Source organism: Streptomyces sp. NPDC052496 (assembly GCF_040679095.1).
Lineage (GTDB): Bacteria > Actinomycetota > Actinomycetes > Streptomycetales > Streptomycetaceae > Streptomyces.
The window spans coordinates 1-113,529 of sequence record NZ_JBFAUH010000013.1 but is presented as its reverse complement, the minus strand read 5'-3'; the positions used below and the strand labels follow the sequence as shown (position 1 = coordinate 113,529).

The 113,529-nt window shown below is 73.2% G+C and carries 96 protein-coding genes, 2 pseudogenes and 1 riboswitch (1 of these 99 only partly in view); of the genes and pseudogenes, 56 read left to right on the top strand and 42 right to left on the bottom strand.

Annotated features, from left to right (window positions below):
* Both AB0L45_RS18725 and AB0L45_RS18720 read right to left on the bottom strand, forming a co-directional pair.
* Positions 1-636, bottom strand: partial view of a zinc-binding dehydrogenase gene (locus AB0L45_RS18725; protein ID WP_365841156.1) — the 5' portion only. The gene continues 378 nt to the left of window position 1, outside the view; only the first 636 of its 1,014 coding nucleotides appear in the window; its start codon is at positions 634-636; its stop codon lies off the left edge, out of view.
* Between the two features lie 164 nt (positions 637-800).
* Positions 801-2,063, bottom strand: coding sequence for an NAD(P)-binding protein (locus AB0L45_RS18720; protein ID WP_365841154.1), 1,263 nt, complete (start codon positions 2,061-2,063; stop codon positions 801-803).
* 330 nt (positions 2,064-2,393) lie between these two features.
* Here AB0L45_RS18720 and AB0L45_RS18715 point away from each other — a divergent pair, with 330 nt between their 5' ends.
* Positions 2,394-3,077 carry a pentapeptide repeat-containing protein gene (locus AB0L45_RS18715; RefSeq protein WP_365841152.1) on the top strand — a complete coding sequence of 228 codons (684 nt, stop codon included), beginning with the start codon at positions 2,394-2,396 and terminating at the stop codon, positions 3,075-3,077.
* Between the two features lie 254 nt (positions 3,078-3,331).
* Here AB0L45_RS18715 and AB0L45_RS18710 read toward each other — a convergent pair whose 3' ends face one another.
* Positions 3,332-3,829 (bottom strand): hypothetical protein, encoded by a 498-nt coding sequence (locus AB0L45_RS18710; protein WP_365841150.1) that lies wholly within the window; start codon positions 3,827-3,829, stop codon positions 3,332-3,334.
* A 482-nt stretch (positions 3,830-4,311) separates the two neighbouring features.
* Here AB0L45_RS18710 and AB0L45_RS18705 point away from each other — a divergent pair, with 482 nt between their 5' ends.
* Entirely contained in the window at positions 4,312-5,439 is a 1,128-nt protein-coding gene (locus AB0L45_RS18705) for an SGNH/GDSL hydrolase family protein (RefSeq protein ID WP_365841148.1), read from the top strand.
* A 99-nt stretch (positions 5,440-5,538) separates the two neighbouring features.
* Here the strand turns inward: AB0L45_RS18705 and AB0L45_RS18700 are convergent.
* Positions 5,539-6,014, bottom strand: a pseudogene (locus AB0L45_RS18700) (M24 family metallopeptidase).
* A 79-nt stretch (positions 6,015-6,093) separates the two neighbouring features.
* On the opposite strand from AB0L45_RS18700, the gene AB0L45_RS18695 reads away from it, so the two are divergent.
* Positions 6,094-6,492 (top strand): helix-turn-helix transcriptional regulator, encoded by a 399-nt coding sequence (locus tag AB0L45_RS18695; RefSeq protein WP_365841146.1) that lies wholly within the window; start codon positions 6,094-6,096, stop codon positions 6,490-6,492.
* Positions 6,493-6,584: 92 nt separating this feature from the next.
* On the opposite strand, the gene AB0L45_RS18690 is transcribed toward AB0L45_RS18695, so the two are convergent.
* Together AB0L45_RS18690 and AB0L45_RS18685 are read right to left on the bottom strand one after the other, a co-directional pair.
* The gene (locus AB0L45_RS18690; protein WP_365841144.1) at positions 6,585-7,955 is read right to left on the bottom strand and encodes an erythromycin esterase family protein; all 1,371 of its coding nucleotides are present in this window, start codon (positions 7,953-7,955) and stop codon (positions 6,585-6,587) included.
* Between the two features lie 1,052 nt (positions 7,956-9,007).
* The gene (locus AB0L45_RS18685) at positions 9,008-9,583 is read right to left on the bottom strand and encodes a TerD family protein (RefSeq protein ID WP_030022317.1); all 576 of its coding nucleotides are present in this window, start codon (positions 9,581-9,583) and stop codon (positions 9,008-9,010) included.
* Positions 9,584-9,809: 226 nt separating this feature from the next.
* Here AB0L45_RS18685 and arfB point away from each other — a divergent pair, with 226 nt between their 5' ends.
* Complete coding sequence (gene arfB / locus AB0L45_RS18680; RefSeq protein WP_365841142.1) at positions 9,810-10,247, top strand: alternative ribosome rescue aminoacyl-tRNA hydrolase ArfB; 438 nt, start codon at positions 9,810-9,812, stop codon at positions 10,245-10,247.
* A gap of 129 nt (positions 10,248-10,376) precedes the next feature.
* Here arfB and AB0L45_RS18675 read toward each other — a convergent pair whose 3' ends face one another.
* Complete coding sequence (locus AB0L45_RS18675; protein ID WP_365841140.1) at positions 10,377-10,877, bottom strand: flavin reductase family protein; 501 nt, start codon at positions 10,875-10,877, stop codon at positions 10,377-10,379.
* A 404-nt stretch (positions 10,878-11,281) separates the two neighbouring features.
* Here AB0L45_RS18675 and cdgB point away from each other — a divergent pair, with 404 nt between their 5' ends.
* Together cdgB and AB0L45_RS18665 are read left to right on the top strand one after the other, a co-directional pair.
* Positions 11,282-12,970, top strand: a complete 1,689-nt coding sequence (cdgB, locus tag AB0L45_RS18670) for a diguanylate cyclase CdgB (RefSeq protein WP_365841138.1) — start codon at positions 11,282-11,284, stop codon at positions 12,968-12,970.
* Between the two features lie 190 nt (positions 12,971-13,160).
* Positions 13,161-14,129, top strand: coding sequence for a carbohydrate-binding protein (locus AB0L45_RS18665; RefSeq protein WP_365841136.1), 969 nt, complete (start codon positions 13,161-13,163; stop codon positions 14,127-14,129).
* Between the two features lie 315 nt (positions 14,130-14,444).
* On the opposite strand, the gene AB0L45_RS18660 is transcribed toward AB0L45_RS18665, so the two are convergent.
* The 3 genes from AB0L45_RS18660 to AB0L45_RS18650 all read right to left on the bottom strand — a co-directional run bounded on the left by AB0L45_RS18660 (position 14,445) and on the right by AB0L45_RS18650 (position 17,820).
* On the bottom strand, positions 14,445-15,374 hold the full coding sequence (locus AB0L45_RS18660) for a 1-phosphofructokinase family hexose kinase (RefSeq protein ID WP_365841134.1): 930 nt from the start codon (positions 15,372-15,374) through the stop codon (positions 14,445-14,447).
* A gap of 302 nt (positions 15,375-15,676) precedes the next feature.
* On the bottom strand, positions 15,677-16,888 hold the full coding sequence (nagA, locus tag AB0L45_RS18655) for an N-acetylglucosamine-6-phosphate deacetylase (protein ID WP_365841132.1): 1,212 nt from the start codon (positions 16,886-16,888) through the stop codon (positions 15,677-15,679).
* Positions 16,888-17,820, bottom strand: coding sequence for an ROK family protein (locus AB0L45_RS18650; RefSeq protein WP_365841130.1), 933 nt, complete (start codon positions 17,818-17,820; stop codon positions 16,888-16,890). The genes nagA and AB0L45_RS18650 overlap by 1 nt, the downstream gene beginning before the upstream one ends.
* Positions 17,821-18,149: 329 nt before the next feature.
* Here AB0L45_RS18650 and AB0L45_RS18645 point away from each other — a divergent pair, with 329 nt between their 5' ends.
* From AB0L45_RS18645 to otsB, 3 genes are all read left to right on the top strand, one after another.
* The gene (locus AB0L45_RS18645; RefSeq protein WP_365841128.1) at positions 18,150-19,418 is read left to right on the top strand and encodes an extracellular solute-binding protein; all 1,269 of its coding nucleotides are present in this window, start codon (positions 18,150-18,152) and stop codon (positions 19,416-19,418) included.
* 91 nt (positions 19,419-19,509) lie between these two features.
* Positions 19,510-19,779, top strand: coding sequence for a DUF3263 domain-containing protein (locus AB0L45_RS18640; RefSeq protein ID WP_365841365.1), 270 nt, complete (start codon positions 19,510-19,512; stop codon positions 19,777-19,779).
* A gap of 260 nt (positions 19,780-20,039) precedes the next feature.
* Positions 20,040-20,897, top strand: coding sequence for a trehalose-phosphatase (gene otsB / locus AB0L45_RS18635; protein WP_365841126.1), 858 nt, complete (start codon positions 20,040-20,042; stop codon positions 20,895-20,897).
* Positions 20,898-20,963: 66 nt separating this feature from the next.
* Here otsB and AB0L45_RS18630 read toward each other — a convergent pair whose 3' ends face one another.
* Both AB0L45_RS18630 and AB0L45_RS18625 read right to left on the bottom strand, forming a co-directional pair.
* Entirely contained in the window at positions 20,964-22,424 is a 1,461-nt protein-coding gene (locus AB0L45_RS18630) for a trehalose-6-phosphate synthase (RefSeq protein WP_365841124.1), read from the bottom strand.
* 104 nt (positions 22,425-22,528) lie between these two features.
* The gene (locus tag AB0L45_RS18625; protein ID WP_365841122.1) at positions 22,529-23,476 is read right to left on the bottom strand and encodes a glucosyl-3-phosphoglycerate synthase; all 948 of its coding nucleotides are present in this window, start codon (positions 23,474-23,476) and stop codon (positions 22,529-22,531) included.
* 160 nt (positions 23,477-23,636) lie between these two features.
* A riboswitch (SAM riboswitch) is annotated at positions 23,637-23,792 on the top strand.
* 17 nt (positions 23,793-23,809) lie between these two features.
* Here AB0L45_RS18625 and thrC point away from each other — a divergent pair.
* From thrC to AB0L45_RS18595, 6 genes are all read left to right on the top strand, one after another.
* Complete coding sequence (thrC, locus tag AB0L45_RS18620) at positions 23,810-25,099, top strand: threonine synthase (RefSeq protein WP_365841120.1); 1,290 nt, start codon at positions 23,810-23,812, stop codon at positions 25,097-25,099.
* Positions 25,100-25,272: 173 nt separating this feature from the next.
* The gene (locus tag AB0L45_RS18615; RefSeq protein ID WP_365841118.1) at positions 25,273-25,551 is read left to right on the top strand and encodes a MoaD/ThiS family protein; all 279 of its coding nucleotides are present in this window, start codon (positions 25,273-25,275) and stop codon (positions 25,549-25,551) included.
* A 454-nt stretch (positions 25,552-26,005) separates the two neighbouring features.
* Positions 26,006-26,209, top strand: a complete 204-nt coding sequence (locus tag AB0L45_RS18610) for a cold-shock protein (protein WP_003986833.1) — start codon at positions 26,006-26,008, stop codon at positions 26,207-26,209.
* Between the two features lie 374 nt (positions 26,210-26,583).
* On the top strand, positions 26,584-28,206 hold the full coding sequence (gene groL, locus AB0L45_RS18605) for a chaperonin GroEL (protein WP_030022296.1): 1,623 nt from the start codon (positions 26,584-26,586) through the stop codon (positions 28,204-28,206).
* A gap of 188 nt (positions 28,207-28,394) precedes the next feature.
* Entirely contained in the window at positions 28,395-29,258 is an 864-nt protein-coding gene (locus AB0L45_RS18600; RefSeq protein ID WP_365841116.1) for an SDR family oxidoreductase, read from the top strand.
* Positions 29,259-29,425: 167 nt separating this feature from the next.
* Positions 29,426-30,895, top strand: a complete 1,470-nt coding sequence (locus AB0L45_RS18595; protein WP_365841114.1) for an alanine/glycine:cation symporter family protein — start codon at positions 29,426-29,428, stop codon at positions 30,893-30,895.
* On the opposite strand, the gene AB0L45_RS18590 is transcribed toward AB0L45_RS18595, so the two are convergent.
* From AB0L45_RS18590 to AB0L45_RS18580, 3 genes are all read right to left on the bottom strand, one after another.
* On the bottom strand, positions 30,892-32,400 hold the full coding sequence (locus AB0L45_RS18590) for a PTS transporter subunit EIIC (protein ID WP_365841112.1): 1,509 nt from the start codon (positions 32,398-32,400) through the stop codon (positions 30,892-30,894). The genes AB0L45_RS18595 and AB0L45_RS18590 overlap by 4 nt on opposite strands.
* A gap of 66 nt (positions 32,401-32,466) precedes the next feature.
* On the bottom strand, positions 32,467-33,426 hold the full coding sequence (gene murQ / locus AB0L45_RS18585; protein WP_365841110.1) for an N-acetylmuramic acid 6-phosphate etherase: 960 nt from the start codon (positions 33,424-33,426) through the stop codon (positions 32,467-32,469).
* 99 nt (positions 33,427-33,525) lie between these two features.
* On the bottom strand, positions 33,526-34,473 hold the full coding sequence (locus tag AB0L45_RS18580; protein ID WP_365841108.1) for a MurR/RpiR family transcriptional regulator: 948 nt from the start codon (positions 34,471-34,473) through the stop codon (positions 33,526-33,528).
* Positions 34,474-34,595: 122 nt separating this feature from the next.
* On the opposite strand from AB0L45_RS18580, the gene AB0L45_RS18575 reads away from it, so the two are divergent.
* Both AB0L45_RS18575 and AB0L45_RS18570 read left to right on the top strand, forming a co-directional pair.
* Positions 34,596-34,958, top strand: a complete 363-nt coding sequence (locus AB0L45_RS18575) for a hypothetical protein (protein WP_365841106.1) — start codon at positions 34,596-34,598, stop codon at positions 34,956-34,958.
* 1 nt (position 34,959) lies between these two features.
* The gene (locus AB0L45_RS18570; RefSeq protein ID WP_365841104.1) at positions 34,960-35,232 is read left to right on the top strand and encodes a DUF4031 domain-containing protein; all 273 of its coding nucleotides are present in this window, start codon (positions 34,960-34,962) and stop codon (positions 35,230-35,232) included.
* 136 nt (positions 35,233-35,368) lie between these two features.
* Here the strand turns inward: AB0L45_RS18570 and AB0L45_RS18565 are convergent, their stop codons facing one another.
* Positions 35,369-36,613: a Cmx/CmrA family chloramphenicol efflux MFS transporter gene (locus tag AB0L45_RS18565; RefSeq protein ID WP_365841102.1), complete on the bottom strand. Its 1,245-nt coding sequence runs from the start codon at positions 36,611-36,613 to the stop codon at positions 35,369-35,371.
* A gap of 225 nt (positions 36,614-36,838) precedes the next feature.
* Here AB0L45_RS18565 and AB0L45_RS18560 point away from each other — a divergent pair, with 225 nt between their 5' ends.
* Both AB0L45_RS18560 and AB0L45_RS18555 read left to right on the top strand, forming a co-directional pair.
* Complete coding sequence (locus tag AB0L45_RS18560) at positions 36,839-37,321, top strand: DUF2243 domain-containing protein (protein WP_365841100.1); 483 nt, start codon at positions 36,839-36,841, stop codon at positions 37,319-37,321.
* On the top strand, positions 37,318-38,133 hold the full coding sequence (locus AB0L45_RS18555) for a cytochrome c oxidase assembly protein (RefSeq protein WP_365841098.1): 816 nt from the start codon (positions 37,318-37,320) through the stop codon (positions 38,131-38,133). The genes AB0L45_RS18560 and AB0L45_RS18555 overlap by 4 nt, the downstream gene beginning before the upstream one ends.
* Here AB0L45_RS18555 and AB0L45_RS18550 read toward each other — a convergent pair.
* Positions 38,120-38,851, bottom strand: a complete 732-nt coding sequence (locus tag AB0L45_RS18550; protein ID WP_365841096.1) for a hypothetical protein — start codon at positions 38,849-38,851, stop codon at positions 38,120-38,122. The two genes, AB0L45_RS18555 and AB0L45_RS18550, sit on opposite strands and share 14 nt — an antisense overlap.
* A gap of 183 nt (positions 38,852-39,034) precedes the next feature.
* On the opposite strand from AB0L45_RS18550, the gene AB0L45_RS18545 reads away from it, so the two are divergent.
* Positions 39,035-39,739, top strand: coding sequence for a copper homeostasis protein CutC (locus AB0L45_RS18545; protein WP_365841094.1), 705 nt, complete (start codon positions 39,035-39,037; stop codon positions 39,737-39,739).
* A gap of 11 nt (positions 39,740-39,750) precedes the next feature.
* On the opposite strand, the gene AB0L45_RS18540 is transcribed toward AB0L45_RS18545, so the two are convergent.
* On the bottom strand, positions 39,751-41,004 hold the full coding sequence (locus tag AB0L45_RS18540; protein ID WP_365841092.1) for an MFS transporter: 1,254 nt from the start codon (positions 41,002-41,004) through the stop codon (positions 39,751-39,753).
* Between the two features lie 136 nt (positions 41,005-41,140).
* Here AB0L45_RS18540 and AB0L45_RS18535 point away from each other — a divergent pair, with 136 nt between their 5' ends.
* The gene (locus AB0L45_RS18535; protein ID WP_365841090.1) at positions 41,141-41,479 is read left to right on the top strand and encodes an ArsR family transcriptional regulator; all 339 of its coding nucleotides are present in this window, start codon (positions 41,141-41,143) and stop codon (positions 41,477-41,479) included.
* A gap of 10 nt (positions 41,480-41,489) precedes the next feature.
* Here the strand turns inward: AB0L45_RS18535 and AB0L45_RS18530 are convergent, their stop codons facing one another.
* The gene (locus tag AB0L45_RS18530) at positions 41,490-43,580 is read right to left on the bottom strand and encodes an AAA family ATPase (protein WP_365841088.1); all 2,091 of its coding nucleotides are present in this window, start codon (positions 43,578-43,580) and stop codon (positions 41,490-41,492) included.
* Positions 43,581-43,970: 390 nt separating this feature from the next.
* Between AB0L45_RS18530 and AB0L45_RS18525 the strand changes: the two genes are divergently transcribed.
* Both AB0L45_RS18525 and AB0L45_RS18520 read left to right on the top strand, forming a co-directional pair.
* Positions 43,971-44,162, top strand: coding sequence for a hypothetical protein (locus AB0L45_RS18525; protein ID WP_365841086.1), 192 nt, complete (start codon positions 43,971-43,973; stop codon positions 44,160-44,162).
* A gap of 398 nt (positions 44,163-44,560) precedes the next feature.
* Entirely contained in the window at positions 44,561-45,745 is a 1,185-nt protein-coding gene (locus AB0L45_RS18520; protein WP_365841363.1) for a glycosyltransferase 87 family protein, read from the top strand.
* Positions 45,746-45,789: 44 nt separating this feature from the next.
* Here the strand turns inward: AB0L45_RS18520 and AB0L45_RS18515 are convergent, their stop codons facing one another.
* Positions 45,790-47,433 carry a DNA repair helicase XPB gene (locus AB0L45_RS18515; RefSeq protein ID WP_365841084.1) on the bottom strand — a complete coding sequence of 548 codons (1,644 nt, stop codon included), beginning with the start codon at positions 47,431-47,433 and terminating at the stop codon, positions 45,790-45,792.
* Positions 47,434-47,627: 194 nt separating this feature from the next.
* Here AB0L45_RS18515 and AB0L45_RS18510 point away from each other — a divergent pair, with 194 nt between their 5' ends.
* Together AB0L45_RS18510 and AB0L45_RS18505 are read left to right on the top strand one after the other, a co-directional pair.
* Positions 47,628-47,909, top strand: a complete 282-nt coding sequence (locus AB0L45_RS18510) for a type II toxin-antitoxin system prevent-host-death family antitoxin (RefSeq protein ID WP_365841082.1) — start codon at positions 47,628-47,630, stop codon at positions 47,907-47,909.
* Positions 47,906-48,157, top strand: a complete 252-nt coding sequence (locus tag AB0L45_RS18505; protein ID WP_365841080.1) for a type II toxin-antitoxin system RelE/ParE family toxin — start codon at positions 47,906-47,908, stop codon at positions 48,155-48,157. The genes AB0L45_RS18510 and AB0L45_RS18505 overlap by 4 nt, the downstream gene beginning before the upstream one ends.
* A 61-nt stretch (positions 48,158-48,218) precedes the next feature.
* On the opposite strand, the gene AB0L45_RS18500 is transcribed toward AB0L45_RS18505, so the two are convergent.
* Complete coding sequence (locus AB0L45_RS18500; RefSeq protein ID WP_365841078.1) at positions 48,219-50,888, bottom strand: helicase-associated domain-containing protein; 2,670 nt, start codon at positions 50,886-50,888, stop codon at positions 48,219-48,221.
* A gap of 166 nt (positions 50,889-51,054) precedes the next feature.
* Here AB0L45_RS18500 and AB0L45_RS18495 point away from each other — a divergent pair, with 166 nt between their 5' ends.
* The gene (locus AB0L45_RS18495; protein WP_365841077.1) at positions 51,055-52,506 is read left to right on the top strand and encodes a hypothetical protein; all 1,452 of its coding nucleotides are present in this window, start codon (positions 51,055-51,057) and stop codon (positions 52,504-52,506) included.
* A 34-nt stretch (positions 52,507-52,540) separates the two neighbouring features.
* Here the strand turns inward: AB0L45_RS18495 and AB0L45_RS18490 are convergent, their stop codons facing one another.
* The 4 genes from AB0L45_RS18490 to AB0L45_RS18475 all read right to left on the bottom strand — a co-directional run bounded on the left by AB0L45_RS18490 (position 52,541) and on the right by AB0L45_RS18475 (position 56,708).
* A complete protein-coding gene (locus AB0L45_RS18490) occupies positions 52,541-53,545 on the bottom strand; it encodes an iron-siderophore ABC transporter substrate-binding protein (protein ID WP_365841075.1) in 1,005 nt (334 codons plus the stop codon).
* A 168-nt stretch (positions 53,546-53,713) separates the two neighbouring features.
* Positions 53,714-54,514 carry an ABC transporter ATP-binding protein gene (locus tag AB0L45_RS18485; protein WP_365841362.1) on the bottom strand — a complete coding sequence of 267 codons (801 nt, stop codon included), beginning with the start codon at positions 54,512-54,514 and terminating at the stop codon, positions 53,714-53,716.
* Positions 54,515-54,594: 80 nt separating this feature from the next.
* Positions 54,595-55,683, bottom strand: coding sequence for an iron ABC transporter permease (locus AB0L45_RS18480; protein WP_365841074.1), 1,089 nt, complete (start codon positions 55,681-55,683; stop codon positions 54,595-54,597).
* A complete protein-coding gene (locus AB0L45_RS18475) occupies positions 55,680-56,708 on the bottom strand; it encodes an iron ABC transporter permease (protein WP_365841072.1) in 1,029 nt (342 codons plus the stop codon). Before AB0L45_RS18475 ends, AB0L45_RS18480 begins: the two co-directional genes overlap by 4 nt.
* Before the next feature lie 119 nt (positions 56,709-56,827).
* On the opposite strand from AB0L45_RS18475, the gene AB0L45_RS18470 reads away from it, so the two are divergent.
* Positions 56,828-57,502, top strand: coding sequence for a haloacid dehalogenase-like hydrolase (locus AB0L45_RS18470; protein ID WP_365841070.1), 675 nt, complete (start codon positions 56,828-56,830; stop codon positions 57,500-57,502).
* 55 nt (positions 57,503-57,557) lie between these two features.
* Here the strand turns inward: AB0L45_RS18470 and AB0L45_RS18465 are convergent, their stop codons facing one another.
* Positions 57,558-57,797 carry a hypothetical protein gene (locus AB0L45_RS18465; RefSeq protein ID WP_365841068.1) on the bottom strand — a complete coding sequence of 80 codons (240 nt, stop codon included), beginning with the start codon at positions 57,795-57,797 and terminating at the stop codon, positions 57,558-57,560.
* 211 nt (positions 57,798-58,008) lie between these two features.
* On the opposite strand from AB0L45_RS18465, the gene AB0L45_RS18460 reads away from it, so the two are divergent.
* Positions 58,009-58,392, top strand: coding sequence for a cold-shock protein (locus tag AB0L45_RS18460; RefSeq protein WP_031001692.1), 384 nt, complete (start codon positions 58,009-58,011; stop codon positions 58,390-58,392).
* 21 nt (positions 58,393-58,413) lie between these two features.
* Here the strand turns inward: AB0L45_RS18460 and AB0L45_RS18455 are convergent, their stop codons facing one another.
* The 4 genes from AB0L45_RS18455 to AB0L45_RS18440 are packed head-to-tail and all read right to left on the bottom strand — an operon-like array spanning position 58,414 to position 62,041.
* Positions 58,414-59,265, bottom strand: a complete 852-nt coding sequence (locus tag AB0L45_RS18455) for a 1,4-dihydroxy-6-naphthoate synthase (RefSeq protein WP_365841066.1) — start codon at positions 59,263-59,265, stop codon at positions 58,414-58,416.
* A complete protein-coding gene (locus AB0L45_RS18450) occupies positions 59,262-60,053 on the bottom strand; it encodes a futalosine hydrolase (protein ID WP_365841064.1) in 792 nt (263 codons plus the stop codon). Before AB0L45_RS18450 ends, AB0L45_RS18455 begins: the two co-directional genes overlap by 4 nt.
* A gap of 36 nt (positions 60,054-60,089) precedes the next feature.
* Positions 60,090-60,602: a hypothetical protein gene (locus AB0L45_RS18445; protein WP_365841062.1), complete on the bottom strand. Its 513-nt coding sequence runs from the start codon at positions 60,600-60,602 to the stop codon at positions 60,090-60,092.
* A 26-nt stretch (positions 60,603-60,628) separates the two neighbouring features.
* A complete protein-coding gene (locus AB0L45_RS18440; RefSeq protein ID WP_365841060.1) occupies positions 60,629-62,041 on the bottom strand; it encodes an MFS transporter in 1,413 nt (470 codons plus the stop codon).
* 400 nt (positions 62,042-62,441) lie between these two features.
* Here AB0L45_RS18440 and AB0L45_RS18435 point away from each other — a divergent pair, with 400 nt between their 5' ends.
* Positions 62,442-63,341 carry a DUF3027 domain-containing protein gene (locus AB0L45_RS18435; RefSeq protein WP_365841058.1) on the top strand — a complete coding sequence of 300 codons (900 nt, stop codon included), beginning with the start codon at positions 62,442-62,444 and terminating at the stop codon, positions 63,339-63,341.
* A 1,114-nt stretch (positions 63,342-64,455) separates the two neighbouring features.
* The gene (locus tag AB0L45_RS18430; protein ID WP_365841056.1) at positions 64,456-67,725 is read left to right on the top strand and encodes a molecular chaperone Hsp90; all 3,270 of its coding nucleotides are present in this window, start codon (positions 64,456-64,458) and stop codon (positions 67,723-67,725) included.
* Between the two features lie 87 nt (positions 67,726-67,812).
* Here the strand turns inward: AB0L45_RS18430 and AB0L45_RS18425 are convergent, their stop codons facing one another.
* Together AB0L45_RS18425 and AB0L45_RS18420 are read right to left on the bottom strand one after the other, a co-directional pair.
* Positions 67,813-70,230 carry an HAD-IC family P-type ATPase gene (locus tag AB0L45_RS18425; RefSeq protein WP_365841054.1) on the bottom strand — a complete coding sequence of 806 codons (2,418 nt, stop codon included), beginning with the start codon at positions 70,228-70,230 and terminating at the stop codon, positions 67,813-67,815.
* 139 nt (positions 70,231-70,369) lie between these two features.
* Positions 70,370-70,660 (bottom strand): DUF2530 domain-containing protein, encoded by a 291-nt coding sequence (locus tag AB0L45_RS18420; RefSeq protein ID WP_365841052.1) that lies wholly within the window; start codon positions 70,658-70,660, stop codon positions 70,370-70,372.
* Between the two features lie 285 nt (positions 70,661-70,945).
* On the opposite strand from AB0L45_RS18420, the gene AB0L45_RS18415 reads away from it, so the two are divergent.
* Entirely contained in the window at positions 70,946-72,415 is a 1,470-nt protein-coding gene (locus tag AB0L45_RS18415) for an NCS2 family permease (RefSeq protein WP_365841050.1), read from the top strand.
* Between the two features lie 22 nt (positions 72,416-72,437).
* Here AB0L45_RS18415 and AB0L45_RS18410 read toward each other — a convergent pair whose 3' ends face one another.
* Positions 72,438-72,626 (bottom strand): ribbon-helix-helix protein, CopG family, encoded by a 189-nt coding sequence (locus AB0L45_RS18410; protein ID WP_073759267.1) that lies wholly within the window; start codon positions 72,624-72,626, stop codon positions 72,438-72,440.
* Positions 72,627-72,756: 130 nt separating this feature from the next.
* Between AB0L45_RS18410 and AB0L45_RS18405 the strand changes: the two genes are divergently transcribed.
* The 3 genes from AB0L45_RS18405 to thpR all read left to right on the top strand — a co-directional run bounded on the left by AB0L45_RS18405 (position 72,757) and on the right by thpR (position 75,307).
* The gene (locus tag AB0L45_RS18405; RefSeq protein WP_365841048.1) at positions 72,757-73,206 is read left to right on the top strand and encodes a MarR family transcriptional regulator; all 450 of its coding nucleotides are present in this window, start codon (positions 72,757-72,759) and stop codon (positions 73,204-73,206) included.
* Positions 73,207-73,235: 29 nt separating this feature from the next.
* Positions 73,236-74,642: an MFS transporter gene (locus tag AB0L45_RS18400; protein ID WP_365841046.1), complete on the top strand. Its 1,407-nt coding sequence runs from the start codon at positions 73,236-73,238 to the stop codon at positions 74,640-74,642.
* A gap of 98 nt (positions 74,643-74,740) precedes the next feature.
* Positions 74,741-75,307 (top strand): RNA 2',3'-cyclic phosphodiesterase, encoded by a 567-nt coding sequence (thpR, locus tag AB0L45_RS18395; protein WP_365841044.1) that lies wholly within the window; start codon positions 74,741-74,743, stop codon positions 75,305-75,307.
* A gap of 184 nt (positions 75,308-75,491) precedes the next feature.
* Here the strand turns inward: thpR and AB0L45_RS18390 are convergent, their stop codons facing one another.
* Both AB0L45_RS18390 and AB0L45_RS18385 read right to left on the bottom strand, forming a co-directional pair.
* A complete protein-coding gene (locus AB0L45_RS18390) occupies positions 75,492-76,493 on the bottom strand; it encodes an aldo/keto reductase (RefSeq protein ID WP_365841042.1) in 1,002 nt (333 codons plus the stop codon).
* 49 nt (positions 76,494-76,542) lie between these two features.
* Positions 76,543-77,232: a GDSL-type esterase/lipase family protein gene (locus tag AB0L45_RS18385; RefSeq protein ID WP_365841040.1), complete on the bottom strand. Its 690-nt coding sequence runs from the start codon at positions 77,230-77,232 to the stop codon at positions 76,543-76,545.
* Between the two features lie 721 nt (positions 77,233-77,953).
* On the opposite strand from AB0L45_RS18385, the gene AB0L45_RS18380 reads away from it, so the two are divergent.
* Complete coding sequence (locus AB0L45_RS18380; RefSeq protein ID WP_365841038.1) at positions 77,954-78,970, top strand: hypothetical protein; 1,017 nt, start codon at positions 77,954-77,956, stop codon at positions 78,968-78,970.
* Between the two features lie 55 nt (positions 78,971-79,025).
* On the opposite strand, the gene AB0L45_RS18375 is transcribed toward AB0L45_RS18380, so the two are convergent.
* On the bottom strand, positions 79,026-79,790 hold the full coding sequence (locus tag AB0L45_RS18375) for a TetR/AcrR family transcriptional regulator (protein WP_365841036.1): 765 nt from the start codon (positions 79,788-79,790) through the stop codon (positions 79,026-79,028).
* A 124-nt stretch (positions 79,791-79,914) separates the two neighbouring features.
* Between AB0L45_RS18375 and AB0L45_RS18370 the strand changes: the two genes are divergently transcribed.
* Together AB0L45_RS18370 and AB0L45_RS18365 are read left to right on the top strand one after the other, a co-directional pair.
* Entirely contained in the window at positions 79,915-80,949 is a 1,035-nt protein-coding gene (locus AB0L45_RS18370) for an ATP-binding cassette domain-containing protein (RefSeq protein ID WP_365841034.1), read from the top strand.
* On the top strand, positions 80,946-81,776 hold the full coding sequence (locus tag AB0L45_RS18365; RefSeq protein ID WP_365841032.1) for an ABC transporter permease: 831 nt from the start codon (positions 80,946-80,948) through the stop codon (positions 81,774-81,776). Before AB0L45_RS18370 ends, AB0L45_RS18365 begins: the two co-directional genes overlap by 4 nt.
* A 75-nt stretch (positions 81,777-81,851) precedes the next feature.
* Here AB0L45_RS18365 and serC read toward each other — a convergent pair whose 3' ends face one another.
* Positions 81,852-82,970 carry a phosphoserine transaminase gene (gene serC / locus AB0L45_RS18360; protein ID WP_365841030.1) on the bottom strand — a complete coding sequence of 373 codons (1,119 nt, stop codon included), beginning with the start codon at positions 82,968-82,970 and terminating at the stop codon, positions 81,852-81,854.
* Between the two features lie 223 nt (positions 82,971-83,193).
* Positions 83,194-84,141 (bottom strand): annotated as a pseudogene (locus AB0L45_RS18355) (YafY family protein); the annotation flags it as partial.
* A gap of 75 nt (positions 84,142-84,216) precedes the next feature.
* On the opposite strand from AB0L45_RS18355, the gene AB0L45_RS18350 reads away from it, so the two are divergent.
* The 12 genes from AB0L45_RS18350 (at position 84,217) to AB0L45_RS18295 (ending at position 101,465) form a co-directional block, all read left to right on the top strand.
* Entirely contained in the window at positions 84,217-85,611 is a 1,395-nt protein-coding gene (locus AB0L45_RS18350; RefSeq protein WP_365841028.1) for an FAD-binding oxidoreductase, read from the top strand.
* A gap of 60 nt (positions 85,612-85,671) precedes the next feature.
* Positions 85,672-88,569: an FAD-binding and (Fe-S)-binding domain-containing protein gene (locus tag AB0L45_RS18345; RefSeq protein ID WP_365841026.1), complete on the top strand. Its 2,898-nt coding sequence runs from the start codon at positions 85,672-85,674 to the stop codon at positions 88,567-88,569.
* Positions 88,570-88,818: 249 nt separating this feature from the next.
* Positions 88,819-89,649: an EamA family transporter gene (locus AB0L45_RS18340; RefSeq protein ID WP_365841360.1), complete on the top strand. Its 831-nt coding sequence runs from the start codon at positions 88,819-88,821 to the stop codon at positions 89,647-89,649.
* 45 nt (positions 89,650-89,694) lie between these two features.
* Complete coding sequence (locus AB0L45_RS18335; RefSeq protein WP_365841024.1) at positions 89,695-90,843, top strand: Fic family protein; 1,149 nt, start codon at positions 89,695-89,697, stop codon at positions 90,841-90,843.
* Between the two features lie 151 nt (positions 90,844-90,994).
* A complete protein-coding gene (locus tag AB0L45_RS18330; RefSeq protein WP_365841022.1) occupies positions 90,995-91,804 on the top strand; it encodes a TIGR03084 family metal-binding protein in 810 nt (269 codons plus the stop codon).
* A gap of 73 nt (positions 91,805-91,877) precedes the next feature.
* The gene (locus AB0L45_RS18325; protein ID WP_365841358.1) at positions 91,878-93,521 is read left to right on the top strand and encodes an acyclic terpene utilization AtuA family protein; all 1,644 of its coding nucleotides are present in this window, start codon (positions 91,878-91,880) and stop codon (positions 93,519-93,521) included.
* A complete protein-coding gene (locus tag AB0L45_RS18320) occupies positions 93,518-95,116 on the top strand; it encodes a carboxyl transferase domain-containing protein (protein ID WP_365841020.1) in 1,599 nt (532 codons plus the stop codon). Before AB0L45_RS18325 ends, AB0L45_RS18320 begins: the two co-directional genes overlap by 4 nt.
* A gap of 7 nt (positions 95,117-95,123) precedes the next feature.
* Positions 95,124-97,022 carry a biotin carboxylase N-terminal domain-containing protein gene (locus AB0L45_RS18315; RefSeq protein WP_365841018.1) on the top strand — a complete coding sequence of 633 codons (1,899 nt, stop codon included), beginning with the start codon at positions 95,124-95,126 and terminating at the stop codon, positions 97,020-97,022.
* Between the two features lie 102 nt (positions 97,023-97,124).
* Entirely contained in the window at positions 97,125-98,294 is a 1,170-nt protein-coding gene (locus AB0L45_RS18310) for an acyl-CoA dehydrogenase (protein WP_365841355.1), read from the top strand.
* A gap of 140 nt (positions 98,295-98,434) precedes the next feature.
* The gene (locus AB0L45_RS18305; protein ID WP_365841016.1) at positions 98,435-100,027 is read left to right on the top strand and encodes a 4-coumarate--CoA ligase family protein; all 1,593 of its coding nucleotides are present in this window, start codon (positions 98,435-98,437) and stop codon (positions 100,025-100,027) included.
* Positions 100,024-100,851, top strand: a complete 828-nt coding sequence (locus AB0L45_RS18300; protein ID WP_365841014.1) for an enoyl-CoA hydratase family protein — start codon at positions 100,024-100,026, stop codon at positions 100,849-100,851. Before AB0L45_RS18305 ends, AB0L45_RS18300 begins: the two co-directional genes overlap by 4 nt.
* Positions 100,839-101,465 carry a TetR/AcrR family transcriptional regulator gene (locus AB0L45_RS18295; RefSeq protein ID WP_365841012.1) on the top strand — a complete coding sequence of 209 codons (627 nt, stop codon included), beginning with the start codon at positions 100,839-100,841 and terminating at the stop codon, positions 101,463-101,465. The genes AB0L45_RS18300 and AB0L45_RS18295 overlap by 13 nt, the downstream gene beginning before the upstream one ends.
* 6 nt (positions 101,466-101,471) lie before the next feature.
* Here AB0L45_RS18295 and AB0L45_RS18290 read toward each other — a convergent pair whose 3' ends face one another.
* Positions 101,472-102,512 carry a WYL domain-containing protein gene (locus AB0L45_RS18290; protein WP_365841010.1) on the bottom strand — a complete coding sequence of 347 codons (1,041 nt, stop codon included), beginning with the start codon at positions 102,510-102,512 and terminating at the stop codon, positions 101,472-101,474.
* A 106-nt stretch (positions 102,513-102,618) separates the two neighbouring features.
* Here AB0L45_RS18290 and AB0L45_RS18285 point away from each other — a divergent pair, with 106 nt between their 5' ends.
* Entirely contained in the window at positions 102,619-103,059 is a 441-nt protein-coding gene (locus tag AB0L45_RS18285; protein ID WP_365841008.1) for a VOC family protein, read from the top strand.
* Here AB0L45_RS18285 and AB0L45_RS18280 read toward each other — a convergent pair.
* Positions 103,041-104,138: a citrate synthase 2 gene (locus tag AB0L45_RS18280; protein ID WP_365841006.1), complete on the bottom strand. Its 1,098-nt coding sequence runs from the start codon at positions 104,136-104,138 to the stop codon at positions 103,041-103,043. The genes AB0L45_RS18285 and AB0L45_RS18280 overlap by 19 nt on opposite strands.
* A 519-nt stretch (positions 104,139-104,657) precedes the next feature.
* Between AB0L45_RS18280 and pdxH the strand changes: the two genes are divergently transcribed.
* Positions 104,658-105,287 carry a pyridoxamine 5'-phosphate oxidase gene (gene pdxH, locus AB0L45_RS18275; RefSeq protein WP_365841353.1) on the top strand — a complete coding sequence of 210 codons (630 nt, stop codon included), beginning with the start codon at positions 104,658-104,660 and terminating at the stop codon, positions 105,285-105,287.
* Between the two features lie 685 nt (positions 105,288-105,972).
* Positions 105,973-107,298, top strand: a complete 1,326-nt coding sequence (locus AB0L45_RS18270; RefSeq protein ID WP_365841351.1) for a PAS domain-containing protein — start codon at positions 105,973-105,975, stop codon at positions 107,296-107,298.
* 47 nt (positions 107,299-107,345) lie between these two features.
* On the opposite strand, the gene AB0L45_RS18265 is transcribed toward AB0L45_RS18270, so the two are convergent.
* Positions 107,346-108,104: an SIS domain-containing protein gene (locus tag AB0L45_RS18265; RefSeq protein WP_365841349.1), complete on the bottom strand. Its 759-nt coding sequence runs from the start codon at positions 108,102-108,104 to the stop codon at positions 107,346-107,348.
* A 387-nt stretch (positions 108,105-108,491) separates the two neighbouring features.
* On the opposite strand from AB0L45_RS18265, the gene AB0L45_RS18260 reads away from it, so the two are divergent.
* The 3 genes from AB0L45_RS18260 to AB0L45_RS18250 all read left to right on the top strand — a co-directional run bounded on the left by AB0L45_RS18260 (position 108,492) and on the right by AB0L45_RS18250 (position 112,011).
* Positions 108,492-109,184: an iron dependent repressor, metal binding and dimerization domain protein gene (locus AB0L45_RS18260; protein WP_365841004.1), complete on the top strand. Its 693-nt coding sequence runs from the start codon at positions 108,492-108,494 to the stop codon at positions 109,182-109,184.
* Positions 109,185-110,022: 838 nt separating this feature from the next.
* On the top strand, positions 110,023-110,895 hold the full coding sequence (locus AB0L45_RS18255; protein ID WP_365841002.1) for an alpha/beta hydrolase: 873 nt from the start codon (positions 110,023-110,025) through the stop codon (positions 110,893-110,895).
* Positions 110,896-111,012: 117 nt separating this feature from the next.
* Positions 111,013-112,011: an NAD-dependent epimerase/dehydratase family protein gene (locus tag AB0L45_RS18250; protein WP_365841000.1), complete on the top strand. Its 999-nt coding sequence runs from the start codon at positions 111,013-111,015 to the stop codon at positions 112,009-112,011.
* Here AB0L45_RS18250 and AB0L45_RS18245 read toward each other — a convergent pair.
* The gene (locus tag AB0L45_RS18245) at positions 111,974-112,456 is read right to left on the bottom strand and encodes a MarR family winged helix-turn-helix transcriptional regulator (RefSeq protein ID WP_365840998.1); all 483 of its coding nucleotides are present in this window, start codon (positions 112,454-112,456) and stop codon (positions 111,974-111,976) included. The genes AB0L45_RS18250 and AB0L45_RS18245 overlap by 38 nt on opposite strands.
* A 109-nt stretch (positions 112,457-112,565) precedes the next feature.
* Between AB0L45_RS18245 and AB0L45_RS18240 the strand changes: the two genes are divergently transcribed.
* Positions 112,566-113,315, top strand: coding sequence for a dienelactone hydrolase family protein (locus AB0L45_RS18240; RefSeq protein ID WP_365840996.1), 750 nt, complete (start codon positions 112,566-112,568; stop codon positions 113,313-113,315).
* Positions 113,316-113,529 lie beyond the last annotated feature (214 nt).

Genomic DNA, 113,529 nt, shown 5'->3' with positions numbered 1-113,529 from the left:
GCCGCGTCCGTCCAGGAAGGCGCGTACCTCGGTGGGCCAGTCGGCCTCCTTGTAGTCCACGGCGAGGTCGGCCCCCAGCTTCCGTACGCGTTCGGTCTTGACCGGGCCGCCTGCCAGGCCGATGACGGTCGCGCCGGCGTTCTTCGCGTACTGGACGAGCAGGGAGCCGATGCCGCCGGCCGCGGCGGGGACGATCGCGATGTCGTCGGCGGTGAGGTCGGCGAAGAGCAGGATGCCCATGGTCGTGCGGCCGGTCCCGATCATGGCTACGGCCTGCGCTTCGTCCAGGTTGGCGGGGACGTCGTGGAGCTTCTCGGCGTCGACGACGGCCTTCTCGGCGTAACCGCCCGGCTTCATGCCCAGATGAGCGACGACCCGGCGGCCCAGCCACGCGGGGTCCGTCCCCTCGCCGAGGGCGTCCACCGTCCCCGCGACCTCCCGGCCGGGGACGGTCGGCAGATCGGGGAGCGGGGCGGGACCGCCGGTCATGCCCTCGCGCAGGGCCGTGTCGAGCAGGTGGACGCCGGCCGCCGCCACAGCGATCCGGACCTGACCGGGGCCGGGGTGCGGGTCGTCGACCTGCTCGTACGTGAGGTTCTCGGCGGGGCCGAAGGTGTGGAGGCGGATGGCGTGCATGGTGGGCTCCTGGGGTTTTGGGAGGGGTTGGGTGGGGACGGGTGGAGTGGTGGGGCAGCCGTTGTCGTTGCGGTTTCTGGTGTGGCTCCTGGTGTGGTTCCTGGTGAGGTTTGTGGTGTGGCTCCTGTTGCGCTGGTGTTGGCGTTGATCGTCACTCTGGTTCCTCAAGCTTGGTTGAGGTCAAGTCCGGAGGGTGGGGAGGTCTGTTCGGAGTTGGCGGTGCTGGGTGCGCTGAAGATGCTGGGTGTGCTGGGTGTGCTGGGTGTGCTGATGGTGCCGGTGGGGTTGGCCGTGGAACGGAGTGCCAGGGTGCTTGCCTCCAGGGCGCTGCTGAACGAGACCTCGCTGAGTACGCCGGGGGCCGCCACCTGGTCGCCCGCCAGGTAGACGCCGTAACCGCGGTCTACGGAGGGGCGGTCGCGCCAGGTGGTGCCCGGTAGGTCCACCGCGCCCGTACGGCCGAGAGCCAGGGCGTCACGGCGACAGGTGAGGCGCTCGCGCCAGTACGGGAAGCCGGCGTCCAGCAGGCGTTCGGCGCGGGCGATGCCGTCGGCGCGGTCCTCGTCGGGGCCGATGCCGACCTGGCACTGGAGCAATTCCTCGCCGTACGGGGCGAGGGAGCGGTCCTGTGTGGTGAAACGTTCGACCCAGCCGGGGAAGTCGAGCCCCGAGATGGCGAACAGATCGCCGCGCCGCGACCGCAGCGCGACATCGAGCAGTGCCGTACGGGCACTTTCCCAGGTCAAGCGGTCGTCCTGGAGCAGGACCCGCGCCGAGTCGAGCTGCGTCGCGACGATCACCGGCCCGTCTTCGGGGAGTACGTCGACGCGGGCGCCCGTCTCGATGCGTACGCCCAACGCGCGGGCGCGGTCGCACATACGGGTGATGAGCTCGCCCCAGCCGCCCCGGATGTAACGCGCCTCAGGAGGGAGTGCGGTGGCGCGGCGCAGCCGCTCCTGCACGAACGCGGCGGACAGCAGGCCGGGGTCGTGGTGGAAGGTGGCGACACCGGTGTAGTGAGCGGCGGCGCTCGCCGCCTCCTCGCCCACCTGAGTGGCGGCCCAGCTGAAGAAGTCCTGGTCGACCGGGGCGTTACGGCGTCCACGCAACGTGAACAGGCCTGCCGGAGGGACGCGGCGGAGCGTGCCGTTCCGGTGGAAGCGGAGGCGGCTGGCGGGCAGGAGCGGCAGTGGGGCGAGCGGCTTGAGCAGGCCCCGCTGCCGGAGCCAGGTCCAGTGGGGGCCGCCGCTGTAGAGGGCGTGCGGGCCTTCGTTGGTGCGGTACGGGCGGTCGGCGGTACGGGCGCGGCCGCCGAGTGAACGGTGCGCTTCGTAGAGGGTGACCGCTGCGCCGCCCTCGGCGGACGAGATGGCCGCGGTCAGGCCGGCGAAGCCGCCGCCGATGACGGTGATGTGGGGGCGTCGCATGGTGGGTGCTCCTTGGGGCGAGGTGGGGCGGGTTGGGTTGGTGGGTGGTGGATGGTGGTTGAGCGCGTGTGGGCGTCCTCGTCGAGTGGACGGTGGGGCGGCGGCGGTTGTGACATGCGTGTGGACGCCGGGGAGTTTTCGCTGGTCAGAGGGTCTGGCCGGGGGATTGTCAGTGGGGTGGTCCACGATGGGGGCAGTTGGTGGTGCGGACCGGGCGGAGGGGCCGGGCTGGACCGGGCCGGATTGGACTGGCTGGACTGGCTGAGTTGGGTTAGTTGGGTTGGTTGAACTGGTTGGGCTGACTGGAACGGCCGGAATGGAAGGCGGTGGATGGGCGTGCGGGAGCGGGACGGTGGAGCAGGGCGTTCGGTGCGGGAGGTGCGGCGGCCGGCGGTGCGGTTGCCGGAGCTGAAGCCGTACGCGGACGCCGGGCTGGAGGTCGAAGGGGACTACGACGGGCTGGAGTTCGCGGACGCCGACCTGGCGGGCCAGCCGGGGCGCGGGGCGCGGTTCATGGACTGCGCGATACGGCGGTGTGCGCTGGACGAAGCGGTCTTGAGCCGGGCGCGGTTCATCGACAGCGTGCTGGACAGGGTGCGCGGGGTCGGGACGGACCTGTCACAGGTGTCGCTGAGGGACGTCGAGGTGCTGGACGCACGGCTCGGCGGCGTGCAGATGCACGGGGCGGTGCTGGAGCGGGTGCTGGTACGCGGGGGGAAGATCGACTTCCTGAATCTGCGCAAGGCGAAGCTGAAGGACGTCGCCTTCGAGGGGTGCGTACTGGCCGAAGCGGACTTCGCGGGCGCGGAGCTGGAACGGGTGAGCTTCGACGACTGCACGCTGTCGCGGGTGGACTTCAGCGGCGTACGGATGCGCGACGTGGATCTGCGGGGGGTGGCCCGGCTGGACATCGCCCGGGGGATCGACCGGCTGGCGGGCGCGGTGATCAGTTCGGCGCAGCTGATGGATCTGGCGCCGGCGTTCGCGGCGGAGATAGGGGTGCGGGTGGAGTGAGCGGGGGGAAGTCGGCAAGCGAGCGGGTTACGGCGGACTGGCCGGGGAGGGGAGAGACGGGGGTATGGCGGAGCTGAAGGGTGCGGCGGCGGAGTTGAAAAGTGAGGCGGCGGGGCTGACGTCCGGGCGAGGGGACGAGGAGACTGGCCGGCTGCCCGGACGCGGGGAGGAGGCGACCGGTCGGGTGTCCGGGCGTGGGCGCGGGACGGCTGGTCGGGTGTCCGGGCGTACGGGCGTGGCGGCCGGTCGGGTGGTCAGACGCGGGGGAAGCGGGCCTGGAGGTCCCATACGGCCGGGTTGTCACCGAGCCCGTCGTGCAGGTCGGTGAGGTCGGCGATCAGGTCGTGCAGGAAGTCGCGGGCCTCGCGGCGCAGGGCGGAGTGCTGGAAGGTGAGCGGGGCTTCGTCGGCCGGCATCCAGTCGGCGTCGACGTCCACCCAGCCGAAGCGGCGTTCGAAGTACATCCGGTCCGCCGATTCGGTGAAATCCAGCTCCGCGAACTGTGGCTGGGCCGCGCGGTTGCCGAGGGGGTCGCGGTCGATCCGCTCGACGATGTCGCACAGGGCCCAGGCGAAGTCCAGCACCGGCACCCAGCCCCAGGCGGTCTGGATCTCACGGTCCGCCTTGGTGTCGGCCAGGTAGACGTCACCGCAGAAGAGGTCATGGCGCAGGGCCCGCACGTCCGCGGTGCGGTAGTCCGTCTGCGGCGGGTCCGGAAAACGGCGGGAAAGGGAGTAGCCGAGGTCGATCACGTTCTTGATGGTGTCACGAGCGTACGTTCGGCCGCGCCGTCGCGGTCTTGCGGTCGTCACGAGCGAGGCAGCAAGTCAGCAAGGTAGCGATGCGACGGAGCCGACGGAGCGACGGAGCAAAGAGTCAGATAGCCAACGGATCAACTGATCAATGGGCCGACGGGCCGACGGGCCGGAGGCTCTCGGGTCGACGGGCCAGCAGGTCGGTGGGCCGATGAGACAGAGGGTGGGGATGGATCATGGCAGGTTGGAGGGCCGGGCGCTCAGGCGTCGCGCTGCTCGCCGCCGGGGTGCTGGCGGTGTTACCGGTGCTCGGTACGGAGCGGGACACGGCTGCGGCGGCCACATCGGCCGCATCAGCCACATCGGCCACGTCAGCGTCTGTGGCGGGGGCCGCGAGGGCGGGAGAGAGACCGGCGGAGAGGGGCCACGCCGGTGATCACGTCAGAGGGCAGCGGTGGCGAGGTGGCTGGGGGACCTCGGTGCAAGCGCCGCACGAGGCGGTTCCTGACTGGTCGCGGCAGGGTTTCACCGACCAGACGGTCCGGCAGGTGGTCCGGGTCAGTACGGGCGGCACCCGGGCCCGTATCGAGCTGTCCAACCGGTACGGCCGTACGCCGCTGACGGTGACCGGCGCGACCGTCGCCCGTGCGGGCAAGGGCGCGTCGGTGCAGGACGGGACCGTACGGCATCTGCTCTTCAAGGGGCAGCGGTCGGTGATCGTGCCGGCAGGTCAGGAGGTGCGCAGTGACGGGCTGGCGATGAAGGTCAGGGCGCTGGAGTCCCTGACGGTGACGCTGTACCTGGCCGGGCCGACCGGTCCTGCCACTTTCCACCAGGCGGCGTTCGCCACGACGTACCGCGCGTCGGGAGATCACCGTGCGGACACCGGGGGCGAGGCCTTCAAGGAGCGGTCCCAGTCCTGGTACTACCTGTCAGGAGTGGAGGTGGCCGGCGGTAAGGGCGGCGCCTGCCGGAGCGGGGTGGTGACCTTCGGGGACTCCATCACCGACGGATACGGCTCGACGGTTGACGCGAACCGGCGTTATCCGGACGTACTGGCAGAGCGTTTCGCGGCCACCGGGCATCCGCGCAGCGTGCTCAACCAGGGCATCGGCGGCAACCGGGTCACCGCGGACTCGACATGGGCCGGGGAGAAGGGTGTGGCCCGATTCCGGCACGACGTGCTCGGTGAGCCGGACGTGGGCACGGTCATCGTGCTGGAGGGGATCAACGACATCGGCGCCAGCGCCTGGCCGGACTGGCCCGACGGGCCGGCCCCTGACGTGTCGGTCGCCCAGCTCATCAAGGGACACCGCGAGCTGATCCGCCAGGCGCACGCGGCGGGGGTGAAGGCGGTCGGAGCGACGGTGACGCCGTTCAAGGGCGCCGCGTACTACTCCGAGCGGGGCGAGGCCAAGCGGGACGCGCTCAACGAGTGGATACGTACGTCCGGTGAGTACGACGAGGTCGTGGATCTGGACCGGACCCTGGCCGACCCGGCCGACCGGGACCGCCTGGCCCCCGCCTACGACTCCGGCGACCACCTGCACCCGAGCGACGCCGGATATCGCGCCATGGCGGAGGCGGTCGACCTGGACGAACTGTGACGTAGGCAGGTCCGGTCGGTGGGGCCGGGCGGGTGGCGGCGGAAGGTGAGGCTGGTCAGACAGGTCGGTCGGCCGGTCGGTTGGCGGGCGGGCGGGCGGTTACGGCAGGGTCAGCACGCGGGGGCCTTCGTCCGTGACGGCCACGGTGTGTTCGAAGTGGGCGGCTCGGCTGCCGTCGGTCGTGCACAGGTCCAGCCGTCGGCGGCCGGGCTCGCGGCGCCGACCGTGAAGCTGGTGGCGGCGTCACCCGCCCAGCCGTCCACGGTCGCGCCGCAGTCGATGCTGACCAGGTCGCCGTCGCGCAGCCGGTAAGAGCTGGGTATGCCGTGCACGATGGCGTCGTTGACGGAGGTGCAGGGGACGGCTGGGAAGGGGGTGGGGGCGAACTGGGGGTGGTAACCGAGGAAGGAGGAGGTGGCGCCGGCTTCGTGCAGGACCGTACGGGCCACCTCGTCCAGTTCTCGCAGCCGTACGCCGGGGGCCGCGGCAGCCTGTGCCGCTGCCAGCGCGTCGGCCACGACCCGTCCGGTCACCCGCATCGCGTCCAGTGCCGCGTCCGTCTTGATCTCCACCATGGTCGGTTCACCGCTGGTCGTGCGCCCCGTGCGCCAATACTTATACCGGTATTTGTTTGCCGGAGTGAGTATCACGAGCATGGTGCGCACTTCACTGACCCCTTGGGAACGCGAACGCGGTGAGCGGATGGGCGCGGTCCTGCGCGCTGCCCGCGGGGACCGCAGCATGGTCGAGGTCGCGGCGGCCGCGGGGCTCTCCGCGGAGACGCTGCGCAAGATCGAGACGGGACGGGCGCCGACACCGGCCTTCTTCACCGTGGCGGCACTGGCGGGGGCGCTCGGGTTGTCGCTCGACGAACTCGCGACGATGGTGATGCCTGAGGAGCCGGAGGGTTCCGTCGTGGGGGGAGTGTCGGGGGTGCCGGGAGTACCGGGAGTACCGGGAGTACCGGGTGTGCCTGGTGTATCCGGCGCGTGTGGCGTACGCGGCGCACCTGGCGCACCGGGTACATCCGGTGCATCCGGCGTGGCTGCCTGAAGTCGAGCGGCTGAGATTGAGCGGCTGGGGTCGAGCGGCTGGGGGGCGAGCGGCTGGGCTGGGGTATTGGCGGTGCGGTGAGGGGGCGGGCTTTACGGCTTCGGGGTGGTGGCCTCGTGGATCTCGTGGAGGTGGATGAGGACGTCGAAGGAGCGGGCGATCGCTACGTGGGCGTCCGGGTGGGGGTGTTGCGTACCGATGTTGCGCGTGGGACGGACGACATTCAGCCAGTCGCGTGCGGTGGGTGAGGCGCGGCGGACGTCGAAGTAGAAGTCGCGGTAGCGGACCTTGTCGAGGGTGCGTTCGTTCATGCCGGCCGCGGGGGCGCCCACGGTGAACTTCTTCCAGTCGCCGGTCAGGGCCGCGTCCTTCGACAGGAAGGAGCCGCGGTAGAAGGTGAAGCCGATGGGGAGGTAGTTCCTGCCCATCGTGTCGCGCAGGAAGGAGCCTTGCGTCTTGGAGTAGGTCTCGGGGTCGCCGGCGATGTATCCGACGTGGTCGTTCTGTGCGGAGAGCAGCATCTTGTGGCCGGTGCGCCGTTGCCACCAGGTGACGTTGTGGGCCATCACCTCGTCGCGGTAGCGCTGGGAGGCGGAGACCGAGGCCGGGTCGTCGATGTTCATGGTGAGGAACCTGGTGGTCTGGGCGATGGAGCGGGCGTTCTGCTCGGCCCAGTCGAAGGCGTTCCCGCCGGAACCCTTCAGGCTGCTGATCAGGTCCAGGGCCTGCTGGGCCTGGGTGGCGAGGCGTTGGCGTTCGGCGAGGGGCTTGCGCAGGTAGGCGAAGACGTCGTCGATCGGGCGCAGGCCGGTGTAGAGCGTGTCGAGGCGCGGCAGTGACTCTGGGTGGTGCAGCTTCACGTAGCCGGTCACGCGGCTGAAGAACGCGTCGGTGATGCTGGGGGCGCCGATGTCGTCGCCCATGAAGTGGACGGTGCGGCCGGGGTGCCGTCGGTTGTAGTCGCGCATCCAGGTGATGAGGCTGACGAATTCCTCGCGGTCCCACGGGGAGTTGGCCAGGGCCTGCTTGGCGACCTGGCGGGCGTCGCCGCCCTTGCCGGTCTGGAGGTACTCGTCGATCTGGAGCCCCGCGGACCAGCTCAGCTCCAGGGCGAAGGTGGTGAAACCTTTCTCCTCGACGAGGTGGCGGAAGACCCGCTGCTTCATGGTGAAGAACTCATGGGAGCCGTGGGTGGCCTCACCGAGGCCGACGACCTTGGCGTTGCCGATCATGGTGGATAGGGGGCGCAGGTCGGCCGTGCTGCCGTTGGGCTCGGTGGAGCGCAGGGGGTGGGCCGCCTGGTTGAGGGCGGGGACGGGGTTTCGTGGGGGGTGGGAGGTGAGGGGCCTGGGGTGGGAGTGCGCGGGCGTTCCGGGGGTGTCGGGGGTCTGGGCGGCCGAGGTGGGCTGGGTGAGGCGGGCGGCAGAGGTGGGCTGGGCGGTTGAGGTGGCTGGTGTGATCAATGCGGCCGGGTTGGCCGGGTTGGCTGGGGTGATTGGGGTGGCCGGGTTGGCTGGGGTGATTGGGGTGGTTGGGGTGGCCATGGCGGTTGTGGGGGCGAGGAGTGTCCCTGTGGTGATCACCGCCGTTGCCAGGAGGGCGTGACGGGTGGTGCGGTACCGGTGTCCGGCCATGTTCTGGGCCCCTCAACTTGCGTGCGGCAACTTGAGAAGGATCATGGCTCGCGGTCCCATGGCCGCGCGCTACGGACAGCCGCCCGGTTTCAGAGGGGGACAGCCCTGGCCGGGGGTGGGGCTGGCGACACCTATGGATGGGACTGTTCCCTTGGCGGGCCTGCGCCCCTAGCGGGCCTGTGCGCCTGACGGGCCGGTACCCCTGGCGCTCTGCACGCTTGGCGGTCTGTACGCCTGACGGACCTGCATGCCTGGCCGGCCGACGTGCCTGACGCGCCCGCGTGCCTGACGCGCCCGCGTGCCTGACGCGCCCGCGCGCCTGACGGCCCGCACGCCTGGTTGTCGCGGTCACCGGTGTACGGCGGGGCGCGGTCTCGTACGGCGGGGCACGTTCTCATACGGCGGAGCACGGCCATCTGCGCGGGGGAGGGGGCGGTCGTGTGCGGCGGGGCGCGGTTACGTAGGCAGGGCAGGGCATGTTCGCGTACGGCAGGGTGCGCCACGTACGGCAGTACGGTCACGTGTGGTGCAGCGCGGCCACGTACGCCGGTAAACACCGCGCCCCGCCGAGAAGACTCTCAGCGGGGCGCGACGGGTGGCCCACCCAGGGGGCAGGCGGCTCAAAGACAGCCCACGCGCCGTCTGGCGGCGCGACAGCAGCCCACGCGACGTCAGGCCGCGCGACAGCAGTCCACGTGACGCCAGCCCACGCGACCGTAAGCCGCGCAGCGCCAGGCCGCGCAGCGCCAGGCCGCGCAGCGCCAGGCCGCGCAGCGCCAGGCCGCGCAGCGCCAGGCCACACAGCACCAAGCCACACAGCACCAGGCCGCGCAGCGCCAGACCGCTCAGGCGTGGTCTGCTCCTGAGGCGGTCGTTCTGGGTCAGACGTTGACGCCGAAGTCCTTTGCGATGCCGACCAGGCCGGAGGCGTAGCCCTGGCCGACGGCGCGGAACTTCCACTCGGCACCGTTGCGGTAGAGCTCGCCGAAGACCATGGCGGTTTCGGTCGCCGCGTCCTCGCTCAGGTCGTAGCGGGCGATCTCGGCGCCACCGGCCTGGTTGACGATGCGGATGAAGGCGTTGCGCACCTGGCCGAAGTTCTGGCTGCGGTTCTCGGCGTCGTAGATCGAGACCGGGAAGACGATCTTGTCGATGTCGGCCGGGAGGGCGGCCAGGTTGACCTTGATCTGCTCGTCGTCGCCCTCGCCCTCACCGGTGACGTTGTCACCGGTGTGCTCGATGGACTGGTCCGGCGTGACCTTGTTGTTGAAGAACACGAAGTGCTGGTCCGAGTAGACCTTGCCGCTCGTGTTGACCGCGATGGCGCTCGCGTCGAGGTCGAAGTCCGTGCCGGTGGTGGTGCGGACGTCCCAGCCGAGGCCGACCGTGACGGCGGTCAGGCCCGGTGCCTCCTTGGTGAGCGAGACGTTGCCGCCCTTGGACAGGCTTACAGCCATGGGGATGTCCCTTTCCTCGTCGAATCGTCGGGCTCCGTACTGCGGACGAAGCTACCGTCACCCTGCACAACGCCATGAAGGGACCGTCGGGTTCCAGCTCCTTTTACTTTCTTTGCCAATTCCTGATGCCGAGGCGTGGGGAGGGGCGGCAGGCGAAGGAGGAGCGGCCGCGGGGGTGCGGCAAAAGAAGGTGACGTGAGCGGAGGGACGCGGGATCATGGGGGACATGTCAGGGCCCTATGTCATCCGCGGTTCGGTCGTCCTTCCGGAGGCCGAGCTGGTGTGGCGTTTCTCCCGTTCCTCGGGGCCCGGAGGGCAGCACGTCAACACGTCGGACAGTCAGGTGGAGTTGCGTTTCGACGTCGCCGCTACCGAGGCGCTGCCCGAGGTGTGGAAGGAACGGGCGCTCCAGCGGCTCGCCGAGCGCGGCCGGCTGCTGAACGGCGGGGTGGTGTCCGTACGGGCCGCCGAGCACCGTTCGCAGTGGCGCAACCGGGAGACCGCGGCCGTACGGCTCGCCTCGCTCCTCGCCGAGGTCACCGCGCCGCCGCCCAAGCCGCGGCGCAAGAGCCGGATACCGCGCGGGATCAACGAACGCCGGCTGCGGGAGAAGAAGCAGCGCGGCGACGTCAAGCGTGGGCGTTCCGGCCGCGACTGGACGTGAGGTCGTCGGGCGGAGGCGTGGCGGGCGGAGGCGCGCCAGGCGGAGGCGTGGCGGGCTGAGATGCCCAGGGGGAGCGCATTGGGCAAAGGTGCGGCAGGCGCAGGCGCAGGCAGAGTCGCCTCCCCTCCCTCACCCCAAATGCCGATACTTCCCCCGGAAGTACGTGAGCGGCCCCTTGTCGTCCCCGTCGACGTCCGCTGCCAGTACCCGTCCGATGACGAGGGTGTGATCGCCGGCCACGACCCGCTGTTCCGTCCGGCATTCCAGGTGGACCAGGGCGCCGCCGATCAGGGGGGCGTCGGCCTGTTCGCCCCGTTCCGTAGAAATGTCCTCGAAGAGCAGTCGGTCGCTGATGCGGTTCTTCATGGCGAACCGGCCCGCAATGTGCCGCTGCCCTTGCGACAGTACCGAAACCGCCCAGAGGGGCTGGCGCTCCAGAAGGTCGTCCATACGGGAGTCGTTGCGAACGCTCACCATCACCAGAGGCGGTTCGAGCGAGACCGACATGAAGGCCGTGGCCGTCATGCCCACGTCCTCGCCGCGCGGTCCGTCGTCCGGATCGTGCGCGGTGATCAGTACGACCCCGGCGGCGAGCCGGGACAGGGCGGCGCGGAACTCGTCGTCACTCACCCCTCCAGGATGGGGGGTCGTCCCTTCACCGGGCGCGGAGAGTGGCGTTACGGGCGCCGCGGGGCGATCGCCGGGCGTGGCGGTGGAGGTTTTCGTGAACACGCCATGAACGCTAACGGGGGCCGCGGGCGGCCCGCATCGGGCCCGGGGACCAGACGCGTCCTAGGTCCGGCGGCGGAGTGGGTTCTTGCGTCCGGATTTGCGTTCAGGAATTGTAGAAGTGCCTCCAGCGGCACCCATGTGGAGATCGCCAAGCTGCCGCCACGCTCTGTGACTTGAGTCACAGCAGCCAGTAATTGTTGACCCTGTGTACCGAGTGAACAGCTCACTGTGATTCAGTGGCCGTGGCAATCGGACGACACAGAATCCTGGAGTTGCTGTCGAGGTCTCGGGGAGAGCGAGCGATGGAGACCGAGTCGGAGCCATACGTCCGTCTTGCGACCCTGAGGCAGCTGCACCAAGTGGTCGCCGAGCTGAACACCGCACGCAGCCTTGCAGACACCCTGCAGACCGTCGCCGACGGAGTGATCACGGGGCTCGGGTACGAGCTGGCCGCGGTCAACCTCGTCCGGCCGGACGGTGACCTCGTGGTGGCCGCGGTCGCCGGCAGTGCCGGTGCCGAGGCCCTCATGGCGGGCCGGGTCGGCTCCCGCGGTTCGTGGGACCGCCGGCTGAACATGGCCGAGCGCTGGGGCGGGCTGTGCTTCATCCCGCACACCGAGGGCTGGGTGCTGGACGACGACGATGTGCCGCAGTGGCACGCCGCCGGGCCCGAGCCGCGCTTCCCCGACGAGTGGCATCCGAGGGACCGCCTCTTCGCGCCCATGTACACGGCGGCGAACGGCGGTGGCGAACTGCTCGGCGTGATCTCCGTCGACAAGCCGCGCAACGGCCGCCGCCCCGGCGCGTGGGGGCAGGAAGCGCTCCAGATGTACGCGTTCCAGTCCGCCATCGCGATCAGCAACGCCCGGCTGCGCGCCAACATGCAGCGGGCGCTGGTCCGGCTGGAGCGTGAGCAGCAGGCGCTGCGGGCCAGTGAGGAAAGCTTTCGGCAGGCGTTCGAGTACGCGCCCAGCGGTATGGCCATCGCCGAGATGGGCGGGGACCAGCACGGCCGCCTCCACCGTACGAACGACGCGCTGTGCCGCCTGCTGGGCCGCCCGGCGTCCGCGATGCGCCGCTACTCCTTCTCCGACCTCGTGCACCCCGAGGACATCGGCACCCTGCTGCGTACCTCCGCCGAGGGCGGGCGCGCCGAGCTGCGGCTCGCCCGCCGCGACGGCACGTACGTGTGGGTCTCGCTGCGCAACTCCGTCGTCGCCGACACCGCCGACGGGCCGCGCTTCCTGCTCACCCACGTCGAGGACATCGAGGAGCGCAAGCGCCACGAGCTCCAGCTCGCGCACCGCGCCAGCCACGACGCGCTGACCGGGCTGCCCAACAGCGCCGAGCTGCGCGCCCGGCTCGGCGCCCGGCTGTGTTCGCGCCCGCCCGGCTCGGACGCGGACGCGTACGCCTCGGCCGCCTCCGCCGCGTCGGTGGCCGCCTTCCAGGAGGCGCACGGGTTCGGCACGGACGGCCCCGAGGTCTTCGACGGGTACGACGCGGCCGACGGCCCGGAGCGGGTGCCGGCCGGCCCGTACGACCACCACGTCCACGTCATCGCGCCCTCGGACGGGCCGGAGGACGACGGGGCCAAGGGGCTCGCGGTCCTCTTCTGCGACCTGGACGGCTTCAAGTCGATCAACGACCGCTTCGGGCACCACACGGGTGACGCGGTGCTCATCGAGGTGGCCCGGCGGCTGACCAACGGCGTCCGGGACGGCGACACGGTGGCGCGGCTCGGCGGTGACGAGTTCGTGGTCCTCGCGGACGGCCTGGGCAAGGCCGACGCGCAGGACCTGGCGGTCCGGCTGCGCAACGGCATCATCCCGCCCATCCGGGTGGACGGCCGGGGCGTGCGGGTCGGCGCGAGTTTCGGCATCGGGTGGGCGGCCTGCGGGATGTCGGCCGAGGAGGTCCTGCAATCCGCCGACCAGCGGATGTACGTCGAGAAGCGGTCCCGTTCGAAGGCGAGCCGGCGCGCGGGGTGAGCGGACGGCGCACGGTCGGGCGGGCACGACGGCGCGCCGGGCCGGGGGCTTTCTGTAGCGATCCTGTGGCTGTTCCGGCTCCGCGTGGCATCGCTCGAACGGGGTAGGCTGCGCCGATGCGGCGGGGCGCCGCCGGGGGCCCGAAGATCAGCACAGCCATCTCGCACAGACCGCTGGGGAGTGACACGGAATGACGGCCGGCAACAACGGTGCGGGCACGCCCGAGGACGACGACCCGTTCGCCCACCTCTACCGCTCCGAAGGCGGCGAGGGCGGCACGCAGGGCGCGGCGGGCGGCGGTTCGGCAGCGCGGCAGCCGGGTGTACCGCGTGCCTCGTACAACCAGGTACGCGCGGTCGGCGAGCGCCAGTACGGACAGCGGCAGTACGGCCAGCAGCAGGTCCCCGCCCAGCAGCCGTACGGCCAGCAGGGCCAGCAGTCGTACGGCCGGCAGAACGCCCACTACGCGGCCCCTGAGACGCTCCCGGGCGGCAACGGCGCCCGCCAGGGCCCGCCCCCCGGCCACGGCGACGGCGGCGCGCCCCGGCGCAGCCACAAGGGCCTGCTGATCGGCGCGGTCGCGGTCGTCGCGGTGGTCTGCATCGGCATCGGCGTGGCGATGCTCACCAACCAGGGGAACAAGAAGGACGAAGCGGGCGGCGGGGGCGACCCGACGCCGACGGCCGGCGAGTCCGTCAAGCCCAGCGACAAGCCGTCCAGCAAGCCGTCCAAGGGACCGCTCCCGAAGGAGGCCGCGGCGTCGCTGTCGCTCAGCCCGGAGGCGAGTACGGACAAGTCGGTGCCGGGCGCCAAGGCGGCGAACGGCGCGTACGTGTCGCTGAACAAGGTCGGCGCCTCCGCCACCTGGACGGTCGACGTCCCCGAGAGCGGTGACTACACGCTGCTCATCGATTACGGGGTGCCGGGCAAGGACGCGAAGACGACGCTCGGGGTGAACGGGGGAACGCCCGACAAGATCAACATGTCGAACTTCGCCCACGCCGCCGAGGGGGCCTGGGACAAGGGCTGGACGACCACGTACCGGTGGACCAAGCTCAACAAGGGCACCAACACCGTCAAGATCTCCTGCGAGCAGGGCGACCAGTGCGAGGTCAACCTCGACCGGGTCTACCTCAAGGCGGGGCACGTCAAGCGCTGAGGCGCGGCGGGCACGCCGACGGACCTGCGTGGTCCGCCGGCGCGTGGAGGAAAGGCGTCCCGGGCAGTGCCCGGGGAAGCGTCCCCGGGCAGCGCACGGAATGCGCCCCGGACAGCGCGCGGGAATGCGCACGGAAAGCCCCCGGGCAGCGCGCGGGAAAGCGAACGGAAAGCCCCCCGGGCAGCGCACGGAATGCGCCCCGGACAGCGCGCGGGAATGCGCACGGAAAGCCCCCCGGACAGCGCACGGGAAAGCCCCCGGACAGCTCGCGAAAAGCGCCCCGGCAGCTCATGGAAAGCAACCCCGGCAAGGCGCTCAAGCCGCCGGCGGATGCTCCGTGACCGTGATGCTCTTCAGCAGTTCCTCGTACGTGGGCCGGTCGAACTCGCCCGCCGCCGGGGCCCGGACCGTCGCCGCCGACAGCGCCACCGCGTGGGTCAGCCGGGCCGGCCAGGGAAGGTCCTCGACCAGGCCGGAGAGCAGGCCGGCCACCGCGGAGTCGCCGGCGCCGGTCGGGTTGCCGGCGATGCGGCGGGGCGGGGCGGCCTGCCAGGCGCCGTCCGCGGTGACCATGAGCATGCCGTCGGCGCCCAGGGAGGCGGCCACCGTGTGGGCGCCGCGGCGGCGGGCGTCGCGGGCGGCGCGCAGGGGTTCGGTGGAGCCGGTGAGGGCGGCCAGTTCGTCGGCGTTGGGCTTGGCGAGGTCGGGGCGGGCGGCCAGGCCGCGGCGCAGGGGTTCGCCGCTGGTGTCCAGGAGGACGGGTACGTCCGCCGTACGGGCGGCGCGGGTCAGCCGCGCGTAGACGTCCACGGGGACGCCCGGCGGGAGGCTGCCGCACAGGGCCACGGCCCGCGCGTCGGCGAGCAGCTCGCGGTAGGTGGTCATGAACGCGTCCCACTCGGCGGGCGTGACGATCGGGCCCGGCTCGTTGAGCTGCGTGGTGTCGCCGGTGGACTCGTCCACGACGGCGACGGTGCGCCGGGTCGCGCCGCCGACCGGGACCAGCGCGTCGGTCACCGACGTCTCCTGGGCGAGCAGCGAGCGCAGCGCGTCGCCGGTGCCGCCGCCCGCGAAGCCGGTGGCGACCGCCTCGTGGCCGAGCGCGGTCAGGACGCGGGCGACGTTCAGGCCCTTGCCGCCCGGGCGCTCGCAGACCTCGGTGACGCGGTGGGTGGAGTGCGGCTGGAGCCGGGGCACGCGGTAGGTGATGTCGAGGGCTGCGTTCAGCGTGACCGTGAGGATCATGGTTCCCCCTCCCCGGAACGAACGTGGACGGACGGCGCACACCGGGCCGGGTGGCCGGTGGGCCCGTACGGGACGGACTGGTGCGCGGGTGCGCGAGTGGCAGCGATCATGCCATCGCGAGCAGCGGTTGGCCCAGCCCCTGGGCCGACCGCCGCACGGCCGGTACCGCTCAGGGCGCCCCGAACCGGCCATGTGCCACACGAAGGGGCCCGCCCGGCCCTACCTCCTGCGCCCCCGGAACCGCCCTCGGCCCGCCCCGCCCGTCTCCCGTCCCCAGCCCCGCCCCTGGTCCGTCCCCCGCCTCACACCCCCGCCGGCCGCACCACCCACTCGCCGCGCCGCACCACGCCCACCAGGTCGTACTCGGCGTCCAGGACGACCAGGTCGGCGTCCTTGCCCGCCTCGATCGAGCCGGTGCGGCCGTCGACGCCGAGCAGCCGGGCCGGGTTGCCGGACAGGGCCTGTACGGCCTGCTCGACGGTCAGGCCGTCGATGGTGAGCGCGCGCTTGAAGGCGCGGTCGAGGGTGAGGGTGGAGCCCGCGATGGAACCGGCGGTGGGGCCGTCGCTGATGCGGGCGACACCGTCCTTCACCTCGACCGTCATCGGGCCGAGCGGGTACATGCCGTCGTTCATGCCGGCCGCGCCCATCGCGTCGGTGATGAAGGCGACCCGGTCGGCGCCCGCGTTCCGGAAGGCCATTTCCAGGACGGCGGGGTGCAGGTGGGTGCCGTCGTTGATCAGCTCGACGGTGATCCGCTCGTCCTCCAGGAGCGCGGCGATCGGGCCCGGCGCGCGGTGCCCGAGCGGCGGCATCGCGTTGAACAGGTGGGTGGCGACGGTCGCGCCCGCGTCGATGGCCTCGCGCGTCGCGTCGTACGAGGAGTCCGTGTGGCCGATGGCGGCGAGCACGCCGGCGTCGGCGAGCAGCCGTACGGAGTCCAGGCCGCCGGGCAGCTCGGGCGCCAGCGTCATCATCCTGGCCGTGCCGCGCGCGGCGTCGACCAGCTTGCGTACGTCGGCGGGGTCGGGGTCGCGCAGCAGGCCGGGCTGGTGGGCGCCGCAGCGGTGCGGGGAGATGAACGGGCCCTCGAAGTGGATGCCCGCCAGGTCGCCCTGTTCGGTCAGCTCGGACAGGACGGCGGCCTGGCGTGCCAGATCGTCGAGGTCGCCGGTGACGGTGGAGGCGAGCAGGGTGGTGGTGCCGCGCCGCCGGTGGGTGCCGATCGCCGTCAGGCACTCCTCGGCGTCGGCGGACGAGAAGGAGCCGCCGCCACCGCCGTGTACGTGGATGTCGATGAAGCCCGGTACGACGAGGTGCCCGGTCAGGTCGACGACCTGGTCGCCGGGGGCCGGCGCGGCCGCTCCGGCGGCGCTCGCCGCGTCGGTGATGCGGGTGCCCTCGAAGGCCACCAGGCCCGCGTCGGCCACGCCGGACGGCAGGGCGACCCGGGCGCCGGTCAGGACGGTGCGCCGGGGGCTCGGGGCGCGGGCCCCGGACTGTTGCAGCGGCATCAGGCAGTTACCTCCGTGGAGAGAAGATCCCAGGCGAGCAGACCTGCGCCCAGGCAGCCGGCGGCGTCCCCGAGCGCAGCCGGAACGATCAGGGGGAGCCGCTGGAAGGTCACCCGGGCACGCACCGCCGTGCGCAGCGGTGCGAAGAGCGTGTCGCCCGCCTCGGCGAGCCCGCCGCCGATGATCAGGGTGTGCGGGTCGAGCAGGGTGAGCGAGGTGACCAGGCCGTCGGCGAGGGCGTCCACCGCGTCCTGCCACACGGCCCGCGCACGGGCGTCGCCGGACTCGACGGCCTTGGCGGCGTCCGCGGCGGTGGCCTGCGGGTCGCCGCAGGCTTCGGCCCAGGCCCGGCCGACGGCGGCGGCCGAGGCCAGCGTCTCCAGGCAGCCGCGCTGCCCGCAGCCGCACTCGGGGCCGCCGGGCCGTACGACGATGTGGCCGATCTCGCCCGCGCTGCCGTGCGCGCCCGCCTCGATGCGGCCCTCGATGCCGATGGCGCCGGCGATACCGGTGCCGAGCGGTACGAACAGGAAGCGGTCGGCGCCGCGGCCCGCGCCGATGCGGCCCTCGGCCAGCCCTCCGGTGCGTACGTCGTGGCCGAGGGCGACCGGGACGCCGCCCAGCCGCTCGGAGAGCAGGGCGCGCAGGGGGATGTCGCGCCAGCCCAGGTTGGCGGCGTACACGGCGATGCCGCGTGCGTCGTCGACGATGCCGGGGACGGCGACGCCGGCCGCTGCCGCGGTGCCGCCGAACCGCCGCCGCCCGGTCTCGCGCAGTTCCTCGGCGAAGTCCAGGATCGAGGCGACGACGGCTTCCGGGCCGCGTTCGCGGCCGGTGGGGCGCCGTGCCTCGTACAGCAGCGTGCCGTCCGCGCCTGCCAGGGCGGCCTTCATTCCGGTGCCGCCCACATCGAGGGCGATGACGTGTCTCACGGGAACAGTTTCGCGCGATCGGCCGTGAAAGGTCTAGTCCACTCGCGGGGATGGCGTGGTTCCCCTGGTGAGGGCGGCCGGGACCGGCGCGTGGGGACGGCGGGGTTCCGTCCGCGGGGACGGTGGGGTTCCGCTCCGGGGCGGTGCTGCCGTACCGCCGTGACCTGCGCGTGTGACAGGCGATACGCAAGCGAAATGAGGGGTGGTGTAGACCTTGTGTAGGTAAACGGGGGAGACTCGTCGTTCATGCCGGTTGAGGGCGGGCCCCTGAAGCCACGGGGCATTCTCCGGCAAGCACGGAACATTCGGGACAAAAGGCGGTAACGGCAGTGCAGCGGCGGTACTTGAGCCTGGCGGCAGCGGGACTCACCACGGCCTTGACGCTTTCCCTGTCCGCCTGCGGCAGCGGCGCGGACGGCGGCGACGTCACCCTCAAGCTCATCGCGGCGGACTACGGCGACAACGCGGCGAACTCCTCCCAGCACTACTGGGACAAGCTCACCAAGGAGTTCGAGAAGAAGAACCCGGGCATCAAGGTCGACGTCTCCGTCTACAGCTGGAAGGACGTCGACAAGAAGGTCGAGGACCTGGTCAAGTCCGGTAAGGCGCCGGACATGGCGCAGATCGGCGCGTACGCGGACTACGCGGCCGCGGGCAAGCTCTACCGGGCCAGGGACCTGCTCTCCATCCCCGTACAGGCCGACTTCGTGCCCGCTCTCGCGGAGGCGGGGGAGTACAACCGCGAGCAGTACGGGATGCCGTTCGGCGCCAGTACCCGCCGCCTGTTCTACAACAAGAAGCTCTTCGCCGAGGCGGGCATCACCGACCCGCCCGAGACCTGGGCGCAGGTCGCGGCCGACGCGGCCAAGCTCAAGGCCAAGGGCGTGAAGATGCCGTACGCGCTGCCGTTCGGCCCGGAGGAGACGCAGGCCGAGACGCTGATGTGGATGCTCAGCGGCGGCGGCGACTACACCGACAGCATCGGCAAGTACACGATCGACTCGAAGGAGAACGTCAAGACCTTCGAGTGGCTGAAGAAGGACCTGGTCGGCCCGGGCCTGACCGGCGGCGACCCGGCCAAGCTCAACCGCCAGGACGCGTTCAACGCGTTCGCGGCCGGTGACGTGGGGATGCTCAACGGCCACCCCACCCTGATGAAGCAGGCCGAGGCCAAGGGCATCGAGTACGGCACCGTCGAGCTGCCGGGCCCCACCGGCAAGGCCAAGTCCACCATGGGCGTCGCCGACTGGATGACGGCGTTCAAGCAGAACGGCCACCAGAAGCAGATCGGCACCTTCCTGGACTTCGTCTACAGCGAGAAGAACGTCATGGACTTCTCCGGCGAGTACGGGCTGCTGCCGGTCACCACCTCCGGCTCCCAGGCGATGCTCGCCGACAGCAAGTACGCCAAGCTGCACAGCTTCCTGCGCCAGCTGGGCACCGCCGAGTTCTACCCCGCGGACAAGACCTCCTGGCCGCTGGTCAGCAAGACCGTCAAGGCGAAGATGGGGACGGCGGTGGGCGCCAACGGCAACCCGGCCGGTGTGCTCAGCGACATCCAGAACACGGCGAACGAGGCGGACAGCGCCGGTCAGTGAGCCGCAACGGCGGCAGGGCGGGGCGGCCGCGCTCCGCCCCGCGCCCTGACGGCAGGGGATTGTCGTACCGCGGCCTTATCGTGGACGGGTGATGACGAGCGAAGGCACCGACGGTGGCACCGGAGGCGGTGGCATAGGAGCACTGTCCGCCCAGGACGAGGCGGTGCTCGGTGTCGAGCGCCGCTCCTGGCCCCGGCCGGGCGCCAAGGAGCGGGTCATCCGCGAGCGGCTCGGCATCTCGCCGACCCGCTACTACCAGCTGCTGAACGCGCTGCTGGACGACCCGCGGGCGCTCGCCCACGACCCGGTCACGGTCAACCGGCTGCGCCGTGTCCGCGAGGCCCGGCGCGGGCGCCGCTGAGCGGCGCGCCGTCGCCGCCACGCCCCGGCGCCGGCCGGTGGCGGGGCTGCGCACAGCCGGTCCTGCTCATGCCGGCCCCGGCCCTGCCCCTGCCGGCCCCAGTCGTGATCATGACCGGCCCGGCTCCTGCCGTCCCCGGTCGGGCCGGCCCCGCTCATGGCCGGTTCCGGCCCCGGTACGCCGCCGCCCGAGGGGCCACGCTGCGCCGATGCGCCCGTACGCCCGGCGCGGATCCGCGCGCGACCGGTAATCTCGTGGCCATGGCCAGCCCCCCGAACTCTCTGCCGACGCCGGTCACCGAAGCGGGCCGGGACGGTCTCGCCGCGCTGCTGGACAGCCCCGGCCGTGCCGTGCTCGCCCTCGACTTCGACGGCACGCTCGCCGACATCGTGCCCGACCCCGAGAGGGCCCGCGCCCACCCCGGCGCCGTGGCCGCGCTCGCCCGCCTCGCGCCGCTGCTGGGCTCGCTGGTGATCATCACCGGCCGGCCGGCCGGCGTCGCGGTCCGCCTCGGCGGCTTCACGGACGCGCCGGGCCTGGAGCAGTTCGTGGTCCTGGGCGGCTACGGCGCCGAGCGCTGGGACGCGGCCACCGGCACGGTACGGGCCCCCGAACCGCCGCCCGGCGTCGCCGCCGTACAGGCCGAACTCCCCGGCGTACTGGACACACTGGGCGCCTGGCACGCCTCCTGGGTGGAGGACAAGGGCCGCGCCATCGCCGTGCACACCCGGCGCGCCGAGGACCCGCAGGCCGCCTTCGAGCTGCTGCGCGAGCCGCTGTACGCGCTCGCCGAGCGGCACGGCCTGATCGTCGAGCCCGGCCGCTACGTCCTCGAACTGCGCCCGCCCGGCATGGACAAGGGCGTCGCGCTCGCCGAGTACGTCCGGGAGACCGGCGCCGCCACCGTCCTGTACGGCGGCGACGACCTCGGCGACCTCGCCGCCTTCTCCGCCGTGGACAAACTGCGCTCCGACGGCCTGGCCGGGGTCCTGGTGTGCAGCGGCAGCGCGGAGGTCGCCGAGCTGGCCGGCCGGGCGGACCTCGTCGTCGACGGTCCGGCAGGCGTCGTCGCACTGCTGCACGCCCTCGCGGACCGGCTGGACGCACCGCCCGCCTGAACGGACCGCGGCCGGCCGCCCCGGGATCCGGGGAGGCCGGCCGCACGCCGGTGACCGCTCGGGCCGCTACTGCTCCAGCGCCCGCAGCTGCTGGAGGAACCAGCGGTCAGGCGGCAGCGCGGTGGCCGCCGCGGCCAGCCGCTTCGTGCGCTCGGCCCGCTCGCCGTCCTCCATGGACAGCGCCTCGTGCAGCGCGCGGGCGGTGGCGGAGATGTCGTACGGATTGACGCAGACCGCGTCCTCGCCCAGCTCCGCGTACGCCCCGGCCTCCCGGGACAGCACCAGCGCGCAGCCCGCCTCGGAGATCACCGGGACCTCCTTGGCGACCAGGTTCATGCCGTCCCTGATCGGGTTGACCAGTGCGACGTCGGCGATCCGGTAGGCCGCCAGCGACCGCGCGAAGTCGTCCTTCACGTGCAGCACGACCGGCTGCCAGCCCGGGGTGCCGTACTCCTCGTTGATCTCCTCGGCCAGCCGCCCGACCTCGTCGGTGTACGCGCGGTAGACCTCCAGGTCCTGCCGGGAGGGATAGGCGAACGCGATGTGCACGACCCGTTCGTGCCACTCGGGGTGCGCGGCCAGCAGCGCCCGGTAGGCGCGCAGCCCGCGCACGATGTTCTTGGACAGCTCCGTACGGTCCACCCGCACGATCGTCTTGCGGTCCGCCCCGCCGATCTGCTCGCGCAGCGCCGCCAGCCGCTCGTCCACGTCGGGCCGGTGCGCCCGCTCCCGCAGGAATTCCGCGTCCGCGCCCAGGCCGTGCACCCCGAGCCGGGTCGTCCGGCCCTCGTGGACGATGCTCAGCCCGCCGTCCCCGTCGCGCGCCACCTCGGCGCCCAGCACCGCGGCGCAGCACTCCGCGAACGCCTCGGCCCAGCGCCGCGTCAGGAACGCGGCCCGGTCGCCGCCCAGCATGCCGAGCAGCACCGCCTCGGCCACGTCGTCCGGCAGCATCCGGAAGTAGTCCGCGGGCGCCCACGGCGTGTGCGAGAAGTGCCCGATGCGCAGGTCGGGACGGCGGGCGCGGAGCAGGCCCGGCACCAGCGTGAGGTGGTAGTCCTGCACGAGGACGACGGCGCCGGGCGCGGCCTCGTCGGCGAGCGCGTCCGCGAAGGCCGCGTTGTACGCCTCGTACGACGCCCACTGCGCGCGGAACCCGTCGTCGAAGGAGGGCTCCAGCGGCGTCTGGTAGAGCATGTGGTGGACGAACCACAGCACCGAGTTGGCGATGCCGTTGTAGGCATCGGTGAAGACGTCGGCGGGAATGTCCAGCATGCGTACGTGCTGGCCGCCCGTGTCGGCGGTGTCCAGGTGGCCGTCGCTGCGCCGGGCGGCCTCGCGGTCGCCCTCCCCGAGGGCGGCGCACACCCACACCGCCCCGGCGTCGGGGCCGATGGCGGAGAGACCGGAGACCAGCCCGCCGCCGCCGCGTTTGGCGGTCAGCGTGCCGTCGTCCCCCTTCGTGTACGAGACCGGGCCGCGGTTGGACGCGACGAGAACCTGGGCACCAGAACGCTCGGAGACCATGGTGCGAGACTAGCCCGCCACCGAACCGCTCAAACGTACGCAGCGAGGGCGGCACGTCACGGTTTACGCGGCGCCCCGGGGCCGTACCTCCCACGGGCCCGCACTCAGGCCGCGCGGCGCTCCGTGTACTCCGGTATCTCCGCCATCGGCGGCCGCTCCTCGGTGTCCACGTCACAGGTACGCGGCACGAAACCGGCCTCGCCGCGCTCGAACTGGGTCAGCCGCGGGCGCACCAGGTGACCGCGGGCCAGCCGCAGCTGCGCGGTGCGGTAGATCGCCGCCGCCATCCTGCCGAGTGCCTGGCCGCCCTGGTGACGGTGCTTGCGTACCCCCACGTCCACCTGGGCCAGCGCGTCCAGCCCGGCCGTGTGCAGCGCGTCGACCAGCAGACCCAGCTCCACGCCGTAACCCACCGGGAACGGCAGCCGCTCCAGCAGCGACCGGCGCGCCGCGTACTCCCCGCCCAGCGGCTGCACGAACCCGGCGAGCTGCGGCCAGTGCAGGTTCAGCAGCGGCCGGGCGACCAGCTCGGTGACCCGGCCGCCCTGGCCCGCCGCCTCACCCAGCGGCCGGTCGTACATGCCCTTGACGAACTGCACGTCCGGGTCGGTCAGCAGCGGACCGACGATCCCGGAGACGAAGCCCGCGTCGAACTCGCGCAGGTCCGCGTCGACGAAGCAGACGATGTCGCCGCCGGTGGCCAGCAGGGAGCGCCACAGCACCTCGCCCTTGCCGGGCAGCGCGGGCAGCCGCGGCAGCACCTCGTCCCGGTGGACCACCCGCGCGCCCGCCTCGGCCGCGACCTTGGCCGTGCCGTCCGTGGACCCGGAGTCCAGCACCACCAGCTCGTCGACGAGCGGCACCGACGGAGTCATCAGCTCCGTACGGACGGCCTCGACGATCGCGCCGACCGTCGCCTCCTCGTCGAGCGCCGGCAGCACGACGGAGACCGTCTGCCCCGTCTCGCGCTTCGCGGCCAGCAGCCGGTCGAGCGGGCGGTCCGCGGCCGACCAGGACCGGCTGGCCAGCCAGCGCTCCACCTCTTCCAGCACGTGCGCGTCTCCTTCGTTCCCGGACCAGCGATGTGATCCATCTCGCGGTGCGGACGGCTGTCTCGACCGCCCTGCCCTTCGGCTACAGTCTTGAACAACGCGATCGCCCCGGACATGCCGGGGTCGCGACAAACGCCTGGGCTGCGGCCCAGCGCCATACCGCTCATCCAGAGGGGCAGAGGGACACGGCCCGTTGAAGCCCCGGCAACCCTCCAGCCGGTCTCCGTCGCCGCGCAGCGCGCGGCCCGCGAGGCTCCCGGCTAGGGAAGGTGCCAATTCCGTCTCGTGGCGAGATGCGTCGCGAGGAAGATGAGGAGAAAGGGCCTCGCCTCCATGGCTGTGCAATCCGTCGAAAGCACCACGTCCTCCCGTGTCTCTCTCGGCCCCGCCGTCGCGCTGTCCTGCCGCGAGTGCGGCGAGCGCTTCGGCCTCGGACCGATCTTCGCCTGCGAGTCCTGTTTCGGGCCGCTGGAGGTGGCGTACGACCTGCCGGCCGGTGACCCGGAGGGCCTGCGCAAGCGGATCGAAGCCGGTCCGAACAGCATCTGGCGCTACGCGCCGCTGCTGCCCGTCCCCGCCGACGTCGCCGGCAAGCCGAACCTCAACCCCGGCCTGACCAAGCTGGTCAAGGCCGACAACCTGGCCCGTGAGCTGGGCGTGACCGGCGGTCTGTACGTCAAGGACGACTCCGGCAACCCGACGCACTCCTTCAAGGACCGCGTCGTCGCCATCGCCGTCGAGGCCGCCCGCGCCTTCGGCTTCACCACCCTGTCCTGCTCCTCCACCGGCAACCTCGCCGGCGCGGTGGGTGCGGCGGCGGCCCGGGCCGGCTTCCGCTCCTGCGTGTTCATCCCGCACGACCTGGAGGCGGGCAAGGTCGTGATGGCCGCGGTCTACGGCGGCGAGCTGGTCGGCATCGAGGGCACCTACGACGACGTCAACCGCTTCTGCTCGGAACTGATCGGCGACCCGCTCGGCGAGGGCTGGGGCTTCGTCAACGTCAACCTGCGCCCGTACTACGGAGAGGGCTCCAAGACCCTCGCGTACGAGATCTGCGAGCAGCTCGGCTGGCGGCTGCCGGACCAGATCGTCATCCCGATCGCCTCCGGCTCCCAGCTCACGAAGATCGACAAGGGGCTGAAGGAGCTGATCGCGCTCGGGCTGGTCGAGGACAAGCCGTACAAGATCTTCGGCGCTCAGGCCGAGGGCTGTTCGCCGGTCTCGACCGCCTTCAAGGCCGGTCACGACGTCGTACGGCCGCAGAAGCCGAAGACCATCGCCAAGTCGCTGGCCATCGGCAACCCGGCCGACGGCCCGTACGTGCTCGACATCGCCCGGCGCACCGGCGGCGCGGTCGAGGACGTGGACGACGAGCAGGTGGTGGACGCGATCAAGCTGCTGGCCCGTACGGAGGGCATCTTCGCCGAGACCGCCGGCGGGGTGACCGTGGGCGTGACGAAGAAGCTGATCGAGAACGGCCTGCTCGACCCGGCGCTGACCACCGTCGTGCTGAACACCGGCGACGGGCTCAAGACGCTGGACGCGGTGGCGCCGACCACCGGGCCCACCGCCACCATCCGGCCGAGCCTGGAGGCGTTCCGCGCCGCCGGTCTGGCGGGCTGACCGCCGCGCGCGGCCGTAGCCATCCGTGCGCGGCCGCGCACACCCGCAAGCGCCGGCACCCGCCTGCGAGCACCGTCACGCGCCGGTACGCCGTCGTCCGCGCCCGCGGTCACCGGTACGCCCGCGCCGGCCCGCCCCTACGCATCCCCCCGCAAGCTGGAAGGCAGAACACCATGAGCGTCAACGTCCGCATCCCGACCATCCTGCGCACCTACACCGGCGGCCAGGCCGAGGTCCCCGCCGAGGGGGCGACCCTCTCCGAGGTCATCGCGGACCTGGAGAAGAACCACGCGGGCATCGCGGCCCGCGTCCTGGACGACACCGGCAAGCTGCGGCGCTTCGTGAACGTCTACGTCAACGACGACGACGTGCGCTTCGAGCAGGGCCTCCAGACGCCGACGCCGGACGGCGCGGGCGTCTCGATCATCCCGGCGGTGGCCGGCGGCTGCTGAGCCGCCGCCGGAGCGCCGGGACGCCGGGGAGCCGTAACGATCTTTTTCGGCCCTTGTCCGGTCCAACGGCTGGAATCGCCCTGTCCGCCACGAAGCGGACGGGGCGATTCCGTGTTGTTAAAGGCGATACAGTTGGGGTGATCCCCCGTTGAGCGCGCGCCGGACGCATCGGATACCCCGGCAAGTTGTGCGCGAAGTGTGGACATGATTTGTCGCGTTGGTGAGCTTTGCCCGGCCCGACTCGCCCTGAAGTATGGGCTTTTCTTCGTATTTTTACGATTGTTCGCGAGCGGAATTCTCGTCCGACTGACCTGTTGCGCTGGGCAGTTGGACAGATACATTCAGCGGCGGTCGACGCGTTCCGGCGCACACCCCCTCCTTGTCGGGGGGTGAGGTCTGACCCGGGTCCGCGGAGTGCGGTCCTGTGCAAGGGCCAGTAATAGGGGAGTTAGGCATGGCTCAGGGCACCGTCAAGTGGTTCAACGCGGAGAAGGGGTACGGCTTCATCGCGGTCGACGGTGGTGCGGATGTATTCGTCCACTACAGCGCGATCCAGATGGACGGTTACCGCACCCTTGAGGAGGGTCAGCGGGTCGAGTTCGAGATCTCGCAGGGCCAGAAAGGGCCGCAGGCGGACATGGTCCGCGTGGCCGGCTGAAGCGCCGACCGACTGCTGCGTACGAGGGTCCGCGTCCCCTGCGGGGGGCGCGGACCCTCTGTGTTCAGGTGGGGAGGGAGGGCATGCTCGGCGAGGAGCCGCAGGTCGTCCGGCCGCACCTGGTTTGACACCGGGGGCGCCACGGGGAGGCTCCGCCAAGCCGCTTGCACTCTCCTGTGCCGAGTGCTAATCATTGCGTTAGCACTCTACGAGTGAGAGTGACAGCTAAGGACCGACTCGGTGAGGTCCGCGGGCAGGTGGGGCAAGGAACCACCGGCTCGCGAACCGTCCGTCGCGGGCGCCAGCGCGGTCCGGAGTATCCACCCTCCCCCAGACGAAGTCCGGGGGGCCCCAGTCCGGGAGGACCACTTCACATGGCCAAGATCATCGCGTTCGACGAGGAGGCGCGGCGCGGTCTCGAGCGCGGGATGAACCAGCTCGCCGACGCCGTCAAGGTCACCCTTGGCCCCAAGGGCCGCAACGTCGTCCTCGAGAAGAAGTGGGGCGCCCCCACGATCACCAACGATGGTGTGTCCATCGCCAAGGAGATCGAGCTCGAGGACCCGTACGAGAAGATCGGTGCCGAGCTGGTCAAGGAGGTCGCGAAGAAGACGGACGACGTCGCCGGTGACGGCACGACGACCGCGACCGTCCTGGCCCAGGCCCTGGTCCGCGAGGGCCTGCGCAACGTCGCGGCCGGCGCCAACCCGATGGCCCTCAAGCGCGGTATCGAGCGCGCCGTCGAGGCCGTCTCCGCCGCCCTGCTGGAGCAGGCGAAGGACGTGGAGACCAAGGAGCAGATCGCTTCGACCGCCTCCATCTCCGCCGCCGACACCCAGATCGGTGAGCTGATCGCCGAGGCCATGGACAAGGTCGGCAAGGAAGGCGTCATCACCGTCGAGGAGTCCCAGACCTTCGGTCTGGAGCTGGAGCTCACCGAGGGTATGCGCTTCGACAAGGGCTACATCTCGGCGTACTTCGCCACCGACATGGAGCGTATGGAGGCGTCGCTCGACGACCCGTACATCCTGATCGTCAACTCCAAGATCTCCAACGTGAAGGACCTCCTTCCGCTGCTGGAGAAGGTCATGCAGTCGGGCAAGCCGCTGCTGATCATCGCCGAGGACGTCGAGGGCGAGGCCCTGTCGACCCTGGTCGTCAACAAGATCCGCGGCACCTTCAAGTCCGTCGCCGTCAAGGCCCCGGGCTTCGGCGACCGCCGCAAGGCCATGCTCGGCGACATCGCCATCCTCACCGGTGGCACGGTCATCTCCGAGGAGGTCGGCCTCAAGCTGGAGAACGCCGGTCTCGACCTGCTGGGCCGCGCCCGCAAGGTCGTCATCACCAAGGACGAGACCACCATCGTCGACGGTGCCGGTGACAGCGAGCAGGTCCAGGGCCGCGTCAACCAGATCCGCGCCGAGATCGAGAACAGCGACTCGGACTACGACCGCGAGAAGCTCCAGGAGCGTCTGGCGAAGCTGGCCGGCGGCGTGGCCGTCATCAAGGCCGGTGCCGCCACCGAGGTCGAGCTCAAGGAGCGCAAGCACCGCATCGAGGACGCCGTGCGCAACGCGAAGGCGGCCGTCGAGGAGGGCATCGTCGCCGGCGGTGGCGTGGCCCTGCTGCAGGCCTCCTCGGTCTTCGAGAAGCTGGAGCTGGAGGGCGACGAGGCCACCGGTGCCGCCGCTGTGAAGCTGGCCCTGGAGGCCCCGCTGAAGCAGATCTCCGTCAACGGCGGCCTTGAGGGCGGCGTTGTCGTGGAGAAGGTGCGCAACCTGGCCGTCGGCCACGGTCTGAACGCCGCGACCGGCGAGTACGTCGACATGATCGCCGAGGGCATCATCGACCCCGCCAAGGTCACGCGCTCCGCGCTGCAGAACGCCGCGTCGATCGCCGCGCTGTTCCTGACCACCGAGGCCGTCATCGCCGACAAGCCGGAGAAGGCCGCCGCGGCCGCTCCGGGCGGCATGCCGGGCGGTGACATGGACTTCTGATCCTTCCGGATCATCTGTCCTCAGGTCGCTGGGGCGGCACTCCTCCTCTCAGGGGGGTGCCGCCCCAGCGGCTTTTTCGGGCCCAGAGGCCGCGCGGCTTCCCGTACGGCTCTCCGTACGGCCGAGGTGTGCCGATTCCGTACGGTGCTCCTTGCGCGGACCCCGGCCCCGCGGGGCACGATCACCCCATGACGACTCGAAACGGGCAGACCGCCCGACCGGACCGGTTCGCCGCGGACACCGTCGCCCTGGTCACCGGCGGCAGCAGTGGGGTGGGCCTGGCAGCCGCGCGACGGCTGCTCGCGGACGGCGCGCGGGTGGTGGTGTGCGGCCGCGACGAGCGCCGCCTCGACGCCGCCGTGGCGCAGCTGCGGGAGCAGGCGCAGGAGGCGGTGACGGGCGGCGAGGCGGCCGTTGCGGATGCGACGGGCGCGGGGGCGGGGCCGGCCGGCGCCGCCGCTGAGCGGGTGCTGGGCGTACGGGCCGACACGGCCTCCGTCGCCGATCTCGACGCCGTGGTCCAGGCCGTGGGCGACCGCTTCGGGCACCTCGACATCATCTTCGCCAACGCCGGTGTGTATGCGGCGGCGCCCTTCGAGGAGATCACCGAAGCCGACTTCGAGCGCGCGGTCGGCGTGAACTTCAAGGGCGTGTTCTTCACCGTCCAGCGGGCCCTGCCGCTGCTGCGGGACGGCGGCGCGGTCGTCATCACCGCTTCGTCGCTCGTGCAACGCGGGCAGGCGGACGCCACCCTGCACTCCGCGACCAAGGCCGCCGCGCACAACCTCGCCCGTACGCTCGCGGCGGCGCTCGCCGGGCGCCGTGTCCGCGTCAATTCGGTCAGCCCCGGCTATGTCGAGACGCCGATGTTCGCGGACTCCGGTATCGGCGGCGCGGAGGCGGAGCGGCTGCGCGCCCGGACGGCGGCGGGCCGGTTCGGGCGGCCGGAGGAGATCGCCGACGCGGTGGCCTTCCTGGCGTCCGGCGAGGCCTCGTACATCAACGGGCAGGACCTGGTGGTGGACGGCGGGCTGCACGGCTGCGACGTGTGAGGGGCGGCCGGCAGGGCCTGTACCGCTATGTCGCCATCTGTGAGATTCGGCATGTAAGGCGGCGCTGGTCCTGGTATGGGCACGGCGGCCATACTTTCCGGAGCCTCGCCGGAAGGTGATCTTCCGCGTCGGCCGCCCCCGCCCCCGGACGCCCCGCAAGGACGCCCATGAGCACCCTCGATTCCCTGGTCGTCGGCCTCAACGACGGTCTCTGGACCTACCTGCTGATCCCGCTGGTGGTCTGCGCGGGCCTGTATTTCACGGTCCGGTCCCGGGCCGTACAGCTGCGGCTCTTCCCGGAGATGCTGCGGGTGCTCAAGGACAAGTCGCAGCCGCGGGCGGACGGCTCCAAGCCGGTCTCGTCCTTCGGCGCCTTCACCATCTCGGCGGCGGCGCGGGTCGGTACGGGCAACATCGCCGGCGTCGCCACCGCGATCACCCTGGGCGGCGCGGGCGCGGTGTTCTGGATGTGGGTGATGGCGCTCGTCGGCGGTGCCTCGGCGTTCGTCGAGTCGGCGCTGGCCCAGCTCTACAAGGTGCGCGACGGCAACGGCTCCGGTACGTACCGGGGCGGCCCCGCGTACTACATGCAGCGCGGGCTGGGGAAGCGCTGGCCCGGTGTCCTGTTCGCCGTCGCGATCACGGTGACCTTCGGCTTCGTCTTCAACGCCGTGCAGTCCCACACGATCACGTCGGTCGCCGCCGGTTCCGTCTCCGGCAGCGGATCGTCGTGGTTCGCCCCGGCGGCCGGCCTGCTGCTGGCCGTACTGCTGGGTGTCGCGATCTGCGGCGGGGTCCGCCGGATCACCTCCGTCACCACCGTCCTCGTACCGGTCATGGCCGTCGTCTACCTGCTGCTGGGCGCCGCCGTCGTCCTCCTCAACCTCGGTGACCTGCCGCGGGTCCTCGGCGACATCGTCGGCGGCGCGTTCGGCTTCAAGGAGCTGGCGGCCGGCGGGATCGGTGCGGCGGTCCAGCAGGGCGTCCGGCGCGGCATGTTCTCCAACGAGGCGGGTCTGGGTTCCGCGCCCAACGCGGGGGCCGCGGCCGAGGTCACCCACCCGGTCAAGCAGGGACTCGTCCAGTCCCTCGGCGTCTTCTTCGACACCCTGCTGATCTGCACGATGACCGCGTTCATCATCCTGACGGCCACCCCGGAGCCGAGCGGACGCCAGGGCGCCGACCTCACCCAGTCCGCGCTGACCGACACGCTCGGCGGCTGGGCCGGTCACGTCCTGACGGCCGTCGTCTTCCTGCTCGCCTTCAGCTCCATGATCGGGAACTATTACTACGGCGAGTCCAACATCGGCTTCATGACGGGGCGCGCCTGGGTCCTGCCCGTCTACCGTGCCGTGGTCCTCGTGGTCGTCTTCCTGGGCGCGCTCGGCTCGGTCGGCGTCATCTGGAACCTCGCCGACGTCTTCATGGGCCTCATGGCCCTGGTCAACCTGCTGGCCGTCATCCCCCTCTCCGCCATCGCCTTCCGCCTCCTGGACGACTACACGGCCCAGCGCCGCTCCGGCCTCGACCCGGTGTTCACCCGGTCCCGGATGCCGGACCTGGCGGGGGTGGAGTGCTGGCCGGACGCGCCGACGGAGTCGGAGCGCCGGGAGACGGCGGGGGCGGGGGCGGCCTAGCCTCCGGCGCCGACCCTCCTCAGGTGCTGGGCGTTGTCCACCGACGGCCCCGTGGCGGCGTTCAGGTCTGCCAGGGCCTGCTGACCGAAGCCGAAGAAGTACGTCGCCAGGAAGCCGGCCGCGTACCCGACGAGCAGGCCGAGGGCGTACACGGTGAGGGTGGCGCCCAGCGACCGGTTGCCCTGGAGCAGGGGGAACAGGGCCCATCCTGACGGGCCGATGGCGGTGGAGCCCGCCGCCGTACCGAGCTGGTGGAACAGGCCGACGAAGCCGCCGCCGAACGCGCCGCCGGCGCAGGCGGTGACGAACGGGCGGCCCAGCGGCAGCGAGACACCGTAGATGAGCGGTTCGCCGATGCCCAGGAAGCCCGCGGGCAGCGCGGACCTGATGGTCGTACGGATCGAGCGGTTGCCCGGGAGGCGGACGTAGACCGCGAGGGCGGCGCCCACCTGGCCGGCCCCGGCCATCGCCAGGATGGGCAGCAGGACCGTGTAGCCCTGCTGCTCGATCAGTGTGGTGTGGATGGGGATCAGGGCCTGGTGCAGGCCGAGCATGACGAGCGGGAGGAAGAGGCCGCCGAGCAGGAACCCGGCCGCGGCGCCGCCGTGGGCGAGCAGCCAGTTCGCGCACGTCCCGATGGCGGTGGCGGCCTCGCCGGCCGGGAACATCAGGCCGAACAGCGTGACCAGGCCGGAGACCAGCACCGTCACGGTGGGCGTGACCAGGACGTCGAGCGCCTCGGGCACGTGCCGGCGGCACCACTTCTCGACCTGTACGGCGAGCAGCGCCGCGCCCAGCGCCCCCAGGACGCCGCCCTGTCCCGGCGAGAGCTGCTGGCCGAAGGCGGTCACCTTGGCAACCCCCGCGTACACGATCACCGCGGCGACCGCGCCGCCCAGGACGGGCGTACCGCCGAACTCCTTGGCGGTGTTGTGGCCCACGAACACCGCGATCAGCGACATGAAGCCGGAGGCGATGGCGGCCAGCGCCGGGACGAGGACGGGCAGTACGCCGAAGTTGGTCAGCAGGCCGTTCAGACCGGCGATGATGCCGCAGCCGATGAGGGCGGGGATCAGCGGGACGAAGATACCGGCGATCCGGCGGAGGAAGAGTTTGACCGGGGTGGCGTTCCTGGCCTTCTGCCGGGCCTTGAGGGCGGCGCCTTGTGCGGCGAGTCCTTCGGCGGTGGGGGGTGTGGGCCCGGTGGGTCCGGGTGCGACGGGGGAGGGTGCCGGTGCCGCGTCGCGGCCCGCCTCGACCAGGGCGGCGAACTCCGGGGTGACGCGGGCGACCGTGCCCGGGCCCAGCACGATCTGGTACGTGTCGTCCTCCACCACGCCCAGGACGGCGGGCAGCGCCTTCAGCGCGTCGTCCTGGACCAGCGAGCGGTCCGCGACGCCCAGCCGCAGCCGGGTCATGCAGTGGGTGACGGACGTGATGTTGGCGGCGCCGCCGACCAAGGGGAGGAGCGCGGCGGCGGTGGCGCGGTTCTTCTCGTCGGACATGTGGTGGGGTGCCTTGCTGTGCGTACGTGCCGGGACGGGCTGGCGGCGGCGGGAACGCCTGGCCGGTCAGCAGTCCTGAAGGGGCGGGGTGTGCAGGGCGGTGTGCAGCGCGGCCCTGAGGTGGCCGCGGGAGTCGGCCAGCAGCCGGGCCGCCGTCGGCCCGTCGACCCCGGCCAGTACGGCCAGGATGGCGTTCTTGACCTCGCCGTCCGTGGCGGCGAGCGCCGCCTCGATCTCCGCGTCCCCGGCGCCGGTGGCCAGCGCCACGATGCGGCGCGAGCGGGCGCGCAGCTTCTCGTTGGAGGCGCGGACGTCCACCATCAGGTTCCCGTAGGTCTTGCCCAGCCGGATCATGGTGATCGTCGAGAGCATGTTGAGGACCAGTTTCTGCGCCGTACCGGCCTTCAACCGGGTGGAACCGGTGAGGAGTTCGGGCCCGACGACGACCTCGATGCCGTGGTCGGCGGCCGCGGCCAGCGCGGAGTCCGCGTTGCAGGACAGGCCGATGGTCAGCGCGCCGCAGGCCGTACGGGCGTGCTCGACGGCGCCGATCGCGTACGGGGTGCGCCCTGAGGCGGAGATGCCGACCACCGTGTCGTCGGCGGTCAGGCCCAGCGCGTCCAGGTCGGCGGCGGCCAGCTCCTTGCTGTCCTCGGCGCCTTCGACGGCGGCGACCATGGCGCCCGGGCCGCCCGCGATCAGGCCCACGACCTCGGACGGGTCGGTGTTGAAGGTGGGCGGGCACTCGCTCGCGTCCAGTACGCCGAGGCGGCCGGCCGTGCCCGCGCCCGCGTAGACCAGCCGGCCGCCGCGGGCCATCCGCTCGGCGGTGGCGTCGATGGCGGCGGCGATCTCGGGGAGCCGGTCGGCGACGGCGGCGGGGACGGTGGTGTCCTCGCCGTTCATCGTGCGGGCGATCTCCAGGGTGGACAGCCGGTCGATCTCGGCGAGTTCGGGCCGGAAGGCTTCGGTGGTGAGCGTGTCCAGCTGGGCGCGTAGCTGTGCGTACTCGGCGGGGGAGGTCATGGCGGTGGCGGCTCTTTCCGGGCTCGTACGGCTCTGTACGGGGGAGCGGAGGCGGCGGGCGGACGGGTGGAGGGGCCCTCGCGGCCGGGCGGCGCGTGGTCAGCGGGTGGGCGTACGCGGCGCGTGGCGGTGGGCGAGGGCTTCGTAGGAGGCGGACAGGGCGGGCGCGGCGGTTTCGTACGTACGCTGCGCGACGCCGACGAAGAGACAGTCGACGACGAGCAGTTGGCTCGTGCGGGAGGCCATGGCGGCCGGGCGCAGCTCGCTCTCCCGGGCGGTGGACGTGGTGAGGACGTGATCGGCGTACGAGGCGATGCCGCCGTCCGGGCGGCCGGTGATCGCGATGGTCGTGGCGCCACGGTCGAAGGCCACCCGCAGCGGCTCTATGACGTCGGTCGTACGCCCCGAATGGGTGATCGCGATGGCCACGTCACCGGCGCGCATCTGGACGGCGTTCGTCACGGCGAGGTGCGGGTCGGAGTGGGCGTGCGCGATCAGGCCGATCCGCAGCAGCTTCTGGACCAGGTCCTGGCCGACGAGGTTGGACGCCCCTATGCCGTACACGTCGATGCGCCGGGCGGCGGCCAGCGCGCCGACCGCGGCCTCCAGCTGGGTCAGGTCCAGTCCGGCGGCGGTGTCGGCCAGGCACTGCTGCTCCTCCTGGGCCAGCTTCGCCACCACGTCGGGCAGCGCGTCGTCGACCGCTATGTCGGCGGTGACGGCGGGCGCGCGGCCGGCGGCCTGCTGGGTGGCGAGGGCGGCGAGCGCGATGCGCAGGTCGCGGTAGCCCGGGTAGCCGAGCAGGCGCGAGGTGCGTACGACGGTGGCCTCGCTGGTGCCCGTACGTTCGGCGAGGCCGGTGACGGTGAGCGCGGCGCAGCCGGCCGGGTCGCCCGCGACCGCCTCCGCGACCCGCTGCATGGACCGGGTCATGGACGGTGCCAGCGTCCGCACCTTGGCGGCCAGGGCCGCGGGGGCGGGCGGGCTCGGGGCCGCCCGGACGGCGGCGCCGGAGTCCTTGAAAGTTTCCTTCAGGTCGGGGCGCACAGCTGAAAAGTAATTTCACCGCCGGGCCGCGTCAATACCCTGTGGACACCCGTGGCGGCCGGCCCGGCCGCCGGCGCGGGCAGCCGGAGCGGTTGTCAGTGGTGCGGGAGAGAATGGGGGGCATGGAGCTCGAACAGGCACTGCACGCGGCCCGCGCGCTGGTCCTCGCGGACCTGGTGGCGGGCGAAGTCGCCGACGCGGAGATCGTCTCGCTCGTCGAGGACTCCGTGGCGCACCGCCGATGGTGGGTGGAGCAGTGGCCCGAGGGCGCCGAGTTCGTGGCCGGGCTGATAGCGCAGGACGTCCAGGACGCCCTCCTGGAGCGGTACGGCCGCTGGCCGCTGTGCCCCGTGTGCACCCACGGCGGCGATCCCCACGCCCTCGACGTCGAGCCCGAGTTGGGGCCCGACCCGCACTGGGTCTGTCCCAAGACGGCGGTCTCGGTGGCGCGGGTCGGCTCCCTCGGCGCCACCACCGGGGGCTGACGTGGCGCTCTACATCGACCCGCCGACCTGGCCCGGACACGGGCGGATGTGGTCCCACCTCGTCAGCGACGCCTCGTTCGACGAGCTGCACGCCTTCGCGGAGCGCCTCGGCTGCCCCCGCCGGGCGTTCGACCGCGATCACTACGACATACCGGCGGAGCGGTACGGGGAAGCGGTGCGCGCGGGGGCCGCGGAGATCGGCAGCAGGGAGCTGGTGCACCGGCTCCGTAGGGCGGGACTGCGCAGGCCGAAGGGGCGGGAGGCGAGCCGGTAGGGCGGGCTTGCCCGGGCCCGGTGGGGCGGGGCAAGCCCTGATTCCGGCGGGGCGGGGCCTGCCCCGATTCCGGTGGGGCGGGGGTTTGCCCGGATGCGGGTAGGGCGGGGCCCGCCCGGGGGCAGGCCCCGCCAGGTCAGCCGCGGTCCGCCTCGGCCATCTCGACCGGCTCCGCCTCCGCCGGCGCGTGCCGCCCGTCGGCCGAGGAGGCGACCAGGCGCGAAGCGCTCTTCGTACGGTGCAGCCGCAGCGCGACGAGCGTGGTGGCGACGCCCAGTGCCGCGAGCGCCGCGGCCGTCCAGGCCACGGCCGGGTAGCCCCAGCCCGCGCTGATGACGAGCCCGCCGAGCCACGGCCCGACGGTGTTGCCCAGGTTGAAGGCGGAGGTGGTGGTCGCGCCGGCCAGCGTCGGCGCGGCGGTCGCCACGTTGAACATCCGGGCGTTGAGGGCCGGTGCGGTGGCGAACGCGGTGACGCCGAGCAGCAGCGAGAGCGTGACGGCGGCGACGGGGCTGTGCGCGGTCAGGGCCAGCAGCGCCAGTACGGTCGCCGAGGCGCTGATGCCCCCGATGATCGTTCCGAACGGGTGCGCGTCCGCTGTGCGTCCGCCGACGAACGTACCGATCAGCGCGCCCACACCGAACAGTGCCAGCACGGTCGGCACGCTGCCCTCGGCCAGCCCCGCGGTGTCGGTCAGCAGCGGCGCCAGGTAGGAGAACAGCGCGAAGACCGCCGCGCCGTTCAGCGCGGTGCCGATCAGTGCCAGCCAGACCTGCTGGTCCCGGTAGATGCTCAGTTCGCGGCGGAGCGCTGGCCGCTCGTCACCGGTCGGCACGGCCGTCCGCGGCACCAGCGCGACCACGCCGACCAGGCCGATCGCCGAGAGGGCCGCCACGGCCCAGAAGGCGGACCGCCAGCCCGCGTGCTGCCCGAGCAGCGCGCCGGCGGGCACGCCCGCGATGTTGGCGATGCTCAGCCCGCCGACCATCACGGCCATCGCGCGGGCCCGCGCCGTGACCGGCACCAGCGACACCGCGACGGCCGCGCCGACCGCCCAGAACCCGGCGCAGGCCAGCGCGCTGACCACACGGGAGACGAACAGTACGGCGTACGACGGCGCCACCGCGCCCGCGACCTGCCCGAGTCCGAAGACGGTGAGCAGGGCGATCAGCGTGGTGCGGCGCGGCAGTTGGAGGGTGGCGCCGGCGAGCACCGGCGCGCCGACCACCATGCCGATCGCGAAGGCGGAGACCAGGAGACCGGCCTGCGGAATGGTCACCCCCATGTCCCGGGCCAGGGGCTGGAGGATGCCCGACAGCATGAATTCACTGGTGCCGAGGGCGAAGACGGAGAGTCCGAGGACGTAGACGGCCAGGGGCATGCGGGCGCGATCGGGATGGTCTTGCATGTCACGCACGAACAGTGCGCAAGCACCTGACATTCCCGGTCGCGGTGTCGATCCCCGAACGGTACCGGGTGGTTCCGGACGGGTGGCCGGGTCGCGCCCCCGCGGCGTTTCGTCCCCTCGGCCCGGGGTACCCCGGCGGCTCCGCCCGGCCCGCGACGGTGCGGAGGCCCGCATGAGGTGGACGGCGAGGAGGTTCCTGTGAGGCGTACGAGAACGGTGGTCAGCGGCGTGCTGACGGGCATCGGCACGGCCGCGTTCATCGACGAGACGGTCTTCCACCAGCTGCTGCACTGGCACCACTTCTACGACAAGTCGACCACGGACGTCGGCCTGGTGTCCGACGGGCTGTTCCACGCGGGCAGCTGGCTCGCGATGGTGGCGGGCCTGGTGCTGTACGCGGACGTCCGCCGCCGTGGCACGCTGGTGCCCCGGGCGTGGTGGGGCGGGCTGTTCCTGGGGCTGGGCGGGTTCCAGCTCTACGACGGCACGTTCCAGCACAAGGGCCTGGGCATCCACCAGATCCGGTACGGCGTGGATCTGGCGCCGTACGACTGGACGTGGAACGGGACCGCCGTACTGCTCCTGGTGATCGGCGCACTGCTGCTCGTCCGCGCCTCCCGCACGGCACCACGCGCCACCTCGCGTACGGCCGAGCCGCACACCCCGTCCCACACCCGATGACGGCTGCCCTGCCCCCGCCCTTCACCGCGGCCGTCACTGCTGCCGCCGTCCTCGGCTGCCTCGCCTACCTGGCCGCCGCGACCCGGCTGCGCGCCCGCGGCGACGCCTGGCCGTACGGGCGCGACGCGCTGTTCTGCGCGGGCGGCGCGGTGCTCGTGGCAGGTGTCGCCGAGCCCTGGGGCGCCGCGCCGCCGTTCACCGCCCACATGCTCACGCACCTGTGCGTCGGCATGGCCGCCCCGCTGCTCCTGGTGCTGGGCCGCCCGCTGACCCTGGTCCTGCGCACCGCGCCGGTCCCCGTACGCCGCCGCCTGGTGGCCCTGACCCGCTCCCGCTGGGCGACGGTCTGGGCGCTGCTGCCGGTGGCGGCCCTGCTCGACTTCGGCGGGCTGTGGCTGCTGTACCGCACCCCGCTGCTGTCCGTCAGCCACCACAGCCCCTGGCTGAACTCGCTCGTGCACGTGCACATCCTGCTCGCCGGGCTGCTGTTCTCCTTCGGGCTGCTCGCCCTGGATCCCGTACGCCACCAGCCCGGTCCCGGCCTGCGGGCGGCCGTACTGCTGGCCGGGGGTGCGGCGCACGCCGTCCTCGCCAAGTCCCTGTACGCGGCGGGCCCGCCCGGCACCTCCTTCGCCACCGCTGACCTGCACCTGGCCTCACAGGTCATGTACTACGGCGGTGACGCCGTCGAACTGGCGCTGGCGGCCGTGGTGGCGTTCCAGTGGTACCGGGCCGAGGGGCGCGCCCTGCGGCGCGAGCGGCGCGCGGGCCGGCCGGGGGCGCACGGCGCGGCCGCCGCTACCCGGTCGTGAGCAGTTCCAGCTCGGTGGTCAGGTTGCGGCGGGCCACCCGCTCCCACTGCTGCTTGCCGTACGGCGTACGGAACAGGCTCGCCATGCCCAGGAGGTGCCGCAGCACCTCGGTGCGCCCGGCGCGGAACTCCCGGTCCGGCACGAAGCCGTACTCCTCCCGGACGGCGGCGGCGTAGGCCGCGTACTGCTCGGGCGCCCCCGCCAGGACCGCCAGGTCCGCGTCGCACAGGGCCGCGCCGTTGTGGTCGTCGGGGGCCGGGTCGTGGCTCGCGGTGAGGCGTACGAGGCGGGCCACCTCGGCCGTACAGGCGTCGCCGATGCCCAGCTCGGGCAGCGCGCGCTCGGCGAGGGCGGCGCTGCGCTCCTCGTTCTCGGAGCGCTCGGGGCGGTACACGGCGTCGTGGAACCAGGCGGCGAGGCGGACGGCGTCCCAGTCCACGGGCACCCCGGCGTCCAGGTCGGTCGCGTGCACGGCCAGCTCGTCGACGCGGTCCAGCACGGCGATGAGGTGGCCGGTGGAGTGGTACCGGCGCTGCGGCTCGGCCCAGCGGCCGAGCAGGTTGTCCGCGTACGGGGCCGGGTCGGGGTCGGCGGGGCCGCTGCCGCCCCGGGCGCCGGCGACGGCGGTGGCCCAGCGGTGGTGCAGATCCGGGAACGGGTCGGCGCCGCCCCCGAAGTGGGTGTGGGCCGTACCGGACGGAGGTGTCGTGCGAGCCATGCGGCCCATTGTGCCCGGGGGGAGGTCAAGAGGAGGTTTCCGGTCGAGTACCGGGGCGTTGTGGTCCCGGCGGGCGGGGCGGCCCGTACTCTGGGATATTGGACTAGACCTGTCGTCCTCGTTGTCCGTGTCGGCATCCCGTCTCGTCCTGCTGAAGTCGTCACGCCGAAGGAATGGGGACCTATGACCACGCGCGCACTCCTGGAGGTGATCGCGCTCGACGCCGCCGACGCGGTGGCCGCCCAGGCCGGCGGTGCGGACCGCCTCGAACTCGTCAGCGACATGGCCGCCGACGGACTCACCCCGTCGCCGCGGACCGTCGCGGCGGTCCGGGCGGCCGTCGACATCCCGGTACGGGTGATGCTGCGGGCCGCCGACGGCTTCGCGGCGGGCGACGTCGACGCCCTGTGCGCGTCGGCCGCGGCACTGCGGGCCGAAGGCGCGGAGGAGTTCGTCCTCGGCTTCCTCGACGCGGACGGGCGCCCCGACCTGGCGGCCGTACGGGCGGTGGCCGGCGCGGTCGCCGGCTGCCGGTGGACGTTCCACCGGGCCATCGACCGGGCCGCCGACCGCGACGCGCTGCGCAAGGAACTGGCCGGGCTGCCCGGTCTCGACACCTACCTGACGGCGGGCTCGCCCGCCGGCGTCGAGGACGGCCTGCCCACCCTGCTGGCCGAGCGCGCCCGCACGGCCGAGGGCGAGCCCGGCTACGAGCCGCGGCTCCTGATCGGCGGCGGACTGGTCCTCGCCCACCTCCCGGAACTGCTGGCAGCCGGGGTGGACGCCTTCCACATCGGCGGCGCGGCACGCCCCTCCGGGTGGCAGGCACCGGTCGACACGGGCGCCGTGGCGGCGTGGCGTGAGGCGCTGGAGGGGGTGCCGGTCTAAGCCGACACGACCTAGGAGCGGGCGGCGGGAGGGGCGGGGGCCGCGTTCTCGTGCGGGAGCGCGGCTCCTTCGTGGGGGTGCGGTCCCTTTGTGGCTCGGGCCCTTGCCGGTGCGGCCTCCCGCGCCGTCGCGCGCCGCCGCGTCGTCACCACCGCCGAGACCAGTGCCAGCAGGGCGAGCGCCCCGGACACCAGCGGGAACCACCGAGGCCCCAGCAGGCCGACGGCCGCACTGCCCACGCCGCCGCCCGCCGCCATCCCGAGATACAGGGCGCTGCTGTTGAGCGAGAGCAGCAGCGGCGCGTCGGCCGGGTCGAGGGACGCCATCCGGTGGGCCAGCGAGACGGCCGTCGCCCAGGCGAAGAAGTGGACGGCCAGGACGTACACGAGTGCGCCCGCCATGGTCAGGGACAGCCAGGGCAGGGTGAGGTAGCCGGCCGCCGCCACCGCGACGCCGGTGACCATGACGGGCCGTACGCCCAGCCGGTCCACCGCCCGGCCGCCCAGCCAGCTGCCCGCGACCGAGGACAGCCCGCCGGCGAACATGACCAGGGTCAGCCGGCCCGCGTCGCCGCCGGTCGCCGGGCGTACCGCGGTCGCCAGGTAGATGTAGACGCCCTGCACCGCGAGGAAGAAGAGGAACGTGGTGCCGATGCCGCTCAGGACGCGGCGGTTGCCCAGCGGCACGAGGCGTTCACGCAGGCCGGGCGCGGCCGTCGGGGCGGGGATGCCGCGCAGGAGGACGGCGAGGCCGCCGAGCGCCAGGGCGCCGAGCGCGACGACGAGCCACATCGTCAGCCGCCAGTCGGCGTCGCCGATGTAGGTGCCGAGGGGGACGCCGAGGGCGGTCGCGACCGTCATCCCGCCCATGACCGTGGCCAGCGCCCGGCCGCGGCGCTCGGGCGGCACGATCGAGGCGGCGGCCGCGCTGGCGGCGGGGGTGTAGAGCGCGGCGCCGGCCGCGGCCAGCACCCGGGTGGCGAGCAGCAGCGGGTAGGTGGGGGCGAGGGCGCTCAGCGCGTTGCCCAGGGTGAAGACGGTGAGCGCGGTGAGCAGCAGCCGCTGACGCGGCCAGCGGGCCGTCACGGTGGCGAGCGGCGGGGCGAGCACCGCGTACCCGAGCGCGAAGACGGTGACCAGCTGGCCCGCGGCCGGTACGGAGATCTCCAGGTCGGCGGCGATGTCGCCGAGGAGGCCGGCCATCACCATGGTGTCGGTCCCGACGGCGAACGCGCCGAGGGCGAGCAGAAGCAGACGAAGACGCACGGGTGTCCTTCCCGGTACGGCGCGTGCGACGGGTGGGGCAGCCGCGACGCCGGGTAAAGTTTGATGTGCGTCAAACGATATGGATTGTTGGATGGTTGTCAAACAGTCCGGGGCTCGGCAGGGAGAGGAGAACGCCGTGACGGACGTGGAGGAACAGCTGCTGCCGCAGCCGGACACCGCCGACATCGAGCTGGTCAAGGTGTTGCACGCGCTGGGGGATCCGACCCGGATGCACCTCTTCCGGGTCTACGCGTCAGGCGAGCAGCACGACTGCTCCTCCGAACGACTGGGCCTGAGCCACCTGCACAAGTCGACGGTCTCCCACCACATGCGGATCCTGCGCGAGGCCGGGATCGCCTCGACCTGCGCTGTCGGGCGCAACCGCTACGTACGGCTGCGCCGCGCCGACCTCGACGCCCGGTTCCCCGGGCTGGTGGAGTCGCTCCTGGCGTCCATGCCGCCGCTGGAGCAGTGAGGGGACCGGCTCACCCGGCGGACGCGCCCAGCCGCTCCGGCAGGGGCGCCGCGTGGATCACCGTCAGCCCGGAGACCGGACGGGTCAGGCAGACGTACAGGCGGCGCAGGCCGGTGCGTTCGTCCGGTTCGCCGTCGACGATCGCGGCGGGCTCGTCGAGGACCACGTAGTCGTACTCCAGGCCCTTGGCCAGCGTGGCCGGGACCAGCGTCAGGCGGGCCTCCTCGGAGGTCTCCTCGCCGGGCGCCAGCACGGCCAGCCCCGCGGCGTCCAGCGCCGCGCGCAGCGCGGGCAGCCGGGCCTCGGCCGCGATCAGACCGATCGATCCTTCCTTGACCAGCGCTTCGTGGCAGGCGGCGATGACCGCGTCGTCCAGCTCCGCCGCCGGCACCGGCCGGATCGCGAAGTCCCCCGCGGACTCGCGGATCGAGGTCGCCTCGGTCAGGTCGGGCGCGATCGCCGGCAGCAGCCGCGAGGCGTACGAGATCACCTCGCGCGGCACGCGGAAGCCCAGCGTCAGCTCCTCGATCTGCGCCCCCGGCTTGCCCAGGTGGGACAGCGCCTCCTGCCACGTGTCGGTGGACCACGGGGTGGTGCCCTGCGCGATGTCGCCCAGGATCGTCGCCGAACCGGTCGTACAGCGCCGGCCCACCGCCCGGTACTGCATCGGTGACAGGTCCTGCGCCTCGTCCAGCACCACATGGCCCAGGGAGTGCGTACGGGTGACCAGGTCGGCCGCCTCGTCGATCAGCACCGCGTCCGCCGCCGACCACTTGGCGCTCTTCACGCTGCGCGCCGGCTTCGCCCACAGGATCGTCTTCTGCTCCTCGGGCGTCAGGATGCCCGCCGCCTGCTCGGCCAGGAACTCCGCGTCGCCCAGCAGCCGCAGCACCACCTTGGCCGGGTCGACCGGCGGCCACACCTCCTTGACCACGGCCTTGACCGCCGCGTTGCGCGCCACCGCGTCCTGCACCCGGTCGTCCGGCGCCTCGCCGGCCTGCTCCATCCGTACGAGCACCGCGTGCGCGATGCGCTGCGGCAGCGCCTCCCGGGCCGCGCCGTAGCGGATGTCGCGGCGCAGCAGCTCGTCGACGATCTCCTCGATCTCGTACGCCGGCACCCGCCAGCGCCGCGAACCGCGCACCACCACACACGCCTCGGACGGCTGGCGCACGTGCGACCACACCGCCCGCCGCAGCACCTGCGCCAGCCGCGCGTCGCCCTTGACCGTGGCCGCCGCCGCGTCGTCCGTGCCCCGCACCTCGACGTGCGCCACCAGGTCGTCGACCGTGGCCTGCTTGACCTCCAACTCGCCCAGCGCGGGCAGCACCTGCTCGATGTAGTGCAGGAACGAGCGGTTCGGACCGATGACGAGCGTGCCGGAACGGGCCAGCCGCTCCCGGTGCGCGTACAGCAGGTACGCGACCCGGTGCAGGCCCACCGCGGTCTTGCCGGTGCCCGGCGCTCCCTGGACACAGACGGTGCCGCCGATCCCGGCGCGCACGATCTCGTCCTGCTCCGGCTGGATCGTCGCCACGATGTCGCGCATCGGGCCCACGCGCGGCCGTTCGATCTCGGACTGGAGCAGCTTGCTGTGCTGCTCCGCCTCGCCCGGGTCGGTCAGGTGCTCGTCCTCGTACGCGGTCAGCTGCCCGCCCGTGTAGCCGAAGCGGCGGCGCAGCTTGAGGTCCATCGGGTCCTTCTTGGAGGCCCGGTAGAACGGCTGCGAGACCGGCGCGCGCCAGTCGATGACCATGGGGTCGCCGTCGGCGTCGTGGACGTGCCGGCGGCCGATGTAGAAGTTCTCGCCCGCCGCGCCCTCGGCGTCCAGGCCAGGGGCGTGCAGGTAGTCCAGGCGGCCGAAGAAGAGCGGGGTGTGGGCGAGGTCGGCGAGCGCCTTGATACGGGCGTCGACCTCGCCCTGGAGCACTTCGGCGTTGACCCAGTTCACGGTCACGTCGGCGATGTTCAGCGCCTCGGCGTCCGCGCGCATGGCGCGCAGCGCGGCCCGGGAGGCCGCGAGGTGGGCGCGTTCGCGTTCCAGGGGGTCGGAGTGCTCGGGCGCGGGGTCGGTGGCCTGGTCGTGGGCGTGCGAGGGCACGGTGTTGCCTCCGGCGGATCCGGCTACGGTCGTACGTGACGGCGTACGCGTAGGCGTCTTCAGATGCGATCGGGTGCGGGCATCTGCGTTCAGGTGCGTGAAGCGTGGAGCCGGCCGGTTTCCGTGCGGCCGGTGGCACTCCGCTGAGGGAGGCGGGCAGACCGGCGATTGTATCCAGCAGCTTTCGGGGACGCCAACGGATTTCGACGGCGGGGCCGGCCCGCGGCGTCAGGAGCCGGCCCCGTGCCGGGTGCGCCGGACCCTGACGTTCCGCCCGGCCCCGTCCATCTCCCGTAGGGGGCGGGATAGGCCCAGGGGCTGACCGAAGGCCGGGCAGGGATGGGCCCGTGGGCCGATGTGCGGCCCGCCCGCGACAACCATCATGGAGTCATGAGCAGCGCAACCATCACCCCAGGCACCCTGCACCCGGCCCACGGCGCCACCGCCCTCGGCACGGACACCGCCGGCGCGCAGCGCACCCACGAGCAGCGCCACATGGTGGGCAACGTCTTCCGCGCGGTCAAGGTCTTCGCCGCCGCCGCGGTCAGCGTCGTCCTCCTCGGGGAGTACGCGGACGACTGAGCCCGCTCCGAGCTCCGAGTGCGGCCCCGCCCGCCGTTCCGAGCTCCGAGTGCGGCCCCGCCCGCCGCTCCGAGCTCCGAGTGCGGCCCCGCCCGCCGCTCCGCTCCCGCCCGTAGACTCCTTTTCACCTCTGTCGGACACCCAATCAGCAACCGGATGACCGGAAACCGTTACAAACAGTCGGTCTCGATCGACTAGCGTCACCGCAGACAGCGTGCGTCCGGCGACGAGGAGGGGCTCAACAAGTGTCTGCCGCCGAGGGGACGCGGTCGGAACCGCACAGACGGCCGTGGACGCGGCATCTCACGCGCCCGGACCGGAAGACGATCGCCGCGGCGGGACTGCTCGTGGTGTCGCTGGCCGCGCTGGCCACCGTCTTCCAGCTCGTCGAACTGTCCATGTCGGACATAGTGGTCTACCGGGCCGAAGGGGAGGCCGCGGCGTCCGGCGGCGACCTGTACGGCTTCACCGTCACCGAGTGGAACCTCCCCGCGACGTACCCGCCCTTCGCCGCCCTGCTGTTCATCCCGACGACCTGGCTGCCGACCGGCGCCCTCAAGGTCGCCTCCGTCCTCGTCAACGTGGCCCTCGTCCCGGTCCTGCTGCACCTCTCGTACAAGGCCGCGTACGTCACCGGCACCAGCGACCCGGCGGGTGTGTCCCGGCTGCGGAGCGCGCGCACCCTGCCCGTCGTGCTCACCGCCACCGCGCTCGCCATCTGGCTCGAACCGTTCTTCCAGACGCTCGTCTTCGGGCAGATCAACATCGCCCTGACCTGCCTCGTCCTGTGGGACCTGGGCCGCCCGGACGGTGCCCGCCTGAAGGGCTTCGCCGTCGGCCTCGCCACGGGCATCAAGCTCACCCCGGCCGTGTTCGCCGTCTACCTGCTGATCACCGGCCGGGTACGGGCCGCCTGCACCGCCCTGGCCGGCTTCGTGTGCTCCGTGCTGCTCGGGGTGCTCGTCCTGCCGGACGCCAGTGTGGAGTTCTGGACGCGGCGGATGTTCGAGACCGGCCGGGTCGGCAAGGTGTGGATCGTCGACAACCAGTCCCTGCAAGGCCTGCTGGCCCGCTGCCTGCACACCCAGGAACCGGGCCTGGTGTGGGCGGGCGCGGCGCTGCTGACCGGCATGGCCGGCCTCTTCGTCGCCCGCCGGGTGTACCTGCGGCGCGGCCTGGACTCCTGGGGCGTGCTGTGCACCGCGGTCACGGCCCTGCTCGTCTCGCCGATCAGCTGGTCCCACCACTGGGTGTGGTGCGTGCCGCTGCTGGTCGCCCTCGGGGCGCACGTCCGCGGCGTACGGTGGCGCCGGGTACTCCTCGCGGCCGTGGCGCTCGCCTTCACGGCCCGCACGATGTGGGTGCTCCCGCACCAGGGCGACCTGGACCTGCGGCTCTCCTGGTGGCAGCAGCCGCTGGCGGCCCCGTACCCGCTCCTGGGGCTGGCGATGCTGGCAGCGGTGGCCTGGTGGAGCCGCCGGCCCCCGGCCGTCCCGCTGTCCGTCCTGGCCCGCCGCCCGTTCCCCCTGCCGCGCAGCGCCCGCCGCTCCCCGGAACTGAGCGCCCACGTCCCCGGACGCTGAACCGTCCGGGGCCGGACGCTCACCCCCCTCATCCGCTCAGCCACTCATCCCTCGGCCGGCAGCTCCGTAGCGTCCACGATCCGGTACGCGTACCCCTGCTCCGCCAGGAAGCGCTGGCGGTGCGCCGCGAAGTCCTGGTCGACGGTGTCGCGGGCGACGACCGAGTAGAACCGCGCCTCGTGCCCGTCGGCCTTGGGCCGCAGCACCCGCCCCAGCCGCTGCGCCTCCTCCTGCCGCGACCCGAACGTGCCCGACACCTGGATCGCGACCGTCGCCTCCGGCAGGTCGATCGAGAAGTTCGCGACCTTGGAGACGACCAGTACGGAGATCTCACCCTCCCGGAACGCGTCGAAGAGCTTCTCGCGCTGCGCGTTGGTCGTCTCCCCCTTGATGACCGGCGCGCCCAGGTGCTCACCCAGTTCGTCGAGCTGGTCGATGTACTGCCCGATCACCAGGGTCTGCTCGCCCTTGTGCCGCCGCACCAGCGCCTCGGTCACACTCTGCTTGCTGGCCGTCGTCGCGCAGTACCGGTACTTCTCCTCCGGCTCGGCCGTCGCGTACGCCAGCCGCTCCGACTCGGTCAGGCTGACCCGTACCTCGACACAGTCCGCCGGCGCGATGTACCCCTGCGCCTCGATCTCCTTCCACGGCGCGTCGAAGCGCTTCGGGCCGATCAGCGAGAAGACGTCCGACTCCCGGCCGTCCTCCCGTACGAGTGTCGCCGTCAGCCCCAGCCGCCGCCGCGCCTGGAGATCGGCGGTGAACTTGAAGACCGGCGCGGGCAGCAGGTGCACCTCGTCATAGATGATCAGCCCCCAGTCCCGCGAGTCGAACAGCTCCAGGTGCGGGTAGACGCCCTTCCGCTTGGTCGTCAGCACCTGGTACGTGGCGATCGTGACCGGCCGGATCTCCTTCTTCGTACCGCTGTACTCGCCGACCTCGTCCTCGGTCAGCGACGTCCGCCTGACCAGCTCGTGCTTCCACTGCCGCGCCGAGACCGTGTTGGTGACCAGGATCAGCGTGGTCGCCTTGGCCCGCGCCATCGCACCGGCCCCGACCAGCGTCTTCCCCGCACCACAGGGAAGCACCACCACGCCCGAACCACCGTGCCAGAAGCCTTCCACGGCCTGCTGCTGATACGGCCGCAGCGCCCAGCCGTCCTCGTCCAGCTCGATCGGATGCGCCTCGCCGTCCACATACCCGGCCAGGTCCTCGGCCGGCCAGCCCAGCTTGAGCAGCGTCTGCTTGATCTGCCCGCGCTCGGACGGGTGGACCACCACCGTGTCCGGGTCCAGCCGTGCCCCCACCAGCGGCTGCACCTTCTTCGACCGCAGGACCTCCTCCAGCACCGGCCGGTCGGTGGTGGTGAGCACCAGCCCGTGCGCCGGGTGCTTGGACAGCGTCAGCCGCCCGTACCGCGACATGGTCTCGGCGATGTCCACCAGCAGCGCGTGCGGCACCGGATACCGCGAGAACCCGACCAGCGCGTCCACGACCTGCTCGGCGTCGTGCCCGGCGGCCCGCGCGTTCCACAGCCCGAGCGGCGTCACCCGGTACGTGTGCATGTGCTCGGGCGCCCGCTCCAGCTCCGCGAACGGCGCGATGGCCCGCCGGCACGCCTCCGCCTGCTCGTGGTCGACTTCCAGCAGCAGCGTCTTGTCGCTCTGGACGATGAGAGGTCCGTTCACGCGCCTCGCCTTTCGCGTCACCTGCACCCGGCCGTTCCCCAGCCCGACCGCGGCACCCGGCCGTCCGTACGGCCAAACGTCCAGTGTGCCGCATTGCCGCACGGGGGCGGGCCGATGGCGGGGACGGGAGCGAAGGAGGCCTGGGCCCTTGCGAAACCACACCGTACGCAGCCGCAGGTGTGTACATTCTCCGTATGGACGACGAGACGTATCCGCTCGTGCAGGCCCGCAACGAGCTCGGACAACTGGTCAGCCGGGTGCGCCACGGTCACGCGCACATCGTGATCAGCGAATACGGCAAGCCTGCCGCCGCTCTGATCCCGATAGACGAGCTGGAGGAACTTCGCCGGCTGCGCGATGAGGCCGACATCACCGAAGCGAGCCGTCGCAGAGCCGCCCCCACCGGGGAGGCGAAGACGCACGAGGCGTTCATGGCCGAGCTGGAAGCGGAAGACCGCCGGGCAGCCGCTTCGTGACCTATACCGTCGTATGGGAGCACCAAGCCATGGACGAGTTCCGCCGCCTTCGCCACATCGATCCTGCGGGCGCCAAGGAATGCGCGACGGCGGTCCGGGGCCTGGCCACGGATCCGCGTCCCCCGCAGGCACGTGAGCTGGGCGGATCTGGTTACTGGCGGCTGCCGGTCGGAGACTGGCGAGTCCTGTACCAGCCCGAGGAGACAACCGTCACTGTGAGCGTCCTGAAGGTCGGCCGTAGTCGTTGACCCGATCCGGGCACGGTTCGGCCTGGCGGGAGGGCGAGGTCTCGTCCGCTTCTTCGCCCCCTCACGAAGCCGTCTCGTCCGCCAGCTCCGCGACGCCCGTGATGCGGTGGAGGGGGAAGGTGCGGACCTCGTCGGCGGTGTGGTCGTAGGCGGTGACGAAGCCGCCTTCCACGCGGACGGGGGCGATGACGCGCTGGCTGGCGGCGCCGTCGGCGTTGACGTAGCCGATCCAGAGGGTGGCGTTGGTCAGGACGGCGGCCTGCATGGTGGCGAGGGTCTCGGCGGAGGTGGTGCGGGGGAGGGCGCCGGGGGCCGGGGTGGGGGTGGTTGTCGGCTTGCGTTCGGCGGTTGCGGCGAGGTCGCCGGCGCGGATGGCACGGACCGCCGCTTCGAGGAGGGTGGGGTCGGGGGCGGGCGGGCCCTCGGGGACCGGGGTGGGCGCGGTGCGCGGCGGGGTGCGGTAGGCGTCCGGGCGGGCGATCAGGACGTCGCCCTCGGCGGATTCGGCGGCGGGGGCGTAGCCCATCGCGCGCAGGCCCTCCAGGAGCTGGTCGGGCGGGGTGGCCGAGGCGAGCACGGTCGGGGCGAGCCGGCGCAGGCGCAGGCCGACGGCGCGGCGGTCGGCGAGGATCTCGGTGAGCAGCGCGTCGTCGTCGCAGCGTACGTACGCGGAGGCCGCGCCGACGCGGAGCCGGCCGTGGCGCCGGGCCACGTCGTCGATGAGGTAGGCGAGCGGCTGCGGCACCGGGGTGCGGGAGTGGGTGGCGAGGAAGGACTGCAGCTCGGCGGCGGAGCGGCCGGCGTCCAGGGCGCGGCGCACGGAGGCCGGGGTGAAGCGGTAGACGGTGGCGCCGCCCTTGGACTCGACGTCGGCGAGCACCCCGAGCGCGTCGGCGAGGGGGCGTTCGAGGGGGCCGGGGGCGACGGCGGTCAGGTCGGCCTGGAGGAGGACGTGGTCGAGGGGTTCGGGGAGGAGGGGCGCGAGGAGGGCGGCGGCGCGGGTGGCGGGGGCCTCGGGGTGCGCGGGGTCGGTGGCGGAGCCGGCAGTGCTGCCGGAGCCGGTGCCGGTCCCGGTGGACAGGAGGGCGCGGGTGTGGGTGGCGAGGGCGCCGCGGCCGGTGATGCCGAGGAGTTCGGCCTCGGTGAGCGTCCACCGGGCGATTCGGGAGCGCAGGTCGTCGGCGGCGGCCGGGCCCGCGTTGCGGGCGGCGTCGGCGGCGGGGACGGACGCGGGGCTCGCGTCGGGGCGGCGCGCGGCGGCCGTCCTGGAGCTGCCGTTCGTGGCGGGGGCTGCCGCCGCCTGGGCCGCGCCGCGCAGCGGGCGTTCCCAGCGGAGCCGGTCCAGTACGGCTTCGGCCGGTACGGACGTGCCGGGGGGCAGGGAGGCGAGCAGGGCGAGTGTCCGGCGGCGTACCTCGGGCGCCGCGGAACGGTCCAGGTTCGGGCCGAGCGCGGACAGGGTGCGGCCCTTCGGGTCAGGGGTGCCGACCAGTCCTGCCGTACGGGTCGCCGCCAGCCAGGACTCCGCCAGCCGGGCCCAGCGCTGCTCCGCCGGGAGCCGGCGCCAGTCCTCGGCGGCGGGGGTGGGCGCGTACCGTTCGTCGGCCTCGCCGTCGGACGCCAGCAGCCCGGCGCCGTAAGCCAGTTCCAGCCAGAAGGCGGCGGTCTCTTCGGTGACGTCCAGGGCGGCGGCGGTCCGCTTGAGGTCGCGGACGGACAGGCCTCCGGCGCGCAGCACGCCGGGCCCGCCGAGGTCCCACTCCTTGAGCAGCTCCTCGACGGTGGCCAGCGCGGTGAACGCCTGGCCGGCGGCGGCGCTGTCCACAAGCTGTGGATCGCGTTCGGTGGAGGGCGCGAGGGCGGGCGGCAACGGCTCGGGCACGCGGTGCGCGCGCCCCGCGCGCAGGTGGAGCGCGGCCTCACGGGGCAGCACGACGTTGCGCGGCCCGGCGGGCAGCAGCACGCCCCGGTCGAGGAGCCACCGCAGGTGCGCGGCGGGCCGGTCGGTGACGGCCCCGTACGGCGGGCCCCAGACCAGCCGGTCCAGGACGCCGTGCGCCTCCTCGGGGGCCTCCGCGAGCAGCGCGGCCATCCGCGTACGGTCCTCGAACAGCGCGGTCAGGGCGGCGACGGCGGTCACCGGGTCGTGGGTCGGGGCCAGCCCGGCGGCGGCCAGGATCTCCTGGAGGCGGCCGGGCGACATGCCGGACGTGGCCTCGGCGACGGTGGGGCCCAGGCCGGTGGGGGAGGGGTGCGCGGGACCGGGCGCGAGCAGTTCGCGGGCCGTGCGGACGAGGCGCAGCCGGTCGTCACCGCCCCAGACCAGCGCCTGGTCGCGCAGGGTGCGCAGGGCGCGGGGCAGTTCGGCGGGGATGGCGGCGAGGGCCGCCCCGTCCGGAGCGTCGGCTCCTCCGGTCTCTCCGGGCCCGTCAGCTCCTTCGGCCCCGGCCGTACTGTCCGCCCCCGCGTCCCCCGCCATCAGCGCGAGCAGCGTCTCGTACGGGCAGGGGTCCGGTGCCACCGCCAGCGCCTCGGCGGTCTGCAGCGCGAAGCGGTCCAGGCGCTCGACGGCCCGGACGACCGAGGCGCGGGTGCCGGCCCGGGTGGCGAGCTGGGTCAGATCGCCGGGGACCGGGTTGAGCAGGTCGGGGCGGGCCCGCAGCAGGCCGGCGAGCCCGCTGTCGGGGCGGGTGCGGAGCTCTTCGGCGAGCGTGCGGGGTGTTTCACTCATCCGCTACACGGTAGCGGGGGCATGTGACGATGTCGGGTGCGGCGCCGCGCCGCCGGCACCGGCCGGTACGCGCCCCACGCGGGCCGGTCGGCCTCGCCACCCCCGTGGGACGGGCGATCGGGGGTACGGTCTCGGGAGGGAACCGGGCTGTGCCACAGGGGATTTCGTGGGGATCGAGAGCGACCAGCTGGTCTTTGACTATCTGAGCCGGGTCGGTGATCTGGCCCAGCAGCGCGGGCTGTCCTCCGGGGCGCGGATGCGCCTGGTGGCCGAGCTGCGGGCACAGGTGGACGCGGCGAAGCCGGACACGGTGCCCGGGGTCAGACGCGTGCTGGCCCGGCTCGGTACGCCGGAGGCGGTGGTGTCCGCGGCGGGCGGCAGCGCTCCGCCGGCCGAGCGGACACCGCGGGCGGGGGCGGAACCGCCGCCGCGGCCGGGCCTGCGCGACAAACTGGGTGGCGCCGCGCGCCGCTTCGGCCAGGGCGGCGGTGCGGGCGGCCGTACGAACGCCGGTGGGGGCAGCGGTACGGGCCTTCCCGGCGAAGCGAGCGGAACCACTGGTTCCGGCGGTCATGACGGCGCCACGGCCAAGCGCCACAGCCCGCCTACGCGCGACGGCGCGCCCACGAGCGACAGCCCGCCGACGAGGAGCAACCTCCACAAGAACGACAACATCCGCAAGAACGTCAACCTGCCCGAGAACGACACCCCGCCCAGGAACCACAGCTCCCCCAGGACCAGCGGCCTCCCGAGCCTCTCCGGCCTGGGCGAAGGGCTGCGCGGCCTGGCCGGCAAGGTCCCCGCCCCGCGCGACGGCAGGCGCCGCTCGGCCCGCGCGCGGGAGCCGGAGCCGCCGCCGCCCGCGTCCCCGCCGCACCTCGCGGGCTTCGACGAGCTCGGCGACAGCACCGTGGCCTTCGGCGAGGGGGCCGGCGAGCCCGACTGGTGGCGCGTGGCGGAGGGCCCGTTCGCGCCGTACGGGCCGTACGAGCCCGGCGAGACGGTGCCCGGCTTCGTCGGCGGCATCGAGATCCCCGAGATCCGCGAGCGCCCGCCGGGGGAGCGGCAGGACGGCCCGCTGTCCCTGGAGAAGGGCGAGCGCGACGAGGACGGTGAGGAGGCCGGGGACGAGGAGGCGGACGGCGAGCCCGGCGAGGAGACGGCCGCTGTGCCCCGCACCGGCGTGCTGCCGCGCGTCCTCGCGTGGCGGCGGCGGTCGGCCGCGGCCGAGCCGTACGCCGAGGACCCGGAGCCGGTCGAGTACGTGCAGGCCGCGCGGCCGCCGCTCAGCCCCGTCCTGCTGCTGGCGGTGCTGCTGCTGGTCGCGGGCGCGGTGCTGGGTTCGTGGCTGGCGCTGGCCGGCGGCTGGGTGCTCGCGTACACGTCCCGGCGGCTGCTGCGCGGCGAGGCGAAGTTCGCGGCGCTCGGCGTGCCGGGGGTGGTCGTGGGCGGACTGGTGGTGTGGCTGTGGGGCCGCGTGGACGGGCGGTGGGGCGAGCCCATCGCCGAGGGGCAGCTCGGGCACGAGCTGGCCGGTGTGCTGCCGGTGGTGGTGCGGGTCGCGGCCGTCGCCTCGGCGCTGTTCCTGGTGTGGCGGATGCGGCGGCAGCCGCGCTGAGTGACGGCGGGCCCGGACAGGCCCGCCGCTCCGCCTACTTCTTCGCCAGCTTCTCCTGCAACTGCGCCAGGATCTTGCCGGCCGCCGTGTAGCCGATGCCCTGGATCCACAGTTCGTCGTCGACGCGGAAGGTGCGGCCGTTCCTGGCCGCCTTCATGTTCTTCCACAGCGCCCCGCCGGTGACCTGCGACTCCTTGGACTTCTCGGGGCTGCCGTACGCCGTGTAGAAGACCGCGTCCGCGTCGGCCCGGGTGATCTGCTCCGCGCTGACCTCGGCCATCATGCCGTCCGGCGCGTCCTGCACCACGCTGGTCGGGCCGGTGCCGACGTCGTCGAGGACGGTGCCGATGTAGCTGCGGCAGCCGTAGATGCGGGTGTCGGCGCCCTCGACGAAGCGGACCACGTTGACCGTCGTGCGCTGGACCGCCGCGGCCCCGCCCAGCGCCGCGGTGACGCGCTCGGCGTGTGCCTCGTACGCCGCCGCCACCCGCCTGGCCTGGGGGATCCTGCCCAGTGCGGCGGCGTGCGTGGCGAAGTTCTGCTTCCACGGGTAGCCGGTGGTCTCCGTCATGACCGTGGGCGCGATGGCCTTCAGCTGCTCGTACCGCTTGCCGTCGCGCACCTTGCTGGTGAGGATCAGGTCGGGCTTGAGCGCGGCCACCGCCTCCAGGTTCGGCGCGCCGATCCGGCCGACGTCCTCGATACCGGTGAGCTTGTCCTTCGGCAGGTAGTCCAGGAAGCCGCCGGCCACGTCGGAGCGGGTGGCGCCGACCGGCCGCACCCCGAGCGTGATCGCGGAGTCCAGCTCCGCGGTGTCCAGCACCACCACGCGCCGCGGCGCGGCGGGCACCTCCACCTCGCCCTGTGCCGTACGGACCCGGTGCGTGCCCGTGCCGGACGCGGGCCGCGCCCAGGTGGTGGCGGGCTGGGCCGGGCAGTCGGCGGCCTTCGCGGAACCGCCGTCGGAACGGCCCGTACCGGACGATCCGCCCGGACCGCAGGCGGTCAGCGTCACGGAAGCGGCCAGCGCGGCAGCCACGGCGACCGCGGCACGACGGCGCCCGGCCCGCGGAACCGGACGGTGAGCCAGGCGCGGAACCGGACGGGAAACCAGGCGCGGAACCGGACAGCGATCTGCGGAGAGCGGCATGACAAGCCCCTTCGGCTGGACTGGACGCACACACGGCCGGACACCCGGCGAGCCGGCTCAGGAACGGCCGCGTACGACCGTGCCCTCCCCGCCCGGCGCTTGCCAAGGCCGCCCCGGCACCACCAGGGGCGAGCCCGTCACCGGATCGGGTACGACCACCGACTCCAGCCCGAACACCGTGCGCACCAGCGCGGCCGTGACGACCGCCGACGGGTGCCCCTGCGCGACGATGCGCCCCTGTTTCATGGCGATCAGATGGTCGGCGTAGCGCGCGGCCTGGTCGAGGTCGTGCAGCACGGCGACGACGGTGCGCCCCCGGTCGTGGTTGAGCTGCCGGATCAGGTCCAGCACCTCGACCTGGTGCGAGATGTCCAGGTAGGTCGTCGGCTCGTCCAGGAGCAGCAGGTCGGTCTCCTGGGCGAGCGCCATCGCGATCCACACCCGCTGCCGCTGCCCGCCGGACAGTTCGTCCACCGCCCGGTCGGCGAGCCGCGCCACGTCCGTACGGTCCATGGCCTCCGCGACGGCCCGCTCGTCCGCCTCGGACCACTGCTGCCACCAGCGCTGATGCGGCTGGCGGCCGCGCGAGACCAGGTCGGCGACGGTGATCGCCTCCGGGGCCACCGGGGTCTGCGGCAGCAGCCCCACCGACCGGGCGATCTTCTTGGTGGGGAGGCGGGCCAGGTCCGTGCCGTCCAGCAGGACCGCGCCGCGGCGCGGCTTCAGCAGCCGGCCCAGTGCCCGCAGCAGCGTGGACTTGCCGCAGGCGTTGGGACCGACGACGACCGTGACCGCGCCGTGCGGGACGTCGAGGTCGAGCCCGTCGACGACGGTGCGGTCCTCGTAGGCGAGCGTCAGTCCCCGCGCCGTGAGACGGCTGACGGCGGGCGCCGCGCCCTGGCCGCCCTCGCCGCCTTGACCGCCCTCGCTGCCCTCGGTCACCTGCGTCCCCCCACGGCACGGCTGCGGATGATCAGGTGCATCAGGTACGGGGCGCCGACGGCCGCGGTCAGCACGCCCACCGGCAGTTCGGTCGGTGCGAGGAGCTTGCGGGCGAGCAGGTCGCCGAGGACGACGACGAGCGCGCCGAGCAGCGCTGAGCACAGCAGCGGTATCTGCGCCGTACGGGTCAGACGGCGGGCGGTCTGCGGGGCGAGCAGCGCCACGAAGTCGACCGGGCCGGCCGCGCCGGTCGCCGTCGACGCCAGCACCACGCCGAGCGCGACCAGGCCGAGCCGGGTGCGGTTCAGCCGTACGCCGAGGGCGGTCGCGGTGTCGTCGTCCATCGGGACGGCGCGCTGGGCGCGGGCCGCCCACAGGACGGCGGGCAGCAGGACCAGCAGCGCCCGGCCGAGCGGCGCGGCCTCGGCCCAGCCGCGCCCGTTGAGCGAGCCGGTCATCCACACCTGGGCCTGCTGGGCGACGAGGTAGTCGCCCTTGGTGAGGAACAGCTGGGTGACCGAGCGCAGCGCGACGGCGAAACCGATGCCGATCAGGACGAAGCGGGTGGCGTGCAGGCCGCCGCGCCAGGCGAAGACGTAGCCGAGCGCTGCGGCGAGGACGCCGCCGGCGACCGACAGGTACGGCAGGACGGCGTACGAGGTCACGCCGTACGTCATCGCGCCCACCGTCAGCGCGCTCGCGCCCTGCGTGACGCCGATGACGTCCGGGCTGGCCAGCGGGTTGCGGGCGACGGTCTGGAGCAGGGCGCCCGCCACCCCGAAGGCGGCGCCGACCAGCAGCCCGACGGCCATCCGCGGCAGCCGCAGCGTCCCGACGACCAGCTCCGCCGAGGAGGGCTGCCCGATGACGGCCTTCAGTGCCTCGCCGGGCGCCACGAAGGACTCGCCGACGCACAGGTACGCCAGGCAGCCGGCGGCGAGCAGCGCGGCGAGTACGCCGGTGACGGCCACCGAGCGCCGGTGCACGAGGAAGGACACGCGCCCGGCGCGCACGAGGGCGTACCCCGTGGGCCGCGTACGCCCCCGCCGCACCGCGGCACCGCACCCGACCACCGGGGCCGTCACGCCGGCACTCCCCGCCGCCGCACCAGCACCACCAGGAACGGCACGCCGAGCAGCGCCGTCAGCACCCCCGCCGGCACCTCCGACGGCGGGAACAGCACCCGCCCGACGGTGTCCGAGACCAGCACGACGACCGGGCCGAGCAGCGCCGCCATCGGCAGCAGCCAGCGGTGGCCGCCGCCTACGGCGGCGCGGGCGAGGTGCGGTACGGCCAGGCCCACGAAGGCGATCGGGCCGGCCGCCGCGACGCCCGCGCCGGTCAGTACGGCCGCTCCGAGCCCGGCCACGGCGCGTACGGCGGCGACGTTCTGCCCGAGCCCCTTGGCCACGTCCTCGCCGAGCGCCAGCGCGTCCAGGCCCCGCGCGACGGACAGCACGAGCACCGCGCCGGCCGCCAGGAACGGCCAGAGCTGCGCGGCGACCGCGCTGTCCCGGCCGGTCAGCGAGCCGACCTGCCAGAACCGGAACTCGTCCAGTGCGGCGGCCTTCGTCGTCAGCACCGCCGTCGTCCCGGCGACCAGCAGCGCGTTGACGGCCGCGCCGGACAGCGCCAGCTTCACCGGCGTGGCGCCGCCGCGCCCGCCCGCGGCGATCGCGTACACGATCACCGCCGCGATCCCGGCGCCCGCGAAGGCGAACCACACGTAACCGCCGGGGGTGTGCACCCCCAGGAAGGACAGCGCGAGCACCACACCCACCGAGGCCCCCTGGCTGATTCCGAGGACACCCGGGTCGGCGATGGGGTTACGGGTGACGGCCTGCATCGCCGTGCCCGCGAGGGCGAGCGCGGCACCGACCAGCAGCCCGATCAGTGTGCGCGGCAGCCGGAGCAGCCGCACCACCTGCGCGGCGTCGCCGTCCCCGCCGTACAGCAGCGCGCCGAGCACCTCGGACGGCGCGAACGGGCGGCTGCCGACCGCGAGCGAGAGCAGCACCGCCGGCAGCAGGGCCAGCGCCGCCCCCGCCGTCCACCCGGCGCGGCGTCTCGTCAGGGAGGCTCTGGGGCTGCTGGACCGGACGGCAGGCATCGGCTCCCTTTCGCGACGGCGCCGCGGGGCGGGGTGCGGTCAGGCGGGGCGGAGAGCGCGGTCGGGCGGGGCCAGTGTAGGAGCCCGCCCCGCCGCCGTCATCGGCCACAATGGCCACCATGGCTTCGCACACCCCGGTACCCGGCCCCACGGCTGCCACGGCCGCGCAGACGCTCACCGTCGGCTTCGACCTGGACATGACGCTGATCGACTCGCGCCCCGGCATCAAGGCGGCCTACGAGGCGCTGTCCGCCGCGACGGGGACGTACGTGGACGCGGACGCGGCGATCACCCGGCTCGGGCCGCCGCTGGAGCAGGAGATCCGCCGGTGGTTCCCCGAGGAGCGGGTCGCGGAGGTCAGCGACCTGTACCGCGAGCTGTACCCGACGCACGCGATCACCGGGACGCTCGCGATGCCGGGCGCCCGCGAGGCGGTGGCCGCCGTCCAGCGGCACGGCGGCCGGGCGGTCGTGGTGACCGCAAAGTACGAGCCCAACGCCAAGCTGCACCTGGACCACCTGGACATCGGCGCGGACGCCGTCATCGGCTCGCTGTGGGCGGAGGCCAAGGCCGAGGCGCTGCGCGCGCACGGCGCGTCCGTCTACGTCGGTGACCACACCGGTGACGTACGCGGCGCGCGGACCGCCGACGCGGTGTCCGTCGCCGTGGCCACCGGCCCGTGCGACGCGGACGAGCTGCGCGCGGCCGGCGCGAACGTCCTCCTGGACGACCTGACCGGCTTCCCGGCCTGGCTGGAGGAGTACGTGGCGCAGCGGGCCCGGCGGAACGCGTGAGTCCGCCGGAACCCGTCAGTCCGGCGGAACGCGTGGGTCCGCCGGGCGCGCCCGCTCACACCGTGGAGGACCTCGCCTGCCGCCGCTGTGCCGCGACGGAACGCAGCACTCCGGCTCCGGCGACGACGAAGCCGACGCCCATCAGCATGCAGACCCAGTAGAAGACGGACGGCAGCGGATCGGCCCCGATGAACAACGGGGTGACGGTGGCGAGAGTGGCCACCGCGCCAATCAGGAAAACAATCGCGCCGATCCGCACCAGCAGATCCCCGGCCTGGGGAGTTTCGTCAGACACAGGACCAGGGTAAGTCCGGGCCAGAAGCGCGGGGGAACCACCCGGCGACGTCTTGTCACCGGGCACCGGACCATTAGCCTTGGGGGGTGGCGGGTCGGATGGCCCGCTGCACTGCTATCCAGAGCTGTTTTCCCGCAGAAGACGCAGGAAACACCGTAAACCGTAATCAGACCCCAGTGGTTTTCCGACGAGTACGAGGACGAGGACAGACGTGCCTACCGGCAAGGTCAAGTGGTTCAACAGCGAGAAGGGCTTCGGCTTTCTCTCCCGCGACGACGGCGGTGACGTCTTCGTGCACTCGTCGGTGCTGCCCGACGGCGTGGACGCACTCAAGCCGGGCCAGCGCGTCGAGTTCGGCGTGGTGGCCGGCCAGCGCGGTGACCAGGCGCTTTCGGTGACGATCCTCGACCCCGCGCCGTCGGTGGCGGCGGCCCAGCGCCGCAAGCCGGACGAGCTGGCGTCGATCGTGCAGGACCTCACCACGCTCCTGGAGAGCGTCACCCAGCAGCTGGAGCGCGGCCGCTACCCCGACAAGGCGCACGGCTCGAAGATCGCCGGCATGCTCCGGGCGGTCGCCGACCAGCTGGACGTCTGACGGCCGGCGACCGGAGAGGTCCTAGCCGAAGCTGAGCGCATCGCGGCCGAGGGGCGGTACGAGCCCCTCGGCCGCGGCACGCGTGAGCAGCCCGCGCACGGCCGCGTAACCGTCCTCGCCGAGGTCGGCGGTGAACTCGTTCACGTACAGGCCGATGTGCTGGTCGGCGACGGCCGGATCCATCTCCTGCGCGTGCTCCAGCACGTACGCGCGCGACGCCTCGGTGTCGTCCCAGGCCATCCGTACGGACTCGCGGGCCGCCGCGGCCAGCGCGCGCAGCCGCTCGGCGCCCAGCGAGCGCTTGGCGATGATCGCGCCCAGCGGGATCGGCAGGCCCGTCGTGCGCTCCCAGTGCTCGCCCATGTCGGCCAGGCAGTTCAGCCCGTAGTTCTGGTACGTGAAGCGGGCCTCGTGGATGACCAGCCCGGCGTCCACCCGGCCGTCCCGTACCGCCGGCATGATCTCGTCGAACGGCAGCACCTCGACCTCGCCGACGCCGCCGGGCACCTCCTCGGCCGCCCACAGCCGGAACAGCAGGTACGCGGTCGACCGCTCACTGGGCACCGCCACCTTCTTGCCCGCCAGGTCCTTGGCCTCGCCCGGCTCCTTGGTGAGCACCAGCGGGCCGCAGCCGCGCCCCAGCGCGCCGCCGCAGGGCAGCAGCGCGTACTCCTCCAGCACCCACGGCAGCACCGCGTACGACACCTTCAGGATGTCGCCCTCGCCGCGCTCGGCCATGCCGTTGGTGATGTCGATGTCGGCGAAGGTGACGTCCAGCTCGGGCGCGCCCGGGACCTTGCCGTGCGCCCACGCGTGGAAGACGAAGGTGTCGTTGGGGCACGGCGAATAGGCGATCGTGAGCGCGTCGCTCATGGCGTCCTCCAGGAGGTCGGGGCTCCGGCCGCCGTCAGGACGCGGGGGAGCGCGGCGCAGGCGGCGGAGAGCGCGCCGAGCGCGTCCCCGATGCGCCACGCGGCGCGGTCACGCGGGCCGACGGCGTTGGAGACCGTACGGATTTCGAGCACCGGCAGGCCCTGCGCGGCGGCGGCCTCGGCGACGCCGAAGCCCTCCATCGCCTCGACGAGGGCGCGCGGGTGGCGCGCGGCGAGGCGCGCGGCGTGCTCCGCGCTGCCGGTCACGGTCGAGGCGGTGAGCACCGTGCCGCACACGGCACCGGTGGCCGCGGCGAGGGCCCGCACGAGGTCCGGCGGCGGAGTGTGGACGACGGTCCCGAAGCCCAGCTCGGTCACCGGAACGAAGCCGTCCGGAGTCTCGGCGCCCAGGTCCGCGGCGACGATCCGGTCCGCGACGACCGTGGCACCGACCGCGGCACCGGGCCGGTCCGGGCCCGGACCGGGCCCGAAACCGCCGCCGATCCCGGCGGAGATGACAAGGTCGTACCCGGCTCCGCCACAGATCGCGACGGTCAGCGCGGTCGCCGTCCCGGCGGCAGCGGCGGCCGGGCCGACCCCGGCGGCGAGCACGTCGAGGACCACGCCGGCCCGCTCGTCCGCGGGCGGCGCGGCAGCCCGTACCCGGTGCAGCGCGTAGCCGCCGGGCAGCGTGACGGTCTCGGCGCCGCGGCCACCGGCCGCGCCCGCGGTCACCGCGTCGCGCTCGGCGGCGACGGCGGTGACGACCAGGACACGCGTCACGGTCACCTCACCACCACCAGCCTCACGCGCACGTCAGCGGAATCAGGATTCCGCGCGCTTGAGCTTGACGTTCCACACGCCCGTGTACTTGCCGCCCTTGGTGGCGACGACGGAGACCACGGTGGAGTCGGCCAGGCTGCGGGTCTGCTGGTTGACGAAGAGCTGGTCGGCGCTGTCGACGACCTGGTACGTCTGCTTGCTGACGTTGGTGATCGGGCTGTTGTTGGACAGCGCGATCCAGCCGTCCTCGGCCACGTCCGGCTCGACGCCGAGCCGCAGCTTCTCACCCGGGTGCACGGTGAGCGTCTTCTTGGGCTCGGTGGTCAGGCACTTGGTGAACTCGGCCTGCGCCTTCTTGTCGCTGGCGGCCAGATCGCCGATCACCTTGCCGTCTTCGTAACAGGCGGCCTCGGCGGTCACGGTGTCCTTGCCGGCGGTCACCGTGGCGAGCGGAGTCGGCTTCTCACAGGCGGAGAGGGTGACGAGCCCCAGGGACACGGCACCGAGGGCGGCAGCGGCGCGGCGGCCTGTGCCCCAAGAAGAGAACGCGGTCATGCGGGCAGGCTATCGGTCGGTTCCTCTCACGCCACACGAGGGTGGGGCGCGCCGTGCCGCGCCGCGCCCAGCAGACCCCGTACGGCCAGCAGCGCGCCGGCCGCCACCAGTGCCGCGGCCACCGCCAGGCCCACCGTCCCGATCAGCGGCAGCGCGATCCCGACGGCGCCGCCGAGCACCGACGAAAGCTGCAACACGGTCTCGGAACGGGCGAACGCCGACGTACGGACCACCTCCGGCACGTCCCGCTGGATCAGCGCGTCCAGCGACAGCTTCCCCAGGGCCTGGCAGAGCCCCGCCGTCGCCGCCGCGGCCGTCACCACCACGATCGCCAGCACCGCGTAGAAGACCGCCGCCGTGACCGCGACGGCCAGCGACAGGCCCAGCACCGCCGCGATGATCAGCTCCGGGGCTCTGGACCGCAGCCACGCGCCGACCGCCGTCCCCAGCGCGTTGCCCGCGCCCGCCGCCACCGCCACCAGTCCCAGCGACACCTCCGGCCCCAGCCCGCCCAGCGGGTGCTCGCGCAACAGGAACGCCAGGAAGAACGTCAGCAGGCCCGACAGCGACCGCAGCGCGCAGTTCGCCTGAAGACCGTGCAGCACCGAAGGCCCCACCGTCCGCAGCCCCGGCCGGCGCCCGCCCGCCGGCGCCCGCCCCGGCCGCTCGGCCGCCGCCTTCCCGGGCCCCTCGGCGTCCTCCACCGACGTCAGCCGGGCCCGCCCCTCACCCTTCGCCGAGTCCACCTTGTGCGGCAGCGAGAACGACAGGAACGTGCCCGCCACGAACACCGCGAAAGCCCCGTACAGCGGCCAGCCCGGCCCGATCAGATGCAGCCCGGCGCCCAGCGGCGCCGCCGCTCCCGTCGCCAGCAGCCCGGCCAGCGTCACCCGGGAATTGGCCTTCACCAACGAGATACGGGGCGGCAGCAGGCGCGGCACGACGGCGCTCCGCACCACTCCGTACGCCTTCGAAGACACCAATACGCCCAGTGCCGCCGGATACAGCTCCAGCCCGCCGCCCGCCACCGCCCCCGACATGGTCAGCGCGAGCAGCGCGCGGGCCAGCATCGCCCCTGCCATCGCCGCCCGGCGGCCGTGCGGCAACCGGTCCAGCAGCGGCCCGATCACCGGCGCCAGCAGCGCGAAGGGGGCCATCGTGATCGCCAGGTAGAGCGCCACCCGGCCGCGCGCCTGGTCCGTCGGCACCGAGAAGAAGACCGTCGAAGCCAGCGCCACTGTGATCAACATGTCACCGGCCGAGTTCACCGCGTGCAGCTCGATCAGTTTGCCCAGCCCCGACTCGCCCGCGCCGTGCGCGTGCGTGGCACGCCGTACGCCCCGTCCGGCCGCTGTGAACGGACGGCGCAGCGCCCGGCCCGCGGCCCGGGCCGCTCTCCCGGTTGTCCCCGACCCGGGGATCCGCGACGCCCGCGACATCCTCGGCCTTCTCGACGCCCGTCCGGCAGCCACCCAGCCATACTGCCCCAACTCGCCCGGGACATGGCTCTTTCCGGGCCCTGTCGCGCCGCGCCGCACGGCCGCCGGACGCTGCCGGTGACATTTGCCGCTCCCGGCGAGGGGTCGTACACCGTTGAAGGGGTAGCGTGTGTAGCGCGCCACCGGCGGTCGTTCTTGGCCGCGCGCCTTGCCGCGATCCCGCAGAATGGTTCGTAAGAGGTGCGCTCGACCGAGATGACCGGGCGCGGACGTCGACGCGGTCCCCAGGTCCGCTCCGCCCGCCCCGGCACGCCGGTCGTCCGGACAAGGACAGGACAGCTCCGGCTGGCGCACTCGTGAGACGGCGTGGAAGAGAGAATCGATTCTTGTGAGTGCTGCGATGCGAAGCCGTACCCCTGACCGCCTGTGCGCCGAGGCGGTCGACCTTGCCCGCACCGCGGCCGAGGAGGCCGCCGCGCCGGGCACGGTCGGCGAGCACGTCGACGCCGTCGCCGACGGGGACCGTGTCGTCACCCACCTGTTCGAATGCAAGGAGCCCGGCTACCGGGGCTGGCGCTGGGCCGTCACCGTCGCCCGCGCCTCCCGCGCCAAGCACGTCACCCTCGACGAGTCCGTCCTGCTGCCCGGCCCCGACGCGCTGCTGGCCCCCGAATGGGTGCCCTGGAGCGAGCGGCTGCGGCCGGGGGACATGGGCCCCGGAGACCTCCTCCCCACGGAGGCCGAGGATCTCCGCCTTGAGCAGGGCGCCGGGGGCGCCGGGAGCGCCGGCACCGGGGTACTGCCGGGCGTCACCGAGGTCGCGGACGCCGAGGACGCCGAGGTCGAGGCCGGCTCGCCCGCGGCCCAGCCCGAGACGACCGCGCGCGGGAGCATCGCCGCGGTCGCCGAGGAGCTGGGCATGGGGCGGCCCCGCGTCCTCTCCCGCTACGGCCTGCACGCTGCGGCCGACCGCTGGGAGGAGGAGTACGGCCCCAAGACCGCCATGGCCCAGGCAGCCCCCGCCAACTGCGTCTCCTGCGGCTTCCTGGTGCCCCTGGCCGGCTCCCTCCGCCAGGCCTTCGGCATCTGCGCCAACGAGTTCGGACCCGCGGACGGGCACGTGGTGTCCCTGGGCTACGGCTGCGGGGGGCACTCCGAGGCAGCCGTCATGCCGAGGCCTCCGCGGCCGGCGCCGCCTGTCATCGACGAGACCGTCGTCGATGCGTTTGCCTTGCGGCCGGATCGGTCGGGGGGGTCCGTGGAGGAGTCCGGGCCGGCGGAGGAATTCGGCCATAGCTGAGTGCCGCTACGCGGCGGGTGGCCGTGGACCTGGTCTCGCGCTTCGCGCGAGGTTTGCGCTGTCGCGCGGCTCGCATGGGTTTCGTTTGGGGGCGGGGGCGCGCAGGGGGCCAACTCCTCGGCACCGTGTACGTCGCCCGGGGCGTGAAGTGAACCCGGGCTCCCGGCTGACCTGCGGGGATGGCCCCCTACGCACCCCCTCAGGCCGGTTTGGCGAGGCCGGGACAGCTGGGGGGAGGATGTCGATGACCCTGGTGTGCCCCCACCACATGGTGAGGCTCACGTGGCGGTAGGGGCGTGGCCCACTGCACGCGCCCTGAATCGCGGCCCGGATGCCGGCCTGCCTCCTCGCGCTTCGCGCGAGGGTTTGCGCTGTCGCGCGGCTCGCAGAGGTTGGTGCCGGGGCGGGGGCGCGCAGGGGGCCAACTCCTCGGCACCGTGTACGTCACCCGGGGCGTGAAGTGAACCCGGGCTCCCGGCTGACCTGCGGGGATGGCCCCCTACACGCCCCCTCGGGCCGGTTCGGCGAGGCCGGGACAGCTGGGGGGAGGGGGCGATCACCCTGGTGTGCCCTGACCACATGGTGAGGCTCACGCCGGGGCCGGGACGTCATTCCGCGTCACGCGAGCCTCGTAAGGCGGCCCGGGTGCGTGCCCGCCTCCCTCGCGCTTCGCGCGAGCAAGGTCCCCCCGTGCCGCGCGCGAGGAAGGTCCCCCCGCTGCGCGCGAAGAAGGTTCCTCTCGCGCTGCGCGCGAGTGAGCTTGTGGAATTTTCGCCACGATGGCGGGATACCCGCAAACGGCGCGGGCTCGGGGACATACAGGGGTCTCCCCGCAGGTCAGCCGGGAGCCCGGGTTCACTTCACGCCCCGGGCGACGTACACGGTGCCGAGGAGTGACCCCTGTGTGGCCCCGAGCCCCCACCCACCGGACCCATCGCGCACACGGCGCACCCCCACAAGGCCCCCACAACAGCCCGGCGCAGCACCCACAAGCCCGTCCGGCGATTGAGGACAACAGGAACCCCAGCCACAACCAACGCAGCACCCCACCACCCCCACCCCCCACCCCCACCCGGTAGAAAGTAAAGCTCGGCATCGGAGAACGGGAGAGAACGTGAGCGAAGCGGCAGAGGCAGATCCGTTCGGGACGGCTCGGCTGCGGCGGGGGGTGCTCGATGCCTGGGCGGCCTCGCCGGCCCGGTTCCGGGAGGACGCGAACGCCGAGGAGGATCTCGCGCTCGGCGGGTACCGCGACCGGCTCGCCGTGGAGCTGGCGCAGAACGCCTCGGACGCCGCGGCCCGCGCCGGCGTCCCCGGACGGCTGCGCCTGACCCTGCACCCGGCCGAAGGCCCCGGTACCGGCCCCGGCGTGCTGGTCGCCTCCAACACCGGCGCCCCCATCGACGCCACCGGCGTCGAATCGCTGGCCACGCTGCGCGCCTCCGCCAAGCGCGAGACCGAGGCCGCGGTCTCCGTCGGCCGCTTCGGCGTCGGCTTCTCGGCGGTGCTCGCGGTCAGCGACGAGCCCGCGCTGATCGGCCGGACCGGCGGCGTCCGCTGGTCCCTGGCCGAGGCCCGGGAGCTGGCCGGGAAGTTCGCCGCGCACAGCCCCGGCCTCGGGGGCGAGCTGCGCCGCCGTGACGGCCACGTACCGGTGCTGCGCCTGCCCTTCCCCGCCGAGGGCAGCGCTCCCCAGGGCTATGACACCTCCGTCGTGCTGCCGCTGCGCGACGGCGCCGCGCACGAGCTGACGGTGCGCCTGCTGGCCGGTATCGACGCCGCGTTGCTGCTGACGTTGCCGGGTCTGGCCGAGGTCGTGGTGGAGACGCCGGACGGCGTGCGGGAGATGCGGCGGCGCCAGGAGGGCGCGTACGTCGTCATCGAGGACAGCGAGCGCGGCACCTCACGCTGGCGTGTGGTGAGCGAGAGCGGCGGGCTGGACGCGGCGCTGCTGGCCGACCGCCCGGTGGAGGAGCGGCTGCGGCCGCACTGGGCGGTGACGTGGGCGGTCCCGGTGGACGAGGAGGGCGCGCCGGCGCGCCCGGCGACCACGCCGGTGGTGCACGCGCCGACCCCGACCGACGAGCCGCAGGGCCTGCCGGGCCTGCTGATCGCGTCGTTCCCGCTGGAGCCGACGCGGCGGCGCGTCGCGCCCGGTGCGCTGACGGATCATCTCGTGCGGCGCGCCGCCGAGGCGTACGCGTCGCTGCTGGCGGGCTGGCAGCCGGTGTCGGCGGGGGTCATCGACCTCGTACCGGGCCCGCTGGGCAAGGGGGAGCTGGACAACGAGCTGCGGCGGCAGGTGCTGGAGCTGCTGCCGCGCGTACGGTTCCTGCCGAGCGCGGCGGCGCCCGCCACGGACGCGGAGCTGCCCCTTGAGGCGGCGCCGGAGCCGGCCGGTCCCGACGAGCTGACGCCCGGGGAGGGCGGCGGCTGGGGCGGTGCGCGGGGCGAGGCGGACGCGTACGTGCTGCGGCCGGTGGACGCCGAGCTGGTCGAGGGGGCCGGGGCGGACACGGTCCGGGTGCTGGCGGAGCTGTTCCCGAGCCTGCTGCCCGCCGGGCTGGAGCGCCGGCCGGAGCTGCGGGCGCTGGGCGTGGCGCGGGTGCCGCTGGGCGAGGTCGTCGACCGGCTGGCGGGCGTGGAGCGGTCGCCGGCGTGGTGGTGGCGGCTGTACGACTCGCTGGCCGGTACGGATCCGGAGCGGCTGAGCGGGCTGCCGGTGCCGCTGGCGGGCCCCGCGGGCGAGGAGGGCCGGGTGGCGCGGACCACGATCGGTCCGCGCCAGGTGCTGCTGCCGCTTCCCGACGGGGACGGCGACGCGGCGGAGCGGCACGCCGTCCTGGCCCGCCTGGGCCTGAAGGTCGCGCATCCGGACGCCGTGCACCCGCTGCTGGAGAAGCTGGGTGCCACCCCGGCCGCCCCGCGCGCCGTGCTGACGACTCCGCAGGTGCGGGCGGCCGTCGCGGGCTCGCTGGACGCGGCGGAGGACGATTACGCCTTCGGTTTCGACGGTGAGCCGGCCGGACTCGGCGGCGAGGAGCTGGCGGAGGCCGTGCTGGGTCTCGTACGGGACGCGCATCTGGCGCCCGGTGACGAGCCGTGGCTGGCCGCGCTCGCGCTGCCGGACGAGGACGGCGAGCCGGCCCCGGCGGGTGAACTGGTGCTGCCGGGGAGTGACTTCGAACGGGTGATCCGGGAGGGGGAGCTGGCCACCGTCGACGCCGCCTTCGCGGAGCGCTGGGGGGAGCAGCCGCTGACCGCCGTCGGCGTGCTGGCGGGCTTCGCCCTCGTACGCGCCCCTGACGTGGTGCTGGACCCGGACGAGCTGGAGCCGCGCGACGGTGACTTCACCGAGCCGGACGACGTCGGTGTGCTGGACGCCGTGGACGTGTGGTGCGAGGACGTCCTGGACGGGTTGCCGGAGACGCCGGTGCCGCCGGTCGCGACGGAGATCGTGGCCGTACGGGACCTGGACCTGGTGGACGACGACGCGTGGCCGCAGGCGCTGGCGATGCTGTCGCGGCCGCCGCTGCGGGACGCGCTGACCGCGCCCGTACGGGTGCTGCTGCCGGACGGTACGACCGAGTCGGTCCGCCCGTACGCGGCGTGGTGGCTGCGGGGGCACCCGGTGCTGGACGGCCGCCGGCCGGCCGGTCTGCGGGCGGCGGGCGGCGATCCGCTGCTGGCGGGGCTGTACGAGTCGGCGGACGCGGGTGAGGTGGACGCGCAGGTGCTGCGCGCCCTGGGCGTACGGACTTCTGTCGCGGCGCTCCTGGAGGAGCCGGGCGGCGCCGCCGAGCTGCTGGCCCGCCTCGCGGACCCGGAGCGCACGGTGGGCTCCGCGCAGTTGCACGCGCTGTACGGGGTGCTGGCGGACCTGGACCCCGAGCAGGTGACGCTCCCGGACGAGCTGCGGGCCGTCGTCGACGGCGAGGTGCGGGTCGTGGACGCGGCGGAGGCCGTGGTCGCGGACGCGCCGGACCTGATGCCGCTGGCCACCGGCCTGCCGCTGCTGCCGGTACGTCCGGCGCGCGCGGCGGACCTGGCGGAGCTGTTCCAGGTACGGCGGCTGAGCGAGGTCTTCGCGGCGCCGGTGGCCTCCGAGGGCAGCCGGCACGAGGTCCCGGAGCCCGTACGTACCCTGCTGGGCCCGGACACCCCGCAGTCGTACGTCGAGCACGAGGAACTGACCGTCGAGGACGGCACCGAACTCGACTGGCGCTGGACCCCGGACGGCACCCTCCACGCGGCCACCCTGGAAGGCGTCGCCGCCGGTCTCGCCTGGGCCGCCGGCCAGTGGCCCCGCCGCTTCGAGACGGCGGCGCTCCTGGAGGACCTGGACCGCGCCGAGGAACTGGCCGAGGCGCGCTGGTTCGACTAGAGGGCGGGACGGCGCGGGCCCCGGCGCAGTCGCCGGGCCCGCGCCGTGGCCGGTCTTCCGGCGGCGCAGGGCTTCACGCGCGGGCGGCTACGCCGGGAAGCGCCGCCCGATCACCCGCCAGGCGATCTCCAGCAGCACGGCCGCCGCCACGGCGATGCCGACCGCGGCCCACGGCATGGTCGTACCCACCAGTTTCAGGTCGAAGAAGTCCTGGAGCCAGGGGACGACGAGCACGATCAGGAAGCCCAGGCCCATGGCCAGGACCAGTCCGACACGCCACCACGTGTACGGGCGGGCGATGATCGCCAGGACCCACATGGCGCTGAGGAAGAGGGTCAGGGTGGCGGCGCTGGTCTCGGCGGGGAGGGCGTCGGGGCCGGTGTAGTGGCTGCGGGCCAGGAGGTACGTGGCGAAGGCGGCGAGGCCGATGATCAGGCCGGAGGGCACGGCGTACCGCATCACCCGCCGGACGAAGTGCGGTTTCGCGCGCTCCTTGTTGGGGGCGAGGGCGAGGAAGAAGGCGGGGACGCCGATGGTGAGGGTGGACAGCAGGGTGAGGTGGCGCGGCAGGTAGGGGTACGGGATCTGGCAGCAGGCGACGAGGATCGCGAGCAGCACCGAGTAGACGGTCTTGGTCAGGAAGAGGGTGGCGACGCGGGTGATGTTGCCGATCACCCGGCGGCCCTCGGCGACGACGGACGGCAGCGTCGCGAAACTGTTGTTCAGCAGCACGATCTGCGCGACGGCCTTGGTGGCCTCGCTGCCCGCGCCCATGGAGACGCCGATGTCCGCGTCCTTGAGGGCGAGGACGTCGTTGACGCCGTCACCGGTCATGGCGACGATGCGGCCGCGCTTCTGGAGCGCGCCGACCATGTCCCGCTTCTGCTGGGGTGTGACGCGGCCGAAGACCGCGCCGTCCTCCAGGACCTTGCCCATGTCGTCCGGGTCGCTGGGGAGTTTGCGGGCGTCGACGGGTGAGTCGGCGCCCGGCATGCCCAGTTTTCCGGCCACCGCGCCGACCGACACCGCGTTGTCGCCGGAGATGACCTTCGCCTGGACGCCCTGTTCCTCGAAGTAGCGCAGGGTGTCCATCGCGTCGGGGCGCAGCCGCTGTTCGAGGACGACGAGGGCGGTGGGGCGTACGTGGTCGGTGAGGGAGGAGTCGTGCAGGCCGCGGTCGGCGCGGGCCAGCAGGAGGACGCGCAGGCCCTGGGCGTTCAGGTCGTCGACCTGGGAGAGCGCGGCGTCGCCGGAGGGCAGGAGGACGTCGGGGGCGCCGAGCAGCCAGGTGGTGTGCTCGCCGTCGGGGCTTTCGAGGGCCGCGCCGCTGTACTTGCGCGCGGAGGAGAAGGGCAGCGCGTCGGTGGACCGCCAGCCGTCGCCGGCCGGGTAGGCGTCGATGATCGCCTGGAGGGAGGCGTTGGGGCGCGGGTCGGAGGCGCCGAGGGCGCCGAGGACCTGCTGGAGGTGGTGCTCGTCGGTGTCGCCGAGCGACCGCAGGTCGCTGACGTCCATGCCGCCTTCGGTCAGCGTGCCGGTCTTGTCCAGGCAGACCACGTCGACGCGGGCCAGCCCCTCGATCGCGGGCAGCTCCTGGACCAGGCACTGCTTGCGGCCGAGCCGGATGACGCCGATGGCGAAGGCGACGGAGGTGAGCAGGACCAGGCCCTCGGGGATCATCGGGACGATGCCGGCGACCATCCGGCGCACCGCCTCGTCGCCCGCCATGTTCAGCGTGAACAGGTGGCTGAGGATGAGGCCGACGGCGGTGGGGACCATCATCCACGTCACGTACTTCAGGATCCGGCTGATGCCGCTGCGCAGCTCGGAGTGGACGAGGGTGAAGCGGGACGCCTCCTCGGCGAGCTGGGCGGCGTACGCCTCGCGCCCGACCTTCGTGGCGGTGAACGCGCCACCGCCGGCGACCACGAAGCTGCCGGACATCATCTTCTCGCCGGGCTTCTTGACGACGGGGTCGGCCTCGCCGGTGAGCAGCGACTCGTCGATCTCCAGGCCGTCGCTCTCCAGGACCTCGCCGTCGACGATGACCTTGTCGCCGGGGCCCAGTTCGATGACGTCACCGAGGACCACCTCGGAGGTGGGGATCTCGGCGGCTTCGCCGTCGCGCCGTACGGTCGGCCGGGACTCGCCGATGACGGCGAGGCTGTCCAGGGTCTTCTTGGCGCGCAGCTCCTGAATGATCCCGATGCCGGTGTTGGCGACGATGACGAAGCCGAACAGGCCGTCCTGGATCGGGCCGACGATCAGGATGATCACGAACAGCACGCCGATGATGGCGTTGAAGCGGGTGAAGACGTTCGAGCGGACGATGTCGGCGGTGGAGCGCGAGGACCGTACGGGGACGTCGTTGACCTCGCCTCTGGCCACCCGCTCGGCGACCTCGGCGGCGCTCAGGCCGCGGTGGGCCGGCGCGGTGGCGGTCCCGTTCGCGGTTCCGGCGTCCGGCTCGGGTTCCTCGACTTCGGTCCTGGCCCGCTCAGTCATGCCTTCGACGTTACGGGCGCAGGGGGCGATGCACCCGCTGGATGCGGACAGGAAGGTGGCGGGAGTTGTTGGAGGGGCCGGTGTCAACCGGGGAGGCGCGGAGTGCGTCCCCATTGGGGTGGGTTTGCCGGTGAGGGCGTCAGGACGCGTCCGCCGGGGCCCGGCCCGTGTCCGGCGCGGCCGCGGCGGCCGCCGCGCGCTTGATGGCGGCGTCGCGCTTGCGGACGTACCAGATGCCGAGGAGGCCGAGGCCGCCGCCGGCCAGGCAGGTCCACACCCACCAGGTGCGGTCGTGGTCGGCGAACCAGCCGTAGAAGGGGAGCTGGGCCAGGAAGAGCACGAACCAGATGATGGTGCCGCCGGTGATCGTGCCGACGACGGGGCCCTCAAGAGGCTCCGGGGCCTCGCGCAGTTCGGACTTCTTCCACATGGGGTCAGCTTACGGGCAGCCACCGACACGGCCGGTACGAGGCTGGTCCCGTACGGACGGTGGGCGTACGGTGCGCCCGGCCGGGCCGGGGCCGGGGTCCGGCCCTTTCCGCGCAAGGGTCTACGCGCGGAGATAGCGATCACCGGCTTGTTTATTCATACTGAACCTATCCGGATCTGACTGGTTTGATTCGTGGAATCCTCCAATCCGACCCGGTTTGTTTGTGTTCTGGGCCCGATCCGGGGCCCCCACGCCCCCCCAGGCCCGTACGACTGAGGTCCGCGCATGTCCCCCTCGGCCACCACGCCGGTCGACGCCGTCCAGAGCCCAGGCCCGCAGCAGCCCAAGAACGGTCTCGACCGGTTCTTCAAGATCTCCCAGCGGGGGTCCACGGTCTCCCGTGAGCTGCGCGGCGGTCTCGCCACCTTCTTCGCCATGGCGTACATCGTCGTGCTGAACCCGATCATCCTCGGCGCAGGCCAGGACAAGTTCGGGCACCAGCTGGACAACGGCCAGCTCGTCACCGCCACCGCGCTGATGGCCGGCCTGTCCACGCTCCTGATGGGCGTCATCGGCAACGTGCCCATCGCCATCGCCGCCGGCCTCGGCATCAACGCCGTCGTCTCCCTCCAGCTCGCCCCCAAGATGAGCTGGCCGGACGCGATGGGCATGGTCGTGCTCGCCGGTCTGGTGCTGATGATCCTGGTCGCCTCCGGCCTGCGGCAACGCGTCATGGACGCGATCCCGAACGGGCTGCGGCGCGCCATCGCCATCGGCATCGGTCTGTTCATCTCGCTGGTCGGCCTGGTCGACGCGGGCTTCGTCACCCGTAACCCGGACGCCGCGCACACCACCGTGCCGCTCGCGCTGGGCCAGGGCGGCCAGCTCCAGGGCTGGCCGGTGCTGGTCTTCGTGGTCGGCCTGGCGCTGATGTTCCTGCTGACCGTACGGAAGACCAAGGGCGCCATCCTGATCGGCATGGTCGTGATGGCGGTCGTCGCGATCGTCGTGAATGCGGTCGCGGACATCCCCGACGCGAGCTGGGGCCTGGCGGTCCCGAACGTGCCGGACAGCATCGTCGGCGCGCCGGACTTCGGCCTGGTCGGCCAGATCAGCCTGTTCGGCGGCTTCAAGGAGGTCGGCCTGCTGACCGGCTGCCTCTTCGTCTTCACCGTGCTGCTGTCCGGCTTCTTCGACGCGATGGGCACGATCATCGGCGTCGGCGAGGAGGCCGGGCTGACCGACAAGGACGGCAACCTGCCCGGCATGGGCCGCATCCTGATGGTGGACGGCATCGCGGTCGCGGCCGGCGGGGTCGGCTCGGCCTCCGCCAACACCTGCTTCGTGGAGTCCACGGCGGGCGTCGGCGAGGGCGCCCGTACAGGGCTGGCGAACGTCGTGACCGGCGGGCTCTTCCTGCTGGCGCTGATCTTCACACCGCTGGCGACGGTCGTCCCGTCGCAGGCCGCGACGCCCGCGCTGCTGGTCGTCGGCTTCCTGATCATGTCGGCCAACGTCCGGGAGATCGACTGGAGCGACTTCACGGTCGCCGTACCGGCGTTCCTGACGATCATCTCGATGCCGTTCACCTACAGCATCACCAACGGCATCGGCATGGGCGTACTGGCCTTCATCCTGCTGCGCACGGCGACCGGCCGCTTCAAGGAGATCCCGTGGCTGCTGAACGCCGTGGGCGTGGCCTTCCTCGTCTACTTCCTGCTCAACCCGATCGAGCAGGCGCTGGGCGTGCACTAGGCGCCCCCGTGGGCGGCACGGTTCAGAGCGGCGGGGCCGCGTAGAACCGCTCCGTCCGGTCCACCGACATCTTGAAACGTTCGTCGAAGTCTTCACGGATGAGCGTCCGGGTCACATAGTCCTGGACGCTCATTCCGCGTTTCGCGGCGTGCTGCCGAAGGCGCTCCAGCAGCTCCCCGTCCATCCGCAGGCTGAGCACTCCCGATCCCATACCGCCACGGTCCTCTCACGCCCTGGTCAGGCGGGTCACTTTCCGCTGCGTCCTCACTCGGAAGGGTGATGCGGGTGGGCGCAGGTGTACGGGCTTTCATTAGAGAGGGTAATGAGTTATGCTAACGAACATGCCGGAACTGTCCCTTGGCGACGCCGCTGCCGCCGACGCCGACGCCGTGAATGCGCTGCGGTCCGCCGTGATGCGGCTGTCCCGCCGACTCAAGCACCAGCGAGTCGACGAGTCGCTCAGCCCCACCGAGATGTCGGTGCTCGGCACCCTGGCCCGGTGCGGTCACGCCACCCCCGGCGAGCTGGCCCGCAAGGAGCACGTCCAGCCGCCGTCGATGACCCGCATCGTCGCGATGCTGGAGGCCAAGGGCCTGGTCCGGCTCGAACCGCACCCCGACGACCGCCGCCAGAAGGTCGTCACCCAGACCGAACAGGCCGAGGCGATGCTCGAAGAGAGCCGCCGCAAACGCAACGCGTGGCTGGCCGAGCTGGCCTCCGGGCTGGATGAGGACGAGTGGGCCGCACTGCGGACCGCCGCACCCGTGCTGGAGAAGCTCGCCCAGCTGTAGACACCGAGCGCCGAGGAGGCGAACCCACTTTGAGTACGGGATCCGGAGCAGACTCCGCCCCCGCACCTAACTCCCACGACACCGCCGTCACCGACGCCGCGACCGCGCCCCCGACAGGCACCAAGGGCACCGCCGCCGAACCGCGCGGGGGCATGTTCCGGTCGCTGAGAGTCCGTAACTACCGTCTTTTCGCCACCGGCCAGGTCGTCTCCAACACCGGCACCTGGATGCAGCGCATCGCCCAGGACTGGCTGGTGGTCAGCATCACCGGCTCGTCCGCCGCCGTGGGCATCACCACCGCCCTCCAGTTCCTGCCCATGCTGCTCTTCGGGCTGTACGGGGGCGTGATCGCCGACCGTGTCTCCAAGCGCAGGCTGCTGCTGGTCACCCAGGCGTCCATGGGCCTGACCGGCCTGGTGCTGGCCGTACTCACCCTCAGCGGCAACGTCGCGGTCTGGCACGTCTACCTGATGGCCTTCGTGCTCGGCCTGATCACCGTCGTCGACAACCCGGCGCGCCAGGCGTTCGTCGTCGAGATGGTCGGCCCCGACGACCTGCGCAACGCCGTCAGCCTGAACTCGGCCAACTTCCAGTCCGCCCGGCTCATCGGCCCCGCCGTGGCCGGTGCGCTGATCACCTCCCTCGGCAGCGGCTGGGCCTTCCTCCTGAACGGCCTGTCCTTCCTCGCGCCGCTCGCCGGACTGCTGCTGATGCGCACCGGTGAGCTGCACAAGGTCGACCGCGCCCCACGCGGCAAGGGCCAGCTGCGGGAAGGTGTGCGCTATGTCGCGGGCCGCCCCGAGCTGATCTGGCCGATCGTCCTGATCGGCTTCATCGGCACCTTCGGCTTCAACTTCCCGATCTGGCTGACCGCCTTCGCCGACAAGGTCTTCCAGGGCGGCGCCGGACTGTACGCCTGGTTCAACGGCCTGATGGCGGCCGGTTCGCTGGCGGGCGCGCTGCTCGCGGCCCGGCGCGCCACCTCGCGGCTGCGGCTGCTGGTGGGCGCGGCACTGCTGTTCGGCGTCCTGGAGATGGCCGCGGCCCTCTCCCCGGCCGTCTGGGTCTTCGGGGCGCTGCTGGTCGTCATCGGCGTCGTCGGCCTGACGATCAACGTCACGGCCAACTCCAGCGTGCAGCTGGCGACCGACCCGCTGATGCGCGGGCGGGTGATGAGCCTGTTCATGATGGTCTTCATGGGCGGTACGCCGCTGGGCGCGCCGCTGGTCGGCTGGGTCACCGACGCGTACGGCGCCCGGCTCGGCTTCCTGGCGGGCGGCGTGGTCTCCGCGCTGGCGGCGGCCGGCGTGGGCCTGATGCTGACCCGCGCGGGCGGCCTGCGGGTACGGATAGACCTGCGGCGCGGCCACCAGCACGTACGGTTCGTACCGCGCGAGCACGACCGCGAACCGGAGCGGCTGGCAGCGGCGGTCTGACGGTCCCCGGAGCCCCGGCCGCGAGCGGACGGCCGGGGCACCCCGCCCCGCCCGAAGGGCGGGCCGCCGCCGCCCGTCCGGTGGGCGACACTGACCGCATGAGACTCTTCGCCGCCGTACTGCCGCCCGAGGCCGCCGTCGACGAACTCGACGCCCGGGTACGCCGGTTGCGGGCCCTGCCCGGCGCGGACCGGCTGCGCTGGACCGGGCGGGCCGGCTGGCACTTCACCCTCGCCTTCTACGGCGAGGTGCCCGACACCGCCCTGCCCGACCTGAGCGGACGCCTGGCGCGGGCCGCACGGCGGCACGGACCGGTCCCGCTGCGCCTCAAGGGCGGCGGGCGCTTCGCCGACCGGGTGGTGTGGGCCGGGGCCGAGGGCGGCCTGCCGGCGCTGCGCAAGCTGGCGGACTCGGCGAGCGCGGCGGCCCGCCGCGCCGGGGTGCAGCTGTCCGGCCACCGCCCGTACACCCCGCACCTGACCGTCGCCCGCAACCGCGCGGAAGGCCTCGACCTCGCCCCGTTCGTCGACGGTTTGGCGGACTTCGAGGGCAGCGCGTGGACGGTACGGGAGCTGGCTCTCGTCCGCAGCCACCTGCCGGCCTCCGGGGTGGCGGGGGAGCAGCCCCGCTACGAGACGGTGGCGGCCTGGCCGCTGGGTACGTGAGCGGTCCGGTTACGCTCGAAGGGTGGATCCCAAAACCCGTAACCGGATCATGTCCGGCCTGTTCGCCGTGCTCCTCATCGTCGTGATCGTGGCGGCCGCCCTGCGCTGAGAGCCGGTGCCCGCACCCCGTACGGGGCCCGGACACCGGCTCCCGGCCGCCGGACGGCCCCGCGCCAGGCTCACCTCACCAGGCGAATGCCTCCGGCGTCGGCCCGGTGCCGGGGAAGATCTCGTCCAGCGACTCCAGCAGCTCGGCCGACAGCTCCAGCTCCACGGCGCGCAGCGCCGATTCCAGCTGCCCGACGGTCCGCGGGCCGACGATCGGTCCCGTCACGCCGGGCCGGGTGAGGAGCCAGGCCAGTGCGACCTCGCCGGGCTGCAAGCCGTGCTTGTCGAGCAGGTCCTCGTAGGACTCGATCTGGGCGCGGATCGCGGAGTTCGCCAGCGCGCCGGCCGAGCGGCCGCCGTTCGTACGCGCTCCGCCGCCGCCTTCGCGCTCCTTGCGCACGGCGCCGCCGAGCAGGCCGCCGTGCAGCGGCGACCACGGGATGACGCCGAGCCCGTAGGACTGCGCGGCCGGGATCACCTCCATCTCGGCGCGCCGCTCCGCGAGGTTGTACAGGCACTGCTCGCTGACCAGGCCGAGCGAGCCGCGGCGCGCGGCGGCCTCGTTGGCCTGCGCGATGTGCCAGCCGGCGTGGTTGGAGGACCCGGCGTACAGGATCTTGCCCTGCTGCACCAGGACGTCGACGGCCTGCCATATCTCGTCCCACGGCGTGTGCCGGTCCACGTGGTGGAACTGGTACAGGTCGATGTAATCGGTGTTCAGCCGCTTGAGGCTGGCGTCCACCGCCCGTCGGAGGTTGAGCGCGGAGAGGCGGTCGTGGTTGGGCCAGACCTGGCCGCCGTCGCCGCCCATGTTGCCGTAGACCTTGGTGGCCAGCACGGTCTTGTCGCGGCGGCCGCCGCCCTGGGCGAACCAGGAGCCGACGATCTCCTCGGTGCGGCCCTTGTTGTCGCCCCATCCGTAGACGTTGGCGGTGTCGAAGAAGTTGACGCCCGCTGCGAGCGCGGCGTCCATGATGGCGTGGCTGTCGGCTTCGTCCGTCTGGGGGCCGAAGTTCATGGTGCCGAGGACGAGTCGGCTGACCTTGAGTCCGGTGCGTCCGAGCTGCGTGTACTCCATGGGGCCTTAGCCAACGCCTTGGAGTGCGCTCGAATCAAGAAGCGTGCCCTCAGGCGTCCACGGGGGCGTACGGGGCGCCCACGTCCCACGCCTGGTACAGGGCGTCGGCGAAGGCTGCCGCGAGCAGGTGCTCGCCCGACGCGGAGGGGTGCGTCCCGTCGTAGGTGTCCCGGTCCAGGTCGTAGCCCTCCGGGTGGGAGGCCAGCAGCAGCGGCGAGGCGGGGGTCGACAGGTCCGCGACGGCCTTTGCCAGCAGCTCGTTGAAGCGCTCGCACTCGGCGGCGAAGGGCGCGTCGGACAGGGCGCGGGTGTTCGGGATGACGGGCATCAGCACGGCCCGTACGCCCGCGTCGGCCGCCCGTGCCTCGGCGACGAAGCGGTGCACGTTCGCGGCGGTCTGCTCCGCGTTCGTGTAGAAGCCGAGGTCTATCAGCCCGAGCGAGACGAGCAGGGTGCCCGCCTTGGTCCTGCGCACCGCGTCGCCGATCAGCGGCGCCATGTGGCACCAGCCCTCGCCCCACCCGGCGAGGTGGCGCCGGGCGCGCTCGGGGAAGTCCGGGTCACGGTAGGCGTGCGAGACCGCCGCGCCGGCGGACACGTCGTACAGCTCGGTACGCGGGCCGACGATGCGGTACGGGCCGCCGTAGGTCCGGTTGAGGTGCTGCCACATCCGGTAGCGCCACGTGAAGTCACCGGCGCTGCCGATCGTCATCGAGTCACCGACGAACATCACTCGCATACGACCTCCCGGCCGCCCGGCCCGGGCGCGCCGGAGGGCGCTGTCGGGGTGGTCATGCGGAGATCATAAGGAGCGGGGCGGCAGGGGGGACGGGCGGGGCGGGGGGCCGGCGGCCGTCCGCTGGGGTCGCGCCAGATAGACGCGCGGATTCCCGGTCAAACGTACCTCTTCGGGCGATGGCAGGCCGCGGTGTCCGCACCTACCTTTGTCGCGTCAGGCCGCCGCGGGCTGAATCAGAATTCGGGGAGGGCTTTATGCGGCAGGTATTCGCCTTGGTGACGACGGGTCGCACGCCCACCGGTGTGGCCATGGGCCACCCGCCACCCGCCCGGCCGCCCCCACGTCGGCGATCGCGCCGGCCCCTTGCGTACGAATGCCGGAAAGCGGCGCACCGCGAATGTGCGCAGCGGCCGATCCGCGGACGGACTGCTGGGCCTATGGCGACGTCAATGGAAAGTACGTGAACATGTCCGGGTCGGAAATGCAGCCGATCCGCTACGGAAGGCGAAGCGAAGCGAGGTGAAACGAAACGCGAAACCCATGACGCCATTGCTCTTTGCTATGACTGACTTCCTGACCTGACCTGACCTGACCTGTCCGGAACTGAATGTGTGGGTGAGGAGCCGGCCGCCGGGCGTGCGGCGGCCGGGTCCTCGGGCGCGGACACCGGGCGCGGACACCGGGCGGGCCCGCCGCGCTCCCGAAGTGGGAGGCTGTGCCCATGCGTTCGCTACTGTGCGCGGCCGGGGCCGCGGGAATACTGCTGTTCGCGGCGGCCGGGCCGGCGTCGGCCGACGGCGGGGCGGGGGACGAGGGGTTCACGATCGCCGACCCGCGGATCACCGAGTCCAGCGGCCTGGCGGCCAGCCGGGCGCACCCCGGCGTGTACTGGACCCACAACGACAGCGACGACGGCCCGTACGTCTACGCCGTGGACGGCCGGACCGGCCGCACGGTCGCGACCGTCACCCTGCGCGGCATCGGCGACCCGCGCGACGTGGAGGCCGTGTCCGTCGGCCCGGACGGCAACGTCTACGTCGGTGACATCGGCGACAACCTCGGCGGCAGCTGGAACCACGTATGGATCTACCGCTTCCCCGAGCCGAAGCAGCTGCGCGACCAGACCGTCACCGCGGCCCAGCTCACGGTCACGTACGACGAGGGCCCGCGGGACGCCGAGGCGATGATGGTGCACCCCAAGACCGGGCGGGTCTACATCGCCAGCAAGAAGAAGAGCGGCGGCGCGGCCCTGTACGAGGGCCCCGAACGGCTGGCGGCGCGCGGTACGAACACCTTCCGCCGGATCGCGGACATCGACCAGTGGGTGACGGACGGCGCCTTCTCACCGGACGGCACCCGGCTGCTGCTGCGCGGCTATTTCGGCGCGGAGATGTACCGCTGGGAAGGCGGCCGCCCCAAGGACGTCGGAAGCGTGGGCGTGCCGCTGCAGATGCAGGGCGAGTCGGTGACCTTCACCCCCGACGGGCGGACCCTGCTGTTCGGCTCGGAGGGCAGGGGCAGCCGGGTGCAGCCGGTGGGTCTCAGCGGCGACCAGCTGCCGGAGTCGGCGAAGGGCTCCGGTGGGAAGGACGGCGGCGCGGGCTCCGGCAAGGGGGACGCGGCCGGTCAGGGCCAGGACGAAGCGGGCAAGAACCGCAATGTGCTGCTGGCGGCGGCGACGTTCGGGGTGGGGGCAGTGGTGGTGCTGGTGCTGCGGAGGATGTTCCGCCGCAGGTGAGCCTGTCGGGCGCGGCCTCCGTCAGCCGTGCTTCTCGATCAGCCGTGCTTGTCGATCAGCCGTGCTTCTCGATGTACGCGGCGAAGCCGTCGAGCAGGCGGCCCAGGCCCAGTTCGAAGAGAGCGTCGCCGTCGTCGCCGTCGTCTTCGAAGGTGAAGGTGTCCTCGGAGAGCTGGGCGAGGTGCGGGTAGCGGCCGCTTTCCATGGCGCGGACCAGGAAGGGGCCCTGGATCTTCCACCACTCCTCGTCGGTCATGCCGGTGCGCTTCTCGGCCATTGCCGAGTTCAGCCGGGTGCGCGCCGCGCCCGCGACGTAGCCCTCCACGATCACCAGCAGCCGTATCTTCTCCGGGTCGGGCAGGGCGAGGCCGGACATGCCGCGGATCGTGTGCTCCAGTACGTCCACCGAGTTGGGGCCCAGGAGCGGGCGCGTCTGGTCGACCTGGAGCAGCCAGGGGTGGCGGTGGTGGAGCTGCCAGGCGCGGCGTGCGACGTTTTCCAGGACGGCCCGCCAGCCGGCCTCGGGGCCGGGGAACGCGTCGGCGCCGAATGCGGCGATCTTGTCGAGCATCAGGTCCAGCAGCTCGCCCTTGCCCGGGACGTAGCGGTAGAGCGACATCGTGCCGACGCCCAGCTCGGCGGCGACCCGGCGCATCGAGACGGCGCCGATCCCCTCGGCGTCGGCGACCGCGATCGCGGCGGTGACGATCCGGTCGAGGGTCAGGCCGGGCTTGGGCCCGCGGGTGGGGCGCTCGGCGGTGCCCCAGAGCAGCTCCATGCTGCGGGCCGCGTCGCCGCTGCCGCTGTGTTCTGTCGTCATGGTGCGCTCAGTCTAAGCGGCCGCGGAAAAACAGGGTACGGCGTACGCGGTTGTCGGGTACGGTGACCCCGGAAACTGAGTACGGCGTACCCGATTTCGGGGGCCGGGAAGGACGGGGAGGCACATGACCACAGCGGCATCCGGAGCGGCGGTCCTGGCGGAGGGCCTGACCAAGCGGTACGGGGACAAGCGGGCGCTCGACGGCTTCGACCTCGCCGTGCGGCGCGGCACCGTACAGGGCCTGCTCGGCCCCAACGGCGCCGGCAAGACCACCGCCGTACGCATCCTGGCGACCCTGCTGCGCCTGGACGGCGGGCGGGCGGCCGTCGCCGGGCACGACGTGGCGCGTGAACCGCACGCCGTACGCAAGCGGATCGGCCTGGCCGGGCAGTACGCCGCCGTCGACGAGATCCTGACCGGGCGGCAGAACCTGGAGATGTTCGGCCGGCTGTTCCACCTCGACGGGCGGCGGGCCAGGGCCCGGGCGGCCGAGCTGCTGGACCGCTTCGGCCTGTCCGACGCCGCAGGCAAGCAGGTCCGGACCTACAGCGGCGGCATGCGGCGGCGCCTGGACCTGGCTTCCAGCGTGCTGCTCGCGCCCGAGGTGCTGTTCCTGGACGAGCCGACCACCGGACTCGACCCGCGCAGCCGCAACGAGGTCTGGGAGACCGTCCGGGGCCTGGTCGCGGGCGGCACGACGGTCCTGCTGACCACGCAGTACCTCGACGAGGCCGACCAGCTGGCCGACCGGATCGCCGTCATCGACCACGGCCGGACCATCGCCGAGGACACCCCGGACGGGCTGAAGCAGGGCATCGGCGGCGACCGCGTCCAGGTGGTGCTGCGGGACGCCGCCGAACTGCCGCGGGCGGCGGCGATCGTGGCACGGGTGGCAGCGGACGGCGCCGCGCCGGACACGGACGTGGCGGAACGACGGGTCGGCGCACCGGTGACGGACGGCGTGGCGGCGCTCACCGAGGTGGCACGGGCGCTCCAGGACGCGGGGGTCGGCGTGGCGGACATCGGGCTGCGGCGACCGACGCTGGACGAGGTGTTCCTGCGGCTGACGGGGCACCGTACGGCGGACGGAGGGCCGGGCGGCACCGGAGACGGTACGGCCGGGACCGCCCGCTCCTACGGGACGGAGGCCGCCGCATGAGCACCCCTGCCACCGACGCCCCCACTCCCGCCCCCGAGCGGCGCCTGTACTGGGCCCTCGCCGACTGCTGGACCATCGTCCGCCGCGACCTCACCCACCTCGTCCGACAACCGGTCAACATCGCCTGGCAGCTGGGCTTCCCGATCGTCTCCGTCCTGCTCTTCGTCTACGTCTTCGGCAGCGCGATGGACGTCGGCGGCGAGGGCTCCTACCGGGACTACGCCATGCCCGGCATGTTCGCCATGACGATGGCCTTCGGCTTCATGAACACCGCGGTGCTGGTCGCGGTCGACAAGGAGCGGGGTGTGACCGACCGGTTCCGTTCGATGCCGATGGCGCGTTCGGCGGTGGTCAGCGGCCGGGGCGTGGCGGACGTGATCGGCGCGGCGCTGGATCTCGTGGTGCTGGCGGTGATCGCCGTCGTCGTCGGCTGGCGTTCGGACGGCAGCGCCCTCGCCACCCTGGCTGCCTTCGCCCTGCTGCTGCACCTGCGCTTCGCGCTCATCTGGGCGGGGGTGCTGCTGGGGCTGCTGGTGCCCAACCAGGAGGCGGCGGGCGGGCTGTTCGCGCTGGCCTTCCCGTTCGGCATGATCTCCAGCGTCTTCACGCCGCCGTCGATGATGCCGGACTGGCTGGGCGCGATCGCGATGTGGAACCCGGTCTCCTCGACGGCGAACGCCGTCCGGGAACTGTTCGGCCGGCCCGGCGCGACCGGGGACAGCTGGATCGAGCAGCACGCCCTGCTGATGGCGGTGGTCTGGCCGCTCGTCCTCACGGCCGTCTTCCTGCCGCCGGCGGTACGCCGCTTCCAGCGCCTCAGCCGCTGAGAGCCCGGGTCATGCACCAGGCCGGGCCCCGGCGGGTGCGTCCCGCCGGGGCCCGGCCTGGTGGGTCGGTGTTCCCTACAGCTTGCCGATGACGTGGTCGATGCAGGCGGTCAGCGCCTCGACGTCCGCCGGGTCGACCGCCGGGAACATCGCCACCCGCAGCTGGTTGCGGCCCAGCTTGCGGTACGGCTCGGTGTCGACGATGCCGTTGGCGCGCAGCGCCTTGGCGACGGCGGCCGCGTCGATCTCGTCGTCGAAGTCGATGGTGCCGATGACCTGGGAGCGCTTGGCCGGGTCGGTGACGAACGGCGTCGCGTACTTGGAGTCCTCGGCCCAGCCGTACAGCGTGCGCGAGGAGGTCGCGGTGCGCCGCACCGCCCAGTCCAGGCCGCCCTGGCCGTTGATCCACTCCAGCTGCTCGTTGAGCAGGAAGAGGGTGGCCAGCGACGGGGTGTTGTACGTCTGGTTCTTCAGCGAGTTGTCGATCGCCGTCGGCAGCGAGAAGAATTCCGGGATGTGCCGGCCGGAGGCGTGGACGGCGCGGGCGCGCTCCAGGGCGGCGGGGGAGAAGACGCCGATCCACAGGCCGCCGTCGGAGGCGAAGGACTTCTGCGGCGCGAAGTAGTAGACGTCGGTCTGCGCGATGTCCACGGGCAGGCCGCCCGCGCCGGAGGTGGCGTCCACCAGCACCAGGGAACCGGCGTCCGCGCCCGCCACGCGCTGGACGGGGGCGGCGACGCCGGTGGAGGTCTCGTTGTGGGTGAAGGCGTAGACGTCCACGCCCTGCTCCGCCTTCGGCTCCGGGTGGCTGCCCGGGTCGGCGGAGATCGTCGTGGGCTCGGCCAGCCACGGCGCCAGCTTGGCGGCCTTGGCGAACTTCGAGGAGAACTCGCCGAAGGTCAGGTGCTGGGACTTGTTCTCGATCAGGCCGTGGGTCGCGATGTCCCAGAACGCGGTGGAACCGCCGTTGCCGAGGACGACCTCGTAGCCCTCGGGGAGCTGGAACAGGTCACGTACGCCGTCGCGTACCTTGCCGACCAGGTTCTTGACCGGAGCCTGGCGGTGGGACGTACCGAGCAGGGAACGTCCGGTGGCGGCGAGGGCGTCGAGCGCCTCCGTACGCACCTTGGAGGGGCCCGCGCCGAAGCGACCGTCGGCGGGCTTGATGTCAGCGGGAATCTGGATATCAGCCACGGGCGAAGCGTAATCCGTCACGGGGCCCGGTCAGGACCAGGGTCCACCGGGTGAGACGGAATGCGGGCGGCCGGTTGACGTGCGGGTGTTTCCTCGGGCTCGGTCTTCGGGGTGGCCGCCTCAGGGGCGTCCGTCTCCGAGCCCGCCGTCTTCGGGGTGCCCGCCTTCGAGGTGCCCGTCTCTGAAGTGCCCGTCTCCGGCCCCCCGTCCCCCCGGCGCCCGCGTACAAGGCCGTGACCGAAGCGGCGGCCCGCGCCAGTTCCGCCCGGGCCTCCGGAGGCTCCAGGACCTCCAGGGACGTACCGAACTGGAGCAGTTGGCGGACCGCGTGCAGCTCCTGCAACGCTAGTTCGACCGTCACCCACGTCCCGTCGGTGTCCTGCGGCGGCTCCTCCAGCGCCGGCCCGACGATACGGGTGAACAGGTCCAGCCGGGACCGGAGCACCCGGGCCGTCACCCGCAGCCCGGCCGGCCGGCTCTCCACCTGCTGCCGCAGCGCCTCCCACGCGTCGGCCAGCTCCACGCCGGCGCGGCGCTGGACGGGCGTGTCGAGCACGGTGGCCGTCACCACGCGGTCGGCCCGGAAGAGCTGCGCGCGCCGCCGCCGGTCCGCGACGAGGTACCAGGTCCCGGCCTTCGAGACGAGCCCGTACGGGTCGACGGTGTACGTACGCGCCTCGGTCGCGCCGCTGTGCCGGTACCGCAGCCGCAGCCGCCGGTCCGCGAAGACCGCGGTGTGCAGCGTGTCCAGGTCCACGGCCGGGCGGGGCCCGGACAGCCAGCGCCCGGGGTCGACCAGGACGCGGCGGCTGGTCAGCTCGGCGGCGGGCCGGTGCGGCGCGGGCAGCGCGGCCATCACCTTGCGGAGCGCGGACCCGAGCGCGTCGTCCAGCCCCAGCGCGTGGTGCGCCCCCTCGGCGGCCAGCACGAACAGCGCCCGCGCCTCGTCGGTGGTCAGCCCGGTCACGTCCGTACGGAACCCCGGCAGCAGCGCGATCCCGCCGTGCCGCCCCCGCTCCGCGTACACCGGCACCCCGGCCGCCGACAGTGATTCGATGTCGCGGTAGATCGTGCGGACGGAGACCTCCAGCCGGCCGGCCAGCTCGGCGGCGGGCACCCGGCCACGGGTCTGGAGGAGCAGCAGGATCGAGAGGAGGCGGTCGGATTTCACGCGGGCCAGTCTTCCGGACGGCGGGACGGGAAAAGGTGACGGCAGGTGTCAGGTTATGGCGGCAGAGTCGCGGCCATGAACACCACGTACCGCACCGTTCCCGCAGTCTCCGCCGCCCCTGCCGAGCCGGCTGCCCCTGCCGCCCCTGCCGCCCCCGCCGAATTGGCCGCCCAGGTCGCCGGCATCGTCCTCGTCCCCGGTGACGAGGGCTACGACGCGGAGCGCTCCGGCTTCCAGGCCGGGCACCGGCACCGGCCGTCGGTGATCGTCGGCGCGGCGGGCGCGGCCGACGTCGCGGCGGCGGTGCGCTGGGCCCGCGCCAACGGCCTGCCGGTCTCCGTACAGTCGACCGGACACGGCCTGTCGGCGGCCACCGTCGGCGGGCTGCTGATCAGCACCCGCCGGATGGACGAGGTCCGCGTCGACGCGGAAGCCCACACCGCGTGGGCCGGGGCGGGCGCCCTGTGGGCCGACGTGATCGAGGCGGCGGCGCCGTACGGGCTGGCGCCGGTGAACGGCTCGTCGCCCGGCGTGGGCGTGGTGGGATACACGCTCGGGGGCGGGCTGGGCATTCTGGGCCGGGAGTTCGGTTACGCGTCGGACCGGGTGCGGCGGGTGGAAGTGGTCACCGCCGACGGCGCGTTGCGCCGGGTCACGGCGGAGCACGACGCCGGCCTCTTCCGGGCGCTGCTCGGCGGCGGCCACGGCCTGGGCGTGGTGACCGGCCTGGAGTTCGGGCTGGTGCCGGTGGAGCGGGTGTACGGCGGCCAACTGGTCTTCGGCGCCGACCTGATGGACGAGGCGCTGGCTACGTACCTGGCCTGGACGGAGGAGTTGCCGGACGCGCTGACCTCGTCGGTCGGGCTCATCGCGTACCCCGACATCCCAGTGGTGCCCGGCCATCTGCGCGGGCGCCACCTCGCGCAGATCCGGATCGCGTACACGGGGCCGGCGGAGGAGGGGGAGCGGCTGGTCGCGCCGCTGCGCGCGGTCGGGCCGCGGGTGGCCGACACGCTGCGCGAGATGCCGTACACCGAGTCGCACACCATCCACCAGGACCCGGAGACACCGCACGCCTACGACGGTGACGGCATCCTGCTCAGCGGCCTGGACGCAGCGGAACTGCGCACGGTGACCGCGCTGACCGGACCGGACGCCCCGCTGATGACCGTGGTCCAGCTCAACCACCTCGGCGGCGCGCTCGCCACCGGCGGCGGCTCCGTCGGCCACCGGGACGCGCGCTACCTGCTGCGCCTGCTGTCGCCGCTGGACGGCACGGACACCGGTACCGTACGGGCCCTGCACGCGGAGGTGCGGACGGCGCTGGCGTCCCGGGCGGCCGGCCGCAGCGTCAACTTCCTGTTCGGTGAGCACGGTGACGAGGCGGCCGACGCGTACGAGCCGGAGGTGTACGCGCGGCTGGCGCGGGCCAAGGCGGCGTACGACCCGGAGAACCTGTTCCGGGCGTAACCGGGTGCAGCACGCGAAAGCGGGAGGGAGCGCCCCCGGCCGAGTGGGCAGGCTGGGGGCATGGCTGATCGTACGGAGACACGCGGGACGCGGAACGGCACGCCGGGCGACGGGACGCCGGACGCCCGGACGCGGGACCTGGCACGGGAGTTGGCCGACGCCGTACGCGGCGAGGTCTCGCTCGCCGCCGGGGACCGGGCACTGATGACCATGGACGCGTCCAACTACCGGCGGGTGCCGCGGGCGGTGGTCGCGCCACGGGACGCGGCGGATGTCGCCGCCGTGCTCCGCGTGTGCCGCGAGCGCGGCGTACCGGTGGTGCCGCGCGGTGGCGGCACGAGCATCGCCGGGCAGGCCACCGGAACCGGCGTGGTGCTGGACTTCACCCGGCACCTGCGGCGGATCGTGTCGCTGGACCCCGAGGCCGCCACGGCGGTCGTCCAGCCGGGCGTGGTCCTGGACGACCTGCGGGCGGCGGCCGGCGCGCACGGCCTGACCTTCGGGCCCGACCCGTCCACGCACAGCCGCTGCACCCTCGGCGGCATGATCGGCAACAACTCCTGCGGCTCGCACTCGGTGGCCTGGGGCACCACCGCCGACAGCGTGCGCGAGCTGGAGATGCTGACGTACGGAGGCGAGCGGCTGCGCGCCGGCCGCGGCACGGCAGCCCTGGACGCGCTCCCCCAGCGGCTGCGGGACGGCGTACGAACCCTCGTCGACGGCGACTTGGCCCTGCTCCGCACCGGGTACCCGGACCTCCCGCGCCGCATCTCCGGCTACGCGCTGGACGCCCTCCTCCCCGAGCAGGGCACCGACCTGGCGCGGGCGCTCACCGGCAGCGAGGGCACCCTCGGCGTGCTGACCGAGGCCACCGTCGCGCTGGTCAGGCCACCGGCGGCCAAGGTGCTGGCGGTGCTCGGGTACGTGGACGAGAGCGCGGCGGCGGAGGCGGCGCACACGCTGCTCCCGTACCGGCCGCTGACCGTCGAGGGCATGGCGGCGGACCTGGTGGGCAGCGCGGCGGGCCTGCCCAAGGGCGGCGCCTGGCTGTTCGTCGAGATGGGCGGCGACGAGCCCGGCGAGGCGACGGCCCGCGCCGAGGAGCTGTGCCGGGGCGCGGGCGCGGCGACGACCGACCACACGGTCGTCACCGACCCGGCGCGGCAGCGCGCCCTGTGGCGGGTGCGCGAGGACGCCTCCGGCACCGCGACCCGGATGCCGGACGGCTCCGAGGCGTGGCCCGGCTGGGAGGACTGCGCGGTGCCGCCCGAGCGGCTCGGCGCCTACCTGCGCGACTTCCGGGCGCTGCTGGCCCAGTACGGCCTGCGCGGCACGCCGTACGGGCACTTCGGGGACGGCTGCATCCACGTACGGATCGACTTCGACCTGCTGACCGCCCCCGGCGTCCGCCGGTTCCGCGCGTTCTCCGGCGACCTGGGCGACCTGGTCGTCGCGCACGGCGGTTCGCTCTCCGGCGAGCACGGCGACGGCCAGGCACGCGCCGAACTGCTGCCGAAGATGTACGGCACCGCACTGGTCGGCCTCTTCGAACGCTTCAAGGACCTGTGGGATCCGGCGGGCGGCCTGAATCCCGGCATGCTCGTCCGGCCGCACCGGATGGACGAGAACCTGCGCTTCGCGCCGCTGCCGGCCCGCCCGGTGGACGTGACGTTCGGCTACCCGCACGACAGCGGCGACTTCGCCGCGGCCGTACGCCGCTGCGTAGGCGTCGCCAAGTGCCGGAACGCCGCCCCGTCCGGCTCGGCCGTGATGTGCCCGTCCTACCGCGCCACCGGCGAGGAACGGCACTCCACCCGGGGCCGCGCCCGGCTGCTGCACGAGATGCTGGCCGGCGAGGTGATCACCGACGGCTGGCGGTCCGAGGAGGTACGGGACGCGCTGGACCTGTGCCTGTCCTGCAAGGGCTGCCGCAGCGACTGCCCGGTGGGCGTGGACATGGCCACGTACAAGGCCGAGTTCCTGCACCACCACTACGCGGGGCGGCTGCGGCCCGCCGCGCACTACTCGATGGGCCGCCTGCCGCGTTGGCTGCGCGCGGCGGCCCCCGTGGCACCACTGCTCAACGCCCTGTCCCGGACCCCGCTGGCGGCGGCCGGCAAGCGCCTCGGCGGCATCGCACCCCAACGGGCGATCCCGGAACTGGCCACCGAACCGTTCGTACGGTGGTGGGCGAAGCGGGCGGCGCCCTCCGGGGCGCCCGCGGACCCGGCCGTCCTCCTGTGGCCGGACACCTTCACCAACTACCTCGCCCCCGAAGTGGGCCGCGCCGCCGTCCACGTCCTGGAGGCCGCCGGGCTCACCGTCCGCCTGCCCGCGCCCGGCCGCCGCCGGGCACCGCTGTGCTGCGGCCTGACCTGGGTCTCGACCGGCCAGCTCGACCAGGCCCGCACGGTCATGCGCCGTACGGTGGACGCCCTCGACCCGCTGCTCGCGGACGGCACCCCCCTCACGGTCCTCGAACCGAGCTGCGCCGCGGCCCTCCGCACCGACCTCCCCGAGCTCCTCCCCGACGACCCCCGGGCCGCCCGGCTGGCCGCGTCCGTACGCACCTTCGCCCAGACCCTGGAGGAACAGGCCCCCACCTGGGAGCCGCCGCGCCTCGACCGCCCGGCCGTCGGCCAGACCCACTGCCACCAGCACGCCGTCCTGGGCGAGGCGGCCGAACAGCGCCTGCGCGCCCGGGCCGGGCTGGACGGCGGTCTCAGCGGCGGCTGCTGCGGCCTGGCCGGGAACTTCGGCTTCGAGCGCGGTCACTACGACGTGTCCGTGGCCTGCGCCGAGGAACAGCTCCTGCCGTCCGTACGGGACGCGGCCCCCGGCACCGAGATCCTCGCCGACGGCTTCTCCTGCCGTACCCAGATCGGCCAGCTCACCGACCGGCGCGCCCGGCACCTGGCGGAGGTACTGGCCGAGGCGCTGCCACCGCAGCCGGACTGAAGCACCTGCCACACTCCCGACAAGGGACGGAACACCGCATTCCGCCCTCATGCCTTCCAGGCATAACCCCAAGTGGAAAGGGCATTTCACGGCCGGCGAGGCGGGCCTTAGCGTGGGCGTGTGAACGAGTCGCGCAACGAGCCCACCAGCCTGCCACCCCTGCCCCCGGCCCCCGGACCGAGCCCCGCGGCGGTCCCGGCCTCACCCGAGGTCCGGGCCGCCGAGAAGAACGCGGCGACGGGCGGGCGCCTGACATCCGTGGCGCTGGTCATCGGCGGGATCATCTCGCTGCAGTTCGGCGCCTCGGTCGCGGTGCTGCTCTTCCCCCGGGCCGGCGCGCTCGGCGTGGTCACCCTCCGCCTGGTCGTCGCCGCCCTCGTCCTGATGATCGTCTGCCGTCCGAAGATCCGCGGCTACAGCCGCGGCGACTGGGCCACCGTCCTCGCCTTCGGCGTCGCCCTGGCCGGCATGAACTCCCTCTTCTACGAGGCCATCGACCGCATCCCACTGGGCGCCGCCGTCACGCTGGAGTTCATGGGCCCGCTGATCCTGTCGGTGGTCACCTCCCGGCGCGCGCTGAGCCTGCTGTGGGCGGCCCTCGCACTGGGCGGCGTGGCCCTGCTCGGCCGGGAGGGCTTCGACGGCCTCGACCCGCTCGGCGCGGCCCTGGCCCTGTCGGCCGGCGCCCTGTGGGCCGCGTACATCCTCCTGTCCTCCCGCGCCGGCCAACGCTTCCCCCAGGCGGACGGCCTCGCCCTGGCCATGTCGGTGGCCGCGCTCCTCAGCCTCCCGCTGGGCATCACCACCGCCGGCACGGCCCTCCTGAACCCGGCCACGATCGGCCTCGGTGCCGCCGTGGCCCTCCTCTCCTCGGTCACGCCCTACACCCTCGAACTCCTGGCCCTGCGCAAACTCCCCGCCTCCGGCTTCGCCGTCCTCATGAGCCTGGAGCCGGCCGCCGGCGCCCTGGCCGGCTTCCTGGTCCTCCACCAGTCCCTGGGCTGGACCGAACTGGTGGCGATCGGGTTGGTGGTGCTGGCGAGCGTGGGGGCGGTGCGGAGTACGGGTGGGGTGGGGTGAAGAGCTAAGTTTGACACGATTACCCAGTCATGGGGGCATAGTGGCATGTTGTATGAGGCTCCGGTCCTGGACGCCGATGACCACCGCGTCCTGGCGGAGATCGAAAAGATGCGGCAGCAGCTGCGGCATGTGCTGCGTGCCCAGCCTCGCTGGTCGGTTCAGCTGCGGCGGAATCTGACCGCACGGGCGATCGCCGGGTCGAACGCCATCGAGGGCTACGCCGCGACCGTGGACGATGTCGAGGCCCTGATGGCGGGCGAGGAGCCGTTGGAGACAGCCGACCGCACCCGGGTCGAGCTGGAGGGCTACCAGCGGACGATGACGTACATCCAGGCCCTGGCCGACGCCGGTGCCGACTTCCGCTACGACGCCGGCCTGATCAACGGCCTGCACTTCATGCTGCAAGGCCACCACCTGGACAAGCGGCCGGGCCGCTGGCGGGACGGGCCCGTCTTCGTCACCAGTTCCGACGACCCGGTGGTGCCCGCCTACACCGCCCCCGGCCACCCGGACGTGCCGGCGCTGATGGCAGAGCTGATCGACTGGCTCAATCACGGGGACATGGACGCCCCGGTGCACGTGCGGGCCTCGATGGCGCACCTGAACCTCGTCAACATCCACCCGTGGAAGGACGGCAACGGACGCATGTCCCGCGCCGTCTCCACGTTGGTGTTCGCCCGCGAGGCCGACAGTCTGCTGCCGCCGGAGTTCTCCTCCATCGAGGAGTGGCTCGGCCGTGGACAGAACACCTACGGCTACTACCGCGTCCTGCAGCAGGTCGGCGGCCCCACGTGGTCCCCCGAGCGTGACACGCACCCGTGGGTCCGTTTCTGTCTCGAAGCCCATCACCGCCAGGCCCAGCAGGCCCAGCGCCGCACCGACCTGCTCTCCCGTGCCTGGGTTCACCTCTCCGAGGCCGCCGAGGAGTCCGGGCTGGACGAGCGCACGGTCTACGCGCTGCTGCCGGCGTTCTGGGGATCGAAGGTGCGCCGTACCGTCTACCAGCAGGATGCCGAGCTCTCCGACCAGCAGGCCATCCGCGACATGCGCGAACTGGTCCGCCTGGGATGGCTGGTGCCGCACGGCAAGGCCCGGGCCCGCTTCTACGCGCCCGGCCCCCGGATGGACGCTGCCCAGCAGGAGGTGCGCCAGTCCGTGGCCCCCTACGCGGACCCCTACGGCGCCCGGGACTGACCCACACCCACCCCGCACCCTCCTACCCAGAAAATCATGCAGGCGTGCTTGATTGTTTCTCCCGGCGCTGTCACGCTCGGAGCCGCAACCCGCACCGTGTGAGTCAACGTGCCCTGCCCGTGCGGCAGATGGCTGACGAGGGGAGTGCCGCGTGTCCGACGCCGAGGCCGTGCTGGCGGACTTGAGGGACGAGGGGGACGCGCTCGACGCGCTGGTCGGTGGGCTGGCGGCGGCGCGGTGGGCGGAGCCGACGCCGGCCGCGGGCTGGACGATCGCGCACCAGGTCGGGCATCTGGTCTGGACCGACCGGCAGGCTCTGCTGTCCGCGACGGATCCGGACGCCTTCCAGGGTGCGGTCCGGCGGGCGCTGGCCGCGCCGGACACCTTCGTCGACGAGGGCGCCGTGGCGGAAGCACAGGCGCCGCCTGCCGAGTTGCTGGCCCGCTGGCGGGCGGGGCGGAGAGAGCTGTTCGAGGCGCTTGCCACCCGGACGGCCGGGGAGAAGCTGCCGTGGTTCGGTACGGCGATGAGCGCCGCCTCGATGGCCACGGGGCGGCTGATGGAGACCTGGGCGCACGGCCAGGACATCGCCGACGCGCTCGGCGTGACGCGTACGCCTACCGCGCGGCTGCGGCATGTGGCCCGGATCGGCGTACGGGCGCGGGACTTCGCGTACGCGGCCCACGGGCTGCCGGCTCCGGAGGAGGAGTTCCGGGTCGAGCTGCGTGCTCCTGGGGGCGGAACCTGGGCGTACGGTCCGGAGGGCGCGGCGCAGCGGGTGACCGGTGACGCCCTCGGGTTCTGCCTGCTGGTGACCCAGCGCGCTCACCGTGACGATGTGGACGTACGGGCCGAAGGGGCGGACGCGGACCGCTGGCTGGGCATCGCGCAGGCGTTCGCCGGCCCGCCCGGCAAGGGGCGTGAACCGGGCGGGAGCGGTGGGCGGAAGGGCGCCAGGTGACCGGCGCCGGGGCGTGCTGCGCGTCGGCAATGCTTCCGGGTTCTACGGGGACCGCTTCGACGCCGTGCGGGAGATGCTGACCGGCGGCCCGCTGGATGTCCTGACCGGCGATTACCTGGCCGAACTGACCATGCTGATCCTGGGGCGCGACCGGCTCAAGGATCCGGCGCGGGGATATGCGAAGACGTTCCTGCGGCAGCTGGAGGAGGGGCTGGGGCTCGCTGCGGAGCGGGGGGTGCGGGTCGTCACCAATGCCGGGGGGCTCCACCCGGCCGGGCTGGCCGACGCGGTGCGGGAGTTGGCGGCCCGGGTCGGTGTGCCGGTGCGGGTGGCGCATGTGGAGGGTGATGATCTGCTGCCCCGGTACCGGGGACGTGCGGGGGTGCTGACCGCCAACGCCTACCTGGGCGGCGAGGGCATCGCCGCGTGCCTGCGGGCCGGCGCCGATGTGGTGGTGACCGGCCGGGTCACGGATGCCGCCCTGGTCAGCGGGGTGGCGGCGGCCCACTTCGGCTGGGCGCCGGACGATCACGACCGGTTGGCGGGCGCGGTCGTCGCGGGGCATGTCCTGGAGTGCGGTACGCAGGCCACCGGCGGTAATTATTCCTTTTTCGCGGAGGACGGTTTCGCGGCGCACGGTCGGTGCCGGCCTGGCTTTCCGCTCGCCGAGATCGCCGCCGACGGCTCCTCGGTGATCACCAAGCACCCGGGCACGGGCGGCGCGGTGACCGTCGGCACCGTCACGGCCCAGCTGCTGTACGAGACGGCCGGCGCGCGGTATCCGGGGCCGGACGTGACGGCGCGGCTGGACACCGTACGGCTGACGCAGGACGGGGCCGACCGGGTACGGATCGACGGGGTGCGCGGCGAGGCGCCGCCACCGACGCTCAAGGTCGGGCTGACCCGCCTCGGCGGCTGGCGCAACGCCGTGACGTTCGTGCTGACCGGACTCGACATCGAGGCCAAGGCCGCGCTCGTACGGGAGCAGATGGAAGCGGCGTTCGACGCGGCGAAGCGCCGTCCGGCGAGCGTGGAGTGGACGCTGGCCCGCACCGATCACGCGGACGCCGCGGTCCAGGAGGAGGCGAGCGCGCTGCTGCGGCTGGTGGTGCGGGACGCCGACCAGGACGCGGTGGGCCGGGTGGTGAGCGGGGCGGCCGTCGAGCTGGCGCTGGGGAGCATTCCGGGCTTCCACGTGACGGCGCCGCCGGGCAAGGGCGAGCCGTACGGGGTCTTCGAGGCGGAGTACGTGGCCGCGGCGGACGTACCGCACACCGCCGTCCTCCCGGACGGCAGCCGCACCGAACTGTCCCCACCTGTGGAAACCCGCGAGCTGACACCACTCGCCGAACCCCCTCTCCCCGAACCCCTCGCCCACGACGGCCGGACCCGCCGCGCCCCGCTCGGCCTGGTGGCCGGAGCCCGCAGCGGCGACAAGGGCGGTTCGGCCAACGTCGGCGTCTGGGCCCGTACGGACGCCGCCTGGCGCTGGCTGGCGCACGAGCTGACCGTGGAGCGGCTGCGCGAGCTGCTCCCGGAGGCCGCGGACCTGCCCGTCACCCGCCACGTCCTGCCCAACCTGCGTTCCCTGAACTTCGTGATCGACGGCCTGCTCGGCGCGGGCGTCGCCGCGCAGGCCCGCTTCGACCCGCAGGCCAAGGCCGTGGGGGAGTGGCTGCGCGCCCGCCACGTGGACATACCGGAGGTGTTGCTGTGACCGTGCTGGGCAGCCGACTGGACCCGGCGGGGCCCGAGTACGCGGCGAACCGTGCGGCGATGCTCGCCAAGCTGGCGGAGATCGACGCGGAACACGCCAAGGCCCTCGGCGGCGGTGGGGAGAAGTACGTCGAACGGCACCGCAAGCGCGGCAAGCTGCTCGCCCGTGAGCGCATCGAGCTGCTGCTCGACCCGGACACCCCGTTCCTCGAACTGTCGCCGCTGGCCGCCTGGGGCAGCGACTACCCGGTGGGCGCCTCGCTGGTCACCGGCATCGGTGTCATCGAGGGCGTGGAGTGCCTGGTCACCGCCAACGACCCGACCGTACGGGGCGGGGCCAGCAACCCCTGGACGCTGAAGAAGGCGCTGCGCGCCAACGAGATCGCCTTCGCCAACCGGCTGCCCGTCGTCTCGCTCGTCGAGTCCGGCGGTGCGGACCTGCCCAGCCAGAAGGAGATCTTCATCCCGGGCGGGGCGCTGTTCAAGGACATCACCCGGCTGTCCGCGGCCGGCATCCCCACCGTGGCGGTGGTCTTCGGGAACTCGACCGCGGGGGGCGCGTACATCCCGGGCATGTCCGATCACGTGATCATGGTCAAGGAGCGGGCGAAGGTCTTCCTCGGCGGGCCGCCGCTGGTCAGGATGGCCACCGGCGAGGAGAGCGACGACGAGTCGCTGGGCGGCGCCGAGATGCACGCCCGTACGTCCGGGCTCGCCGATCACTTCGCGCTGGACGAGCCGGACGCGCTGCGGCAGGCCCGCCGCGTCGTCGCCCGCCTCAACTGGCAGAAGGCACACGGTGATCCGGGGCCTGCCGAACCACCCAAGTACGACGCGGACGAACTGCTCGGCATCGTCCCGGGCGACCTCAAGGCCCCCTTCGACCCGCGCGAGGTCATCGCCCGCATCGTGGACGGCTCGGACTTCGACGAGTTCAAGCCGCTGTACGGGCCCTCGCTCACCACCGGATGGGCGCGGCTGCACGGCTACCCGGTCGGCATCCTCGCCAACGCGCAGGGCGTGCTGTTCAGCGCGGAGTCGCAGAAGGCCGCGCAGTTCATCCAGCTCGCCAACCAGCGCGACATCCCGCTGCTGTTCCTGCACAACACCACCGGTTACATGGTCGGCAAGGAGTACGAGCAGGGCGGCATCATCAAGCACGGCGCGCAGATGATCAACGCGGTGTCCAATTCGACGGTCCCGCACCTGTCGGTCCTCATGGGCGCTTCGTACGGTGCCGGGCATTACGGCATGTGCGGCCGCGCCTACGACCCGCGCTTCCTGTTCGCCTGGCCCAGCGCGAAGTCCGCCGTGATGGGCCCGCAGCAGCTCGCCGGGGTGCTGTCGATCGTGGCGCGGGCCTCCGCCGCCGCCAAGGGGCAGCCGTACGACGACGAGGCCGACGCCGGGCTGCGCGCCATGGTGGAGCAGCAGATCGAGTCCGAGTCGCTGCCGATGTTCCTGTCCGGGCGCCTGTACGACGACGGCGTCATCGACCCGCGCGACACCCGAACCGTCCTCGGCCTGTGCCTGTCCGCCCTGCACACCGCCCCTGTCGAGGGCGCCCGTGGCGGCTTCGGCGTCTTCCGGATGTGAGGAACCCGTGATCACTTCCCTCCTCGTCGCCAACCGTGGCGAGATCGCCCGCCGCGTCTTCCGCACCTGCCGCGAGCTGGGCATCGCCACGGTGGCCGTGTACTCCGACGCGGACGCCGACGCGCCGCACGTCCGCGAGGCCGATGCCGCCGTACGCCTGCCGGGCCACGCCCCCGCCGACACCTACCTGCGCGGCGACCTGATCGTGCAGGCCGCGCACGCCGCCGGAGCCGACGCCGTCCACCCCGGGTACGGCTTCCTCTCCGAGCACGCCGGCTTCGCCGCGGCCGTCGCCGACGCCGGCCTGACCTGGGTCGGGCCGCCGCCCGCCGCCATCGAGGTGATGGCGTCCAAGACGCGCGCCAAGGAGCTGATGGCGGCGGCCGGGGTGCCACTGCTCGCCCCCGTCGATCCGGAGCGCGCCACCGAAGCCGATCTGCCGCTGCTGGTGAAGGCCGCGGCGGGCGGCGGCGGGCGCGGCATGCGCGTCGTACGGAGGCTCGTAGACCTTCCCCGTGAGCTGGCGGCGGCGCGGGCCGAGGCGGCGTCGGCGTTCGGGGACGGCGAGGTGTTCGCCGAGCCGTACGTCGTCGGCGGGCGCCACGTCGAGGTGCAGGTCCTCGCCGACGCGCACGGGGCCGTCTGGACGCTCGGCACCCGCGACTGCTCCCTCCAGCGCCGCCACCAGAAGGTCATCGAGGAGGCCCCCGCCCCCGGCCTCACCGACGAGCTGCGCACCTCCCTGCACACGGCCGCCGCCGACGCCGCCCGCACCATCGGCTACCGCGGCGCCGGCACCGTCGAATTCCTCGTCTCCGCCACCGGCCACGCCCACTTCCTGGAGATGAACACCCGCCTCCAGGTCGAACACCCGGTCACCGAGGCGGTGTACGGCGTCGATCTGGTCGCTCTGCAACTGCGGGTGGCCGAGGGGGAGGCGCTGCCGGACGGGCCGCCTGATCCGCACGGCCATGCCGTCGAGGCCCGGCTGTACGCGGAGGACCCGGCGGCGGACTGGCAGCCGCAGACCGGCACGCTGCACCACCTGTCGGTGCCCGACGGCGTCCGCCTCGACTCGGGTGTGGACGACGGCGCCGTCATCGGCGTGCACTACGACCCGATGCTCGCCAAGGTCATCGCCTGGGCGCCGACCCGCGCCGAGGCCGTACGCAAGCTGGCGGGCGCGCTGGAACGGGCCCGCGTGCACGGCCCGGTCACCAACCGCGACCTGCTCGTACGGTCCCTGCGCCACCCCGAGTTCGCCACCGCGACCGGCCTGGACACCGGCTTCTACGACCGCAACCTGGACGGGCTGACGGCGGCCACCGACACCCCGGTCACCGGCCTGTGCGCGCTGGCCGCCGCCCTCGCCGACGCGCACGGCCGGTCCCGCTTCGGCGGCTTCCGCAACGTACCGTCGCAGCCGCAGACCAAGACGTACGCCTGCGGCGGCACCGAGTACGCGGTCCGCTACCGGCTGGGCCGCGACGGGCTGCACGCCGAGGACTTCCCCGGCGTACGGCTGCTGTCGGCCGCGCCCGGCGAGGTCGTGGTGGAAGCGGACGGCGTACGACGCCGGTTCACCGTCGCCCGCCACGGCGACCGGGTGTACGTCGACTCCGCCGCCGGCTCCCGCACCCTGACCGCCCTGCCCCGCTTCCCCGACCCCGCCGCGCGCACCGAACCCGGCTCGCTGCTCGCCCCCATGCCCGGCACCGTCGTCCGCGTGGCGGACGGCCTGGCCGAGGGCGACCGGGTGGCGGCCGGTGCCCCGCTGCTCTGGCTCGAAGCCATGAAGATGGAACACAAGATCACCGCACCCGCCTCCGGCACCCTGACCGCCCTGCACGTCAAGGCCGGCCAGCAGGTCGAGGTCGGCACACCGCTGGCCGTCGTCACCGGATGAGGCCGTCTCCGCATGAGGCAGCCGCCGCATGAGGCAGCGGCTCCGACGGTCCGCCCCCCGAGTGACGTCCTCCCCCTCGAAGGAGTCCCCGTGAGCACCTCCTTGAGCACCCCCGTGATCGAGACCGACGAACACCGCGCCCTCCGCGCGTCCGTCGCCGCGCTCGGCAAGCGCTACGGACGCGAGTACTTCGCCCGCGTCGTCGCCGAGGGCAAGCACACCGACGAGCTGTGGGCGGAGGCCGCCGAGCTGGGCTACCTCGGCGTCAACCTGCCCGAGGAGTACGGCGGCGGAGGCGGCGGCATCGCCGAACTCTCCCTCGTGCTCGAAGAGCTGGGCGCGGCCGGCTGCCCGCTGCTCATGCTCATCGTCTCGCCCGCCATCTGCGGCACCGTCATCGCCCGCTTCGGTACCGAGGAGCAGAAGCGGACCTGGCTGCCCGGCCTCGCCGACGGCTCCCGCACGATGGCCTTCGGCATCACCGAACCGGACGCCGGTTCCAACGCGCACCGCATCACCACCACGGCCCGCCGCGATCCGGCCACCGGCGAGTGGGTCCTCAACGGGCGCAAGGTCTTCATCTCGGGCGTGGACATCGCCGAGGCCACGCTGATCGTCGGCCGTACCGAGGACGCCCGTACCGGCAAGCTCAAGCCCTGCCTGTTCATCGTCCCGCGCGACGCGCCCGGGTTCGGGCGCAGTCGGATAGCGATGGAGCTGGGCGCGCCGGAGAAACAGTTCGAGCTGACACTGGACGACGTACGGCTGCCTGCCGACGCGCTGGTGGGCGAGGAGGACGCGGGACTGCTCCAGCTCTTCGCCGGGCTCAACCCCGAACGCATCATGACCGCCGCCTTCGCGCTCGGCATGGGCCGCTACGCCGTCGAACGGGCCGTGGACTACGCCCGTACCCGCCAGGTCTGGAAGGCGCCCATCGGCGCGCACCAGGCCATCGCCCACCCCCTCGCCCAGGTCCACATCGAGCTGGAACTCGCCCGCCTGATGATGCAGAAGGCCGCCCACCTCTACGACGCGGGCGACGACATGGGCGCGGGCGAGGCCGCCAACATGGCCAAGTACGCGGCGGCCGAGGCGGCGGTCAAGGCCGTGGACCAGGCGGTGCACACCCTCGGCGGCAACGGCCTGACCCGCGAGTACGGCCTCGCCACCCTGATCACCGCGGCCCGCGTCGCGCGGATCGCGCCGGTCAGCCGGGAGATGATCCTCAACTTCGTCTCCCACCAGAGCCTCGGCCTGCCCAAGTCGTACTGAGGCCCGTGCCCTGGCGTGCGCGGCATCGCGGCCGCCGTACTGACAACCGCACCGGCAGCCGCGATGCTGCACGCACACGGACAGACGCCCGCCCGCCGCCCGGACCGGCCCGGACGAGCGCCGCTGCTGAGGGGATGGCCATGGTCTTTCACAGTCAGTACGCCGATGTCGCACCCGTGGACCTGCCGATCCACGAGGCCGTCCTGGGCCGGTCGGCCACCGAACACGCCGCGCTGCCCGCCCTGATCGACGGCCAGGACGGCACCACCGTCAGCTACGCCGAGCTGGACGGCGCCACCCGCCGGATCGCCGCCGCCCTCGCCGACGCCGGTGTCCGGCCCGGTGACGTGCTCGCCCTGCACAGCCCCAACACCCTCGCCTACCCGGCCGTCTTCTACGCCGCGTCCCGCTGCGGCGCGGCCGTCACCACCGTCCACCCCCTGTCCACCTCCGGGGAGTTCGCCCAGCAGCTGCGCGACTCCGGCGCCAACTGGATCGTCACCGTCTCCCCGCTGCTGGAGACCGCCCGCAGTGCCGCGGAACAGGCGGGCGGCATCACCGAGGTCTTCGTCTGCGACGGCGCCGTGGGCCACCGCTCGGTACGCGACATGATCGCCTCCACCGCCCCCGAGCCCGCCGTACACCTCGACCCCGCCCAGGACGTGGCCGTCCTGCCGTACTCCTCCGGCACCACCGGCACGCCCAAGGGCGTCATGCTCACCCACCGCTCCATCGCCACCAACCTCGTCCAGCTCGACCGGCTGATCAGCAGCGGCCCCGGCGACCGCGTGCTGGCGGTGCTCCCCTTCTTCCACATCTACGGGCTGACCGCCCTGCTGAACGCCCCGCTGCGCAACGGCTCCACCGTCGTCGTGCTGCCCCGCTTCGACCTCGAACACTTCCTGCGCACCATCGAGAAGTACCGGGTCAACGCGGTGTACGTGGCCCCGCCGATCGTCCTGGCCCTCGCCAAGCACCCGGCGGTCTCCCAGTACGACCTGGCCTCACTGGACTACGTTGTCAGCGCCGCGGCCCCGCTCGACGCGCGGCTCGCCGACGCCTGCGCCCGCCGCCTCGGCCTGCCGTACGTCATGCAGGCGTACGGCATGACCGAACTCTCGCCCGGCACCCACGCCGTGCCGCTGGGCGCCGACGGCCCGCCGCCCGGCACGGTCGGCAAACTCCTGCCCGGCACCGAGATGCGCATCCGCTCCACCGACGCGGACAAGGACCTGGGCACCGGTGAGAGCGGCGAGATCCTGATCCGCGGCCCGCAGGTCATGAAGGGCTACCTCGGGCGGCCGGCGGAGACCGACGCGGTGATCGACGCCGACGGCTGGCTGCACACCGGCGACATCGGCCGGGTGGACGCCGACGGCTGGCTGCACGTCGTCGACCGCGTCAAGGAACTGATCAAATACAAGGGCTGCCAGGTCGCGCCGGCCGACCTCGAAGCGGTGCTGCTCACCCACGAGGGCATCGCGGATGCCGCGGTCATCGGGGTCACCGACGCGGACGGCAACGAGGTCCCCAAGGCGTACGTCGTACGGCAGTACGGCGAGCAGGGGGCCCGGCTCACCGAGGACGACGTCATCACGTACGTTGCCGGGCAGGTCGCCCCGTACAAGAAGGTACGGCGGGTGGAGTTCACGGACGCCGTGCCCCGCGCCGCCACCGGCAAGATCCTGCGGCGCGAACTGCGCGCCAGGGAAAGGAGTTCCACGGCCTCATGACCGACGCCACACCGGACGCCACCCCGGACGCGCCGCTGGTACGGCACGCCCACGAGCGGGGCGTCACCACCCTCACCCTCGACTCCCCGCACCACCGCAACGCGCTCTCCCGGCGCCTGGTGGGCGAGCTGCACGCGGCGCTGGCGGCGGCCGCCAGGTCCGACAGCACCCGCGCCGTGCTGCTCACCCACACCGGGACGACGTTCTGCGCGGGCGCGGACCTGACGGAGGCCACGGGCCCCGGCGATGCCACGGACGCAGGCGATGTCACGGACCCCACCGCTGCCGCGGCCTCCGGCCCGCTCGGCCTCGCCCGCCTCCTGCGCACCATCATCGAACTCCCCAAGCCCGTCGTCGCCAAGGTCACCGGCCACGTACGCGCGGGCGGCCTCGGTCTCCTCGGCGCCTGCGACGTGTCCGTGGCGGGCCCCGGCGCCACCTTCGCCTTCACCGAGGCCCGCCTCGGCCTCGCGCCCGCCGTCATCTCCATGCCGCTGCTGCCCCGCATGGACCCGCGCGCCGCCGCCCGCTACTACCTCACCGGCGAGCGCTTCGACGCCGCCGAGGCGGCCCGGACCGGCCTGGTGACACTGGCCGCCGACGATCCGGACGCCGCCCTGGAACCGGTCCTGGCCGGGCTGCGCAAGGGCTCGCCGCAGGGCCTGGCGGAGTCCAAGGCCCTGGTCACCGCGGAGGTCCTGCGCGTCTTCGACCGTGACACCGCGGCCCTCGCCGGGACCTCGGCCCGCCTCTTCGCGTCCGACGAGGCCCGCGAGGGCATGACCGCCTTCCTCCAGCGCCGGGAACCGTCATGGGCACGGTGACCTCCTCCCGCGCCGCCAAGGAGCCGCAGCAGGAACGCAGCCGCGCCACCCGCCGCGCCCTGCTGGAAGCGGCCGTCTCCTGCCTCGCCGAGCGCGGCTGGAGCGGCAGCACGGTCTCCGTCGTCGCGGAGCGCGCGGGCGTCTCGCGGGGGGCCGCCCAGCACCACTTCCGTACCCGCGAGGACCTGTTCACGGCCGCCGTCGAGCATGTCGCGGAGATGCGCCAGGGCGCTCTCAAGGCGGTGGCGAACGACCTGCCGCCCGCCGGATCGACGGAACGCACCCGTATCGTCGTCGAGGAGATCGTCAACCTCTATACGGGCCCCCTCTTCCGCGCTGCCCTGCACCTGTGGGTGGCCGCCTCCGACGAGGAGCCGCTGCGCGACCGGGTCACCGCCCTGGAGGCGCGGGTCGGCCGCGAGGCGCACCGTACGGCGGTCGCCCTCCTGGGCGCCGACGAGTCGGTCCCCGGCGTCCGCGAGACCGTACAGGGCCTCCTCGACATGTCCCGTGGCCTCGGCCTCGCCACTCTCCTCACCGACGACAAGCCCCGCCGGGACCGCGTGGTGACGCAGTGGGCGCACATCCTGGACAGCGTGCTGAACGGGGGCTGACGGGGTTCAGGAAGGCTGCTCGTGGGGGGCGGCGTCGGGGCAATCGGGGCCGGGAGTGGGGGCGGCGTCGGGATCGGGTTCGGCGTCGGCCTGCGCGTACGTGCCGAGGCGGCGGGCCAGCGCGTGTACGAGATCGCGCAGGGCGGCGGGGCGCTCGATGACGAACGGGCGGTCCAGGGCGGCCAGCAGGGGAGGAAGCCAGTCCAGCCGCTCGGCCCGGATGCGGACGCGGACCCACTCCGGCCCATCGTCGGAAAGGGCGGCGATCCCGGCCGGAAGGTGCTCGCGAAGGTGCTCGACGCTGCTCCGGACGCGCAGCGACACATCGTGGATCCACGGGGTACGGGCGAGGCGGTCCAGCACGGTCGCCGCCGGGTCGAAACCGTCCGGGACGTCAAACGAACCGGTCAGCACACGGACCGAAGTGATCCGGTCCAGCCGGAAGATCCGCACCTCCCCGCCGTCCGGGGCCGCGCCCGTCAGATACCACCGCCCGGAGTGCGCCACCAGACCGTACGGCAGGACCGTACGGTCGCTGCCGCCGCCCTTCCGGTCCGTGTACCCGAACGCCACCGGCCGCCGCCCGCGTACGGCGTCGGCGAGTCCGAGCAGCACCGCCGCCTCCGGCGGGGCGGCGGGCCGGGGCCGCTCGGTGAAGCCGGCCGTCTCCAGCAGCGCCTCCAGCCGCTGCCGCAGGGGCGCCGGCAGCACCCGCCGGACCTTCGCCGCGGCGCTCTCGGCGGCTGCGGCGGAGGCGGCACCCGGTCCGCCGCGCTGCCCCGCGAGCAGTCCGAGGAGCACGGCCAGGGACTCCTCGTCGGTGAGCATCAGCGGGGGCATCCGGTAGCCGGGAGCGAGCCGGTAGCCGCCGTAGCGGCCCCGGACCGCGTCGACGGGGATGTCCAGGTCCAGCAGGTGGGCGACGTAGCGGCGGACGGTGCGCTCGTCGACGCCGAGGCGGGCCGCCAGCTCGGGCACGGTACGGATGCCGCCGCCCTGAAGGATCTCCAGCAGGGCGAGGACCCGGGCGGTGGTCGAAGTGGTCACCCCGGAAGTCTGCCGCGAATACCGGGCGGAACCTGTCCGGTACGGCTCCTAACGTGAGCGGAGCCCGCAGCTCGCGGCGCCTTCCTCCCCAGCAGAAAGCCGTGCCATGAACCTCGTCTCCCTCCGCGTGATCACCGACGACGTCGCCCGCCTCGTCGCGTTCTACGAGGACGTCACCGGCGTCCCGGCGGCCTGGTCGACCCCCGAATTCACCGAACTCCGCACGCCCTCCGGCACGCTGGCGCTCGCCGGCAGCCGCACGGTGGCCCTGTTCGGCGAGGGCACCGCGCGGGCCGCCGCCAACCACACGGTGATCACCGAGTTCCGCGTCACCGACGTCGACGCGGAACACCGGCGTCTGGCGTCCCTCGGGTGCGCCTTCGTCCAGGAGCCGACCACGATGCCGTGGGGCAACCGCTCGCTGCTCCTCCGCGACCCCGACGGCAACCTGGTCAACCTCTTCACGCCCGTCACCGAGGACGCCCTACGGCGCCAGGAGCGCCCGGCCGGGGGGACCGGCACCGGCACTCACGCGGGCAGCGTGTAACCCTCCACGGCCTCCGGACCGCGCGGCCCCGGGCCCACGTACTTGGCCGACGGCCGGACCAGGCGCCCGGTGCGCTTCTGCTCCAGGATGTGCGCGCTCCAGCCCGCCGTACGGGCACAGGTGAACATCGACGTGAACATGTGCGCCGGGACCTCAGCGAAGTCCAGCACGATCGCCGCCCAGAACTCCACGTTCGTCGCCAGGACCCGGTCCGGACGCCGGTTGTGCAGCTCCTCCAGGGCGGCCTTCTCCAGCGCCTCGGCGACCTCGAAGCGCGGCGCGCCCAGCTCCCGGGCGGTGCGCCGCAGCACCCGGGCGCGCGGGTCCTCGGCGCGGTACACCCGGTGGCCGAAGCCCATCAGCCGCTCGCCGCGGTCCAGCGCCTGCTTCACGTACGCCGTCGCGTCACCCGTCCGCTCGATCTCCTCGATCATGCCGAGGACCCGGGACGGCGCCCCGCCGTGCAGCGGCCCGGACATCGCGCCGACCGCGCCGGACAGCGCGGCGGCCACGTCCGCGCCGGTCGAGGCGATGACGCGCGCCGTGAACGTGGACGCGTTCATGCCGTGCTCGGCCGCCGAGGTCCAGTACGCGTCCACCGCCGCGACGTGCTTGGGGTCCGGCTCGCCGCGCCAGCGCTTCATGAAGCGCTCGACGATCGTGCCGGCCTTGTCGATCTCCTTCTGCGGCACCATCGGCAGGCCCTGCCCGCGCGCCGACTGCGCGACGTACGACAGCGCCATGACCGCGGCCCGCGCCAGCTCGTCACGGGCGGTCTGCTCGTCCGTGTCCAGCAGCGGTTTCAGGCCCCACACCGGCGCGAGCATGGCCAGCGCGGACTGTACGTCCACCCGGATGTCACCCGAGTGGACCGGGATCGGGAACGGCTCGGCCGGCGGCAGCCCCGGGTTGAACGACCCGTCGACCAGCAGCCCCCACACGTTCCCGAAGGAGACCTTGCCGACCAGGTCCTCGATGTCGACCCCGCGGTAGCGCAGCGCGCCGCCTTCCTTGTCCGGTTCGGCGATCTCCGTCTCGAACGCGACGACTCCTTCGAGTCCGGGTACGAAGTCGGACATCAGGCGGCTCCTCAAGATGTGGACGACATGCGGCTCATGACCAAGATGCCGTGCGTTCGAGATCTGTCAGGTCAGGCTGGTCGGGTCGGCGGTTCGCGGACACCGCGCCGGCGGGCCGGTTCCGTACGGCCGCTCGGGCTCCGGTCCGGTTACGCGGCCGCCCTGCGGCTCGCGGTCCGTACCGGTCACTTGCGTCATGCCCCGCGCGGGCGTTGGTCACCCGACCGGCACCCGTGGCCGCCTGCCCGGAGCACGTCACTTCGATCACTTCAGGGCGGACACGATATCCCGCACCGGCCGTGCGCCACAGTGGCGCGCGGCACGATTCTGGCCGGTCCGGTACGTACCGGGAAGCGTGAGATCCGGCACACCGGACGATTCGCTGAAGGAAGGGTTACGGCAGGCCGTCCAAGGGCAGACTTCCCTGCCACCCGGCTGCCCCAACAGGCCCGCATGCTGCAAGATGTGGCCGTGCACTCCGCCGACACGCCCACCCCGGACCCGCTCGATCCCTCCGCCATGCGGGCGCAGTACCGCGCCGAGGGACTCACCGAGGCCGAACTCGCCCCCAGTCCGTACGACCAGTTCGCGCGCTGGTTCAAGGAAGCGGCCACCAGCGGACTGCACGAGCCGAACGCGATGGTCGTCTCGACCGCCGACGCGGCGGGCCGCCCCAGCTCAAGGACCGTACTGCTCAAGCGCTTCGACGAGCACGGCTTCGTCTTCTTCACCAACTACAGCAGCCGCAAGGGCCGCGACCTGGCGCAGAACCCGCACGTCTCGCTGCTCTTCCCCTGGCACCCGCTGGCCCGTCAGGTCGTCGTGACCGGCACGGCCGCCCGGATCGGCCGTGACGAGACCGCCGCGTACTTCCGCACCCGCCCGCACGGCTCCCAGCTCGGCGCCTGGGCCAGCGACCAGTCCGCACCGGTCGCCTCCCGCGCGGAGCTGGAACGCGCCTACGACGAGCTGGCGGCCCGCTACCCCGAGGGCGAGCAGGTGCCGGCGCCGCCGCACTGGGGCGGCGTACGGGTCGTCGCGGAGACCGTCGAGTTCTGGCAGGGCCGGGAGAACCGCCTGCACGACCGGCTGCGCTACGAACGCGAACCGGGCGGGGACGGCTGGTCCGTCGTACGGCTCGCGCCCTGAGCGGCGGCGGGTACGGCGACGGGCGGCCCGTCGTGCGGCTCGCGTCCTGAGCCGAGGGGGCGTACGGCGCCTGCGGGGGAGCGGGTACGGCCGCGCGTCCCGGCCCGCGGACGCAGACGACCCGCGGGCTGCTTCCCCCGCGCCTGGGCGCGAAGGGGCCGGTCGGACGAACCGGCAGCCCGCGGGTCGGGTGACTGCTCTGGGATTGGCCGGCTGCGCAGCTGTCTCCTGCGCTGGTCCGGCGCTGCACACTGAGTGCGACGACGGGCCGCTAGCCCGCAGCCACCTCACGCGTCCGGTGCGAAATCATCTGCCGAACCACCTCCCTTCTCGTGTGCCTCACACCCTAGGAACCGGTCCGGCGGGCGCACAACCGAATTTCCGGCGGCCGCAATCCTAGGGATTTCCGCGAATGGGGTGTGGCCCGCGTCACGTTCCAGTTGAATGATCCGGCGTGCAGCACGTGCGGCCGCGTTCGTAGGGGGTGCCAGTGGCTGCTTCGTCTTCGTCGTCTTCGTCGTCCTCCTCCTCCTCGTCCTCGTCCTCGTCGCACCGCTTCGAGCCCGTACCGCCCGGGGGGCCGGGCCGGGGAGCGGACCGGGGCGGTCCGCCTCCGGACGGCACGCCCGCGGACGCGTGTCCCGACGCGGACGCGGACCCGCAGCCGGACAGTGACGACTCCGGCCTGCTCGCCGCCCTGCTGGACGGCATGGACGCCGCGCTGTGCGCCTTCGGCGCGGACGGCTCGGTCACGCACTGGAACCGCGAGGCGGAACGCATCCTCGGCTGGACGGCGGACGAGGCGGTCGGCCGCCCCGGGCTGGCCGGCTGGGCGGTCCGCAAGGAGGACGCCGACGAGGTGGAGGCCCGCCTGCTGGCGGCGACGCGCTCCCCGGGACGCCAGGTCCACGAGTTCGCGCTGCTGACGAAGGACGGGCGGCGCGTCCTGGTGCGTACCCAGTCCTCGGCGGTGCTCGGGCCCGACGGCCGGGCGGCGGGCGTGTACTGCGCGTTCAGCGAGGTGCACACCCAGATCGACCTGGAACGCTCCATCGCGCTGAGCGAGGCGCTCTTCGTGGACGCCTCCTGGGGCGTGGTGCTGGTCGACGCCGACCTGCGGCCCGCCGTCGTCAACGCGCACGCCGCCCGCGCCCTCGGCATGGGCCGTACGGCCGTCCTCGGGCGCCCGCTGGGCGACCTGCTGACCCAGGGCGTGGAGGAACTGGAGAGCGCCCTGACGCACGTCCTCGCGGAGGGCACCCCGCCCGCCGCCGCCGAACTGTGGGTCACGCTCCGGTCCGACGAGGCCGAACCGACCCGCCGGTGCTGGCGCAGCGGCTTCGTACGGCTGGCGTCGCCGCTGGCGGAGGAACCCGTACCGCTCGGCGTGGGCTGGCTCTTCCAGGACGTCACGGACGCCAAGCGCACGGAACAGGAAAGCGCGCTGCTGCGCTTCCGCGCCCAGCAGCTGCACCGGGCGGGCCGGGCCGCGGGGGAGTGCGAGGACCCGATGGAGGCGGCGGCGGTCCACCTGGACTTCGCGCTGGCGGGCTTCGCCGACCACGGGCTGGTCGACCTGGTGGGCGGCGGCGAAACGGGCGCCGGCGGCGGGGCGGGCGCCCCTTCCGGGGACGCGCCCACGCTCGTACGGGCCATCGCCTCACCCGCGGGCGCGCCAGGCCCCTCCGAGGCCGTACCGCCCACCGGGATCCCGGTGGCCTACGGGGCGGGCCACCCGGCCGCCCAGGCGCTGCAGCGGTGCGGCTCGGTACGGGCCGGCGCGGGCCCGGCGGTCGCGGAGGGCTGGGCCGCGGCCCGCAAGTGGCCGGACGGCACCGTGCACGGCCTGTGTGCGGTGCTGCGCAGCCGGGGGCGGACGCTGGGTGTGGTGACGTTCCTGCGCGGCCCCTCGCGGCGCCCCTTCGACCGCGCGGACGCGGCGTACGCGGAGGACGTCGCCTCCCGGATCGCGGCGGCGCTCGATCTGGCGGGGCTGCCGGGGAAAGACTGAAGCGGGCGGGCGGGCCGCGGTGGTTCCTGCGGCCGTCCCTCCGCCCGCTACTGCCGGTAGTAGATCCGGTCCGCGTACTCCCGCATCACCCGGCCGTTCCAGTCGTGGCCGCCGTCCACGTTCCCGGAGCGCAGCAGCGGCGGGTCGATGCCGCGGTCGGCCAGGACGCCGGCGGCGGTCGCGACGACGGACTGCATGATCGCGCTGGTGACGACCGTCGAGGCCGGTGCGAACGGCGCTTCGATGCCCGGCAGCGTCAACTCCGCGTCGCCCACCGGGATCTTGCTGTCCAGGACGATGTCGCAGTGGTCCCGCAGGTGCGTGCCGGAGACGTGCCGCGACTTGGTCTCCTCCGCGTACGCCACCGACGTCAGCCCGATGACCTTCAGGCCGAGCGCCCGCGCGTTCATGGCCATCTCCACCGGCAGCGAGTTGCGCCCGGAGAGGGAGATGACGATGAGCACGTCACCGGCCTCCAGGGGGCTGGTGTCCAGGACGGCTCCGGCCAGCCCGTCCACCCGCTCCAGCGCGCTGCCGAGCGTGGCGGGCCGTACGTCGACGCCGACCACGCCCGGGACGGTCAGCAGGTTCATGACGGCGAGGCCGCCGGCCCGGTAGACGGTGTCCTGCGCGGGGAGTGAGGAGTGCCCGGCGCCGAAGGTGAAGACCCGGCCGCCGGCCTCGACGGTGTCGGCGATGAGCGTCCCGGCGGCGCCGATCCGCTCGTCCTCCTCGTCGCGCACCCGGCGCAGCAGGCCGATCGCGGCGTCGAAGTACTGCCCGGCCAACCGGTTGCTCTCGCCCATCGCCGCGGGGCCCCTCTCGTCGGTACTCATCGGTCTTGTACGTTGGTCCTCGTACATTTGTCCTACGTTCTGACGCGCCCGGCAGTGCGCGCCGGCCGCCGGCGGCACGCACCGGTACCGACGGTGGCGGCCCTGCCGGGACAGCCGTGGCGCGGATCACGTTGCGGTCTGGACCAGTGCCCTGTCAATACGGTGTGCGCCACCGCTCGCGACCGTACGGACACCTTCCGGCCCCCCGGGTGTCGCCCGGTTGCCGCCCTACCGCAGGGCGGGCGCCGCCGTACCGGGGTTCCGGGAGGGCCCGGCCGGAGCGGACGCGGAACCGTTGTCAGTGGGATGCGTCAGAATTGAGGTCAGGGCCACCGCACGACACATCAAGGGGCACGCATGTCCGGACTGATCGACACCACGGAGATGTATCTCCGCACCATCCTTGAGCTGGAAGAGGAAGGTGTGGTCCCGATGCGCGCCCGGATCGCCGAGCGGCTCGAACAGAGCGGCCCGACGGTCAGCCAGACCGTGGCGCGCATGGAGCGGGACGGCCTGCTCACGGTCGCGGGCGACCGCCACCTGGAGCTGACCGAGGAGGGCCGCCGGCTGGCGACCCGCGTCATGCGCAAGCACCGGCTCGCCGAGTGTCTGCTCGTCGACGTCATCGGGCTGGAGTGGGAGCAGGTGCACGCCGAGGCGTGCCGCTGGGAGCACGTGATGAGCGAGGCGGTCGAGCGCCGCGTCCTGGAGCTGCTGCGGCATCCGACGGAGTCGCCGTACGGCAACCCCATCCCGGGCCTGGAGGAGTTGGGCGAGAAGGCCGAGGCCGACCCGTTCCTGGACGCCGGCATGGTGAGCCTGATGGACCTGGAGGCCGGCGCGGACGGCAAGACGGTCGTGGTGCGCCGGATCGGCGAGCCCATCCAGGCGGACGCCCAGCTGATGTACACGCTGCGGCGGGCCGGGGTGCAGCCGGGCGCGGTGGTCAGCGTGACCGAGTCGTCCTCGGGCGTCCTCATCGGCAGCAGTGGCGAGGCGGCGGAGCTGGATCCCGAGATCGCCGCGCACGTTTTCGTGGCCAAGCGCTGACCTTCTTCCGCCCCGCTCCACTCGGCTGACCTGGCCCGACGGCCACCCTGGCGCGGTGCTCAACTGCTGTACGACCTGACGGAGTTGGCGGAACGCGAGCGCGGCGGCCGGTGGCGTGTCACGCTGGCGCTGAGCGTGTGCGCGACGGCTGGCCGAGGGCCGCGCGGCGATGCCGTACGGGCCCCGGCGGGCGTGTGCGTACGCGCCGAGAGCGGGCTCATGACGTGTGGCGCCGGAGACCTGGGGCGAGGCGGCCGACGACGGACAGGACCTGACCACGCCTGCCGCCGCGGCCCCGGGTCGGGGAGGGGGCTCGGGTGAGGAGCGCTCCGCCGCGACCCCGTCCTCAGGCCGGGGCGCCGCTTCCGGTCGTGAGGTGCTCGAAGCGTGTGAAGCGCGCGCGGTGCGTGCGCCGGGTGCGGCGCGTGACGTGTGTGCAGCGCGTGCGGTGCGTGAGGCGTGGGCGTGTGCGGAAGCCGGCCCGGTCGCGGAAATGCCGCCGCCCCCGGGTGCCGCGGTTCGGTCCTCACCTGCCGCCGGTGGCGGCGCGGCGACCTCGGCCCGGAAGACGACCAGGGCCCCGGCGCTGCGAGCAGCCGGGGCCCCGCCTCCCCACGTCCCCCCGCCCAGACCCGGAGCCCCGAGCTCTCAGGGTCTCTCCCCGTGGGCCCCCTTCCCGGTGGGGCCCGCCTCCCGCTACGTGTCTCCCCTCGGCGAGGACCGGCAATCCTTGGGCATGGTCACCCGTACGAGGGTTATTGAGCGCAGAAACAGCCGATTCGAATAGGGGTTCGATAGTGTGGGGCTGCTCACGGACCGAATGGGGGTGCCAGGGCCCATGGTGCGGCGTATCGACGTGACGGGGACCGGCGGCGTCCGGCTCGCCGCCTGGGAGTTCACCGACCCGCCGAAGACCGGCCGGGCCGGCGAGGTAGGGGACCGCGGCCCCGGCGTGCTGCTCCTGCACGGCCTCATGGGGCGCGCGTCGCACTGGGCCGACACCGCCCGCTGGCTCGGCTCCCGGTGCCGCCCCGTCGGACTGGACCAGCGCGGCCACGGCCGCAGCGAGAAGCCCCAGGACGGCCCGTACGACCGCGAGGCGTACGTCGCCGACGGCATCGCCGCGATCGAGCAGCTCGGACTGGCGCCCTGCGTCCTGATCGGGCACTCGATGGGCGCCCTGACGGCCTGGCAGATCGCCGCCCGCCGGCCCGACCTCGTGAGCGCGCTGGTCATCTGCGACATGCGGGCCTCCGCCCTGGGCGCGGCCTCCCAACAGGAATGGACGGACTGGTTCCGCTCCTGGCCGGTCCCGTTCGCCACGCTCGCGGACGTACGCAAGTGGTTCGGCGAGGACGACCCGACCCTGGAGCGGCCCAAGCCGGCCCGCGGCGAGTTCTTCGCCGAGATCATGGCCGAGCGCGCGGACGGCTGGCGCCCGGTCTTCTCCCGCCACCAGATGCTCACCGTCCGCGAGACCTGGGTCCATGACGCGCACTGGGAGGATCTCGCCCTGGTGGAGTGCCCCACCCTCGTGGTCCGCGGCCTGGACGGCGAACTGGGCCGCGCCGAGGCCCAGGAGATGGTCCGCGTCCTCCCGCACGGCGTCTACGCCGAGATACCGGACGCCGGGCACTGGCTCCCCTGGGAAGCCCCCGAGGAGTGGCGAGGCGTCCTGGGCCCCTTCCTCGAATCCGTCCTCCCGGCCTGACCGCCGGCACCCCGGCGGCCCGCCCGACTCACCCACCCTGACCTCCTTCGTCCCACCTGTCACTCCCACCCCGCCGTCCCCGCCGCACCAGGCGGAGCGCCGGTAATGTCGCCGGCCATGCGCCTTCTTGTACTTGGCGGTACGTCCTTCGTGGGCCGCGCGATCGTCGAGGACGCCCTGCGTACCGGCGCCGACGTGACCCTGTTCGGCCGGGGCCGCACCAATCCGGGCCTGTTCCCCCACCTGCCCCGGCTCATCGGTGACCGCGACACCGGCGACTACTCCGCGCTGCGCCACGGCAGTTGGGACGCGGTCGTCGACGTCAGCGGCTACGTACCGCGGCACGTCGGGCAGGCGATGGACGCCCTGGGTGACCGCGTCGGCCGGTACCTGTTCATCTCCAGCCACGCGGTCTACGTCCGTACGGGCGTGGCTCCGGGCAGCGACGAGAACACCCCGCGCCGGCCGCCCGTCCGCGACACCGAGGAGCTGACCGAAGCCACGTACGGCCCGCTCAAGGTGGCCTGCGAGGACGAGGTGTTCGCCCGGTACGGCACGCGGGCGACGCTCGTGCGGCCGGGCAAGGTGGCCGGGCCGCACGACTCGATGGACACCTTCACCTACTGGGTGCGCCGCGCCGCACGCGGTGGCCGGGTGGCGCTGCCGGGCGACCCCGCCCAGCCGGTGCAGGTCCTCGACTCCCGCGACCTGGCCCGCCTGGTGGTGCGGTTGCTCACCGACGACCGCTCCGGGATCTTCCACGCGGTGGGCCCGGCCGAGCCGACGACCCTCGGCGGGCTGATCGAAACCTGTGCGCGGGCAGCGGGCACGGAGATCGACATCGTGCCGGTGCCTCCCGAGGGAGCACCGGACATGTTCCCCCTCGTGCGCGCGGACTGGCCTTCCCAGCAGCGCAGCGCGGCGCGCGCCCGGGCGGCGGGCCTGCCCGCCACGCCGCTGGCGGTGACGGCGGCCGACGTCCTGGCCTGGGACCGTGCCCGGGGCGAACCCCCGCTCGGCCTCGGCTTCACCCCCGAGGAGGAGCAGGCCGCCCTGGCCGGCCAGGCTGCCGGACGGGTCAGGACGTTCGGGTGTGGTGATCCAGCAAGCGGGTGAGCAGCTGTACGAACTGGTCGCGCTCGGCCGGGTCCAGCGGCGCGAGCAGTTCGTCGTGCAGATCGTCCAGCACCTTGTCGAGGCGGCGCAGGTGGCGACGGCCCCGGGCGGAGATCGTGATGATGTTGCGGCGCCGGTCCGCGGGGTCCGGCTCGCGCTCGACGAGATCCCGCTCGGCCAGTTCGTTGAGCACCCCGACCAGGTCGCTCCGGTAGATGCCGGTCCGCCCGCTCAGCGCCGCCTGGCTGCCCGGTCCGAAGTCCTGGAGCGAGGCGAGCACGGCGTAGTGCCACTTGCGGGCGTCGGACTGGGCCAGCCCCTCGCAGATCAGCCGGTCCGACCGCGCGGTCAGCTGTGACAGCAGCCGACTGGCCCGACGGCGCAGCCTGTCGGGCGTCTGGAGCGCGCCGTCGTCGGGCAGGGCGGCAGCTTCGGCTCTGGTCATGGCGCGCATCCTATTCATTGCGTTAGTCAGCCTAACGATGTACGTTCACTCGCGCCGAAAACGTTAGTCAGACAAACGTTGTTCGAGTGAACTCCGAGGAAGGAAGAACTTGCCCACCAAGGCGCTGCAGATTCCCACCAAGGACGGCCAGGCCGACGCTTTCGCCGCCTTCCCCGACGGCGGCGGGCAGCACCCGGGAGTGCTGCTGTACCCGGACGCCTTCGGCGTGCGGCCCGTACTGAAGGACATGGCCCGCGAACTGGCCGGCCACGGGTACTACGTACTCGTCCCCAACCTCTACTACCGGAACCGCCCGGCACCGGTCTTCGACCTCCCCGAACTCATCGGGAACGAGGCCCGCCCCGCGATCTTCGCCGAGGTGATGCCCCTGGTCGAGGCGCACACCACCGATCGCGTCCTGCGCGACGCCGAGGCCTACCTCTCCTTCCTCACCGCCCAGCCCGAGGTCGGCGACGGGCCCGTCGCCGCCATCGGCTACTGCCTGGGCGCCGTCCTGGCGGTACGCACCGCGGCCGCCCACCCCGGCCAGGTGGCCGCCGTCGCCGGCTTCCACCCCGGCGCCCTGGTGACCGACGCGCCCGACAGCCCGCACCGCCGGCTCTCCGGGCTGACCGCCCAGCTCCACCTCGGACTCGCCGAGGGCGACATGACCCCCGAGGCCCTCAGCGAGTTCCACCAGGCCCTGGACGCCGCGGGCGTCGCCTACACCACCGAGGTCTACCCCGGCACCGTCCACGGCTTCACCATGTCCGACACCGAAGCCTTCAGCCCCACCGGCCTCCAGCTCCACTGGGACCGCCTGCTCCCCCTCCTCGACCGCACCCTGACCGGCAACTGAGCCTGCTGGCCTCCGGACCATGGCCGGTGACCCACCCGGTCATGCGTCCCGGCTCCCCTCGCGGTGCGAGGGGAGCCCGCTGGGGCGGGCACCTCCTCACAGCCGCACTCGGTGAAAAGCTGAGTCTGTCGGGAATCTTGGAAGCTACGCCGCGTGGAGGGCGAGGGCGCGAGGAGTTCGATGCTGCTGTTGAGCAGCTAGCGCGGCCACGAGG

Coding starts and splice junctions, on each gene's coding strand:
- AB0L45_RS18440 (WP_365841060.1), bottom strand. CDS start 62,041: ATGTCGCGGGCGTCGCGGATCCCCGGGTCGGGGACAACCGGGAGAGCG.
- thrC (WP_365841120.1), top strand. CDS start 23,810: ATGGCTGTGCAATCCGTCGAAAGCACCACGTCCTCCCGTGTCTCTCTC.
- AB0L45_RS18550 (WP_365841096.1), bottom strand. CDS start 38,851: ATGGCTCGCACGACACCTCCGTCCGGTACGGCCCACACCCACTTCGGG.
- AB0L45_RS18405 (WP_365841048.1), top strand. CDS start 72,757: ATGCCGGAACTGTCCCTTGGCGACGCCGCTGCCGCCGACGCCGACGCC.
- AB0L45_RS18720 (WP_365841154.1), bottom strand. CDS start 2,063: ATGCGACGCCCCCACATCACCGTCATCGGCGGCGGCTTCGCCGGCCTG.
- AB0L45_RS18475 (WP_365841072.1), bottom strand. CDS start 56,708: ATGCCTGCCGTCCGGTCCAGCAGCCCCAGAGCCTCCCTGACGAGACGC.
- AB0L45_RS18410 (WP_073759267.1), bottom strand. CDS start 72,626: ATGGGATCGGGAGTGCTCAGCCTGCGGATGGACGGGGAGCTGCTGGAG.
- AB0L45_RS18375 (WP_365841036.1), bottom strand. CDS start 79,790: ATGACGACAGAACACAGCGGCAGCGGCGACGCGGCCCGCAGCATGGAG.
- AB0L45_RS18600 (WP_365841116.1), top strand. CDS start 28,395: ATGACGACTCGAAACGGGCAGACCGCCCGACCGGACCGGTTCGCCGCG.
- AB0L45_RS18575 (WP_365841106.1), top strand. CDS start 34,596: ATGGAGCTCGAACAGGCACTGCACGCGGCCCGCGCGCTGGTCCTCGCG.
- AB0L45_RS18285 (WP_365841008.1), top strand. CDS start 102,619: ATGAACCTCGTCTCCCTCCGCGTGATCACCGACGACGTCGCCCGCCTC.
- AB0L45_RS18325 (WP_365841358.1), top strand. CDS start 91,878: ATGCTGACCGGCGGCCCGCTGGATGTCCTGACCGGCGATTACCTGGCC.
- AB0L45_RS18265 (WP_365841349.1), bottom strand. CDS start 108,104: ATGGGCGAGAGCAACCGGTTGGCCGGGCAGTACTTCGACGCCGCGATC.
- AB0L45_RS18415 (WP_365841050.1), top strand. CDS start 70,946: ATGTCCCCCTCGGCCACCACGCCGGTCGACGCCGTCCAGAGCCCAGGC.
- AB0L45_RS18245 (WP_365840998.1), bottom strand. CDS start 112,456: ATGACCAGAGCCGAAGCTGCCGCCCTGCCCGACGACGGCGCGCTCCAG.
- AB0L45_RS18305 (WP_365841016.1), top strand. CDS start 98,435: ATGGTCTTTCACAGTCAGTACGCCGATGTCGCACCCGTGGACCTGCCG.
- AB0L45_RS18300 (WP_365841014.1), top strand. CDS start 100,024: ATGACCGACGCCACACCGGACGCCACCCCGGACGCGCCGCTGGTACGG.
- murQ (WP_365841110.1), bottom strand. CDS start 33,426: ATGACCTCCCCCGCCGAGTACGCACAGCTACGCGCCCAGCTGGACACG.
- AB0L45_RS18685 (WP_030022317.1), bottom strand. CDS start 9,583: ATGGCTGTAAGCCTGTCCAAGGGCGGCAACGTCTCGCTCACCAAGGAG.
- AB0L45_RS18545 (WP_365841094.1), top strand. CDS start 39,035: ATGACCACGCGCGCACTCCTGGAGGTGATCGCGCTCGACGCCGCCGAC.
- AB0L45_RS18630 (WP_365841124.1), bottom strand. CDS start 22,424: ATGGTCTCCGAGCGTTCTGGTGCCCAGGTTCTCGTCGCGTCCAACCGC.
- AB0L45_RS18510 (WP_365841082.1), top strand. CDS start 47,628: ATGGACGACGAGACGTATCCGCTCGTGCAGGCCCGCAACGAGCTCGGA.
- AB0L45_RS18455 (WP_365841066.1), bottom strand. CDS start 59,265: ATGAGCGACGCGCTCACGATCGCCTATTCGCCGTGCCCCAACGACACC.
- AB0L45_RS18425 (WP_365841054.1), bottom strand. CDS start 70,230: ATGACTGAGCGGGCCAGGACCGAAGTCGAGGAACCCGAGCCGGACGCC.
- thpR (WP_365841044.1), top strand. CDS start 74,741: ATGAGACTCTTCGCCGCCGTACTGCCGCCCGAGGCCGCCGTCGACGAA.
- AB0L45_RS18660 (WP_365841134.1), bottom strand. CDS start 15,374: ATGATCCTCACGGTCACGCTGAACGCAGCCCTCGACATCACCTACCGC.
- AB0L45_RS18435 (WP_365841058.1), top strand. CDS start 62,442: ATGCGAAGCCGTACCCCTGACCGCCTGTGCGCCGAGGCGGTCGACCTT.
- AB0L45_RS18590 (WP_365841112.1), bottom strand. CDS start 32,400: ATGTCCGACGAGAAGAACCGCGCCACCGCCGCCGCGCTCCTCCCCTTG.
- AB0L45_RS18390 (WP_365841042.1), bottom strand. CDS start 76,493: ATGGAGTACACGCAGCTCGGACGCACCGGACTCAAGGTCAGCCGACTC.
- AB0L45_RS18280 (WP_365841006.1), bottom strand. CDS start 104,138: ATGTCCGACTTCGTACCCGGACTCGAAGGAGTCGTCGCGTTCGAGACG.
- nagA (WP_365841132.1), bottom strand. CDS start 16,888: ATGCCGCTGCAACAGTCCGGGGCCCGCGCCCCGAGCCCCCGGCGCACC.
- AB0L45_RS18445 (WP_365841062.1), bottom strand. CDS start 60,602: ATGACCGCGTTCTCTTCTTGGGGCACAGGCCGCCGCGCCGCTGCCGCC.
- AB0L45_RS18500 (WP_365841078.1), bottom strand. CDS start 50,888: ATGAGTGAAACACCCCGCACGCTCGCCGAAGAGCTCCGCACCCGCCCC.
- AB0L45_RS18420 (WP_365841052.1), bottom strand. CDS start 70,660: ATGTGGAAGAAGTCCGAACTGCGCGAGGCCCCGGAGCCTCTTGAGGGC.
- AB0L45_RS18250 (WP_365841000.1), top strand. CDS start 111,013: ATGCGCCTTCTTGTACTTGGCGGTACGTCCTTCGTGGGCCGCGCGATC.
- AB0L45_RS18350 (WP_365841028.1), top strand. CDS start 84,217: ATGAACACCACGTACCGCACCGTTCCCGCAGTCTCCGCCGCCCCTGCC.
- AB0L45_RS18380 (WP_365841038.1), top strand. CDS start 77,954: ATGCGTTCGCTACTGTGCGCGGCCGGGGCCGCGGGAATACTGCTGTTC.
- AB0L45_RS18555 (WP_365841098.1), top strand. CDS start 37,318: ATGACGGCTGCCCTGCCCCCGCCCTTCACCGCGGCCGTCACTGCTGCC.
- AB0L45_RS18610 (WP_003986833.1), top strand. CDS start 26,006: ATGGCTCAGGGCACCGTCAAGTGGTTCAACGCGGAGAAGGGGTACGGC.
- otsB (WP_365841126.1), top strand. CDS start 20,040: ATGGCCAGCCCCCCGAACTCTCTGCCGACGCCGGTCACCGAAGCGGGC.
- AB0L45_RS18640 (WP_365841365.1), top strand. CDS start 19,510: ATGACGAGCGAAGGCACCGACGGTGGCACCGGAGGCGGTGGCATAGGA.
- arfB (WP_365841142.1), top strand. CDS start 9,810: ATGTCAGGGCCCTATGTCATCCGCGGTTCGGTCGTCCTTCCGGAGGCC.
- cdgB (WP_365841138.1), top strand. CDS start 11,282: ATGGAGACCGAGTCGGAGCCATACGTCCGTCTTGCGACCCTGAGGCAG.
- AB0L45_RS18595 (WP_365841114.1), top strand. CDS start 29,426: ATGAGCACCCTCGATTCCCTGGTCGTCGGCCTCAACGACGGTCTCTGG.
- AB0L45_RS18255 (WP_365841002.1), top strand. CDS start 110,023: ATGGTGCGGCGTATCGACGTGACGGGGACCGGCGGCGTCCGGCTCGCC.
- AB0L45_RS18665 (WP_365841136.1), top strand. CDS start 13,161: ATGACGGCCGGCAACAACGGTGCGGGCACGCCCGAGGACGACGACCCG.
- groL (WP_030022296.1), top strand. CDS start 26,584: ATGGCCAAGATCATCGCGTTCGACGAGGAGGCGCGGCGCGGTCTCGAG.
- AB0L45_RS18520 (WP_365841363.1), top strand. CDS start 44,561: ATGTCGGACATAGTGGTCTACCGGGCCGAAGGGGAGGCCGCGGCGTCC.
- AB0L45_RS18260 (WP_365841004.1), top strand. CDS start 108,492: ATGTCCGGACTGATCGACACCACGGAGATGTATCTCCGCACCATCCTT.
- AB0L45_RS18385 (WP_365841040.1), bottom strand. CDS start 77,232: ATGCGAGTGATGTTCGTCGGTGACTCGATGACGATCGGCAGCGCCGGT.
- AB0L45_RS18615 (WP_365841118.1), top strand. CDS start 25,273: ATGAGCGTCAACGTCCGCATCCCGACCATCCTGCGCACCTACACCGGC.
- AB0L45_RS18470 (WP_365841070.1), top strand. CDS start 56,828: ATGGCTTCGCACACCCCGGTACCCGGCCCCACGGCTGCCACGGCCGCG.
- AB0L45_RS18335 (WP_365841024.1), top strand. CDS start 89,695: ATGTTGTATGAGGCTCCGGTCCTGGACGCCGATGACCACCGCGTCCTG.
- AB0L45_RS18525 (WP_365841086.1), top strand. CDS start 43,971: ATGAGCAGCGCAACCATCACCCCAGGCACCCTGCACCCGGCCCACGGC.
- AB0L45_RS18715 (WP_365841152.1), top strand. CDS start 2,394: ATGGGCGTGCGGGAGCGGGACGGTGGAGCAGGGCGTTCGGTGCGGGAG.
- AB0L45_RS18565 (WP_365841102.1), bottom strand. CDS start 36,613: ATGCCCCTGGCCGTCTACGTCCTCGGACTCTCCGTCTTCGCCCTCGGC.
- AB0L45_RS18345 (WP_365841026.1), top strand. CDS start 85,672: ATGGCTGATCGTACGGAGACACGCGGGACGCGGAACGGCACGCCGGGC.
- AB0L45_RS18365 (WP_365841032.1), top strand. CDS start 80,946: ATGAGCACCCCTGCCACCGACGCCCCCACTCCCGCCCCCGAGCGGCGC.
- AB0L45_RS18695 (WP_365841146.1), top strand. CDS start 6,094: ATGGTGCGCACTTCACTGACCCCTTGGGAACGCGAACGCGGTGAGCGG.
- AB0L45_RS18370 (WP_365841034.1), top strand. CDS start 79,915: ATGACCACAGCGGCATCCGGAGCGGCGGTCCTGGCGGAGGGCCTGACC.
- AB0L45_RS18295 (WP_365841012.1), top strand. CDS start 100,839: ATGGGCACGGTGACCTCCTCCCGCGCCGCCAAGGAGCCGCAGCAGGAA.
- pdxH (WP_365841353.1), top strand. CDS start 104,658: ATGCGGGCGCAGTACCGCGCCGAGGGACTCACCGAGGCCGAACTCGCC.